This window comes from Microbacterium xanthum (assembly GCF_034531355.1).
Classification (GTDB): Bacteria; Actinomycetota; Actinomycetes; order Actinomycetales; family Microbacteriaceae; genus Microbacterium; species Microbacterium xanthum.
On the sequence record NZ_JAWHUE010000001.1, the window covers coordinates 225512 to 337545 of the forward strand.

General features: G+C 70.0%; 112 protein-coding genes and 3 tRNA genes (2 of these 115 running past the window's edge). 37 read left to right on the top strand and 78 right to left on the bottom strand.

Annotation, left to right across the window (positions count from 1 at the left end):
• Window positions 1-151 carry the final stretch of an isocitrate lyase gene (gene aceA / locus RZO50_RS01110; RefSeq protein ID WP_322597870.1) on the top strand. It extends 1166 nt beyond the left edge of the window, so only the last 151 of its 1317 coding nucleotides appear in the window; its start codon lies off the left edge, out of view; its stop codon occupies window positions 149-151.
• A gap of 201 nt (window positions 152-352) precedes the next feature.
• Window positions 353-1930 carry a malate synthase A gene (gene aceB / locus RZO50_RS01115; protein WP_322598713.1) on the top strand — a complete coding sequence of 526 codons (1578 nt, stop codon included), beginning with the start codon at window positions 353-355 and terminating at the stop codon, window positions 1928-1930.
• Between the two features lie 52 nt (window positions 1931-1982).
• Here aceB and RZO50_RS01120 read toward each other — a convergent pair whose 3' ends face one another.
• From RZO50_RS01120 to RZO50_RS01135, 4 genes are read right to left on the bottom strand one after another with little or no spacing between them, the layout of a single operon-like run.
• Window positions 1983-2609, bottom strand: coding sequence for a response regulator transcription factor (locus RZO50_RS01120; protein WP_322597871.1), 627 nt, complete (start codon window positions 2607-2609; stop codon window positions 1983-1985).
• Window positions 2606-3802 carry a sensor histidine kinase gene (locus RZO50_RS01125; RefSeq protein ID WP_322597872.1) on the bottom strand — a complete coding sequence of 399 codons (1197 nt, stop codon included), beginning with the start codon at window positions 3800-3802 and terminating at the stop codon, window positions 2606-2608. Before RZO50_RS01125 ends, RZO50_RS01120 begins: the two co-directional genes overlap by 4 nt.
• 31 nt (window positions 3803-3833) lie before the next feature.
• Window positions 3834-4643 carry an ABC transporter permease gene (locus RZO50_RS01130; RefSeq protein ID WP_322597873.1) on the bottom strand — a complete coding sequence of 270 codons (810 nt, stop codon included), beginning with the start codon at window positions 4641-4643 and terminating at the stop codon, window positions 3834-3836.
• Window positions 4640-5518, bottom strand: a complete 879-nt coding sequence (locus RZO50_RS01135) for an ABC transporter ATP-binding protein (protein ID WP_322597874.1) — start codon at window positions 5516-5518, stop codon at window positions 4640-4642. Before RZO50_RS01135 ends, RZO50_RS01130 begins: the two co-directional genes overlap by 4 nt.
• Before the next feature lie 119 nt (window positions 5519-5637).
• On the opposite strand from RZO50_RS01135, the gene RZO50_RS01140 reads away from it, so the two are divergent.
• Complete coding sequence (locus RZO50_RS01140; RefSeq protein ID WP_322597875.1) at window positions 5638-6837, top strand: pyridoxal phosphate-dependent aminotransferase; 1200 nt, start codon at window positions 5638-5640, stop codon at window positions 6835-6837.
• Window positions 6838-6879: 42 nt separating this feature from the next.
• On the opposite strand, the gene RZO50_RS01145 is transcribed toward RZO50_RS01140, so the two are convergent.
• Genes RZO50_RS01145 through RZO50_RS01175 form a run of 7 tightly spaced genes read right to left on the bottom strand, consistent with a single transcriptional unit; the run spans window position 6880 to window position 12870 of the window.
• Window positions 6880-7911 carry a hemolysin family protein gene (locus RZO50_RS01145; protein WP_322597876.1) on the bottom strand — a complete coding sequence of 344 codons (1032 nt, stop codon included), beginning with the start codon at window positions 7909-7911 and terminating at the stop codon, window positions 6880-6882.
• Window positions 7908-9284, bottom strand: coding sequence for a hemolysin family protein (locus RZO50_RS01150; protein ID WP_322597877.1), 1377 nt, complete (start codon window positions 9282-9284; stop codon window positions 7908-7910). Before RZO50_RS01150 ends, RZO50_RS01145 begins: the two co-directional genes overlap by 4 nt.
• 4 nt (window positions 9285-9288) lie before the next feature.
• The gene (locus RZO50_RS01155; RefSeq protein WP_322597878.1) at window positions 9289-10425 is read right to left on the bottom strand and encodes a UDP-N-acetylmuramate dehydrogenase; all 1137 of its coding nucleotides are present in this window, start codon (window positions 10423-10425) and stop codon (window positions 9289-9291) included.
• Complete coding sequence (locus tag RZO50_RS01160) at window positions 10425-10835, bottom strand: MaoC/PaaZ C-terminal domain-containing protein (protein ID WP_322597879.1); 411 nt, start codon at window positions 10833-10835, stop codon at window positions 10425-10427. The genes RZO50_RS01155 and RZO50_RS01160 overlap by 1 nt, the downstream gene beginning before the upstream one ends.
• A complete protein-coding gene (locus RZO50_RS01165; RefSeq protein ID WP_322597880.1) occupies window positions 10835-11281 on the bottom strand; it encodes an FAS1-like dehydratase domain-containing protein in 447 nt (148 codons plus the stop codon). Before RZO50_RS01165 ends, RZO50_RS01160 begins: the two co-directional genes overlap by 1 nt.
• A 39-nt stretch (window positions 11282-11320) precedes the next feature.
• Window positions 11321-12115 (bottom strand): sulfite exporter TauE/SafE family protein, encoded by a 795-nt coding sequence (locus RZO50_RS01170; protein WP_322597881.1) that lies wholly within the window; start codon window positions 12113-12115, stop codon window positions 11321-11323.
• Window positions 12112-12870 (bottom strand): DUF2510 domain-containing protein, encoded by a 759-nt coding sequence (locus RZO50_RS01175; protein WP_322597882.1) that lies wholly within the window; start codon window positions 12868-12870, stop codon window positions 12112-12114. The genes RZO50_RS01170 and RZO50_RS01175 overlap by 4 nt, the downstream gene beginning before the upstream one ends.
• Before the next feature lie 238 nt (window positions 12871-13108).
• On the opposite strand from RZO50_RS01175, the gene RZO50_RS01180 reads away from it, so the two are divergent.
• Window positions 13109-13498 (top strand): SHOCT domain-containing protein, encoded by a 390-nt coding sequence (locus RZO50_RS01180; protein ID WP_322598714.1) that lies wholly within the window; start codon window positions 13109-13111, stop codon window positions 13496-13498.
• Between the two features lie 63 nt (window positions 13499-13561).
• On the opposite strand, the gene coaBC is transcribed toward RZO50_RS01180, so the two are convergent.
• A complete protein-coding gene (coaBC, locus tag RZO50_RS01185) occupies window positions 13562-14764 on the bottom strand; it encodes a bifunctional phosphopantothenoylcysteine decarboxylase/phosphopantothenate--cysteine ligase CoaBC (protein WP_322597883.1) in 1203 nt (400 codons plus the stop codon).
• Window positions 14765-14811: 47 nt separating this feature from the next.
• Between coaBC and RZO50_RS01190 the strand changes: the two genes are divergently transcribed.
• Complete coding sequence (locus RZO50_RS01190; RefSeq protein WP_322597884.1) at window positions 14812-15531, top strand: NRDE family protein; 720 nt, start codon at window positions 14812-14814, stop codon at window positions 15529-15531.
• Window positions 15532-15579: 48 nt separating this feature from the next.
• Here the strand turns inward: RZO50_RS01190 and RZO50_RS01195 are convergent, their stop codons facing one another.
• From RZO50_RS01195 to RZO50_RS01215, 5 genes are all read right to left on the bottom strand, one after another.
• On the bottom strand, window positions 15580-16626 hold the full coding sequence (locus tag RZO50_RS01195; protein WP_322597885.1) for a serine/threonine-protein kinase: 1047 nt from the start codon (window positions 16624-16626) through the stop codon (window positions 15580-15582).
• Window positions 16627-16761: 135 nt separating this feature from the next.
• Window positions 16762-16835 (bottom strand) — tRNA-Met (locus RZO50_RS01200).
• A 27-nt stretch (window positions 16836-16862) separates the two neighbouring features.
• Window positions 16863-16934 (bottom strand) — tRNA-Thr (locus tag RZO50_RS01205).
• Window positions 16935-16999: 65 nt separating this feature from the next.
• Window positions 17000-18124 carry a M23 family metallopeptidase gene (locus tag RZO50_RS01210; RefSeq protein ID WP_322597886.1) on the bottom strand — a complete coding sequence of 375 codons (1125 nt, stop codon included), beginning with the start codon at window positions 18122-18124 and terminating at the stop codon, window positions 17000-17002.
• A 370-nt stretch (window positions 18125-18494) separates the two neighbouring features.
• Window positions 18495-19289: an inositol monophosphatase family protein gene (locus RZO50_RS01215; RefSeq protein WP_322597887.1), complete on the bottom strand. Its 795-nt coding sequence runs from the start codon at window positions 19287-19289 to the stop codon at window positions 18495-18497.
• A gap of 37 nt (window positions 19290-19326) precedes the next feature.
• On the opposite strand from RZO50_RS01215, the gene RZO50_RS01220 reads away from it, so the two are divergent.
• Window positions 19327-20922 carry a phytoene desaturase family protein gene (locus RZO50_RS01220; RefSeq protein ID WP_322597888.1) on the top strand — a complete coding sequence of 532 codons (1596 nt, stop codon included), beginning with the start codon at window positions 19327-19329 and terminating at the stop codon, window positions 20920-20922.
• Between the two features lie 3 nt (window positions 20923-20925).
• On the opposite strand, the gene RZO50_RS01225 is transcribed toward RZO50_RS01220, so the two are convergent.
• The 5 genes from RZO50_RS01225 to RZO50_RS01245 form a co-directional block, all read right to left on the bottom strand.
• Window positions 20926-22101, bottom strand: coding sequence for a hypothetical protein (locus RZO50_RS01225; RefSeq protein WP_322597889.1), 1176 nt, complete (start codon window positions 22099-22101; stop codon window positions 20926-20928).
• 132 nt (window positions 22102-22233) lie between these two features.
• Window positions 22234-22315, bottom strand: a tRNA-Tyr gene (locus RZO50_RS01230).
• 110 nt (window positions 22316-22425) lie between these two features.
• A complete protein-coding gene (locus RZO50_RS01235) occupies window positions 22426-23337 on the bottom strand; it encodes a PfkB family carbohydrate kinase (protein ID WP_322597890.1) in 912 nt (303 codons plus the stop codon).
• On the bottom strand, window positions 23334-23816 hold the full coding sequence (locus tag RZO50_RS01240) for an FBP domain-containing protein (RefSeq protein ID WP_322597891.1): 483 nt from the start codon (window positions 23814-23816) through the stop codon (window positions 23334-23336). Before RZO50_RS01240 ends, RZO50_RS01235 begins: the two co-directional genes overlap by 4 nt.
• A 67-nt stretch (window positions 23817-23883) precedes the next feature.
• Complete coding sequence (locus tag RZO50_RS01245) at window positions 23884-24798, bottom strand: bile acid:sodium symporter family protein (RefSeq protein ID WP_322597892.1); 915 nt, start codon at window positions 24796-24798, stop codon at window positions 23884-23886.
• 88 nt (window positions 24799-24886) lie between these two features.
• On the opposite strand from RZO50_RS01245, the gene RZO50_RS01250 reads away from it, so the two are divergent.
• A complete protein-coding gene (locus tag RZO50_RS01250; protein WP_322597893.1) occupies window positions 24887-25375 on the top strand; it encodes a YajQ family cyclic di-GMP-binding protein in 489 nt (162 codons plus the stop codon).
• 175 nt (window positions 25376-25550) lie between these two features.
• On the opposite strand, the gene RZO50_RS01255 is transcribed toward RZO50_RS01250, so the two are convergent.
• From RZO50_RS01255 to RZO50_RS01275, 5 genes are all read right to left on the bottom strand, one after another.
• Window positions 25551-26429 (bottom strand): hypothetical protein, encoded by an 879-nt coding sequence (locus RZO50_RS01255; protein WP_322597894.1) that lies wholly within the window; start codon window positions 26427-26429, stop codon window positions 25551-25553.
• Window positions 26407-27468, bottom strand: a complete 1062-nt coding sequence (locus RZO50_RS01260) for a hypothetical protein (RefSeq protein WP_322597895.1) — start codon at window positions 27466-27468, stop codon at window positions 26407-26409. The genes RZO50_RS01255 and RZO50_RS01260 overlap by 23 nt, the downstream gene beginning before the upstream one ends.
• Window positions 27469-27629: 161 nt before the next feature.
• Entirely contained in the window at window positions 27630-28238 is a 609-nt protein-coding gene (locus RZO50_RS01265) for a GTP-binding protein (RefSeq protein WP_322597896.1), read from the bottom strand.
• Complete coding sequence (locus RZO50_RS01270; RefSeq protein ID WP_322597897.1) at window positions 28235-28525, bottom strand: hypothetical protein; 291 nt, start codon at window positions 28523-28525, stop codon at window positions 28235-28237. The genes RZO50_RS01265 and RZO50_RS01270 overlap by 4 nt, the downstream gene beginning before the upstream one ends.
• 12 nt (window positions 28526-28537) lie before the next feature.
• Window positions 28538-29452, bottom strand: a complete 915-nt coding sequence (locus tag RZO50_RS01275; protein WP_322597898.1) for a fructose bisphosphate aldolase — start codon at window positions 29450-29452, stop codon at window positions 28538-28540.
• 120 nt (window positions 29453-29572) lie between these two features.
• Here RZO50_RS01275 and RZO50_RS01280 point away from each other — a divergent pair, with 120 nt between their 5' ends.
• The 5 genes from RZO50_RS01280 to RZO50_RS01300 all read left to right on the top strand — a co-directional run bounded on the left by RZO50_RS01280 (window position 29573) and on the right by RZO50_RS01300 (window position 33660).
• Window positions 29573-30664, top strand: coding sequence for a metal ABC transporter substrate-binding protein (locus tag RZO50_RS01280; protein WP_322597899.1), 1092 nt, complete (start codon window positions 29573-29575; stop codon window positions 30662-30664).
• A complete protein-coding gene (locus RZO50_RS01285; protein ID WP_322597900.1) occupies window positions 30654-31442 on the top strand; it encodes a metal ABC transporter ATP-binding protein in 789 nt (262 codons plus the stop codon). The genes RZO50_RS01280 and RZO50_RS01285 overlap by 11 nt, the downstream gene beginning before the upstream one ends.
• Window positions 31443-31474: 32 nt before the next feature.
• Window positions 31475-32302, top strand: coding sequence for a metal ABC transporter permease (locus RZO50_RS01290; protein ID WP_322597901.1), 828 nt, complete (start codon window positions 31475-31477; stop codon window positions 32300-32302).
• The gene (locus RZO50_RS01295; protein WP_322597902.1) at window positions 32272-33147 is read left to right on the top strand and encodes a metal ABC transporter permease; all 876 of its coding nucleotides are present in this window, start codon (window positions 32272-32274) and stop codon (window positions 33145-33147) included. Before RZO50_RS01290 ends, RZO50_RS01295 begins: the two co-directional genes overlap by 31 nt.
• A 102-nt stretch (window positions 33148-33249) precedes the next feature.
• Window positions 33250-33660: a Fur family transcriptional regulator gene (locus RZO50_RS01300; RefSeq protein WP_322597903.1), complete on the top strand. Its 411-nt coding sequence runs from the start codon at window positions 33250-33252 to the stop codon at window positions 33658-33660.
• Here the strand turns inward: RZO50_RS01300 and RZO50_RS01305 are convergent, their stop codons facing one another.
• From RZO50_RS01305 to RZO50_RS01365, 13 genes are all read right to left on the bottom strand, one after another.
• Window positions 33661-35676 carry a heavy metal translocating P-type ATPase gene (locus RZO50_RS01305; protein WP_416211481.1) on the bottom strand — a complete coding sequence of 672 codons (2016 nt, stop codon included), beginning with the start codon at window positions 35674-35676 and terminating at the stop codon, window positions 33661-33663. It lies immediately after the preceding gene.
• The gene (gene cmtR, locus RZO50_RS01310) at window positions 35628-36008 is read right to left on the bottom strand and encodes a Cd(II)/Pb(II)-sensing metalloregulatory transcriptional regulator CmtR (protein WP_322597904.1); all 381 of its coding nucleotides are present in this window, start codon (window positions 36006-36008) and stop codon (window positions 35628-35630) included. The genes RZO50_RS01305 and cmtR overlap by 49 nt, the downstream gene beginning before the upstream one ends.
• Before the next feature lie 66 nt (window positions 36009-36074).
• The gene (locus RZO50_RS01315) at window positions 36075-36239 is read right to left on the bottom strand and encodes a DUF2510 domain-containing protein (RefSeq protein ID WP_322597905.1); all 165 of its coding nucleotides are present in this window, start codon (window positions 36237-36239) and stop codon (window positions 36075-36077) included.
• A gap of 101 nt (window positions 36240-36340) precedes the next feature.
• Complete coding sequence (locus RZO50_RS01320; protein WP_322597906.1) at window positions 36341-37597, bottom strand: ABC transporter ATP-binding protein; 1257 nt, start codon at window positions 37595-37597, stop codon at window positions 36341-36343.
• 40 nt (window positions 37598-37637) lie between these two features.
• Complete coding sequence (locus tag RZO50_RS01325; RefSeq protein ID WP_322597907.1) at window positions 37638-38486, bottom strand: carbohydrate ABC transporter permease; 849 nt, start codon at window positions 38484-38486, stop codon at window positions 37638-37640.
• Window positions 38486-39466 carry a carbohydrate ABC transporter permease gene (locus RZO50_RS01330; RefSeq protein WP_322597908.1) on the bottom strand — a complete coding sequence of 327 codons (981 nt, stop codon included), beginning with the start codon at window positions 39464-39466 and terminating at the stop codon, window positions 38486-38488. Before RZO50_RS01330 ends, RZO50_RS01325 begins: the two co-directional genes overlap by 1 nt.
• Window positions 39463-40725 carry an extracellular solute-binding protein gene (locus tag RZO50_RS01335; RefSeq protein ID WP_322597909.1) on the bottom strand — a complete coding sequence of 421 codons (1263 nt, stop codon included), beginning with the start codon at window positions 40723-40725 and terminating at the stop codon, window positions 39463-39465. Before RZO50_RS01335 ends, RZO50_RS01330 begins: the two co-directional genes overlap by 4 nt.
• 195 nt (window positions 40726-40920) lie before the next feature.
• Window positions 40921-41538 carry an HD domain-containing protein gene (locus RZO50_RS01340; RefSeq protein WP_322597910.1) on the bottom strand — a complete coding sequence of 206 codons (618 nt, stop codon included), beginning with the start codon at window positions 41536-41538 and terminating at the stop codon, window positions 40921-40923.
• Between the two features lie 114 nt (window positions 41539-41652).
• Complete coding sequence (locus tag RZO50_RS01345) at window positions 41653-42852, bottom strand: multidrug effflux MFS transporter (RefSeq protein ID WP_322597911.1); 1200 nt, start codon at window positions 42850-42852, stop codon at window positions 41653-41655.
• Window positions 42849-44222, bottom strand: a complete 1374-nt coding sequence (locus RZO50_RS01350; protein ID WP_322597912.1) for an FAD-dependent oxidoreductase — start codon at window positions 44220-44222, stop codon at window positions 42849-42851. Before RZO50_RS01350 ends, RZO50_RS01345 begins: the two co-directional genes overlap by 4 nt.
• Window positions 44223-44272: 50 nt before the next feature.
• Window positions 44273-45328: a polyprenyl synthetase family protein gene (locus RZO50_RS01355; protein ID WP_322597913.1), complete on the bottom strand. Its 1056-nt coding sequence runs from the start codon at window positions 45326-45328 to the stop codon at window positions 44273-44275.
• Window positions 45329-45381: 53 nt separating this feature from the next.
• A complete protein-coding gene (locus tag RZO50_RS01360; RefSeq protein WP_322597914.1) occupies window positions 45382-46140 on the bottom strand; it encodes a demethylmenaquinone methyltransferase in 759 nt (252 codons plus the stop codon).
• A 9-nt stretch (window positions 46141-46149) separates the two neighbouring features.
• Window positions 46150-46707 carry a hypothetical protein gene (locus RZO50_RS01365; protein WP_322597915.1) on the bottom strand — a complete coding sequence of 186 codons (558 nt, stop codon included), beginning with the start codon at window positions 46705-46707 and terminating at the stop codon, window positions 46150-46152.
• 69 nt (window positions 46708-46776) lie between these two features.
• On the opposite strand from RZO50_RS01365, the gene RZO50_RS01370 reads away from it, so the two are divergent.
• Window positions 46777-48057 (top strand): isochorismate synthase, encoded by a 1281-nt coding sequence (locus RZO50_RS01370; protein WP_322597916.1) that lies wholly within the window; start codon window positions 46777-46779, stop codon window positions 48055-48057.
• Window positions 48058-48075: 18 nt separating this feature from the next.
• Here the strand turns inward: RZO50_RS01370 and RZO50_RS01375 are convergent, their stop codons facing one another.
• From RZO50_RS01375 to RZO50_RS01385, 3 genes are read right to left on the bottom strand one after another with little or no spacing between them, the layout of a single operon-like run.
• Window positions 48076-48939 carry a polyphosphate kinase 2 family protein gene (locus RZO50_RS01375; protein WP_322597917.1) on the bottom strand — a complete coding sequence of 288 codons (864 nt, stop codon included), beginning with the start codon at window positions 48937-48939 and terminating at the stop codon, window positions 48076-48078.
• A 38-nt stretch (window positions 48940-48977) separates the two neighbouring features.
• On the bottom strand, window positions 48978-50804 hold the full coding sequence (gene menD, locus RZO50_RS01380; protein WP_322598716.1) for a 2-succinyl-5-enolpyruvyl-6-hydroxy-3-cyclohexene-1-carboxylic-acid synthase: 1827 nt from the start codon (window positions 50802-50804) through the stop codon (window positions 48978-48980).
• A gap of 1 nt (window position 50805) precedes the next feature.
• Window positions 50806-51300: a PLD nuclease N-terminal domain-containing protein gene (locus RZO50_RS01385; RefSeq protein WP_322597918.1), complete on the bottom strand. Its 495-nt coding sequence runs from the start codon at window positions 51298-51300 to the stop codon at window positions 50806-50808.
• 122 nt (window positions 51301-51422) lie between these two features.
• On the opposite strand from RZO50_RS01385, the gene RZO50_RS01390 reads away from it, so the two are divergent.
• Window positions 51423-51773, top strand: coding sequence for a DUF4229 domain-containing protein (locus RZO50_RS01390; protein WP_322597919.1), 351 nt, complete (start codon window positions 51423-51425; stop codon window positions 51771-51773).
• Between the two features lie 7 nt (window positions 51774-51780).
• Here the strand turns inward: RZO50_RS01390 and RZO50_RS01395 are convergent, their stop codons facing one another.
• Genes RZO50_RS01395 through RZO50_RS01410 form a run of 4 tightly spaced genes read right to left on the bottom strand, consistent with a single transcriptional unit; the run spans window position 51781 to window position 55722 of the window.
• Entirely contained in the window at window positions 51781-52761 is a 981-nt protein-coding gene (locus tag RZO50_RS01395; protein ID WP_322597920.1) for a 1,4-dihydroxy-2-naphthoate polyprenyltransferase, read from the bottom strand.
• Between the two features lie 52 nt (window positions 52762-52813).
• A complete protein-coding gene (locus tag RZO50_RS01400; RefSeq protein ID WP_322597921.1) occupies window positions 52814-53968 on the bottom strand; it encodes an AMP-binding protein in 1155 nt (384 codons plus the stop codon).
• Between the two features lie 5 nt (window positions 53969-53973).
• The gene (locus RZO50_RS01405; protein WP_322597922.1) at window positions 53974-54873 is read right to left on the bottom strand and encodes a 1,4-dihydroxy-2-naphthoyl-CoA synthase; all 900 of its coding nucleotides are present in this window, start codon (window positions 54871-54873) and stop codon (window positions 53974-53976) included.
• A 54-nt stretch (window positions 54874-54927) separates the two neighbouring features.
• Window positions 54928-55722, bottom strand: coding sequence for an LLM class F420-dependent oxidoreductase (locus RZO50_RS01410; RefSeq protein WP_322597923.1), 795 nt, complete (start codon window positions 55720-55722; stop codon window positions 54928-54930).
• 47 nt (window positions 55723-55769) lie between these two features.
• Between RZO50_RS01410 and RZO50_RS01415 the strand changes: the two genes are divergently transcribed.
• A complete protein-coding gene (locus RZO50_RS01415; protein ID WP_322597924.1) occupies window positions 55770-56789 on the top strand; it encodes an o-succinylbenzoate synthase in 1020 nt (339 codons plus the stop codon).
• Here the strand turns inward: RZO50_RS01415 and RZO50_RS01420 are convergent.
• Window positions 56764-57396 (bottom strand): TetR/AcrR family transcriptional regulator, encoded by a 633-nt coding sequence (locus RZO50_RS01420; RefSeq protein WP_322597925.1) that lies wholly within the window; start codon window positions 57394-57396, stop codon window positions 56764-56766. The genes RZO50_RS01415 and RZO50_RS01420 overlap by 26 nt on opposite strands.
• Window positions 57397-57525: 129 nt before the next feature.
• On the opposite strand from RZO50_RS01420, the gene RZO50_RS01425 reads away from it, so the two are divergent.
• The 3 genes from RZO50_RS01425 (at window position 57526) to adhP (ending at window position 63613) form a co-directional block, all read left to right on the top strand.
• A complete protein-coding gene (locus tag RZO50_RS01425) occupies window positions 57526-60297 on the top strand; it encodes an MMPL family transporter (protein ID WP_322597926.1) in 2772 nt (923 codons plus the stop codon).
• Entirely contained in the window at window positions 60294-62381 is a 2088-nt protein-coding gene (locus tag RZO50_RS01430) for a YhgE/Pip family protein (protein ID WP_322597927.1), read from the top strand. Before RZO50_RS01425 ends, RZO50_RS01430 begins: the two co-directional genes overlap by 4 nt.
• 167 nt (window positions 62382-62548) lie before the next feature.
• Window positions 62549-63613, top strand: coding sequence for an alcohol dehydrogenase AdhP (adhP, locus tag RZO50_RS01435; protein WP_416211484.1), 1065 nt, complete (start codon window positions 62549-62551; stop codon window positions 63611-63613).
• A gap of 56 nt (window positions 63614-63669) precedes the next feature.
• On the opposite strand, the gene ccsB is transcribed toward adhP, so the two are convergent.
• Genes ccsB through RZO50_RS01465 form a run of 6 tightly spaced genes read right to left on the bottom strand, consistent with a single transcriptional unit; the run spans window position 63670 to window position 69514 of the window.
• Window positions 63670-64698, bottom strand: coding sequence for a c-type cytochrome biogenesis protein CcsB (ccsB, locus tag RZO50_RS01440; RefSeq protein WP_322597928.1), 1029 nt, complete (start codon window positions 64696-64698; stop codon window positions 63670-63672).
• A gap of 4 nt (window positions 64699-64702) precedes the next feature.
• Complete coding sequence (gene resB, locus RZO50_RS01445; protein WP_322597929.1) at window positions 64703-66433, bottom strand: cytochrome c biogenesis protein ResB; 1731 nt, start codon at window positions 66431-66433, stop codon at window positions 64703-64705.
• A complete protein-coding gene (locus RZO50_RS01450) occupies window positions 66414-67211 on the bottom strand; it encodes a cytochrome c biogenesis CcdA family protein (RefSeq protein ID WP_322598718.1) in 798 nt (265 codons plus the stop codon). The genes resB and RZO50_RS01450 overlap by 20 nt, the downstream gene beginning before the upstream one ends.
• A gap of 23 nt (window positions 67212-67234) precedes the next feature.
• Complete coding sequence (locus RZO50_RS01455; protein ID WP_322597930.1) at window positions 67235-67855, bottom strand: TlpA family protein disulfide reductase; 621 nt, start codon at window positions 67853-67855, stop codon at window positions 67235-67237.
• A gap of 2 nt (window positions 67856-67857) precedes the next feature.
• Complete coding sequence (locus tag RZO50_RS01460) at window positions 67858-68487, bottom strand: histidine phosphatase family protein (protein ID WP_322597931.1); 630 nt, start codon at window positions 68485-68487, stop codon at window positions 67858-67860.
• Between the two features lie 58 nt (window positions 68488-68545).
• Window positions 68546-69514, bottom strand: coding sequence for a DUF368 domain-containing protein (locus tag RZO50_RS01465; protein WP_322597932.1), 969 nt, complete (start codon window positions 69512-69514; stop codon window positions 68546-68548).
• A 125-nt stretch (window positions 69515-69639) separates the two neighbouring features.
• On the opposite strand from RZO50_RS01465, the gene aspS reads away from it, so the two are divergent.
• Window positions 69640-70983 carry an aspartate--tRNA(Asn) ligase gene (gene aspS / locus RZO50_RS01470; RefSeq protein ID WP_322597933.1) on the top strand — a complete coding sequence of 448 codons (1344 nt, stop codon included), beginning with the start codon at window positions 69640-69642 and terminating at the stop codon, window positions 70981-70983.
• A gap of 7 nt (window positions 70984-70990) precedes the next feature.
• On the opposite strand, the gene RZO50_RS01475 is transcribed toward aspS, so the two are convergent.
• Window positions 70991-71239: a glutaredoxin family protein gene (locus tag RZO50_RS01475; protein ID WP_322597934.1), complete on the bottom strand. Its 249-nt coding sequence runs from the start codon at window positions 71237-71239 to the stop codon at window positions 70991-70993.
• Between the two features lie 107 nt (window positions 71240-71346).
• Between RZO50_RS01475 and RZO50_RS01480 the strand changes: the two genes are divergently transcribed.
• The gene (locus RZO50_RS01480) at window positions 71347-72552 is read left to right on the top strand and encodes a mechanosensitive ion channel family protein (RefSeq protein ID WP_322597935.1); all 1206 of its coding nucleotides are present in this window, start codon (window positions 71347-71349) and stop codon (window positions 72550-72552) included.
• Here RZO50_RS01480 and RZO50_RS01485 read toward each other — a convergent pair.
• From RZO50_RS01485 to RZO50_RS01500, 4 genes are all read right to left on the bottom strand, one after another.
• Window positions 72534-72827, bottom strand: coding sequence for a rhodanese-like domain-containing protein (locus RZO50_RS01485; RefSeq protein WP_322597936.1), 294 nt, complete (start codon window positions 72825-72827; stop codon window positions 72534-72536). The genes RZO50_RS01480 and RZO50_RS01485 overlap by 19 nt on opposite strands.
• Before the next feature lie 106 nt (window positions 72828-72933).
• Window positions 72934-73032: a 30S ribosomal protein bS22 gene (locus RZO50_RS01490; RefSeq protein ID WP_003792170.1), complete on the bottom strand. Its 99-nt coding sequence runs from the start codon at window positions 73030-73032 to the stop codon at window positions 72934-72936.
• 134 nt (window positions 73033-73166) lie between these two features.
• On the bottom strand, window positions 73167-73358 hold the full coding sequence (locus RZO50_RS01495; protein ID WP_322598719.1) for a helix-turn-helix domain-containing protein: 192 nt from the start codon (window positions 73356-73358) through the stop codon (window positions 73167-73169).
• 131 nt (window positions 73359-73489) lie between these two features.
• Window positions 73490-73897, bottom strand: a complete 408-nt coding sequence (locus tag RZO50_RS01500; RefSeq protein ID WP_322597937.1) for an ArsR/SmtB family transcription factor — start codon at window positions 73895-73897, stop codon at window positions 73490-73492.
• An 85-nt stretch (window positions 73898-73982) separates the two neighbouring features.
• Between RZO50_RS01500 and RZO50_RS01505 the strand changes: the two genes are divergently transcribed.
• Both RZO50_RS01505 and RZO50_RS01510 read left to right on the top strand, forming a co-directional pair.
• The gene (locus RZO50_RS01505) at window positions 73983-75437 is read left to right on the top strand and encodes a TrkH family potassium uptake protein (RefSeq protein WP_322597938.1); all 1455 of its coding nucleotides are present in this window, start codon (window positions 73983-73985) and stop codon (window positions 75435-75437) included.
• Window positions 75430-76101, top strand: a complete 672-nt coding sequence (locus tag RZO50_RS01510; protein ID WP_322597939.1) for a potassium channel family protein — start codon at window positions 75430-75432, stop codon at window positions 76099-76101. Before RZO50_RS01505 ends, RZO50_RS01510 begins: the two co-directional genes overlap by 8 nt.
• Window positions 76102-76110: 9 nt before the next feature.
• Here RZO50_RS01510 and RZO50_RS01515 read toward each other — a convergent pair whose 3' ends face one another.
• The 3 genes from RZO50_RS01515 to proC all read right to left on the bottom strand — a co-directional run bounded on the left by RZO50_RS01515 (window position 76111) and on the right by proC (window position 79083).
• Window positions 76111-76809: a potassium channel family protein gene (locus tag RZO50_RS01515; RefSeq protein WP_322597940.1), complete on the bottom strand. Its 699-nt coding sequence runs from the start codon at window positions 76807-76809 to the stop codon at window positions 76111-76113.
• The gene (locus tag RZO50_RS01520) at window positions 76802-78169 is read right to left on the bottom strand and encodes a TrkH family potassium uptake protein (protein ID WP_322597941.1); all 1368 of its coding nucleotides are present in this window, start codon (window positions 78167-78169) and stop codon (window positions 76802-76804) included. Before RZO50_RS01520 ends, RZO50_RS01515 begins: the two co-directional genes overlap by 8 nt.
• 68 nt (window positions 78170-78237) lie before the next feature.
• Window positions 78238-79083: a pyrroline-5-carboxylate reductase gene (gene proC / locus RZO50_RS01525; RefSeq protein WP_322597942.1), complete on the bottom strand. Its 846-nt coding sequence runs from the start codon at window positions 79081-79083 to the stop codon at window positions 78238-78240.
• 114 nt (window positions 79084-79197) lie between these two features.
• Between proC and RZO50_RS01530 the strand changes: the two genes are divergently transcribed.
• Window positions 79198-80310, top strand: a complete 1113-nt coding sequence (locus RZO50_RS01530) for an alpha/beta fold hydrolase (protein WP_322597943.1) — start codon at window positions 79198-79200, stop codon at window positions 80308-80310.
• A gap of 22 nt (window positions 80311-80332) precedes the next feature.
• Complete coding sequence (locus RZO50_RS01535; protein WP_322597944.1) at window positions 80333-81259, top strand: LLM class F420-dependent oxidoreductase; 927 nt, start codon at window positions 80333-80335, stop codon at window positions 81257-81259.
• A gap of 31 nt (window positions 81260-81290) precedes the next feature.
• Here the strand turns inward: RZO50_RS01535 and tadA are convergent, their stop codons facing one another.
• Window positions 81291-81782, bottom strand: coding sequence for a tRNA adenosine(34) deaminase TadA (gene tadA, locus RZO50_RS01540; RefSeq protein WP_416211492.1), 492 nt, complete (start codon window positions 81780-81782; stop codon window positions 81291-81293).
• 45 nt (window positions 81783-81827) lie between these two features.
• Here tadA and upp point away from each other — a divergent pair, with 45 nt between their 5' ends.
• Window positions 81828-82460, top strand: a complete 633-nt coding sequence (upp, locus tag RZO50_RS01545; protein WP_322597945.1) for a uracil phosphoribosyltransferase — start codon at window positions 81828-81830, stop codon at window positions 82458-82460.
• An 88-nt stretch (window positions 82461-82548) separates the two neighbouring features.
• On the opposite strand, the gene RZO50_RS01550 is transcribed toward upp, so the two are convergent.
• On the bottom strand, window positions 82549-86121 hold the full coding sequence (locus RZO50_RS01550) for a TM0106 family RecB-like putative nuclease (RefSeq protein WP_322597946.1): 3573 nt from the start codon (window positions 86119-86121) through the stop codon (window positions 82549-82551).
• A gap of 68 nt (window positions 86122-86189) precedes the next feature.
• Here RZO50_RS01550 and RZO50_RS01555 point away from each other — a divergent pair, with 68 nt between their 5' ends.
• Window positions 86190-88247 carry an NAD(+) synthase gene (locus tag RZO50_RS01555; protein WP_322597947.1) on the top strand — a complete coding sequence of 686 codons (2058 nt, stop codon included), beginning with the start codon at window positions 86190-86192 and terminating at the stop codon, window positions 88245-88247.
• Here the strand turns inward: RZO50_RS01555 and RZO50_RS01560 are convergent, their stop codons facing one another.
• Entirely contained in the window at window positions 88248-88814 is a 567-nt protein-coding gene (locus RZO50_RS01560; protein ID WP_322597948.1) for a hypothetical protein, read from the bottom strand.
• A gap of 249 nt (window positions 88815-89063) precedes the next feature.
• Between RZO50_RS01560 and RZO50_RS01565 the strand changes: the two genes are divergently transcribed.
• Complete coding sequence (locus tag RZO50_RS01565) at window positions 89064-90398, top strand: D-alanyl-D-alanine carboxypeptidase (RefSeq protein ID WP_322597949.1); 1335 nt, start codon at window positions 89064-89066, stop codon at window positions 90396-90398.
• A gap of 6 nt (window positions 90399-90404) precedes the next feature.
• On the opposite strand, the gene RZO50_RS01570 is transcribed toward RZO50_RS01565, so the two are convergent.
• Window positions 90405-90983, bottom strand: a complete 579-nt coding sequence (locus RZO50_RS01570; RefSeq protein ID WP_322597950.1) for a hypothetical protein — start codon at window positions 90981-90983, stop codon at window positions 90405-90407.
• A gap of 122 nt (window positions 90984-91105) precedes the next feature.
• On the opposite strand from RZO50_RS01570, the gene RZO50_RS01575 reads away from it, so the two are divergent.
• Window positions 91106-92563, top strand: coding sequence for a phytoene desaturase family protein (locus RZO50_RS01575; RefSeq protein ID WP_322597951.1), 1458 nt, complete (start codon window positions 91106-91108; stop codon window positions 92561-92563).
• Window positions 92564-92710: 147 nt separating this feature from the next.
• Here the strand turns inward: RZO50_RS01575 and RZO50_RS01580 are convergent, their stop codons facing one another.
• The 7 genes from RZO50_RS01580 to RZO50_RS01610 form a co-directional block, all read right to left on the bottom strand.
• Window positions 92711-92887 (bottom strand): hypothetical protein, encoded by a 177-nt coding sequence (locus RZO50_RS01580; RefSeq protein WP_322597952.1) that lies wholly within the window; start codon window positions 92885-92887, stop codon window positions 92711-92713.
• Window positions 92888-92916: 29 nt separating this feature from the next.
• Window positions 92917-95922 (bottom strand): SMC family ATPase, encoded by a 3006-nt coding sequence (locus tag RZO50_RS01585; RefSeq protein ID WP_322597953.1) that lies wholly within the window; start codon window positions 95920-95922, stop codon window positions 92917-92919.
• Complete coding sequence (locus RZO50_RS01590) at window positions 95919-97073, bottom strand: exonuclease SbcCD subunit D (protein ID WP_322597954.1); 1155 nt, start codon at window positions 97071-97073, stop codon at window positions 95919-95921. Before RZO50_RS01590 ends, RZO50_RS01585 begins: the two co-directional genes overlap by 4 nt.
• Window positions 97074-97121: 48 nt before the next feature.
• Window positions 97122-97439 carry a hypothetical protein gene (locus RZO50_RS01595; protein WP_322597955.1) on the bottom strand — a complete coding sequence of 106 codons (318 nt, stop codon included), beginning with the start codon at window positions 97437-97439 and terminating at the stop codon, window positions 97122-97124.
• Window positions 97436-97675 (bottom strand): hypothetical protein, encoded by a 240-nt coding sequence (locus RZO50_RS01600; protein ID WP_322597956.1) that lies wholly within the window; start codon window positions 97673-97675, stop codon window positions 97436-97438. Before RZO50_RS01600 ends, RZO50_RS01595 begins: the two co-directional genes overlap by 4 nt.
• Before the next feature lie 85 nt (window positions 97676-97760).
• Window positions 97761-98051, bottom strand: a complete 291-nt coding sequence (locus tag RZO50_RS01605) for a GNAT family N-acetyltransferase (RefSeq protein WP_322597957.1) — start codon at window positions 98049-98051, stop codon at window positions 97761-97763.
• A 76-nt stretch (window positions 98052-98127) separates the two neighbouring features.
• On the bottom strand, window positions 98128-98451 hold the full coding sequence (locus RZO50_RS01610) for a hypothetical protein (RefSeq protein ID WP_322597958.1): 324 nt from the start codon (window positions 98449-98451) through the stop codon (window positions 98128-98130).
• A 441-nt stretch (window positions 98452-98892) separates the two neighbouring features.
• On the opposite strand from RZO50_RS01610, the gene RZO50_RS01615 reads away from it, so the two are divergent.
• From RZO50_RS01615 to RZO50_RS01645, 7 genes are all read left to right on the top strand, one after another.
• Window positions 98893-99633 carry a winged helix-turn-helix domain-containing protein gene (locus tag RZO50_RS01615; protein WP_322597959.1) on the top strand — a complete coding sequence of 247 codons (741 nt, stop codon included), beginning with the start codon at window positions 98893-98895 and terminating at the stop codon, window positions 99631-99633.
• Between the two features lie 46 nt (window positions 99634-99679).
• Window positions 99680-100663, top strand: coding sequence for a DNA-3-methyladenine glycosylase family protein (locus RZO50_RS01620; protein ID WP_322597960.1), 984 nt, complete (start codon window positions 99680-99682; stop codon window positions 100661-100663).
• Window positions 100664-100722: 59 nt separating this feature from the next.
• Window positions 100723-101106: a SpoIIAA family protein gene (locus RZO50_RS01625; protein ID WP_322597961.1), complete on the top strand. Its 384-nt coding sequence runs from the start codon at window positions 100723-100725 to the stop codon at window positions 101104-101106.
• 58 nt (window positions 101107-101164) lie between these two features.
• Window positions 101165-101575 (top strand): VOC family protein, encoded by a 411-nt coding sequence (locus RZO50_RS01630; RefSeq protein ID WP_322597962.1) that lies wholly within the window; start codon window positions 101165-101167, stop codon window positions 101573-101575.
• Window positions 101576-101618: 43 nt separating this feature from the next.
• Window positions 101619-101840, top strand: a complete 222-nt coding sequence (locus RZO50_RS01635; RefSeq protein ID WP_322597963.1) for a hypothetical protein — start codon at window positions 101619-101621, stop codon at window positions 101838-101840.
• A gap of 38 nt (window positions 101841-101878) precedes the next feature.
• Window positions 101879-102670: a siderophore-interacting protein gene (locus RZO50_RS01640; RefSeq protein ID WP_322597964.1), complete on the top strand. Its 792-nt coding sequence runs from the start codon at window positions 101879-101881 to the stop codon at window positions 102668-102670.
• Window positions 102671-102857: 187 nt separating this feature from the next.
• Window positions 102858-103298: a hypothetical protein gene (locus tag RZO50_RS01645; RefSeq protein WP_322597965.1), complete on the top strand. Its 441-nt coding sequence runs from the start codon at window positions 102858-102860 to the stop codon at window positions 103296-103298.
• A gap of 40 nt (window positions 103299-103338) precedes the next feature.
• Here RZO50_RS01645 and RZO50_RS01650 read toward each other — a convergent pair whose 3' ends face one another.
• From RZO50_RS01650 to RZO50_RS01660, 3 genes are all read right to left on the bottom strand, one after another.
• Window positions 103339-104634, bottom strand: coding sequence for an amidohydrolase family protein (locus tag RZO50_RS01650; RefSeq protein ID WP_322597966.1), 1296 nt, complete (start codon window positions 104632-104634; stop codon window positions 103339-103341).
• Window positions 104631-105218 carry a phosphoribosyltransferase family protein gene (locus tag RZO50_RS01655; protein ID WP_322597967.1) on the bottom strand — a complete coding sequence of 196 codons (588 nt, stop codon included), beginning with the start codon at window positions 105216-105218 and terminating at the stop codon, window positions 104631-104633. Before RZO50_RS01655 ends, RZO50_RS01650 begins: the two co-directional genes overlap by 4 nt.
• 250 nt (window positions 105219-105468) lie before the next feature.
• Window positions 105469-107565 carry a S9 family peptidase gene (locus RZO50_RS01660; protein ID WP_322597968.1) on the bottom strand — a complete coding sequence of 699 codons (2097 nt, stop codon included), beginning with the start codon at window positions 107563-107565 and terminating at the stop codon, window positions 105469-105471.
• A gap of 171 nt (window positions 107566-107736) precedes the next feature.
• Between RZO50_RS01660 and RZO50_RS01665 the strand changes: the two genes are divergently transcribed.
• Together RZO50_RS01665 and RZO50_RS01670 are read left to right on the top strand one after the other, a co-directional pair.
• A complete protein-coding gene (locus RZO50_RS01665) occupies window positions 107737-109548 on the top strand; it encodes an AMP-dependent synthetase/ligase (protein ID WP_322597969.1) in 1812 nt (603 codons plus the stop codon).
• Between the two features lie 20 nt (window positions 109549-109568).
• Window positions 109569-110447, top strand: a complete 879-nt coding sequence (locus RZO50_RS01670) for a DUF1295 domain-containing protein (protein ID WP_322597970.1) — start codon at window positions 109569-109571, stop codon at window positions 110445-110447.
• Between the two features lie 69 nt (window positions 110448-110516).
• On the opposite strand, the gene RZO50_RS01675 is transcribed toward RZO50_RS01670, so the two are convergent.
• Window positions 110517-111359, bottom strand: coding sequence for a cyclase family protein (locus RZO50_RS01675; RefSeq protein WP_322597971.1), 843 nt, complete (start codon window positions 111357-111359; stop codon window positions 110517-110519).
• A protein-coding gene (locus RZO50_RS01680) for a sugar ABC transporter ATP-binding protein (RefSeq protein ID WP_322597972.1) crosses the window boundary here: on the bottom strand, window positions 111349-112034 show its final stretch. 832 nt of this gene lie beyond the right edge of the window; the window shows 686 of its 1518 coding nt (coding positions 833-1518); its start codon lies off the right edge, out of view; its stop codon occupies window positions 111349-111351. Before RZO50_RS01680 ends, RZO50_RS01675 begins: the two co-directional genes overlap by 11 nt.

Sequence of the window (112034 nt, forward strand, 5' to 3'; positions counted from 1 at the left end):
CGAGTTCGCCGCCGAGGCGCAGGGCTACACCGCCACCAAGCACCAGCGCGAGGCGGGCACCGGATACTTCGACCACGTCTCCACGGCGCTCAACCCCGACAGCGCCACCCTCGCCCTCGTGGGATCCACCGAGGCCCAGCAGTTCCACTGACACCGCACGCCCCGCCCGCATGTCCCACTTTCTGCTCTTCTGTCTGTGCAGAGGAGCAGAAAGTGGGACGCGCGGACCGGGAAACGAAGACTTGGAGAGATCATGACCATCACCGACACGGGCATCCCGCCCACAACCGACCAGATCCGCCCCACGACCGGACCGATCCCGACGGGAGCCGGCGCGGCCTCGATCGAGCTCATGGGCCACGTCGGCCCCCGGTACGACGAGATCCTCACCCCCGAGGCGATCGCGTTCCTCGCCGCCCTGCACCACCGCTTCGCGGGCCGCCGTCACGACCGCCTCGCCGACCGGATGCGCCGTCGCTTCGAGATCGGCAACGGGCAGGACCCCCACTTCCGTCACGACACGGCGCACATCCGAGAGGATCCGGAGTGGCGGGTGGCCGGCGCGGGCCCGGGCCTGGAGGACCGCCGCGTCGAGATCACCGGCCCGACCGATCCGAAGATGACCATCAACGCCCTGAACTCCGGTGCCAAGGTGTGGCTGGCCGACCAGGAGGATGCGACCAGCCCGACGTGGCAGAACGTGATCGAGGGGCAGCTGTCGCTGTACGACGGCATCCGCGGGCGACTGACCTTCACCAACGAGGCCGGGAAGGAGTACCGCGTCACCGCCGAGCAGACCCCGACGATCGTGATGCGACCGCGCGGCTGGCACCTGGTCGAGGAGCACATCCGCTTCACCGACCGCCTGAGCCGGTCGATGGCGGCCTCGGGGTCGCTGGTGGACTTCGGACTGTACTTCTTCCACAACGCCGCCGAGCTGATCGCCCGGGGCCGCGGCCCCTACTTCTACATCGCCAAGCTCGAATCGGCCGAAGAGGCCAAGCTGTGGGATGACGTGTTCACCTTCAGCGAGGAGTACGTCGGCATTCCCCACGGCACCATCCGGGCGACGGTGCTCATCGAGACGCTGCCGGCGGCATTCGAGATGGAGGAGATCCTCTTCGAGCTGCGGGAGCACTGCGCGGGTTTGAACGCGGGTCGGTGGGACTACATCTTCTCGATCATCAAGAACTACCGCGGACGGGGCGCACGATTCGTGCTTCCCGACCGCAGCGAGGTGACGATGACCGTGCCCTTCATGCGCGCGTACACCGAGCTGCTGGTGAAGACCTGCCACAAGCGGGGGGCCTTCGCGATCGGCGGGATGAGCGCGTTCATCCCCAACCGTCGCGACCCGGAGATGACGCAGCGAGCGGTCGAGAAAGTGGCCGCCGACAAGAAGCGCGAGGCGACGGACGGCTTCGACGGCACGTGGGTGGCCCACCCGGACCTCATCCCCACGGCGCAGGCGGAGTTCGACGCCGTGCTCGGCGAGCGCCCGAACCAGGTCGCCCGCCAGCGCGATGACGTGCACGTGTCGGCAGCGGATCTGCTGGACCTGCAGATCGGGCGCCCCATCACCGCGAAGGGTGTGCACGACAACGTCTCGGTGGGCATCCGCTACATCGAGGCGTGGCTGCGGGGTCTGGGCGCGGTGGCGATCGACGGTCTCATGGAGGATGCCGCCACCGCCGAGATCTCGCGCAGCCAGATCTGGCAGTGGATCCACCAGGACCGCACCACCGAGGACGGTACGGCCATCACCCGCGAGTACATCGAGGAGCTCATCGGCGAGGTTCTGGAGGAGGCGGACCGCTTCGACGGCGACCGTTTCGACGAAGCGGCCGGGATCTTCCGCGACGTCGCGACCGGTGAGGAGTTCCCGGCGTTCCTGACCCTGGGCGCCTACGCCCGATACCTGGCCGACTGACGACGTCCACCCGGCCCCTCCCCCGTGAGCCGTCGCGGTGGGAGGGGCCTCGTCATGCCAGCAGTCCACGCTCCATAGCGAGGGTCACCGCGCGGGTGCGGTCGGCGACGCCGAGTTTGTCGAAGGTGCGCAGCAGATGCGTCTTCACCGTCGATTCGCCGATCCCGAGGTCTCCGGCGATCTGCTTGTTGCTCCGCCCGGCGGCGACGAGCCGGAGAACGTCGATCTCGCGTACGGTGAGCAGGGTCGCCGGTTCCGGCGCGGGCTCCCGCATCCGCTGGACCAGACGCACCGCCACCTGAGGGCTGAGCGCCGTCTGCCCGGCCGCGACCGAACGGATGCCCGCCACGATCTCGTCCTGCGGCGCGGCCTTCAGAAGGTACCCGCCGGCGCCGGCCTCGATGGCCGCGAGGATCTGGTCATCCGTTTCGTAGGTCGTGAGGATGAGCACCCTCGCCCGGTAGTCGGCGACGATCCTCGCGGTCGCCGCGACACCGTCCACGCCCGGCATCCGCAGGTCCATCAGCACGACGTCGGGGTCGGTGGCCGCGACCACGCGCAGGGCAGCCTCACCGTCGGCGGCCTCGCCGACGACCTCGAGACCCGGTTCGTCGGAGAGCAGACCGACCAGTCCGGCACGCACCACCGGATGATCGTCGACGATGACCAGTCGGATCATGCGTTCTGCCCTCGGGTCGGGGCCGAGGCGGCCATGGCAGGCAGGTCGACGGCCAAGACGGTTCCGCCGCCGGGGACCGAGTCGACCGTCAGGGTCCCCCCGGCGAGGGCGACCCGGTCGGTCATGCCGTCCAACCCGAACCCGGTGCGCCGGGCGTCGACGTCGAATCCGCCCCCGTCGTCGGAGACCTCGAGGCGGGCGCGGTCCCTCCCGGCCGACACCGTGACGCGCACCGATTCCGCGTCGGCGTGCTTCCGGATGTTCGAGAGCGCTTCCTGCAGGCAGCGCAGCACCACCAACTGGGTCTCGCGAGTCGTGCCCGCATCATGGTCGAGGTCGACGGTCATCTCGACCGCGAGTCCCGCCTCGGTTCGGAAACGCTCGACCAGCCGCTCGACGGCATCGCCGAGCGCCGTGTCGGCGGGCACCGCGGCGGTTCGGGCGATGAGGCTCCGCGCCTCGGCGAGCGCGTCACGCGAGAGCTGCTCGACCGTTGCGATCGTGGCCGCCGCCGCGTCGGCCTCGCCGCGGCCGAGCTGACGCCTCGCACGTTCGCTGAGGAGCGCGAGGCCGGCGAGGGTCTGGGCGAGGGTGTCATGGATGTCGCGACCCAGGCGCTCACGCTCGGCCGCGGCGCCGCGTTCGCGGCTGAGCACCTCGACCTGTTCCTGCGCGGCGGTCAGCTCGGCGACCAGACGGGCACGATCTTCGCCGTAGTCCGCGATGGCGCCGATCCAGAGTCCGAGCGCGACGGCGAAGCCGAGAGAGACGCCCGCGGTGAGCAGCCCCCACCACATCGCCGAGAGCGCGAAGCCGCCCCCCGCCCAGAAGCCCAGGAAGGTCGCGCCCGCGACCGCCGTACTCCCGAGCACGGCTCCGCGTCGCGTCGTGGTCGTGATCCAGACGAGAGGGAACGCCAGCGCTTGCAGCATGGCGAGGAAGGGTACGGTCGCGATTCCGAAGAGGATCGCGGCGGCGATCGCCGGCACTCCCAGCGCCAGGCGCCACGGGCGAGCGGCGCCTCGGACGATCCCGGGACGGATGAGCAGATAGCCGAGCGCGAAGACCAGGATCGACGCTGTCGCTCCGAGCGATCCCGGCCAGCCGCTCCCCACGGCCCCCGCCACGGCGAACGCGGTGATGGCGGCGAGACCGCCGGCCACCGCGATGTCCCACCAGCGTGTGCTGTACATGCCCCTCCTCCCCGCTCGGTCGAAGATGACGTTACGCGTCCCGGCGGCTCCATCGGAACGTCACGCGCGCGGTGAGCAGGCCGATGACCGCCCAGATCGTGAGAGCGATCGCGACACCGGCGAGGTTCCACTCCTGGTGCTGCTCGAGGACGGCGTACTCCGGCGGCAGGAAGATCTCGCGCATCCCCTGCGCCATCCACTTCACCGGTAGGACGGCCGCAATCGTCTGCAACCAGTCGGGAAGCAAGAAGAAGAAGAGGTACACCCCGGAGATGAACTGCACGACGAGGACGATGGGGATGATCACGGCACTCGCACTGCGCCCCGAACGCGGCACCGCGGACAGGGCGACACCGAGCAGTGAGGAGGCCACCACGCCGAGCACGAAGACCCATGCGAACGTCAGCCACTTTCCCGGCTCGGTCGGCAACGGCACGCCGTACACGACGGTCGCGAAGACGATGAGGAGCGCGGCCTGGATGACGGAGGTGGTTCCGACCTGGCCGATCTTGCCGACGAAGTAGGACAGCGGCGACAGCGGCGTGGCACCCAACCGCTTGAGCATTCCGTTCGTGCGTTCGTTCGCGATGTCCATGGCCAGATTCTGGAAACCGGACAAGAGCATCCCGCCGGCGAGCATGGCGGGCAGATACATCTGGGCGACGGGCACGGGGGGAAGTCCGGGGGCGGGTGCATACTCGCCGTCCGCCCCGAAGATCGCCGAGAACAGCGCAAGCAGGACGATCGGGAACAAGAACGTGAACACGACCGTGTCGCCGGAGCGGACGTACTGGAGCAGTTCGTAGCGGGTACGCCAGGCACCCAGCGCGACGGCACTCATCGCACACCCTCCGTCTGGGTCGTCTCAGCCGCGCGAGGCGTGGCCACGAGATCGAGGTAGACGTCCTCGAGGGTCGGGCGGATGACCTGCAGGTCCGCGGGCTCGGCGCCGGACCGGTCGACGAGCTCGGCGATCGCCCGTCCCGGCTCGGCGGTGCGCAGTTCGCGCAGGTCACCGCCTTCACGCCAGCGGACGACCGGCGTCCGGATGTCGGGTCCACCGATGTCGTGCACTCCCCCGACCGCCCGCAGGCGCCCCTCGGCGATGATGCCGACACGGTCGGCCAGGTGCGCCGCCTCGTCGAGGTAGTGGGTGGTCAGCACGATCGTGACGCCGTCGGCGGAGAGGGAGCGGATGAGCTCCCAGAACGACCGCCGCGCGGCCGGGTCGAATCCGGTGGTGGGTTCGTCCAGGAAGAGCACCTCCGGGCGCCCGACGATCCCCAGCGCGACGTCGACGCGGCGCTGCTGACCCCCGGAGAGCTTCGAGACGCGGCGCCCCGCGTGCTCGGTGAGTCCGACCGCGGCGATGACCTCGTCCACATCGCGGGCGTTCGGGTAGAACCCGGCGAACTGGGTCACCTGTTCGCGCACGGTGAGGGGACCGAGCTCGCCCGCGGACTGCAACACGACACCGATCCTCGACCGGAAGGCGGCATCGCCGCGCGCCGGGTCGTGCCCGAGCACGCGCACCTCGCCGGAGGTCCGACGCCGGTACCCTTCGAGGATCTCCACCGTCGTCGACTTCCCGGCCCCGTTCGGTCCGAGCAGGGCGAAGGTCTCGCCCCGTCGGATCTCGAACGACACGTCTTCGACGGCGGCGCGCCGGCCGTAGTGTTTGCGCAGGTTCTCCACCCGCACGGCGATCTGTTCCATGACCACCACGATTCCGCGGTTCCGCGACGTCCGGTAGCGCCCATCCGGCGGATCCGCCGTCCACCATCCGGTGGACACGGGCCTGCGTCCCGCGGCGTCGGGACGGCTACGCTGGGGGCGTGACCGAACGCGCCCCCCTGTCCCGCAAGCTGTCCGCGATCGCCGAGTCGGCGACCCTGAAGGTCGACGCGAAGGCCAAAGCGCTCAAGGCCGCCGGCCGCCCGGTGATCAGCTATGCCGCCGGCGAGCCCGACTTCGCAACGCCGGACTTCATCGTCGATGCCGCCGCGCAGGCGTTGCACGACCCCGCGAACTTCCGGTACACGCCCGCAGCGGGGCTTCCCGTTCTGCGGGAGGCCATCGCCGCCAAGACGCACGAGGACTCCGGGATCGAGATCGATCCGTCGCAGGTCATCGTGACCAACGGCGGCAAGCAGGCCGTTTATCAGGCTTTCCAGACCGTGGTGAACCCCGGCGACGAGGTGTTGCTGCCCGCGCCCTACTGGACGACGTACCCCGAGGCGATCGCCCTTGCCGACGGCGTGCCGGTCGAGGTGTTCGCGGGGGCCGACCAGGAGTACAAGGTCACGGTCGACCAGCTCGAGGCCGCCCGGACCGAGAAGACCACCGCGCTGGTGTTCGTCTCCCCGTCGAACCCCACCGGTGCCGTGTACACGGCGGACGAGGTGCAGGCGATCGCGGAGTGGGCGCTCGAGCACGGCATCTGGATCATCTCGGACGAGATCTACCAGAACCTCGTCTACCAGGGTGTGCGCGCCACCTCGGTCGTCGAAGCCGTCCCGGAGGCGGCCGCGCAGACGATCCTGGTCAACGGTGTGGCCAAGACCTACGCGATGACGGGATGGCGTGTGGGCTGGATGATCGGGCCGAAGGACGCGATCAAGATCGCCGGCAACCTGCAGTCCCACCTGTGCAGCAACGTCAACAACGTCGCCCAGCGGGCTGCACTCGCGGCGCTCACCGGCCCGCAGAGCGAGGCCGAGAAGATGCGCACCGCCTTCGACCGTCGGCGCGGACTGATCGTCGACGAACTCAAGAAGATCGACGGCGTGAACGTGCCGACTCCGCTCGGCGCGTTCTACGCCTACCCGGACGTCACCGCGCTCCTCGGGCGTGAGTGGGCCGGCATCACCCCCACGAACACACTGGAACTGGCCGACCTCATCCTCGAGAAGGCCGAAGTCGCCGTGGTGCCCGGCGAGGCGTTCGGTCCGAGCGGGTACCTCCGCCTGTCGTACGCGCTCGGCGAAGACGAGCTGCTGGAGGGCATGCGTCGACTGCAGGAGCTGTTCTCCTGACGTGTCCGCCGGGGGTCGGTCCGCCCGCCCCCGGCGTCACCGTCAGGGTGTCGCGTCGGGCTGTCCGGACGCGACGACCGGCGCCGGTGGCAGCACTTCGCGCAGGATGTCGGCGATGGTGACCACGCCCGCGAGTCGGCCGTCCCGGGTGATGACGGCGAGCTGTTCGCTCGCACGGCGCATCGCGGTCAGCGCTTCGTGTACGAGGGTCTCGTGATCGAGGGTGAACGCCCGACGGGAGACGTCCGCGGCCGGCCGTTCGGGGGCGTCCAGGAGGACATCGCGAACGTGGACGACGTGCGTGGTCGCCCCGCGGACGAGGATGCGCATGTGTCCCGACGCCGACGCGGCGTCGCGGATGTCGCCGACGGTCGCACCGTCATCGACTGCGCTCAGCTCGGCGTCGGCGTGGAGGAGGGACCCGATGGTACGGGTCCGGAGGTCGATGACTCCGGCGAGCGGTGAACGGTAGGACTCTTCGAGCGCGCCGACCTGCGTGGAGTGCTCGACGAGCTGGCGGACGGCATCCACGTCGAGGCCGCCCGCGGCCGCTCGGTCGACCGGCTCCACGCCGCTGGCGGCGACGAGGCGGTTGGCGATGCGGTTCACCCAGAGCAGCAGGGGCCGGAACACCCACACGAACGCCCGGGAGGGGATGCCGATGAGCTTCGCGGCACGCTCCGGGTGGGCGATCGCCCACGACTTCGGCGCCATCTCACCGACCACCAGGTGCAGGAAGGTCACGACCAGCAGCGCCACCGCGAAGGCCACGACGTCGGCGCCCCATTCGGGAAGCCCCCAGGTGAGCAGGATGGGCGCGATCGCCTTGTCGACGGCGGGCTTGGTGACGGCGCCGAGCGCGAAGGTGCACGCGGTGATACCCAGCTGTGCGCCGGCGAGCATCAGGGTCAACTCGTTCGCGCCCTTCAGCGCGGCCCGTGCCGAACGGCTGGTCTGCGCCTGTTCCTCGAGTCGGTGACGCCGCACGGCGAGCAGGGCGAACTCGATGACGACGAAGAAGGCGCTCAGCGCGATGAGGGCGATCGTGATCGCCACGACAAGACCGGCGCTCATCGCTCCCCTCCCTCGGCGTCCGGGCCGTCGGTGCGATCTCGAACGATCTCGACCTCGACGACGGACGGAACGTGCCGCGCCACGGAGAGGACGCGGGCCCGCAGGACCCGCACGACGGGCTCATCGGCGATCAGATCGGCGGGGTCGGCGTCGATCCGGACGTCGAGGCTCGCCCCGAGGTCTGGGAGTCCGCCGGCCTGCGCGATGAGCAGGCCCGCCACGGTCTCGTAGTCACCCGCGGGGAGCTCGACGCCCACGGCCCGTTCCACCTCGTCGATGTGGACGTCCCCGCCCATGCGCCATCGACCGCCGCCGAGCGGCCGCACGATCTCGGTGGCACCCTCGTCGTGTTCGTCGGTGACGTCGCCGACGACCTCCTCGGCGAGGTCTTCCACGGTCACCACGCCCGCGAAGACGCCGTACTCGTCGATGACGCACGCGAGCTCGTTGCTCTCCGCGGTCATCGTCGCCAGAGCCTGTGGCAGCGGCATGAGGGTGGGGACGATCGTAGGGACGCGCATGATGTCGGCCACCGTCCCGTCGTCGCCGGCCCGCAGCACGTCGACCATCTCCACGATCCCCACCGGTTCATCGTCGACGACCACCGGGTAGCGGGTGTGACCGGCGACCATCGTCTTTCGCAGCTCCGACAGCGGCAGCTCGGGTGAGACGGTGTCGGCGCGGTGCCGAGGGATCATCGCGTGTTCGACATCACGCTCGGGGAAGTCGAGGATGCGGTCGATCATGAGCGAAAGGTCGGCGGGGAGGTCGCCCGTCTCCCGCGACTCCGCCACCAGATGCTCCAGGTCATCGGCGGTCGCGCTGCTGTCGACGTCTTCGACCGGTTCGATGCGGAGCAGCCGCAGCAGAGCCTCCGCCGCGCGGTCGAACACGATCACCAGCCAGCCGAACGCGCCCAGGTAGATCAGGGTGGGCCGTGCCAGCGCCTTCGCCAGCGGATCCGGCGAGGCGATGGCGAGGTTCTTGGGGTAGAGCTCCCCGAAGATCATCTGCACGATCGTGGACAGCGCCAGGGCGATGATCGTGCCGATGGTGATGCTGATCGCGGGGTCGACGCCCGCACCGCCGAGGAGGGTGCCGAGGGATTCCCCCACGAGCGGCTCGGCGACATAGCCGATGAGCAGGCCCGTCACCGTGATGCCGAGCTGCGCGCCCGAGAGCATGAAGGAGGTGCGGCGGGTGACCCGGAGGGCGCGTGCCGCCGCGGCATCCCCCTCGTCCGCGCGGGCCCGCAGTCGAGATCGGTCGACCGACATGAAGGCGAACTCCTGCGCGACGAAGAAGCCGTTGGCGACGATGATCGCCAGGATCGCGAGAATCCCGAGGAGCAGGGTGAGGACCGCGATCAGCATCGACTCAGAGCTCGACGTTCACGAGCACCGGTTCGGGCTGGAGCATCAGTCCGAACTCGGCGTGCACGCGCGCGCGGATGAAGCGCGCGAGCTGGGCGATCTCTGCAGCCGAGGCCCCGCCGCGGTTGGTCAGCGCCAGGGCGTGCTTGGTCGACAGTCCCGCCCGGGACGGCGCGAGCCGGAAGCCCTTGCGCAATCCGGCCTGCTCGATGAGCCACGCCGCGCTGACCTTCACGTCTGGCTCGCGTGTTTCGGGGGGAGGGACCACGCCGTCGAAAGCGGCGAGCGGGATGATCAAGACGGGGTCGATGTCGGGTTCGACCGGCCAGCGCGGGCACTCCGGGGGCAGCGTGCGCGCGACCGGGGCGGGCACGACGATGTTCTGGAAGAACGACCCGGCGCTCCAGGTGTCGGGGTCCTCGGCATCGAGCACCATCCCCTTGCTCGCGCGGATCTCGAGGATGCGCGTACGGATGTCGGCGAGGGTGGCGGTCCCTCCGTCACCGAGCCCGAGCGCGGTGCGCAGCTGCTCCCCGGCGACCGGGCGCGGCGCCGGTCCGACATCAGCCAGATCGAAGGTCGCGGAGAGGATGACCGCTGACCTCTCGGGGACGGAGCCGTAGTGCGCCTTCAACACCGACGTGCGGAATCCGAGTCCCAGCTCTTCGGTCGGAACCGTGGAGATGTCGCCCGTCGACTCGTCGATGAGGTCGACCTCGACGAGGGTCCGGACCACCTCCTGACCATACGCGCCGATGTTCTGCACGGGCGCAGCACCGACGGTCCCCGGGATGCCCGACATCGCCTCGAGCCCCGCGAGCCCCTCGGCGACGGTGTGCGCCACGAGCTCGTCCCAGCCGTGTCCCGCCTGCACCCGCACCCGTACCCGACCCTCGTGCGGCGACGGGAGCCGCTCGATGCCGCGGGTGAGCACGCGGATGACGGTGCCCTCGAGATCGTCGTCGCCGACGAAGAGGTTCGAGCCGCCGCCGAGGACGAGCCACTCATCGCCCGTCGCCCACACGAAGCGCAACGCCTCGACGAGGTCCGCCTGTGTGCGGGCCTCGACCATCCGCTCGGGAACGCCCCCCGTGCGCAGGGTGGTCAGCTCAGCGAGAGGGACGGGCGTGACGTCGACCATCAGACCCGTCGGACCCGGACCTGCGCCTTGCCGAGCACGGTCGTGTCGGCGTGGCGAACGGTGAGGTCGATGCGTGCGGTGTCCTCGTCGACGGCGCCGACGACAGCGACCACGGAGAGCTGCGCGCCGTCGTCGGGGTCGACGACGACCGGTCGGGTGAATCGCACCCCGTACTCGACGATCTTCCCGCTGTCGCCGAGCCAGGGGACGAGGGTCTCGACGGCGAGCCCCATCGTGAGCATGCCGTGCGCGAGCACCCCGGGGAGGCCGACGCGCGTCGCGACGTCGTCACGGTAGTGGATCGGGTTGAAATCGCCGGAAGCACCGGCATAACGCACGAGTGTCTCCCGGGTGAGGTGGACGGTGCGCTCGGCGACCTGGTCGCCGACGTGGAGATCGGTCGCGCCCATCAGTCTTCGCCTCCCACCAGGAGGACCGAGACGGCGGTGACGACGTGAGCTCCGTCCGCATCGGTGATCTCGGCTTCGCTTGTGACCATCGCTCCCTTACCGACCGCTCGCACGCCCGAGATGGACAGCTGGGCCGTCAACTCGTCACCGGCGACGATCGGGCGGGTGTAGCGGAAGCGCTGCTCGGCGTGGATGAGGCGCTCCAACGCGATGCCGCTGTCCTCCACCGCCAGCAGCTGCTGCAACGTCAGATCCTGGACGACCATCGCGAAGGTCGGCGGCGCGACGACGTCGGCGTAGCCGAGCGCGCGTGCCGCATCCGGGTCGGTGTGCTGGGGGTCGTCGGCGAAGACCGCACGCGAGAACTCGCGCACCTTCTCGCGACCGACGAGGTAGGGGGCCGTCGGCGGAAAGCTCCGGTCGACCAGCTCGGGGTTCACTGCCACACCGTCATCCTACCGAGGGCCACCGTCTCGGAGGCGGCGTCAGCGGCGGCGACCGCGGATCGCTCGCATCGCCATCTGCACCGCGATGACGACCAAGAACGCCGCGAACAGCATGTTCCCGACGAACGGGTCGACGAGGGTGGCGATGAGCGCACCGATCGCGGTGGTGGCGCAGGCCGCACCGCCGACCAGCGCGGCGGCGACGAGATCGACGTTCTTGCGGCGGACGTTGCCCACGGTTCCCGACACGGCCGTGGGGATCATCATCAGCAGAGAGGTTCCCTTGGCGAGCAGGTCGCTGGTTCCGAAGAGCAGCACCAGGGCGGGAACGATGATGACGCCGCCGCCCACCCCGAGGAGCCCCGCGAGGATGCCGGTGATCACCCCCAGCGCGACGAGGGCGATCCCGGTGAGCCAGGTCAACGGGAGCCCCGCCTCGCGGGAGGGGATCACGAAGAACAGGCTCACGATGACGACGACGAGGAATCCGACGAAGCCCCATCGGAGGACCGTGATGGGCAGCTTCGCGAGCAGCCACGTGCCGATCTGCGCGCCGACCACGGCTCCGGCGGCCAGGATGAGCGCCGGGATCCAGGCCACCGACCCGTGGACGGCGTAGGAGATGACACCGACCGTCGCGGTGGGCACGATCGCCGCCAGCGACGTTCCCGCCGCCAGGCGCTGATCGAAGCCGAGGATGAGCATCAGGAGCGGCACGATGACCGTGCCCCCGCCGACGCCGAAGAGCCCGGAGAGGAGCCCGGCGAGCGCGCCGACGAGAAGGCAGGTGACGATGAAGCGCGGCGTGCGCGCGCGGACGGCGGCCTCGCTCATTCGACCGACGCGTCGTCGATGAGCCAGGCGTCGCCCTCGGCCACGAGCACGTACGTGTAGTCGTCGCGCGCGGGCTCGGGTTCGGGGAGCGGGGCCCCGGCCTCGTCGACGCTGGACAGGTAGGTCTCACGTGTCTGCAACACGATCTGGGCGCCGTCGGTGTCGATGGAGGTGACGGTCAGTTCGTATCCCGATGTGGTGGCGCCGAACTCGGCTGCACTGGTCTGGAACGACTCGCAGTCGGGGATCCCCAGGTAGTCCCGGAAGCTCTCCGTGGTCGAGGCCTCGTAGGCGTCGCAGTCGCCGGTGCGCCAGGCGTCGTCGTAGGTCTGCACCGTGGCGACGGCCGCGCGCTCGTCAGGGCTGTCCCCCGCCGAGGAACCACCTCCCTGCATCATGCCGAGCGCGAGCGGGATGAACACCGCCGCGAGCGCGACGATGCCCAGGAGCACCACACCGACGACCACCCAGACGATCCACAGTCGCGACGTCTTCGGCTCGGTCGCCGAGATGAACGCACCGCCGACGCCGGCTCCGGGGTAACCCTCCGGCGGTTGCCCGGAGACAAGGGCGTCGGCGTCGGGCGAGGCCGGCGCCTCGGGTCGCGTGTCGACCGGCTCTCCCCCGTCGTGCGCGACAGGAGCTGCGGTCTCGATCGGCTCGGCAACGTGCACGTGCTCGGTCCACTGGATGCCGTCCCACCAGCGCAACGCGCCGTGTCCGTCGTCGTACCAGCCGGGTGGGGTCGCGGTCATCTCGCCAATCCATCCATGGGCGCACGGGTCGCGCCGCGTTCCCACCTTACCGGCGGCTCCTGGCCGCCCTCATCCGGTGCCGACAGCGGCGAGACGGCGAGATGACATGCGGGGTCACCTCTCTCGACGATTTCCCAGGGAGCGGTATCATTCCGCGGTGGGGGGTCCGACTCTCTCTGCGTGCCGTCTGTCCCCACGACTGCACATACCTCGCATGACAGCCGAAAGGACGAAAACAATGGGCTTCTGGGAGAACTTTTTCGACGTGATCTGGTGGTTCCTGTTCGCTTTCGCGTTCATCGCCTACCTCTTCGCCTTGTTCGCCATCATCGGCGACCTGTTCCGCGACCACAAGCTGAGCGGCTGGTGGAAGGCGCTGTGGATCATCTTCCTGATCTTCGTGCCGTTCCTGACCGCACTGGTCTACCTCATCGCCCGCGGCAAGGGCATGGCCGAGCGCAGCGCCGCCGAGGCGCAGCAGGCCCGCGCCGCCACCGACGCCTACATCCAGCAGGTCTCGGGCGGCAAGAGCCCGGCCGAGGAGATCGCCCACGCCGCCGAGCTGCTGAAGGCCGGCACCATCACCACCGAGGAGTACGAGAAGCTCAAGGCGAAGGCACTGTCCTGATCCGCTGATCCACTCCGCGAAGGCCGTCACCGATGGTGGCGGCCTTCGTCGTCCGCCGGAGCGTCAGCGCCGGGCCACCACGGCATCCCACAGCGCGTCGGCGACCTCGCGCTTGGTGCCCTGCCGTTCGGCCACGACCGCGCCGTCGGGTCCGAGCACGACGACCGCGTTGTCGGTCCGGTCGAAACCGCGGGTCCAGCCGACCTCGTTCACCACGAGGAGATCCACCCCTTTGCGCGCACGCTTCCCGCGGCCTCGCTCGAGCAGGAGTTCACGGTCGGGCTCGGTCTCCGCCGCGAAACCGACGACCATCTGCCCGTCGCGGCGCGCGGCGGCGAGACCGGCGAGGATGTCGGGATTCTGCACGAGATCGAGGGTGAGGCCCGCGTCACCCTTCTTGGACATCTTGACGGCGGAGACCTCGGCGACGCGGTAGTCCGCGACCGCGGCGGCCATGACGATGACCTCCGCCGACGACGAAGCGGAGGTCATGGCGTGCTGCAGCTCCTCGGCCGTCCCGACATCCACCACCCGGATGCGTGGGTGACGTCGCACGCGGTCGGCGACATCGGTGTCGGCGTGGGCCAGCACGACCGTCACGTCGGCACCGCGGTCCGCAGCAGCCAGCGCCACGGCGACGCCTTGCCGTCCGCTGGACCGATTGCCGAGGTACCGCACCGGATCCAAGGGTTCGCGCGTGCCACCGGCGCTGACGAGCACGCGAAGACCGGCGAGATCGTGCACCCCGGGCACGGCGAGGGCTGCGTCGGCGATCTCGTCCGGCTCGCTCATCCGCCCGGGTCCGCTGTCGCCGCCGGTCAACTCGCCCTCGGCCGGACCGACCACGGTCACGCCGCGCTCACGCAGAACGGCCACGTTGGCCACGGTGGCCGGATGCCGCCACATCTCGGTGTGCATCGCGGGCGCCACCACGACCGGTGCGGTGGTCGCGAGTAGGGTGGTGCCCAGAAGGTCGTCGGCGAGACCCGCGGCCATCTTCGCCAGGACGTTCGCCGTCGCCGGAGCCACCACGACAAGCTCGGCGGACCGTCCCAGCGAAACGTGCCGCACGCGGGCGACATCCTCGTGCACCGACGTCGTCACCGGGTTCCTACTGATCGCCTCCCACGTGGTCAGACCGACGAAGTGCAGCGAGTCCTCGGTGGGGATCACGTGGACGTCGTGGCCGGCTCTCACGAGACGGCGCACGAGGTGGACGGACTTGTAGGCGGCGATGCCACCGGTGACGCCGACGACGATGAACACGTTCCGATCCTCCCACCGCATCCGCCGACAAGACCGCAGGAGAACCGATGTGCACCGTGATCGTGAGTGTTCCCGCCGGAGCGGGCGGCCCGACCCGCCTGCTCGCGGTCCGCGACGAAGACCCGGAGCGACCGTGGAATCCGCTCGGCCGGTGGTGGCCGGAGCGTGATCCGGACATCGTCGGCGTGCGGGATGCGCGCGCCGGCGGCGCGTGGTTGGCCGCCCGCCCCGATGCCGGACGACTGGCGGTCCTGCTCAACCGAGCGGATATCGCGGACCGCACGGCCGTCGACCTCTCCTCGCGCGGCGCTCTCCCCCTCGACGCCGTGGCGGGGAGAGTGCCGGCCTCTCCGCCGCGCATGCACGGGTTCAACCTCCTCGACGTCGAGGGCCCCCGCACCCGCGTGACGTCGTGGGACGGGCATGCCCTGCAGACCCGGTTCCTGGAACCCGGGGTCCACATGCTCGCGCACGACGATGTCGATGACGAAGGCACCGCGCGCATCTCGGCATGGCTCGCGACCTTCCGGGCCGCGACGACCGAGACGCCGGACGCCGAGTGGATCGCGGCGTGGCTCGAGGTCCTCGACCTGTCCGCGGAGCTCTCGCCGGTCGATGACCGCGCGATCATCCGCGACAACCGCCCGCACGGCTACCCCACGCAGTCCCTCCTGCTCTGCACGGCCGAGGTCACCCCGCACCACGTGGATGTGCGATACGGCGAGCTGGCCGAACCGTCGCTGTGGAGCCGTCCCGCCCTCCGTTGACACGGCGCACCCGCAGCGGGCCCGCCGCCTCCCGCCACGCTCGCGGCGCTATGGACCCGGCTCGCTCACCACGACCGGAACCGTGGTGCCGGGCACGGGCGATGCCACCCCGCTGATCAGCGCACCGACCACCGCGACGGCTGCGACCGCCGCGACCGCCGTCGATCCCCAGAGCATTCGGCGCCTTCGCGTTCGGCGCCGCGCCGCCCGCCTGCCTCCGACCGCACTCGGCGCGCGACCGTCGGCGTGCACCGGCCGACGCTGTCCCGCGAGCGCCGCCGCTGCTGCGACGACCTCATCGGCGGTCGGCCGCGTCCGAGGGTCGGGGCTGGTCATCCACCGAATGAGGCGCGCCCACCGCCTCCCCACCGATTCGGGCACCTCCGGCGGGCCCGCCAGCCGTGCCGCGAGGGCGGAAGGGTCGTCCGAGGACGGGAACGCGCGCCTCCCCGTCAGGGCCTCGAGCGCGACCAGCCCGAGCGAGTAGACGTCGCCGGCCGGAGACGGTTCGGCTCCCCGAACCTGCTCGGGCGCGAGGTACGCGGCGGTGCCCATGACCTCCGGGCGCGAGGGACCGGTCGGGTCGTCGCGATAGTAGGCGATCCCGAAGTCGGTCAGTTTCGCACGCTGCGGCTGTCCGGGAAGCTCGGCGGGGGCGAGGAGGACGTTCGAGGGCTTCACGTCTCGATGGACGATGCCTCGCGCGTGGGCGGCGCGGAGCGCCGCGGCGAGCTGCATCGTCACTGCGGCGACCTCGGGCGCCGGAAGCGGGCCGCCGTCGAGGCGGTCGGCGAGCGTCGGACCGTCGACGTATTCCATGACGAGGAATTCCGTCTCGGCGCACCCGACCCGGGCGTCGTACAGCGTGACGATCGAGGGATGTTGCAGTGACGCGAGCAGCGCCATCTCATCGCTGACTCGCGTGCGCGGGCCGGTTCCCCGATGCGACCGCACCATCTTCACGGCGACGGGACGGCGCAACGTCTCGTCTTCGGCGAGGTGAACGTCAGCCATTCCTCCCACACCGATGCGCGAGCGGAGGCGGTAGCGACCGGCCAGAAGCGTCGGATCGATCGCTTCGGTGGGTGCGCTCATCGGGCCTCATCATGTCGGGGGATGATCCGACGCTAGCGGGGCTCGGCGCCGGCGCGGCGGCCTTGACGCCGGAGCCATCCCCGCTGTATGCGGGCGGATACGACAAAACCCCCGGGTGGAGCCGGGGGTTTTGAGTAGCAGGAGCGGGGCTTGAACCCGCGACCTCACGATTATGAGTCGTGCGCTCTCACCAACTGAGCTACCCTGCCGCGGCGCATCCGCGGAGGAATGCTGCGAGCCCCGAGTCAGGATTGAACTGACGACCCCTTCCTTACCATGGAAGTGCTCTGCCACTGAGCTATCGGGGCGTGCTGCCCGCGCGCGGGCAACTAGAAGAGGATATCAGGTCTCCGGCATCCTCCAGAAATCGACATCACCCGCCGGCGTGCTCACGCAACCACGGAATGGGGTCGATGGCGGTCTCGCCGCCCATCAGCACCTCGAAGTGCAGGTGAGCACCATACGAACGGCCCGTGTTGCCGACCAGGCCGAGCGTCGTTCCGACCTCGATCTCCTGACCGACCTGCACCTGGATGGACCCGTACTGCATGTGGGCGTAGTGCGTCGAGACGAGCTCCCCATCGATGACGTGATCGACGATCACGTGCACACCGTAGGCGCCGCCGGATTCGGTCGCTTCGCGCACCACGCCGTCGGCGACCGCTTGGATGGGCGACCCGTCGCCGGGCACGAAGTCGACGCCCTCGTGAAGCGCGCCCCAGCGGTAGCCGAAGCCCGAGCTCATCGGCACGCCGACCGCGAACGGCCACTGGATGTCCGCGTTCGGGTCGTTGTAGAACAGGTCCGACGTGTTGGCGATCCCGGACTCGGCGGCAAGCTCGGCATACGTCTCGGTGCCGTAGCTCTCGCTGCGCTGGATCTGCAGGTTCTGGACGCCCTCCGGGGCGACGTAGGCCTGGATCTGCTCTTCCTCCGCAGCGGTCAGGTCTGTGGTTCCGGGGGCGACGACGACACTCGCGACGCTCTCCCCCGTCGCGGCGGCGAGCGCCTCTGCGGGGGTGGTGGTGCCGACAGCCAGGAGCGTGACCGCACCCATGACGCCGACCGAGAACGACGCGGCGGCGAGCCGCTTGAACGCTGCACCCTCGAAACGGCGCCGCGCCCGATGTCCGGCCACGGCGACACCGATGTCCGCTGTTGCCTGTGCGGGGTCGTCCGGCGTGGACGCAGCGTGCGGCTGGACCGGGGTCTCGCGGGTGAAGTTCAACCGGCGCGCTGCGGACTCGAAGGCGTCCGCGTCGAGGTCGTCCGCATGGACGCCCTCGGCGGGAACACCCGGGGCGGGCACACCCGGGGCGGCCTGATCGACACCCGCGACCTCTGTCACGGTGACGTGCGGCTGCGCGGCGCGGGTGGTGGCCAGCGGGGTCGTGACGGGAGCCGCCTCGTCGACCGGGATCGCGCCGGTGACCGACCGGGCGGCACGCGCCGCGCGGCGGGACAGCGGCGCGGCCGGCTGCGGCGATGCCGGGATCATCGGCGTCTCGATACCGCCCGACGACGACGCGACGGATGCATGCGGTTCCGCTGATTCCGGAGACGCCGCCGCGCCGCGGCGAGTCGCCGGCGCGGCAGCCGGCATCTCTCCCGGGGTCGCCTGGGCGTGCGCACGGTGAGCACGGCTGGAGCGCCGAGTGGGCGCGGGCTCAGCCATGGGGGAATCGGGAAGCAAGCGGGTCGGGCTCTCGGGTCGAGTCGCGGGGGAGGCGACGGTTGTCGGGGGGGGCGACGCTCCTCACCGTTCGGGCGGTGAAAAGTAACGATCGGGTAAACACCCTACCCGCGAGAAGCTGAGAACTCCATCCGTGGACACGCGGTTCGCGGGATCCGGATCCGAGGGACGCGGGTCAGCCGCGATCTGTCGTCGCCTGCTCGAGCGCCCCGAAAAGATCGGGACCTGCGGCGAGCGAAAGCGGGCGGGCGTCGTCATCGACCCATGCCACCTGACCACCGGCCTCCGTGACGAGAAGGTCGGCCGCCGCGTGGTCCCAGGGCTTCAGTCCTCGCTCGAAGAACCCGTCGACGCGCCCGGCTGCGACGTAGGCGATGTCGAGCGCAGCGGCACCGATGCGGCGGATGTCGCGTGCGAGCGGCATGATGCGACCGACCAGCGCAAGGTCGGTGGCGTGGGTGGCCGCGTCGTAGCCGAACCCGGTCGCGAGCAGGGCACCCGCCTCCCCCGGCGCGGGGTTCACCGCCAACCGGCGACCGTCGAGCCAGGCTCCGTGGCCGGCTGCGGCGTGGAAGAGCTCGCCGTGAGCGGGGCTGTAGACGACACCGGCGAGGACGTCCCACCGGCCGGGCTCCGGCGTGCCGGCGACGGCAGCGACACTGGTCGCGTACGCGGGGATCCCGAAGGCATAGTTGACCGTTCCGTCGATCGGATCGACGACCCACGTGATGCCGGAGGTCCCGACATGCGATCCCCCCTCCTCCCCGAGGAACCCGTCGTCGGGTCGCGCGACGGCGATCCGCTCGCGAATGAGGGCTTCGACCTCGCGGTCGGCTTCGGTGACGATGTCGGCCAGCGCCGACTTGGTCGCCGCGATGGCGACCCCTTCCCCTCGGCGGCGGCGAGCGAGGTCTCCGCCTTCTCGGGCGACGGCGATCGCGATGGCCTCGAGTTCGGCGGCAAGCGTCATACTTCCACGCTATACGTCTCACCGTTAGCGTGAGGGCATGGTCACCGCCGCCACGCACACCCATGACGTCGTGATCGTCGGAGGCGGGCACAACGCTCTCGTCGCCGCGGCGTATCTCGCCCGCGACGGGCGATCGGTGGCGGTCGCCGAGGCGCTCCCCCACGTGGGCGGCGCCGCCGTCTCGGAGCAGCCATGGGACGGTGTCGACGCGCGATTGTCGCGCTACTCCTATCTGGTCAGCCTCCTCCCCCGGCGGATCATCGACGATCTGGGACTGAGCCTGAGACTGACCCGGCGGCGGTACTCCTCGTACACTCCGGACCCGGTTGATCCCCGCCGCGGAATCGTCGTGGACACCGCGGATGCCCGGGCGAGCGCGGAGTCGTTCCTGCGCGTCACGGGAGACCACCGTGAGGCCCCACGGTTCGAGGCACTGTACGGCCGCATCGCTCCCATCGCCGCGGCGACGTTCCCGACGATGACGGAACCCCTCATGCGCGCCTCGCAGATGCGCGGGCGGTGGGCGGACGACCACCTCTGGCATGCCCTGGCCGAACAGCCTCTCGGCGGTCTCGTGCGGGAGGCGGTGGTGTCCGACATCGCACGGGGGATCGTCCTCACGGACGGTCTCATCGGGACGTTCGCCTCCGCGGACGACCCGTCGCTGCGGCAGAATCGCTGCTTCCTCTACCACGTGATCGGCGGCGGGACCGGAGACTGGGATGTGCCGGTCGGGGGGATGGGGCGGGTCAGCGGAGAGCTCGAGCGCGCCGCCCGCGCCGCCGGCGCACAGATCCTGACCTCTGCCCCGGTGACGTCGATCTCCCCCGACGGCGAGGTCCATGTCGCCGGCGATGCTCCGCGGGTGCTCAACGGACGCGTCGTGCTGTGCGGGGTGGGTCCGGCGGTCCTGTCGCACCTGCTGCGCGGCGGGGGCGCCGGCGCGGACCTGCCCGCGATTCCTCCCCCTGAGGGCGCGCAGCTGAAGGTGAACATGCTCCTGCGCCGTCTACCGCGGCTCCGCGACCAGTCCGTGTCACCGGAGGCGGCCTTCTCCGGGACCTTCCATGTCAACGAGACGCTGTCGCAGCTCGAGGCCGCGGTCCGCAGCGCGGCGGCGGGCGCCGTACCCGACCCCCTGCCGGCAGAGATCTACTGCCACTCGCTCTCGGACCCGTCGATCCTCGGACCGGCTCTGCGGGCGTCGGGAGCACAGACCCTGACGCTGTTCGGTCTGCACACGCCGCACCGTCTGGCCTCCGGGAAGGACCCCGACCGGTATCGCGCGGAGCTCCTCCAGGCGGCGGAACGTTCCCTCGCCGCCGTCCTCGACGAACCGCTCTCGGACTGCCTCCACACGGACGCCGAGGGGGCACCGTGTATCGAGGCGCGCACGACCGTCGACCTGGAGGATTCATTGGGGATGACCGCCGGCGACATCTTCCACGGACCGCTGTCCTGGCCGTGGGCAGACGACGACGAAGAGCTGTCGACGCCGGCCGAGCGGTGGGGGGTCGCCACGCCGTACGAGCGAATCCTGCTGTGCGGTTCGAGTGCTCGCCGCGGTGGGGCGGTGAGCGGCGTGGGCGGCCACAACGCGGCGATGGCCGTCCGCGAGATGCTCGACGCCTGAGGGTCAGGGGCGCGGCGGAAGCGGCGGTGGGGGCGGATAGCCTTCGTACCCCGGTGCGGTGGGCGCCGACGACTGTCCCTCGTCGGTGTCGCCGCCCGCGCGACGAGCGCGCTGCGGACCGCCGGCTGTCATCCCTCCGGCACCCCACGGCATCTCCGGAGTCGGCTGCTGCCGCGCGGCATGACCGGCCGCCGGGAGCGAGCCGGCTGCCTCCGATGACGCGGGAGCGGGAGGCGCGTCTGCGGCCGCAGCCACCGCCGGGGCCGACGTGTCCTCGGTCCCGCCCGAAGACGCGTGCGTCGCGCGAGCGCCCGTGGTCGCCGAGCGAGCCGGCGACGGGCGCGGTGCACCCTGCGGCGCGTGCGTCGGCACGGGTTCATAGGCGCGCGGGGTGGGGTCCGCTTCGGGCGCAGGCTGCTGCGCGTAGGGCTGGGTCGGGTACCCCGTGTAGTAGGCGTTCCAATCGGGGGTGCCGTCGATGAGGACGGGCAACGGGGTCCGTCCGTCGACGTAGGTCGGCCAGGCCGCCGGGGTCGGCCGCGGCCGGGGGGCGCGCGGAGCGAAGAGCGCGTTGACCAGCGGCAGCAGCGCCGTGCCGACCGCTGCGAGGATCGTGGTCGCGACGACGAACCTCCAGTACAGCGATGCGAAGACGATGTATTCGTGGAAGGCCAGCGGCAGCACGACCAAGATCGTCAGGGCGACCACGAGCACAACCGTCACGATGTAGACGACGAGGGTGAAGGTCGTGCGGTTCCGCTGCAGCGCTTTCGTGAACAGGCGCACATGGAGCAGCGCGAGTTGCAGCACCAGCACGATGAGCAGGAACTGCACGAAACGGCCCAGACCGCTGAAGGGGAGGCGCTCGGGCATCCAGATCATCGTCGCCCCCAGCAGGAGGGTGAGGACCCACACCCCCATGCTCGCCAGCGCGAACCACGCCGGACGCCGGGGCGCGAGGTGGGCGTCCAGAAGCGCCGCGCCGGAGAAGCCCGCCAAGAGCAGGATCGTGAGGAAGGCACGTCCGATGATGCCGTTGCCGGATCCGACGAACACCCACACCACGCACACGAACGCGGCGGCGATCAAGGCGCCGATGGCCACCCAGATGGCGGCGCGGATGAGTCGCGCGCTCGTGGCCTGGTCCGCGTGATCCTCGGTGGGATGGGGCGCCGTCATGATCGAACCTTCCTCCGCGCGGGTGACTTCCGCACCGACCATCCTCGCACGCGCATACCGAGCCGGCGAGGGCAGGGGGCGACCCTGTGGATGGAAGAAGAAAGCCCCGCACAGGGCGGGGCTTCCGGTCGGTGGCGAGTGAGGGATTCGAACCCCCGAATGCAGTGCAGTCTGATTTACAGTCAGATCCCTTTGGCCGCTTGGGTAACTCGCCGAGTGCGCACCTGTCCGGCTTTTCCAGTCGACCAGAGGCGCGATCAGCAATCCTACCCCCGATGTCGTCCCCGTCGAAATCGAGTCCGGGAACCGAGGGGCGCACCGCGGTCAGGTGCCGATGCGGTCGGCGTGTTCGCCGTCGAAGACGGACGGGAGGCGCAGCAGTGCCCCCTCGAAGCGGCAGGTCGCTGCGGCCGCATCCATCGCCTCCGCGAGGATCTCCCGCCAGTCCGGCACCGTCGCCGCGTCGGCCTCGGCCAGGGCGGCGACGGCGACCGCGAACGATGCGTCCCCCGCGCCCATCGTGTCCACGATCGGACCGGGCATCGACGAGATCGGCTGCGTGATCGTCTCGGTGCCGGCCATGACGGTGGCCCCGTCACGGCCGCGCGTGGCGAGCACGGCCGTGGCGCCCTTCGCGCGAAGCGCCTCTGCGACGGAGTCGAGGCCCTGGCGATACAGCAGGGCTGCGTCGTCGTCACCGACCTTCACGAGGTCGGCCACCGAGGCCAGCGCCTCGAAACCGCGCACGAACTCCGCCCGATCGTGCATCATCCCCTCGCGCGGATTCGGATCGACGGCGACGACGGATCCGGCGACCGCCTCGGCGAGCGCTTCGGCCTCGGCGGGGACGTCGAAGGGGAAGCAGCTGACGGCCACCACCGCGGCCTCGGCGAGCGCGGCGCGTTCGGCGTCGCCGAACCGGATGCCGCGGTTCTGCGCGGCCTCGTTGAACTCGTACACCGGCTCGCCGCCCGGGCCGCGGGTGCTGACCGCCCGTGATGAGCCATGCGGAGCCGGTGAAGCCAGGAGGGTCACGCCGTAGTCGGCGAGGTAGGACCGGATGTGGTCGCCGGCCTCATCATCACCGACCATCGCGATCAGCGTCGCCGGGGCTCCGAGCCGAGTCAGCCCGACCGCCACGTTGAGCGCCGCACCCCCGATGAACTCGCGGACGCCGGACTCGTCGCGGATCTCGTCGATCAACGCGTCGCCGATGACCACGACCGGGCCGGTCATGCCGCCTCCGCCACGCGGGTCACGAGGGCTTCGGCGCGCTGCCGCGTTCCGTCGATGCGGCGGTCGACACTCGCGCGAATCTCGTTCGGCGCGAGCGGCGCAGCCAGCCGTACGTTCTCGTGGCAGGACAGATCGGCGCAGATGTAGGTGCCGATGCTATCGCCGTTCTCGCCGGCATCGCCCGCCTTGCGGGCAGTGAACAGCGCGACCTGGTCGCCGGGCTGCATGGTGTGGCACAGGTTGCACATCGCCGGCCGGGTCGACCCCGAGCTTGCACGGAGGACCACCCCGGTCGCCTCCCCACCGACCTCGGCGATCATGTAGCCGCGGCCGCGCGTCTGCGGGTCGCGCCAGGCGAAGAAGTCCGTGTGGTCCCATTCGGTCAGCACGAAATCCGCGGGCAGTCGCACACGGGTGACCTCCTCCGGTGCGGCGTTCACGAACGAATCGCGGACATCGTCTTCGGTCAACGGGCGCATTCAGCCTCCTCGTCCGGTGTGCGGCCAGTCTAAGGACCTCCCACGCGGGGCCGACGCATCTCACCGGTCAGGTCCGCGCCTCGCCGGCGTCCGTCGCCCGCTCCGTCGAGCGCGCGGACTCGCTCTGCGCATCCCCCCGGCCGCGGATGAGGAACCCGAACCCGAACGCGATGAAGAACATCAGCACGCCATACACAGCGGCCGGAAGGCTGAGCTCGACCGAACCGAGCACCGTCTGGGCGATGACGATCGCGAGGGTGGCGTTGTGGATGCCGATCTCGAACGATGAGGCGATCGCCTGGCGTCGTCCGACACGCACGAGTCGCGGCACGAGGTAGCCGACAGACAGGCTCAGCACGCAGAAGACGACGGTGATCAGCGCCAGACGACCCGCGTTCTCGACCAGGAGCGCCCAGTTCGCCGCCACGGCGCCGGCGATGACGACCACGAGCACGATGACGGAGATGATGCGCACCGGTCGGTCCATCCCGTCGGCGAAACGCGGCCACAGACGGCGGACGACCATGCCACCGATCACCGGCAGCAGCACGATCGCGAAGACCTCGAGGGTCTTGGCCCACTGCAGTCCGAGCTGGTCGTCGAACGGGTCGAAGTACCAGATCGCGACGTTGGTGATCAGCGGGAGCGTCACGACGGCGATGACGGAGTTGAGCGCGGTGAGGGAGATGTTCAGGGCGATGTCGCCACGGAACAGGTGACTGTAGAGGTTCGCCGTGGTCCCACCCGGCGAGGCGGCGAGCATCATCATCCCCACCGCGAGGATCGGTGGCAGCTGGAAGAGGATCACCAGACCGAAGCACAGGACCGGCAGGAGCAGCAACTGGCATCCCAGCGCGACGAACACCGCCTTGGGCTGGGTCGCGACGCGTGCGAAGTCCCGTGGCGTGAGGCTCAGCCCGAGGCCGAACATGATGATCCCGAGCGCGACGGGAAGTCCGATGGTGGTCAACGCTGATCCCATCCGCCCAGTGTGTCGGATGCCGGCCGCCCCCACCAGAGCCGCGCCGCTTCACCCGCGCGCGGCGGTCCGTCGGGAGTAGATTTGAGGGATGGCAGACTCCAGTTTTGACATCGTCTCGAAGATCGATCACCAGGAAGCCGACAACGCGCTGAACCAGGCCCGCAAGGAGCTCGAACAGCGCTACGACTTCAAGGGCACCGGCGTCTCGATCGAGTGGAGCGGCGAGGCCATCCTCATCAAGGCCGGCAGCGAGGAGCGCGCCAACGCCGCCCTCGACGTCTTTCAGACCAAGCTCATCAAGCGCGGCATCTCGCTGAAGAGCCTCGAGAGCGGCGAACCGCAGGCCAGCGGCAAGGAGTTCCGCATCGTCTCCACTCTCAAGGAGGGGATCTCGCAGGAGAACGCCAAGAAGATCGGCAAGATCATCCGCGACGAGGGCCCCAAGTCGGTTAAGTCCCAGATCCAGGGCGACGAGCTGCGGGTTCAGTCGAAGAGCCGTGACGATCTGCAGGAGGTGCAGCGCCTGCTCAAGGCCGCCGACCTCGACGTCGACCTGCAGTTCGTCAACTACCGGTAGCGCACTCCTCTGATCGGGGGTTTTTGCTTCCAGTCCGCAAAAGTCCGCGAATCCTGTTTCGTTGTGGCCCGTTCTGCCGCGTAGTTCCGGGGTTATTCGGGTCTGAGGTTCTGCGGCCTCGCTGCGGACTTTTCCTGGTCGGGGTCGCCCGGCGCAGCGACGATGTGACCCTCACTCAAGCATCGCGATCAGGCGACCGCAGAGCGTCGACCGAGGCAACAAGGTCGGTCGCGAGCAATGCGACGGCTTGTGCAACGAAAGCGGGGTCACCGACGCCTTCCTCGGCGCGGCCCGCCATCACTGCCCCGAGCCCGTCCGGACCAGCCGCGAAGAGCTCCCGGAGGTAGTCGATCGCGGCTATCGTCACGTCCCGGCTCAGGTCGTTTGCGAGCAGCTCCTCAAGCTTGACCGAAAGTTCCGCGGTTGGACTGTCAACAAGGAGGCGATAAACGTCATGCGCGTCCTTGTCAATGAGTCGTCGGCGGTCTAACTCTGCACGCTCACCGATCTTGTGCAGCTTGGCAACCAGGAGCGCAGCGACGCCGGCAACACGAGCTTCAAAGACTCGAGTGTCCCCCCGATCCAAGGCAGCGATCTGCACTTTATCGTTGTCAATCAGCGCTGCTTCGAGCCCAACAGCTCGTCGGGTCGCTCGCCGCGAATGCGGAGGAATCCTCGCGCCGCGCGCACTGGAGCCGCCCGGTCCCGCGACTGCTTCAGGCACCATCAGATCGACAGGCACGCCAGCCGGGCTCATCCATTCACCCGGGTTGCCGCTGATCGGATTCGGGTAGAAGCGCGCCCGCGTCATCGCTTCCTCGACTTTGGGATTCTCCTCGAGCCCTCGTGGGTCGATCGCGAGATCGCTGTCCTTCGTTGCTTCCGCAAGAGCCACCAGGGATGACTTAGTGCGCAAGTAAATCGCTTGAGCGCCGATCACAATGACCGCATCACGGTGAGCCTCGAGCGCCTCGAGGGCATCGAGGAGCGCTGCCCGGGACGCAATCATCAGATCGCGTCCGATGAACTGGTTACCTTCGCCAGACCGGTTCATTGCGTTTCATCCAACTGATTAGCTCCTCCGCCTCGGATGGGTTTCTCCCGGGTCCCGTCAGCAGGTCCGCGGCGACTTGGGACGCCGCCGCGGTTCGAATGCCCTCCCAAAGCTCTGCGCGTTCGAGTGCCACCTGGTAGCTCGGAAGCGCGAGGACCACGTTTGTGCCACTGTCAGCCTCACGAAGCCCAAGCTCCTGCGCAGCTTCTGGTACCGATTCGACGTAGATCATCACTGATCTCGCTGGCGCGTAGGCTGCCCACCGTGCGGCTGCGACGGTACTGGTTACGGCGTAGCGCATTTCAGACGTTCGAGCCCGCGCGAGGACGTCATCAATCCCTCGCGGGGCGATCCACCTCGTCGTCTTGTTTGTTCGGATAAACCCGTAGTCAACGCTCCACCGACGCAGAATCGTCTCCCAGTCCGGAACAACAACCTTGCCGTTCTCACGGGAAGCCAAGCCTTCCTCCTCCAGGAACTCGATAACCCGGTAGGTTGCGCCCGTTGACGCGCCCGATGTTTCCACCAGATCCCGCATCGACCAGTCGCGATCGAAGTCCACAAGCGCTCGGACTACCTTCGCAGCGGGCTCACCTTTGAGTGTTCCTCTTGGTCGCCCCGGCCCGCGCCATGGATCGCTGTCTTCGCCCCGATTAAAGACGAATAGACCCGGCCAGACGAGACTCACTCGGATGTTGCCTGTAGCGTCCGCCCAAGAGAGCCCCGACGAGGTCAGCTTCTCCCGAACGGTTGCGGGGAGGTAGCGAGCCATCACGATGAGGTCGCCACGAGGTGATCCTGCAGCATTGACAATCGCCGAGACGTCACGCCCTTCGACGATGCGCTTGACCTCAACGGGCACAGTCGCGGCCACGCCGCTTGGCGCACGCACTGTCAGCACAGCGTCGCTTCGTCGCGCCACTGACGCGCCTGACTCGACTTCAAGCTCGGCCGTCCAGCTCGCTGGCAGCACGTCCACGAGTCGACGGACAGCCTCCCTCAGCACATCAGCCTCGGAAATTGGCGGCACGCTAGCCATGACCCTCTCCCCTGTTCGGGTAATAGCTTATCTCCTCCGCGGGACGAGAGGGCGAGATTCCCGAACTGGAGATCGCGACCTCACCGCAGATCCCCTAGTTCCTGGCCAATCCCGTCCGATGCTGACCGATCCCAAGGATGAGATTCGGAAAATAGACCCTCTCACCACGCGCCGGAGAGAAGCCATTTCCTGAACATGTGGCAGCTTCGCCCACCGCCGAAGCAGCCGAGCGGCAGACCCGACTGTTGTGGCGCTCGCGCGGCGATGCGGTCGAACACCGCTTCACGCTTCGCGCGCGGAACCACGTCAAGCTTTCCCACCACGACGAGCGTCGCGACACCGTATCGAGCAGGCGGTTCGGGGCGGGTGTCGACCGTTCGGAAGTGCTCGACCGCATCGACGACCTCGATCAGACCTCCCGGGCGCACCCGTTCGACGCCGCTGTACCGGATGAGCCGCGCCAGCGCAGGTGGATCGGCAGCACCGCTGGCCTCGATGACGATCGCATCGAGGCGGAGTCTCTCCTGCGCCAGCTTGGCAAGCGCCTCATCCAAGCCGCCGGCGTCGTCGAGACAGCACACGCAGCCCCCCGCGATCCCGGCGACATCGTCGACCTGTCCAGACACCAGGCCGGCGTCGACGTTGAGAGCACCGAAGTCGTTCACGACTACCCCGATGCGAGCCCCTGGCGTCCGGAGCAGATGGTTCAGCAGGCTGGTCTTCCCCGCACCCAGATGTCCGCTCACGGCGACAACGGGCAGACGACTCACGACCGAGCGCCGTCCAGGGGATGCTGGAGCGCCTCGACATTCCTTTCGAGGCGCTCCAGGACAGCTTCCTCCGAGGCCCCGGTCGCGGCCGCGAGATCGATGGCCAGCAACCTCGCCACGGTGGCGAGACCGATCACGATGTCGCTCGGATCCCGCTCGCGTCGCAGCGCGCGACTCAACTCCCGCTCCGGCTCTTCACCCGCGGTCGCCCAGCTCTCGACGATACGGAGCCCGACGCGGATGCCCCGATACTGGTCCTCCGAGACCCAGGTCTGATCAGAAGCCATCCGGCATGATCCTCAGGCGATCGAGGCCCGATAGATCGCCTCGATGGATGTATCGAGGGTCGCGTTGTATTCCTCGGCGCTCTGCTGCGCGCTGAGCCCATCGAGCAGTGCACGACTGAAGCTCGCAATGAGTCCGGGATTGCGAGCAAGTCGCTCGTTCGCGTCGTCTCGCGCGTACCCACCCGAGAGCGCCACCACCCGAGCGACGTTGGGGTGACGAATGAGTTCGGTGTAGAACCCGTCGATGGTCGGAATGGTGACCTTGATCGCCACCTTCGCCTCACCGAGGCGCTCCAGTCCCACCAACAGGGCGGCCTTCAGCATCGCCTCGGCCTCGGCCTTGTCCGGCGCGGCGACGCTTACCTCCGGCTCGAGGATCGGGACGAGCCCGGCGGCGAGTACGCGATCGCCGAGCTCGAACTGCTGGTCGATCACGCGCTCGATTCCGGCCTCGTCGGCACGATGGATCACCGAGCGCTCCTTGGTGCCGAAGACACCGAGCTCCGCGGCGCGCGCAAGAGTGCGCTCGAGCCCGGGGATGTCCTTCATCACCTGCACCCCGTCAGCCTCGGCTTCCAGCCCCTTGTCGATCTTGAGGAACGGAATGATGCCCTTCTCCGACCACAGGTAGTCGGTGACCCCTTTGTCGCCGATCGTCCGATCCAGCGTCCCCTCGAAGAGGATGGCTCCGAGAATCCGCTCGCTCGTGAAGACCGGGCTCGTGATGATCCTCGCCCGAGCCTCGTGGATGAGATCGAACATCTCCGCCTCACTCGAGTACGCCGACTCGTCGACTCCGTACTCGCGAAGCGCCTTCGGGGTGCTCCCCCCGCTCTGGTCCAGTGCGGCGATGAACCCCTGACCGGTCTCGAACCGGCTGAGCTGCTGGGCGTTGGGCATGCGTGACTCCTCGGGGTCGGTCGACATCGTTTTATTGATAACAGTTCTCGATTAGCTTGTCGAGATTTGCTGAGAATGATTCTCGTTCTTTAGTCTGGAGGCGAACCCATCCAGAACTCCCGCACTCACAGCGGAGAAGAGACGATCATGCGCAAAGCCACCCCCCTTCCCGCGGCCCTCATGGCCGGGGCCGTCGGCCTCGGCACCCTCAGCGGGTGCAGCAGTACCGCTCCGGCGTCGAGCGAGGGGGAGCTGCGGGTCGTCGCCACGACGACGCAGGTGGGCGACTTCGTGCGAGAGATCGTCGGCGAGGTCGACGGCGTGTCGGTGTACCAGCTCCTTCAGCCGGGCGTCAGCCCCCACGCCTTCGACCCGAGCGCGGCCGACCTCGTCGCCCTCACGGAAGCGGACATCGTCATCGAGAACGGTGTGGACTTCGAGCCGTGGCTCGACGACGCGCTCGCTTCGGCGGCATCCGACCCCGTCGTCGTCGACAGCTCCGACGGCGTCGCGCTCCTCGCGTACAGCGAAGAAGAGGGGCACGAGCACTCGGACGACGAGCACTCCGACGACGAGCACTCCGACGACGAGCACTCCGACGACGAGCACGACCACGACCACGACCACGACCACGACCACGGCGAGCACGATCCGCACATCTGGCAGTCCGCCGCAGACGCCGAGATCATGGTCGACAACATCGCCGCAGCCCTGATCGAGGCCGATCCCGACAACGCCAACACGTACTCGGCCAACGCCGACACGTATCTCGGAACCCTCGAGGAGCTCGACGCCTGGATCATTGCGAGCGTCGACCAGGTTCCCGCCGAAGATCGTCTCCTGGTGACCAGCCATGACGCCCTCGGCTACTACGTCGACCGCTACGACCTCGAGTACGTCGGCGCGGTGATCCCCAGCCTCGATGACAGCGCGGAGGCGAGCGCCCTGGAGATCGACGAGCTGGTGGCGTTGATCCAAGAGACGGGCGCCCCGGCGGTCTTCGCGGAGTCGTCGGTCAACCCCGCCGCCGCGGAGACGATCGCGGCCGAGGCCGGCGTGACCGTCTTCTCCGGCGACGACGCCTTGTATGCCGACTCCTTTGGCGTCGCGGGCACACCCGGTGCCACCTACGTCGGCAGCATGGTCCACAACACCGAGCTCATCGTCGGTTCGTGGGGCGTCGAGCCGGCACCGGTGCCGGACGCGGTCGCCGACGCCGCCAACGTGGATGCGGACTAGGACGCCGCGGCCACGCCGCGCGGGCCGCGCCCCCGACGCGGACGACACCGCCTTCCGAACCACGCCACTGATCACGATCAAGGACGCCTCGTTCGGATACGCCGGTACCGTCGCGCCGGCGCTCACCGACGTGCGGCTCCACGTCCTCCCCGGAGAAGCCATCGCACTGATCGGGCCGAATGGCGCCGGCAAGTCGACCCTGTTCAAGGGTCTGTTGGGGCTCCTCCCCCCACGGACGGGCTCGGTATCCGGATCCCCCCGGATGGGCTACCTTCCCCAGTCCGATCACATCGATCCGGACTTCCCCATCAGAGTGCGCCAGGTGGTGACGATGGGCCGCTATGCCCAGCGCGGGTGGCTGCGGCCCCTTCGAGCGGCCGACCGACAGGCGGTCGACCGCGCCCTCGAACGCACCGCGCTGACCGGCCTTGCCGAGCGCGTGTTCGGCGACCTGTCCGGCGGCCAGCGCCAACGTGCCCTCCTGGCGCGAGCCATTGCGAGCGATCCGCAACTCCTCCTGCTGGATGAGCCGTTCAACGGACTCGACCAGCCCAGCCGCGAGGCCCTCATGGCCACGGTCGCGGCGCTGGTCGCTTCGGGCGTGGCCGTCATCCTCTCCACGCACGACGTCGCGCTCGCCCAGGCGACCTGCACACGTGCGTTGCTCATCGACCGCCGGGTCGTCGCCGCAGGACCCGTCGACCGGGTGGTGGACGGGTCGGAGTTCGCGGAGGTGTTCCAGCGGCACGACCCCCATGCCTCGGCGGGTGAGCGCTGATGCACCTGTTCGACGCGTTCGCCTACCCTTTCATGACGACCGCCCTGGCGGCGATGATTCTGATCTCGCTCGCCGCCGGACCGATCTCCACATTCGTGAACCTCCGCGGTCTCGAGTTCATGAGCGACGGCCTCATCCACGCCGCTTTCCCCGGGATCGTCGTCGGCTACGTGGTCGGCGGCACCGAGGGCCTGTATCCCGGGGCGGTCGCCACGACCGTCCTGGCCGCGGTGCTGTTGACCCTCATGACGCGGCGGAAGGTCACGTCGGATGCCGCGACCGCCACCGTCCTCACCTCGGCCTTCGGCATCGGCGTGATCGTCGTCAGCCGCGAGTCCGACTATGCCGGGCAGGTGCAGGAGCTGCTGTTCGGGCGACTGTTCACGGTGCAACCCTCGGAGCTGCTGCCGCTGGGCGCGACCCTCGCCGTCGCCCTGGCACTCGTGGGGATCACGTGGCGCCGGCAGGTCTTCCGGGCCTTCGACGCCGCCGGCGCCACCGCCGCAGGCGGTCGAGCCCTTCTCACCGACCTCTCCCTCACCGTCGCCATCGCTCTCGTGGTCGTCGCGGCATCCAACACCGTCGGGAATCTCCTCGTCCTCGCCATCCTCATCCTTCCGGGCGCGGCGGGGCGGCTGATTTCGCGTCGGATCGAGGGGATCGTCCTCGCGGCGATCACCTTCACCGCACTCGCGGCGTGGTGGGGGTTGTGGGCCGCGTTCTCGATCTCCCTTTCCGTCAGCTCTCTGCTACCCGGGGGCGCAACGGTCGTGCTGGCCATGACGATCGGCTACCTGGTCCTCGTCGGTGCGCGAATCCTCGTCGACGGGTGGACACGACGCCGGGCCGTGACACCCTGATGGGCTACTTCGAACGCGCTCTCGTTCTCGCCGTGCTCATCGGGGCGATCACGGGACTCGGCGGCGCGGTCGTCGTGATGCGGGGGCGCGTCTTCTTCGCTCAGGCACTCACCCACGCGACGTTCCCGGGCGCGGTCGTCGCGGCGACCCTGGGGGTGAACATCCTGCTCGGCGCCGGCGTATCGGGGATCGCCCTGGTCGGCCTGATGCTGCTGCTCGAGCGCAGGCGTGAGATCAGCCGAAACGTCAGCGCCGGACTGGTCCTCACCAGCGGTTTCGCGCTGGGGATCGCGCTGCAGTCCCTCAACCCGCAGATCCCGGTCAGGCCGGAATCCGTCCTCCTCGGCAGCCTCTTCTTCGCTCCCCCGGCGTCGCTCCCCATCGCCGCCGGGGCACTGGCGGTCGTCGTGACGATCCTGGTCATCGCGCGTCGCCCGCTGCTGTTCTCGACCTTCGACGTCGCCGGTTTTCGAGCCGCCGGGGGCCGAGAGGCGATCATCGAGACCGCCGTCCTCACCGTCGTCGTCCTCGCCTCCGTGGTCGCGATCCCGGCTGCGGGCGCCATCCTCACCATCGCTCTCCTCGCCGGCCCCGCGACCGCCGCGCGTCTGCTGACGCGCACGTGGGGCGCCATGATCATCCTCGCCCCGACTCTGAGCATCGCCGCCGCCGTCATCGGGACGATTCTCTCCCGCTCCCTCGGGGTGAGCGCGGGCGGAGCCATCGCGCTCCTGGCCGGATGCGAGTTCCTCCTCGCCCTCGGCGTGGCACGCCTGCTCCATCGACGGTCCGCAGCGGAGCCGAAATCGAGGAGAACGATTATCAGTAGCGTGTATGCTCGATAAGCGCGCCGCCGCGAACGATCCTCGGACCGACGACGGCGCGGGGCCTCTCGGGGAGGTGCCCGCGCCGTCGTCACCGACGCAACACCGCCGCGAGGAGACGAGATGACCTCAGAGACCGTGCGCCCCGACCTCCGCGAGGGGCCGAAACGCGAAACGGTCCGACGAGCCCTCGCCCGCACCGATGGGTTCGTCTCGGCTCAGCAGCTGCACCTCGAGATCAATGCCGGTGGCGACTCCATCGGACTCGCGACCGTCTATCGGCACTTGGGAGCGCTCGCGGAACAAGGAGATGCCGACACCATCTCGGTGGCCAGCGGGCAGCTCTTCCGCACGTGCACCCGCCCCGGCGCTCACCACCACCACCTGATCTGCGATAGCTGTGGCACCGCCGCCGACATCGCTCCCGCCGATGAGGAGTGGATCCGCACGGCCGCCCGCGAGCACGGCTTCACCGTGACCCACCATCGCATCGAAGTCTTCGGCCGTTGTCGCGAGTGCCTCGATTCCGAGTGATCACGCCGACACCGGCTCGCGCGCGACCCGGCTGTCCACCCGGCGCCGCGATCGAGGTCGCCCCGCCGCCCGTAGCCCGTTGAGGATCACCACCACCTCGGCGATCTCATGCACCAGGACGACCCCGGCCAGGCCCAGCACACCGAACAGGGCCATCGGGAACAGCACGATGATGATCGCCAACGCCAGTGCGATGTTGACCGTCATGATCCTCCGCCCGCGACGAGCATGGGCCAGGGCGACCGGGATGAGCCGGAGATCCGACCCGGTGAAGGCGGCGTCGGCAGACTCGACCGCTGCAGCCGCACCGCGCAGGCCCATGGCGATTCCCACGGTCGCGGATGCGAGCGCGGGGGCGTCGTTGATCCCGTCGCCCACCATCGCCGTCGCACCGCGCGCGCGGAGTTCCTCGATCGCGGCGGCCTTGTCGGCCGGGCGCAGCTGGGCGCGGACGTCTGCGATGCCGGCTCCTTCGGCGATCGCACGCGCCGTACGGTCGTTGTCACCGGTGAGCATCACGACGTCCAGACCCTGGTCGCGCAGCATCCGAACGGTGTCGGCGGCTTCGGGACGCAACTCGTCGCGGATCCCGACCAGCCCCACGAGCCGCGCCCGGACCTCGACGGCGACGACGGTCATCCCCTCTGCCGCCATGCCGTCGACGGCCCGCCACCCGTCTCCGACCGGCACCCACCGCGCACGGCCCACGCGCACGTGCTGCCCGTCCACCCACCCTTCGACCCCGTCGCCGGCGTGCTCGACGACGCCCGTCGCCGGACGGGGCGGCCCGCTCGGCACGGCGGCTCGGACGATCGCCTCGGCAAGCGGATGAGAACTGGTCACCTCGAGCGCCGCCGCGAAGGCGAGCACGTCATCCGGCGACACGTCCGTTGTCGTCCGCACGTCGACGACGGTGGGCTCGTTGCGCGTGAGGGTGCCGGTCTTGTCGAAGGCGACGGTGCGGATGGCGCCGAGCTGCTCGAACGCCTCACCGGTCTTGATCACCGTGCCCGAACGCGATGCAGACCCGATCGCACTGATGACGGTCACCGGCACGGCGATCGCCAACGCGCAGGGCGAGGCGGCGACCAGCACGACCAGAGCGCGCTCGATCCATGTCGCGGGATCCTCGACGAGGAGGCCGAAGAGGGCGACGAGCGCGGCCACGATCAGCACCGCCGGCACAAGGGGGCGTGCGATGCGATCCGCGAGGCGGGCCCGCTCGCCCTTGCGTGCGTGCGCCTGCTCGACGAGGGCGACGATCTGGGTGAGGGAGTTGTCGCGTCCGTCCGCCGTGGCTTCGATGCGCAGGGTCCCCGCCCCGTTGACCGAGCCGGCGGTCACGGCGTCACCCGGTGCGACATCCACCGGGATCGACTCCCCGGTGACGGCTGAGGTGTCCAGGCTGGAGCGCCCGACGACGACGACACCGTCGGTCGCGATGCGCTGCCCGGCGCCGACGACGAGGACGTCGAGCTCCCGCACCTCTGTCGCCGGCACCGTCACCTCGCCCGCGGGCGTGGCCAGCCGCGCCGTGGCCGGGATGAGCGTGAGCAGCGCCCGCAGACCCTCCTCGGCGCGATTCAGGGCACGGTCTTCGAGGGTTTCGGCGAGCGAGAAGAGGAAGGCCAGCGCGGCGGCCTCCCCGACATGACCGAGCAGAACGGCACCGGTCGCGGCGATCGCCATGAGGAGACCGACACCGAGACGGCCGCGCAGCAGTCCCCGCACGGCGTCGGGGACGAACGTCCACGCTCCGGCCGCCAGTGCCGCCGCGTGGAGCACGGTGGCCACGACGACGGCGCCCACCGATGCCGCACCGTAGCCCGCCGCGAGCAGGACACCGGATGCCGCGGACGGCAGGAGGGCGGGATCGCGCCACCACGGCGGCCTCGCCTCCGGCGTCGACGTCTCGACCGGTCCGGGGCCGGCAGGGGTGCCGGCATCATGGGCGCAGCAGGCAGCGCTCACCGGGAACCCGCTGCGACATGCTCCTCGGCGTCGGTGGTGCAGCATCCGGGCCGAGAGCACCCCTCGCCGTCGCACGATGCACCGTCGTCGAACGCGATCACGGCGTCGACGAGTTCGGTGATCGCGCGCGTGAGATGGGGGTCGGCGATCTCGTAGCGGGTCTGCCTGCCTTCGGGGATCGCGACGACCAGCCCGCATCCGCGGAGGCACGCGAGGTGGTTGGAGACGTTGGTGCGGCTGAGATCGAGGGTCTCCGCGAGACGTGCGGGGTAGCCGGGCGCCTCGATGAGCTCGAGAAGGATGCGCGAGCGGGTCGGGTCGGTCATCGCTCGACCGAGCCGCGTCATGACATCGATTCGCGAAGCAATAGTCAGCATGCGCTGACTATACAGCGAACGCTGACCATTCGCGAACCCCTCGACGGAGTCGCCCCGACGACCGGATCAGCAGTCGCAGGAACAGGAGCGCTTCTGCGAGGTCGCCTCACCCCGGGTCAGCGACGTCCACGCCTCACCGTCGAACCAGCGCTCTCGCCCGGGAACCCGCACATCCGGGTACCACCCCGCCGGCCGCGCCGCCTGCACCTTCATGAATGCGGAACCGCTCACCGTCACCCACCCTCTCGATCGACCGCGTTGCACGCGGATGACTCCAGGCTAATCGAGAATGATGATCATCTGGAATGGTGGGTCGGCTGACCGCCGCCGGGTCACGCGGTGGCTTTCGCCTCGCGCTCCTTTGCGCGCTCCAGGGCGCGCTTGCGCTGCGCGCGCCCCTGCTCCTCGAGCTGCTCGGCGCGCTCCTCGTCGCGGGTGAGATTCACACTCGTCTCCGGATCGAAGATGTAGAGGTCGTCAGGCGAGAACCACAGCGTCGCCTGGTCGCCTCCCACGATGAGACTGTCCGCATTCAACGCGACCACCATCTCGGTGCGCAGGCTCTCGCCGTCGAGGTCGCGATCGAGCTGGGACAACGTCTCCCGGACGGCGTCGTCGATCTCGAACGGCACGTAGGCGTACAGCACCTCTCCCAACCATTCGGTCATCTCGACATCCACATCCACGCGCACACCCCCGCTCGGCTCGCTCTCCATCGCCTCGACGTCCTGGAACGCATCCGGACGCACCCCGACGATGACCGTCGATCGATCCCCGATCGCCGCGCGCAGACGCTCGTCCAGAGGCACATCCATCATCGGCAGGCGCAGCACATCGCCCTGGACCGCGCCGTGCAGGAAGTTCATCGGGGGTGAGCCGATGAAGCCGGCGACGAACAGATTGACCGGCTGCTCGTAGAGACCCCGAGGACTTGCCACCTGTTGCAGTTCCCCACGACGGAGCACGGCGACCCGGTCGCCGAGCGTCATCGCCTCGGTCTGATCGTGCGTGACGTAGACGGTGGTGATCCCCAGCGAACGCTGCAAGCGGGCGATCTCGGTCCGCATCTGACCGCGGAGCTTGGCGTCCAGGTTCGACAGTGGCTCGTCGAAGAGGAACGCATCCGCGTTACGGACGATCGCTCGCCCCATCGCCACGCGCTGGCGCTGCCCCCCGGACAGGTTCGCCGGCTTGCGCTGGAGGTGCTCGTCGAGCTCGAGCAGGGCCGAGGCGCGCGTGACCCGCGCGTCGATCTCCTCGTCGTCGACGTCGCTGGATTTCAACCGCATCGGGAAGGCGATGTTCTCGTACACGGTCAGGTGCGGGTACAGCGCGTAGTTCTGGAAGACCATGGCGAGATTGCGGTCCTTGGGAGCTTTGTCGTTGACGACCGTGTCGTCGATGCGGAGCTCACCGTCGGTGATGTCCTCCAGGCCGACGATCATGCGCAACAGCGTCGACTTGCCGCAGCCGGATGGCCCGACGAGGATCACGAACTCCCCGTCCGCGATCTCGAGGTCGATTCCTTTGACCGCGGTGAAGCCGTCGTCGTAGGTCTTGACGACGCCTGTCAGCGTGATGGATGCCATGTCGACTCCTTCGAGGTCGGGTGGTCGGATGCGCGGCGGGTCATCCCTTCACCGCGCCCTGCGTGAGGCCGGAGACGATCCGGCGTTGGAAGATGACGACGACGACCACGATCGGCACGGTCACCACGATGGCCGCCGCCGAGATCGCGCCGGTGGGATCTTCGAACTGAGAGGCGCCGGTGAAGAACGACAGCGCGGCCGGCACGGGACGCGCGGCATCGGTCGAGGTCAGGGATATGCCGTAGACGAAGTCGTTCCACGCGATGAAGAACGCGATGATGGCGGTTGTGAACACCCCGGGCGCCGCGAGCGGCACGACGGTCTTGCGGAACGCTTCGAACGGTGTCGCGCCGTCCACCTGAGCGGCCTGCTCGAGTTCCCACGGGATCTGCCGGAAGAACGCCGCGAGCGTCCAGATGGAGATCGGAAGGGTCAACGACAGATAGGGGATGATCAGGCCGAGCCAGGTGTCGTAGAGACCGATCGTGCGCCACAGGTTGAACAGCGGTGTGACGATCGAGACGACCGGGAACACCGAGACGGCCAGCGCCGTGACGAGGATCATGCGCTTGCCGGGGAAGTCGAGCCGTGCGATCGCGTAGGCGCACAGGGTGGCCAGAACCACCGCGATCACCGTCGCGATCAGCGAGATCCCGATGGAGTTGCGCAGGGACGTGAGGAACAGCGTCTGCGCACCCCCTCCCGGGGCGAGGATCTCGCCGTAGTTCTCCCACGTCCACTCCTCGGGCAGCAGGGTGCCGGAGAAGAGACCGCCGGGCGTCTTGAACGAGGTCATCAGGATCGAGAAGACGGGAAAGAGCGACCAGACGAGGACGGCGACCGTGATCGCGATCCAGCCGAGGCGCTGCGGCCAGGACATCGTGCTCATCAGGAATTCCTTCCTCCGGCGAGATCGACTTTGAAACCTTTGATGAAGATCCCCGCGATGATGAGCACGCTGAGGAACAGCAGCACCGAGATGGCAGAACCCAGACCGATCTCGAGGCGGCCGATGGAGGTGTTGTAGGCGAGCAACGACAGCGCCTCGGTGTCGTTGGCCCCGGCGGTCATGATGTAGATGTTGTCGAAGATGCGGAAGGCCTCGAGGGTGCGGAACAGCACCGCGACCATGATCGCCGCCTTCATGTTGGGCAGGATCACGCGCCGCATGACCTCCCACCCGGTGGCCCCGTCGACCTTCGCCGCCTCCTCGAGATCTCCCGGCACCTGTGCGAGCCCCGACAACAGCAGCAGCGAGATGAACGGGGTGGTCTTCCACACCTCGGAGAGGATGATCACGAACAGGGACGACCCCTGGTAGGCGAACCAGTTGAAGTCCTCGTCGAAGCCGGGGACCCACGCGAGCCAGCTGTTGATGTAGCCGGAGTTGATGTCGAAGGCGTAGAACCAGGCGAACGCCGCCACGACGGTGACGATCCCATACGGCACGAGGATGGCGGTGCGGGCGAATCCCCGCAGCTTCTTCACCGCCCGGTGCATGACCAGTGCCAGGAGGAAACCGAGGATGAGTTCGAGGACGACCGTGACGACGGTGATGAACAGCGTCACGCCCATCGACTGCCAGAACGCGGGGTCGCCGAGCACGACGGTGTAGTTGCGGAACCAGATGAACTCACGCTCGTCCGGTGCCGTCAGGCGCAGCGAGAACAGCGAATCGAAGAACGCCTGGAGGATCGGATACATCGTGACCAGGAGCATGATGACGAACGCGGGGCCCGCCAGCATCCACCCCAGGCGCGCCTCCGCACGCGAGCGCGCGGACCGGCCGCCCCGGCCCGGGCGTGCGGCGGTGTCTTCCGGGTCGCTGTCGTGCCTGTCGGAATCGGTCCGGGCGGTGACGGTACTCACAGCAGACGCTCCCCTCGCAGCACGGCCAGGATGAAGTCGGAAGAGGTCTCGGGCGTCGTCTCGGCATCGACGCCCGACGGCGGATGCCACGTGCGCTGGAGTCCGATGGAGATCTCGTTGTAGTAGGGGGTCTGCGGTCGCGGAACGCCGAGGTCCAGCGACTCGCGGATGACGTCGGCCATCGGGAATTCCTCCTGCACCGTCTCGTCGTCGTAGGCGGCGGCGTTCGAGGGCGGATTGCCGTCACTCACGAAGTACTCGGCCTGATGCTCGGGCTGGACGATGCACTCCACCGCCTGCCACGCGAGGTCCTGGTGCTCACTGAAGGCACCGACCCCGAGGTTGATCCCCCCGACCGGCGGCGCTGCCGGGGTGTCCGCGTCCACCCGCGGATAGATCGCCCACCCGAGGTCGTCGGCGACGTCGGGTGCGGACTCGTTCAGCGAGGGCCAGACGAAAGGCCAGTTGACCATGAAAGACCCCGAATCTCCCTCGAAGAGGTTCAGGCTCGCGTTCTCGTTCGCCGTCGGCAGGCCGGCCCCGCCCAGCCCGTTCTCACCGATCCGCTGCAGGATCTCCGCCGCCGCGCGCCCCTCCTCTGTGGCCAGGCCGAGCTCGATGTCGGCGGGTGACGCGTCCGGCGTCACGAGGATCTCACCCCCGGCGGAGGCGACCAGCGCGTTGATCCACACCGTCAGCGACTCGGCGAGCGCTCCCTGGACCCCCAGCTGCAGGTCGTTCTCCTCGGCGACCTCGATGATCTGCTCCCAGGTCACCGGCTGACTCATGTCGAGACCGACGTCTTCGACCACCGACTCGCGGTACCACAGCAGCTGCGTGTTCGCCCAGAAGGGCACCGTGACCAGCTCGTCGTTCCAGCTCGCCGAGTCGACCGCTCCCTGGACGATCCCCTCCGTGTCACGGAGCCCGTCGGGGACCTCGGCGAGGAAACCCGGTTCGGCCAGTTCCGGGATGAACGGTGGATCCAGGCTCATGATGTCCAGGGATCGGTCGCTCGCGGCGAGCCGTCGCGCCAGTTGCTCGCGTTGCGACGCCGCATCGCGGGGCAGCAGCGTGGTTTCGATCCGGTAGGCCCCATCGGCCTCCTCGGTGCACTGCTCGGCGATGCGTGCCTGCCCACCGGCATCGGGGTTGATGTACCACGTGAGAACCGGGGTGCCGTCGTCCGCGGCACAGCCTCCGGCCAGGGCTGCCAGCGCCGCAGCCACCGCGATACCCGTCCACCTGCGCACACGCATACAGCCCCCCTCGCATCGATGCGACTATCGGGATCCGTGCGGGATCTCCTGTCGGCATCCTGCGTCATGTCGCGCGCGTCACGGAGGCGGTTGCGGTTCGGGGCGGCCGTGTAGTAAGGGTGAGCCGACTCATCGCGGCCCGCCGGCGCCGCCCCGGTCCGTCCGCACCAGATCAGGGGGTGTGATGCGATGCCGTCACACGGACGCGCCCAGCTTCGCCCAGACCGCTCCGCCCGCACGAACGCGACCGGCGTCGTGCAGGCCGCGTGCCCGCGAGTCCGGCTTCCGAACGGCCTGCTGGGCGATGCGCGCGTCGAAGTGAGCGGTGAACCCGCGCCGCGGCAGGTGCTGCTCGACAACGCGAAGGAACTCCGCATCCCAGCGCTGCGGATCCGCTCCCCCGACGTCGAGACTCGTCGCCGTCTCCAGGAGGTACCCCTCGACATCCGCATCGGGATCGACCGCGGCCCACATGTGCCGGACGATGATCTCCCGCACCCTCTCGCACCGCGGCGCGGACCATCCCGCACCGGCGGCGAACACGTGACCGACCGAGCCGCCCGCGGCTTCGAACGGGACCTCATGCGCGTCGAAGTCAGCGGTGAGACCCAGGTCGTGGAGCATCGTGGCCACGTACAGGAGTTCGCGGTCGAAGCGTCGCTTCTCTGCGGCGGCCAGCGCGTTCGCCCACACCCAGGACCGAAGGCAGTGACCGACCATCGCCGGATCGGAGAACCGCCGGACCACCGCCAGCGCGGCCGCAGCGGTCTCGGTGGGAGGAGCGGTGAGGGAGGCGATGTCGACGTCGTCCATGCCGCGATCCTCCCGCCGCCACCCTCCGGGCGCGACGAGCGCGACTGCCGACCTCCGGCCGATTCCCGCCAGGCGGCTCGACGCATCATCCGACCGCGCCGGCACGCTCACGCGCTAAGCCGCGCCCCCGACCCGCCTCCAGGCGACGAGACGGAAGACGGCGGCGAGGGTCGCCGCGACCGCGATGACGACGGCCATCGGAACGGCGGTGTCCTCACCCCACGCACCGACCACGGGAGAGGTTGCTCCGCCGATGAGGAATTGCGTCGCGCCGAGCACCGCCGCACCGGACCCGCGGATGGTGGGGGTGCGTGCCAGGGCCAGTGCCGACCCGTTCGACATCGTGAAGCCGGCCCCGGCGGTGAGCACGAGAGCACACGCGATGAAGGATGCCGGCGTCAACCATTCCGCTGCCACGAGGAGTCCGATCGCGGCGCCCGCGAACAGCAGGAGCCCGACGCCGAACGTCAGCATCCGTCCCGGACCCACGCGCGGTGCGATCCGCGCGTTCAGCAGGTTGGCCGACACGATCCCCAGCGCACCGACGGCGAACCCGAGAGCGTAGAGGAACGGGTCCATCCCGAGCACCTCCTGCCCGACGAAGGGGGACGCGGAGATGTAGGCCATCATGGCGGCGAAACCGGTGGCGACGGTCAGGGTGTAGCCGATGAAGCCGCGGGTGCGGGCGGCCGTGGCGAGCAGCCCGCCCACCGCGCGGGCGCCACCGGCGTGGCGCCGCGCGGGCGGAAGGGACTCGGGCACGACCCACAGGGCCAACAGGAACATCGTCGCCGACACCGCCGCGAGCGCGATGAGCACGCCGCGCCACCCCGCGAGGACGGCGACCGCGCCCCCGATCGGCGGAGCGATCAGCGGACCCAGCGCGGTGACGGTCGCGATGAGACTGAGCGCGCGAACCGCCGTCTCCCCCGTACTGAGGTCGACCGCGATCGCCCGGGCGACCACGATCCCGGCTGCGCCGCTGAAGCCCTGCAGCAGGCGCAGCGCGACGAAGACCTCGATCGTCGGTGTGAACACCATGAGGACCCCGGCAGCCGCGAACACGCCCATCGCGGCGACCATGACGGGACGTCGCCCGAACCGATCCGACAGCGGACCGAGCGCGAGCTGCCCGGCCCCGATCCCGAGGAGGAAGGCCGTCAGCGTCAGCTGCACCGCGGACGCCGACGACCCGAGGTCGGCGGCGATGTCGGTGAACGACGCCAGATACATGTCGGTCGCGAAGGGGGCGACCGCGGCGAGGAACCCGAGGGTGGCGAGCAGCCCCGGCGTGAGGCGGCGCGCGGGTGTCACTCGCCGCGCGAGATGGCGACCATCTCGTCACGCGGCACGACCTTGACGCGGGCGCGCTCCGCGTCGGCCCCGAGGGCGATCTCGTGCTCGTCGAGCCGGTGCCAGCCGGCCAGGTCGGTCCAGGCGACGCCGCGCTCGGCGAGCAGGGCGGGAATGGCCTCCTCCGAAGGGTCGGCGGGGTGCCACCACGATCCCTGATCGTTGATGACGTGGCCGACCGTCTCCATCGCATCGGACTTGGTGTGTCCGATCAGGCCCACGGGTCCGCGCTTGATCCAGCCGGTCGCGTAGACACCGGGGACCCGCTCATTGCTCTCGGGGTGCAGGACCTGTCCCTCGTGGTTCGGGATGACCCCGTGTCGGTCGTCGAAGGGGATGCCGGGAAGCGCCGATCCGAAGTAACCCACCGCGCGATACAGCTGCTGGACCGGCAGCTCGCGCACCTCCCCGGTGCCGACCACGCCGCCCTCGCCGTCGGGACGGGTGCGCTCGTAGACGAGCGCGGAGACCCGACCGGCCTCGTCCTTCTTGACCTCGAGCGGCTTGGACCAGAAATGCAGGTGGAGTCGGCGCGACGCGCTGCCGCCGACACCGTTGGCCGCATCGAGGGTGCGCCACTTCTGCAGCACCCGGTCGATGACCATCACCTGCTTGTTGGTGGCGATGGCGTCCTTCGAGGCCTCGTCGTAATCGAAGTCCTCGTCGTAGACGACGACGTCCACGTCGCGCTGTTCGCCGAGTTCTCGCAGTTCGAGGGGGGTGAACTTGACCTGCGCCGGACCGCGACGCCCGAACACGTGGACGTCGGTGATGCGAGATGCGGCGAGACCCGCATGCACGTTGTCGGGGATCTCGGTGGGCAGCAGGTCCTCGGCGTGCTTGGCGAGCATGCGTGCGACGTCGAGGGCGACGTTGCCGTTCCCGATGACCGCGACCGACTCCGCGTCGAGCGGCCAGTCGCGCGGCACATCCGGGTGCCCGTCGAACCAGCTGACGAAATCCGCAGCCCCGTAGGAGCCGTCGGCGTCGATACCGGGGATCGCCAGCGATGCGTCGCGCGCGGCGCCCGTGGAGAAGATCACGGCGTTGTAGTGGCGCTTGAGGTCATCGAGGGTGATGTCCTCGCCGTAGCGGACATTGCCGAAGAGGCGGATGTCGCCGCGGTCGAGGACCCCGCGCAACGCGGTGATGATGCCCTTGATGCGCGGATGGTCGGGAGCCACGCCGTAGCGGACCAACCCGTACGGCGCCGGCAGGTGCTCGAAGAGGTCGATGGACACGTCGAAGGCGCGCTCCGCCTTGAGCAGGAGGTCCGCGGCGTAGATGCCGGCCGGCCCGGCACCGACGATCGCCAATCGCAGTTTGGTCATGGGGGTCCTTTCTGATCGCACCGCGGCGGGCGGCGCAGGCACGACGCCGGTCAGCTGGAGCGGTCGGCGACCGCGCGCGCGAAGCGGATGAGACCCTCGCGGACGGGTCCGTCCGGGAGCGGGTCGAGTGCCGCGACCGCGTCGCTGGACCAGGTGTGCGCGAGATCGAGCGTGGCGCGTGTCGCCTCGTGATCGCGCAGCTCGGCGAGCGGCTCGTCGAGGATCACCGGATCGGCTCCGTCCGCGATCCGGGCGACACCGTCGTCGATGCGCTCGCGCAGATCGATCGATGCGTCGTCGTCGCGCTGGCCGAGGAGCAGGAACGGCATGGTCGGCACGCCGGCGCGCAGATCGGTTCCCGGCACCTTGCCGGTCTCATCCGGGTCGCTGGAGAGGTCGATGACGTCGTCGAGGAGCTGGAAGGCCACCCCCACCTTCTCGCCGAAGTCGACCAAGGACGCTTCGTACTCCGCCGGCGCGCTGCTCATGACCGCTCCGGCCTGGGCGGAGGCGGCGATGAGCGAACCGGTCTTGTCCGCGAGCACCTGCAGGTAGAACGCGACGCGGTCCTCGTTCTCGTGCGGTCCGACGGTCTCGTGCATCTGCCCCAGGACGAGACGCTCGAACGTGTCGGCCTGCAGCTGGATGGCCCGCTCGCCGAGCTTGGCCATCAGCTGGCTGGCGCGCGAGAACAGCAGGTCTCCGGTGAGGATCGCGACGCTGTTGCCCCACACCGAATGGGCGCTGGGGACCCCGCGACGACGATCTGCCTCGTCCATGACGTCGTCGTGGTACAGCGAGCCGAGGTGGGTCAGTTCGAGCGCGGTGGCAGCGTCGATCACGCGCTCGGTGGTGCCGTCGCCGAGCTGAGCGGTCAACAGGGCGAGCATCGGGCGCACGCGTTTGCCACCGGCATCGAAGAGGTAACGGGTCGTCGCGTTGGTGAGGGTGTCGGCGGTCGTCAGCTCCGCCTCGAGATTGCGGTCGACGCGCTCGAGCCCAGCCTCGACCTTCGCGAGCAGACGGCGGGATCGGGGGCCCGCGAACACGCGATCGGCCAGGCCGAGCTTGCCCGCGATCGGCGAGCCCTGCGCTGAGGGAGTCACCGTCCCAGCCTACCGGCGCGGGCCAGGGCGTCGGACCGCCGTCGACAGCGCGGTCACGGCGCGGGCTTCGTCGCCCGGTGGAGGGCCACGATGCCCCCCGTGAGGTTGCGGTAGGCGACCTCGGCCCATCCCGCCTCACGGATCCATGCCATCAGGGTGCGCTGGTCGGGCCAGTCGCGGATGGACTCGTTGAGGTAGTCGTACGCCTCGCGGTTCGAGCTCACGGCCTTGGCCACGGCGGGCAGGACGCGGTCGTTGTAGAAGGAGTACAGCGAGCGGAACGCGGCCGAGGGCGGGTGCGAGAACTCGCACACCACCAGTCGCCCGCCGGGCTTGGTGACCCGCAGCAACTCACCCAGAGCGACCCTCGGCTCGTTGACGTTGCGAAGCCCGAAGGACATGGTGACCGCATCGAACTCGTCATCGCCGAAGGGGAGGGCCGTGGCGTCGGCCTGAACGAAGGACAGGTTCGCGATTCCCCCGCCGGGCGCAGTCGAGCCGTACCGACGTTCACCCTCGGCGAGCATCCCGGGTGAGAAGTCGGCCGCGACCACGTCAGCACCGCTGCGTGACAACGACACGCTGGAGGCGCCGGTCCCCGCGGCCAGGTCGAGGATGCGCTCGCCGCGCTTCGGCCCGACGGCCCGGGTGGTGGCGGCTCGCCACATCCGGTCGTTGCCGAGGCTGAGGACCGTGTTGGTGCGGTCGTAGCCGGCGGCGACCCCGTCGAACATCCCGGCCACCCGTGCCGGATCCTTGCCCAGGTCGGCGCGGTTGGGTTCGGCGTGCTCGGGTGCGGTGTCGGGGGTCACCCCTCGACTCTACGCGTCGGTGAGGACGGCGAGCCGGGCCAGCCACGCCTCGGCGGTCGCATCGTCGTACGGGGCGACGTGGTCGCGCACCTTCGCTTCGAGGTCGACGGCGAGCGCTTCGAGATGGGCCACGATGTGCGGCGGATAGCCGTACGCGACGCGATGCTCGTCCCATTCGTCACGGTCGTCGATCCACGTGCCGCGCTCGTCGATGGCCCGGACGACGTCGAGGTCCATGTCGATGCCGATGGGGACCCCGGGCTCGGTGTCGGACCAGCGCACGTCCCAGGCGAGGTCGATGTAGATGCGGCTCGATGCCGGCGGCGCCACATTCACCGTGAGGGTGTGATCGCCCACGGGTGGGACCAGGGTGACGCTTGCGGCGCGCGTGACGAAGTCCCGGCCGGGCCGGAAGCTGCGGGTGCCTGCCGGCTGACCGAACCACTCGCCCCATCGGTCGTGCCCGAGGTAGATGCAGTCGTGGACCCAGTGCGGGCCACCGTCCCATTTCCGCCAGCGGAACACGGTGCGGGTGCCCGGCTCGGGGCGCGGAGAGTCGGCGGTCACCCTCGCGAGTCTAGGCCGCGGCGCCCGCCCGAGGACGACCGGGACGTCCGGCGAAACTAGGCTGGAGGGGTGCCCGTGTTCCCCCGTCTGCTGGTCGAGACCCGGGAGATCGATCCCGTCGACGACCTCCTCGCCTACGCCGATCCAGATCGCCCCCTCGCCTGGTTGCGCCGCGGGGACGGCGTGGTCGGCCTGGGCGACCTCGGCGGCTACGAGCGTGCCGGTGCGGATGCGGGGACCGCTCCGACCGCCACGGCCGACGCGTGGCGCGACATCGCCGCCGCGGCGGAGGTCGACGATCCGGTCGGGATTCCCGGTACGGGCCTGGTCGCCTTCGGCGCGTTGACGTTCGACCGGCGTTCGCAGTGGCCGAGCCGCCTCGTCGTGCCCGACACGGTCATCGGCCGCCGCGACGGCCGGTCGTGGCTGACCCGGATCCGCCGAGCGGACGACCACGACGGCACATCCGGCCTTCCCCGCGCCCGCGCGTTCGGGCCGTCCTGGTCGGGCACCCTGGGCCCGGGGTCGCTGGACCCCGAGGGCTACCAGGCGGCCGTGCGGGCCGCTCTCAGCGCGATCGCCGACGGCGAGGTGGGCAAGGTCGTCCTGGCCAGAGACCTCGTCGGCACACTTCCGGCCGGCGCGGACCTGCGCCGCCTTGTCCGCGCATTGTCGGAGGGGTATCCCGACACGTGGACCTTCGCGGTGGACGGTCTGATCGGGGCGAGCCCCGAGACCCTCGTGACGGTGGCCGAGGGTCGAGTGAGCGCCCGTGTCCTGGCCGGCACGGTCGGACGGGGCCCCGACCACGACGACGATGACGCCGCCGCCCAGCGTCTGCTCGCGAGCGCGAAGGACCGTGACGAACACCGGTTCGCCGTGCGCAGCGTCGTCGAAGCGCTGGCTCCGCACACACGGACCCTCGCCGCCGACGAGGAGCCGTTCGCGCTCGAGCTGCCCAACCTGTGGCACCTGGCGACAGACGTCGACGGCGTTCTGGGCGACGATGCATCCTCGTTGGACCTGGTGGCGGCCCTGCACCCCACGGCCGCGGTGGCGGGCACCCCGACCGAGGCGGCGATGGATGTGATCCGTCGCCTGGAACCGTTCGATCGCGGCCGCTACGCCGGGCCGGTGGGGTGGGTCGACGGCGACGGCGACGGCGAGTGGGCGATCGCCCTGCGATGCGCACAGGTCGAAGGCCGCCCCTCGCGCCGGTTCGGGACGTACCGCGGGACCATCGGCGTCACCGCGTTCGCGGGCGCCGGCATCGTCGCGGGAAGCGACCCCGAATCCGAGATGCTGGAGACGCGCGTGAAGTTCCGCCCGATCGTCGACGCGCTGGCCTGACCGGTCCCCCGGGCCGGATCAGGTCGCGGCGAGCCTCGCGCGCTGCTCATCCACGTCGAACGTCGCCTTCGGCCACTGCGGATCGATGTCCTCCAGCGCCACCAGCAGGAGGTGCTGAACGGCGAGCCGCGCGTACCACTTGCGGTCTGCCGGCACCACGTACCACGGGGCGTGGTCGGTCGATGTCCGCTCGAAGACGGTCTGATACGCCGCCTGATAGTCCGACCACAGCATGCGCTCGTCGACGTCGCCGGGGTTGAACTTCCAGTGCTTGTCGGGTCGGTCCAGTCGCTCCATCAGGCGCTGCTTCTGCTCGTCGGCCGAAATGTGGAGCATGACTTTGACGACGCGTGTGCCACCGTCGACGATGCGCCGCTCGAAGTCGTTGATCGCCGCGTAGCGGCGTTCGATCTCGGCGGCGGGGGCGAGCTCGCGCACTCTTCCGATCAGCACGTCCTCGTAGTGGGAACGGTCGAACACACCGATGAGTCCGGGTTCGGGCAGGCGTTTCTCGATGCGCCACAGGAAGTCGTGATCCAGCTCCTCGGCGGTGGGTTTCTTGAACGCCGTCAGCGAGACGCCCTGCGGATCGACGGCTCCGACGACGTGCCGCACGATGCCCCCCTTGCCGGCGGAGTCCATCGCTTGCAGCACGAGCAGCACCGACGCATCCGTGCGGTCCACACGGCTGCGGGCGAACAGCCGCTCCTGCAGGTCGCTGAGCTCATCGACGCCCGAGGCGAGGTCCTCGGCGCCCGCTTTCTTGCCCTTGCGGTAGCCCGGGGTCGATGACGGGTCCACGGCGGCGAGACGGAACCCCTCTTCGACCCGGAGGAGGTCGCTGACGTCGCCGTCCCAGTGCTTCTGGCTCTTCGCGGTCATCCCCACATCATGACCGATGCCGGCCGCGCCGTCACCCGTCAGCGCGGCAGTGGCACCTCGATGAGGTGGCGCGCGGCCCCGGTGGCGGTGAGCGCCTGGTCGAGGGCGGAGCGGGTGGTCACCCGCGTGTACTCCCACCCGTACGCCGCCGCGAGGTGCGCCAGATCGACCCGCTGCGCGGTGTAGAGAACGCGGTCGACGGCGTGCGGATCGGCGGTGCGTGCCACCTCGAGACCGTCGAAGATGGTTCCCCCGCCGTCGTTTCCCACGATCACCTGGATGCGCGGCTCCGGTTCGCCGGGCGCAGCGGCCAGCGCGCCGGCATCGTGGAGCAGGGCGAGGTCGCCCAGCAGCACCCGCGTGACGCCGTGCGCTCCGGCGCCCTGACTGGCCAGGGCGACCCCCGTGGCGGTGGCGACGGTCCCGTCGATCCCGGCGAGACCGCGGTTGGCGTGGACGGGCACCTTCTTGCCGCCCAGAACCGCGTCGGCCACGCGCACCAGGCGAGAGGATCCGAAGAACAGCCGGTCGTGCGGCCACGTCGCACGCCAGACCGCGTCGACAAGAATCTCGCGATCGACGGGAGCGCGCATCGCTCCCAGTTCTGCGGAAACCGCCTCGAGTCGTTCGCGGGGCACTTCGGAGGCCAGCCCGTCCGCGTCGGGCGCGGGAGCGGACAAGTCCACGGCGGCGGCGCGCGAGGCGCGCATCCACGCACCGAGCCACGCGCGCTCCCGCGCGGCGATGTCGGCATCCTCCCCGTCGACGGCGACGGCGACGGCCTCGACCGAACGTGTCGCCCCGTTCAGGCCGAGGGGTTCGCCGGGCCCCCGCAGCGCGATGACCTCGACGTCCGGGTCCGACAGCAGGGCTGTGATCTCACGACTGAGCGTGGGATGCCCGAAGACGACCACCCTCTCGATTCGCCCGCCGAGCTGCGGATCACGCAGCAGCTGCCGATAGCCGTGGACGACGTGGCGGCCGTATCGGGATCCGCTCACGATCTCGGCGATGAGCGGCCAACGTCCCTCGTGCGCGAGCGCTTCGGCGCCGGGCCCTGCGTCCGCCCCGGCGACGACGACGGTGCGCGGGCCGTGGTCGAGCGCCGTGGGGAGGGCGGTGTCGGGCGCGGCGACATCGGGAACGCCGATCCCGCCACCCCCCTGGTAGAGCGCGCCCGAGACGGGCGTACCCGCCTGCTCACCACGTGCGACCGCCCCGGCCGCGGCGACGGCGTCGTCGAGCCATGACGGGATCGGACCGCTCAGCGGTTCGCGGTACGGGAGGTTCAGATGCACCGGACCGGGAGACCACTGCCCGCGGCCCACCGCCGCGTCGAACGCGTCGGCGGCCACGGCGCGGAGCATCGCCGTCTGGTCGGACGTGCCGGTCGGGTCGGTGCACTCCGGCACCGCGAGATCGGCGTCATACCGGGTGGCGGAGGAGAACAGGCCGGGCTGGCGCGTGGTCTGGTTCGCGCCGACGCCCCGCAGTTCCGGCGGCCGGTCGGCGGTGAGCAGAAGCAGCGGGATACCCGCGTGATGGGCCTCGAGGGCTGCGGGCAGAAGCTGTGCGACGGCGGTGCCCGAGGTGCAGACCACGATCGCCGGCATGCCGGTCTCGCGGGCGATGCCGAGCGCGGTGAAGCCCGCGACCCGCTCGTCGATCCGCACGTGGAGCTGCACGTGCCCGAGACGCTCCAGCTCGGTTGCCACGAGGGCGGGCGCCTGCGAGCGCGAACCGGGGCTGACCACCACATGCTGAACGCCACAGCCGACCAAGGCGCCCAGCAACGCTGCGGCGGCATCGGTCGCCGGGGCGCCCTCGACGTGCGGGGCGACCGGTGCGTCGCTCGGGCCGGTCATCTCAACCGACGGCGCCGCGGTGACCGCGCTCGTCGTCGTCGGGATGCGACCCCGAGGTCTGCTCACCGGGCGTCGATGCATCGGAGCCGGTGTCCTCCGATGCAGAGAGCTCTTCAGAGCCGGCATCGGTCGCGGCACGCGCGTCGATCTCGGTGGACGGTGGCCGCGGCGGGTCCCAGTCGGACTCGGCGTCGAGCATCGCCAATTCCTCCTCGAGGCGGCGGATGCGCTCGTCCTGATCGCGGATCGACCCGAACGAGCCGGTGAACTGCGGGTCGTCGTCGGGCGCGAGTGGCGCAACCGGGGTCGGACGCGGTCGGCGGCCGACGAGAAGCCAGAGCACACCGCCCAGCACCGGAATGAGGATCACGATGACCAGCCACAGGGGCTTGCTCACGCCACGGTGCCGCGTCGTGGGTTGAATGGCGCAGTCGACGATCGTGAAGACCCAGAACGCCACGGCGATCAGGGCCACGATCAACAGCACCCTTGTCACGCCTCCATCCTAGGCGGACGGGACGGGACCGGGTTCGCCGTGACCTGACAGAGACATGTGAGCGGCCCACCGGCGATCCGGCGGCGCGGGAGCCGCTCAGGACCCACGCCTACGATGGAGGTGTGAAAGCCCGTTCCGCCCTCGTCTACACGGTGCTGCGACTGCTGGCGTTCCTCGTGCCGTTCGGCATCCTGATGCTCTTCCCGGTCTTCCAGGATCTCTACTGGCTCGCCGCGGTGTTCGCCGCCCTCATCGGACTGAGCCTGTCGATCCTCTTCCTGCGCCGCCCGCTGAACGATGTGACGACCGGTCTGGCCGAACGCCGCCGCGAGCGTGAGCGTCGCGACGATGACGCCGCCGAGGACGCCGCCGCCGACACCGTGTACGGCGACGGGATCCGGAAAGTCGACGACAGCTCGGACTCCGCGGGCGCGGACGCCGACGCCGACCGCGCGGACGACGCCGGCCGATGAGCGCCGGTCAGCCCACGAAGGCCCAGAACAGCAGCGCCCCGTAGGCCACCGAGGTCAAGGAGGTCAATGCGAGGGCGATCACGAGTTCGCGTGCCTCGCGGTAGCTCCACACGATGATGATCGCGGGGATCCCCGCCAGGAGGGCCATCAGCGTGAGCCACGCGATCGGGTAGAACAGGGCCAAGAAGGCCGCGATCGCGAAGGGAACGAGCACGAAGACCGTGAACAGCACCTGGGTCCACCGCCGACCGATGCGCACCGTGAGCGTGCGCTTGCCGGCCACGCGATCCTGATCGATGTCACGGAGATTGTTCGCCAGCAGCACGGCGCACGCCAGCAACCCGGCTGCGACCGCACCGAACCACGCCTCCTGCGGAAGCGAGAACGCCTGCACCCACGTCGTGCCCAGGGTCGCGACCAGACCGAAGAACACGAACACGAACAGCTCGCCCAGGCCCGCGTAGCCGTACGGGCGCTTTCCTCCCGTGTAGAACCACGCCGCGGCGATGGCCACGGCGCCGACCGCCAGCATCCACCACTGCTCGGTGCGGATGACGATCGCCAGGCCCGCGACGGCGGCGAGCGCGAAGAAAGCGAGGGCCACGCCGAGCACCCGTCGCGCCGGCACGCGGCGCGACGCGGTGAGCCTCGCCGGGCCCACCCGATGATCATCGGTGCCGCGGATGCCGTCGCTGTAGTCGTTGGCGAAGTTCACGCCGATCTGCAGGAAGACGGCCACGCTGAGGCACGCCAGCGCGATCACCCAGTGGAACTCGTCGGTGACCACCAGCGCCGCCCCGGTGCCGATGAGGACGGGCGAGACCGCCAGCGGCAGGGTGCGAAGCCGCGCCGCCCCCACCCAGTCGCGCCACGTCACCGGAGCGAGCGCGCGCGGAGAGCCGGACACGGCCTGTCTCGCCGGGTTCCCGCGCGGTCGCTTCGCCGCGGACGTCGAGCTCTTGCGCTTCTTCTTCGAGGTTCCTGCCACGAGGAGTCATCCTAGGCCGCACCGCCGATGTGCCGGCTGACGCGGCGGACCGTCAGTGCAGGCTCGCCACCGCCGCGCGGATCGCCTCGCGGTCGGGCTTGCCCGAGGGGAGCAACGGCACCTCGTCGACCAGGACCAGCCGTGCGGGGCGCGCGTGCGCGCCGATGCGGTCTGCGACCACGCCCCGGGCTTCCTCGAACTGCACGGATTCGCTGCGGCGCAGCGCCTCCCCCCGCGAGGCCACCACGACGGGCACCTCACCCCAGCGTGCGTCATCGACTCCGACCACGACCGCGGAGGCGAGGCCCGGAACCGAGCGCACGGCCTTCTCGACGCGATCGAGCGAGATGTTGATGCCGCCCGAGACGATCACGTTGTCGATGCGGCCGTGGATGCGCAGGAGGCCATCGTCGATCAACCCTGCGTCGCCGGTCCGGTACCAGCGGGTTCCGTCGCGGTCGACGGCGAAGACGGCCGCGGTACGGTCCGGCTCACCGAGGTATCCCTCCGCCAGGGTGGGGCCGGCGATCTGCACCTCTCCGGCGAAGACGCGCACGCTGACGCCGCGAAGCGCTTCACCGTCGTAGACGCACCCGCCACTGGTCTCGGTCGCACCGTAGGTGCGCACGAGGCGGACTCCGGCGGCCTCGGCGCGCTCGAGAGCCGCCGTGGGCAGGGCTTGCCCACCGACGAGGATCCGTTCGAAGGACCGGAGCGCCTTCCCCACGGCGGGGTCGGTCTCGGCCGCATCGAGAAGACGATTCAGTTGCGCGGGCACGAGGGAGGTGTATGTGGGGACCGGCCGCCCCCCTGAGCTCGAGGTCATCGTCAGCGCTGCCGAGGCGAACGCCTCCGGGGTGAACCGGCCGGAGAGGACCGCCGGTTCCCGGTCGGCGACCAAGGCTCGCACGAGAACCTGGAGACCGGCGACGTAGGCGGCCGGCAGGGCGAGCAGCCACGCGCCCGAGCCGATGCGGTCGGCGGTGGCCATCGCACTGGAGATGAGGGCATCCCGCGAGAGCACGACGCTCTTGGGAACGCCCGTGGAGCCGGACGTCGTCATCACCACCGCCGTGCCGGCCGGCACCTCGGACGGCGGCTCGCCGACCAGCCCGAGCCCGAGTGCGGGCCCGGCGCCGTGCAGCGCACCACGGAGGGCCCGCAACACATCGCGCGGGTCGTCGCCGGTGAGTGCGTGCAGTCGCATCGCCGTCAGTAGTGCCAGGGGTAGGGCGACCAGTCGGGAGCGCGCTTGTCGAGGAAGGCGTCGCGACCCTCGACGGCCTCGTCGGTGCCGTATGCCAGCCGTGTCGCCTCACCGGCGAACACCTGCTGGCCGACCATCCCGTCATCGACGGCGTTGAAGGCGAACTTGAGCATGCGGATCGCGGTCGGCGACTTCGTCAGAATGGAGCGGGCCATCGCCACCGCCTCGCGCTCGAGGTCGGCGTGGGGCACGACGCGGTTGACCGCACCCATCTCGTAGGCGCGCTGCGCCGAGTACTCCTCGGCCAGGAAGAACACCTCACGGGCGAACTTCTGCCCGATCTGGCGGGCGAAGTAGGCCGATCCGTAGCCGGCGTCGAAAGAGCCGACATCGGCGTCCGTCTGCTTGAAGCGGCCGTGTTCGGCACTGGCGACGGTCATATCGCACACCACGTGCAGGGAGTGCCCGCCGCCCGCGGCCCACCCCGGCACCACCGCGACGACGACCTTCGGCATGAAACGGATGAGACGCTGCACCTCGAGGATGTGCAGCCGTCCGGCGCGCGCCGGGTCGGGCGCGGTGGCGTCGTCCGATGCGTATGTGTACCCGTCGCGACCGCGGATCCGCTGGTCTCCGCCGGAGCAGAACGCCCAGCCGCCGTCCTTCGGGCTCGGACCGTTGCCGGTGAGCAGGACGACCCCCACCGCCGGGTTCTGACGGACGTCGTCGAGGGCGCGGTACAGCTCGTCGACGGTGTGCGGCCGGAAGGCGTTGCGCACCTCGGGGCGGTCGAAGGCGACCCGCGCGATGCGGCCGTCCCTCGACAGATGCGCGGTGATGTCGGTGTACGCCTCGGAGCCGGGTGCCGGCACCCACTCCGCGGCGTCGAACAGCTCGGAGACCATGACTCCAGCGTAGGACGTGGCCGCCCGTCCGCGGGGCGGCCGCAGCAGCTCGCGTCAGGCGTTCTTGGCGTCTCGCCAATCCAGCCAGCGGCGCACGACGTCGTCGTCCCATTCCGGACCGTCCAGACCCAGGGTGAACAGCCGCGTTCCGGCGGCGTACAGGGCGTCGGCCACGTGCTCGTCACGGTTGGCCAACTCGTTGGAGACCACGAGGTCGGCCGTGTCCCGACCCTCCTTCTCGGCCCAACGGTCGATCACCGACAGCTTGTGGGCGAGCTCGTCGGGGGTGACGAAGCTGTGCCAGATGTCGGCGTGGCGCGCGACGTAGCGCAGCGTCTTCTGCTCGCCCTTGCCGCCGATCATGATCGGGATGCGGCGGGTGGGCTGCGGGTTGAGCTGCTTCCACCGGGCGGCGATGCGCTCCAAGCCCCCCTCCAGGTCGGTCAGACGGGTCCCCGCAGTGCCGAACTCGTAGCCGTACTCGTCGTAGTCGCGCTCGAACCACCCCGATCCGGTCCCGAAGATGAACCGCCCCGTGCCCCCCTTTGCGCTGATGTGATCGAGCGTGCGGGCCATGTCGGCCTGCAGGTCGGCGTTGCGGTAGCTGTTGCAGTTGACCAGCGCGCCGAACTCCACGCGCTCGGTCTGCTCCGCCCATGCGCCGAGCATCGTCCACGACTCGAAGTGCAGTCCGTCGGGATCGCCGAACAACGGGAAGAAGTGGTCCCAGTTGAACAGGACGTCCACCCCCATCTCCTCCAGACGGAGAACGGCGTCGCGGAGATCGGAGTACTGCACGTGCTGCGGCCGCAGCTGCACGCCGAGGCGCACCGGAGTGTCGAGGAGCATGACGTCAGCCTATGGCTGCTGCGCGCCGCGCGGGGCAGGATGAGGTCATGTCGAATGAGATCCTGCCGCCCCTCGAGGACCTCTTGGCGACGACCCGCGTGGTGTCGTTGCCTCTGAACACGCGGTTTCGCGGCGTCGAGACCCGGGAGGCGCTGCTGTTCGAGGGCCCGCACGGATGGGCGGAGTTCTCGCCCTTCGTCGAGTACGACGACACCGAGGCGGCGGCCTGGCTCGACGCGGCGATCGACTTCGCGTGGCGGCCGCAGCCCTCCGCCCGTCGTACGGCCATCCCGGTGAACGCCACGGTGCCGGCCGTTCCGGCCGACCGGGTCGGCGAGGTCCTGGCACGCTTCGACGGATGCCGCACCGCGAAGGTGAAGGTCGCCGAGCGCGGTCAGCTGCTGGCCGACGATGTCGCGCGCGTCCGCGCGGTGCGCGAGGCGATGGGCGCCGAGGGGCGGATCCGCCTGGACGCCAACGGCGCATGGAACCTCGACGAGGCCGAGCACGCCGTGCACGCCCTGGCGGAGTTCGACCTGGAATACCTCGAGCAGCCCTGCGGAAGCATCGACGAGCTGATCGAGTTGCGTCGACGCATCCGCTACCTCGGGATCCCGATCGCCGCCGACGAGAGCGTCCGCAAGGCCGAGGACCCGGTCGCGGTCGTGACCGCCGGGGCCGCAGACCTCGTCGTCGTGAAGGTCCAACCCCTCGGCGGGGTCCGGCGCGCGCTGCGGGTCGTCGCGAAGGCGGGTGTCCCCGCGGTCGTCTCCAGCGCGCTCGATACGTCCGTGGGGCTCGGGATGGGGGTGGCGCTGGCGGCGGCTCTTCCGGAGCTGTCCTACGACTGCGGTCTCGGCACGGCCTCCCTGCTCGCGGTCGATGTGACCGCGGATCCGCTCGTCGCGGGCTCCGGCGAGGTACCCGTGCGACGGGTCACCCCCGACCGGGAGCTGCTGGTCGAGCACGCGGCCGACCACGAGCGGAGCACCTGGTGGCGCGATCGGCTGCGTCGCTGCCACGCCGTGCTGGCGGCCCGGGTCAGTCGACCAGCAGCGCCGCGGTGATCGATCCCAATTCGTCACCGATGTGGCGGGCCAGCTCGCTCTGACCCAGTCCCGCCATCACTCCCCTCACGGCCGCGGAATCCCAGGCCGTGACGAGGATGCGCGCCACATCGCGCGAGGGCAGGTGGAAGCTCATGCCGTTATGCCCTGCCACGTCGTCCAGCAGGCGCGCGACGCTCGCGCAGATGGCGCTCTCCTGTTCGAGGTAGGCCTGGGCGAGGTCGGGGTCACGCAACGCGTGGATGCGGATCTCGTTGGACAGCAAGACCCCGAAGCGGTCGTCGGGCTCGATGTCGAGGACATGGCGCACGACCTCGACGGCATTGCGCGAGGTCACCTCCAACGGCCCCTCGGCCTCGAGTGCGGCGACCTTCTCCCGCACACCGCCCACCCGCGCGTCGGCGACGAGTCTGACGAGCGCGAAGAAGAGCTCTTCCTTCGAGGCGAAGTTCGAATAGAACGCACCTCGGGTGAAGCCGGCGGCATCGCAGATGGTCTCGACCGACGCCGCATCCATCCCGACTTCGGCGAACACTTCCGCGGCCGCATCGAGCAGTCTGCGGCGCGTGGTCTCCCGCCGACGCGAGATCGCCACGGTGTCACTCATGCGGTTTCCTCCCCCGGCTGATTCTCACACGGGGTGTCCAGGGAGTTCCGTGAGAACTTCATTACGATGTGGACGTCACTTCGATACAGAAATGTATCCTGATCTCCGACCGCCCCTTCTGGAGGACGCGTGTCCACTCTGCTGTTCAGCCTCGGTCGCTGGTCGTATCGCCACCCGTGGCGGGTGCTGGTCGCCTGGCTGCTGCTCCTGGTCATCGCCGGCGCGAGCGCGCTGACCTTCATGAAGGGGACCGACAACTCCTTCTCCATTCCGGGCACCGAGGCCGAGGAGGGACTCGAACAGCTGGACCGCACCTTCCCCCAAGCCAGCGGCACCAGCGCGCAGGTCTTCGTGGGAACCGGATCGGACGAGGCCCGCATCACCGATCCGCTGTACGCGGATGCCGTCACGGCCGCGATCGACGACTTCGAGGCGCTCGACGGGGTCCTCGCCGTCACCGACCCCTTCGACGAGAACGTCTCCGGGCTGGTCTCGGACGACGGGCGCGCCGCGATCATCCGCGTCCAGCTCGACGGCCAGCCGAGCACCCTGCCGAGCGGAACGACCGCCGCGCTCCAGGGCGTCGCCGAGGACCTGGACAGCTCCCTGCCCGACGAAGCCGACGTGGTGCTCGGCGGCGACCTGTTCTCCGCGGCGATCCCGGCGCTTTCCATCGTCGAGGCGGTCGGTGTGCTCATCGCCCTGTTCGTGCTGATCGTCACCTTCCGATCGGTCGCGGTCGCCTGGTTCCCCCTCGTGAGCGCCCTCATCGGGGTGGCACTGTCGGTCGCCCTCATCTACGTCGCGACCGCCTTCGCCACCGTCTCGTCGACGACACCCATGCTGGCGGTCATGCTCGGCCTCGCGGTCGGCATCGACTACTCGCTGTTCATCGTCGCGCGCCATCAGGACCAGGTCCGCGAGGGAATGGCCGTCGAGGAGTCCGCCGCCCGCGCAACCGGCACCGCCGGGTCGGCGGTCGTGTTCGCCGGCGTGACGGTCCTCATCGCCCTCATCGGGTTGTCCTTCGCGAACATCCCGTTCCTGACCACGATGGGGGTGGCCGCATCCGTCGCCGTCGCCATCGCCGTCCTCGTGGCCCTGACACTCACCCCGGCGCTCCTCGGTTTCGCGAAGGGACGGGTGGTCGGCTGGCGACGCCGTCCCCGGCGCGTCCGTCGCGCGGGTCGCACCCGGCACCGCGAGTTCGCCGAACGGTGGGTGCGCCTCGTGACCGACCACCCGATCGTGACGACCGTCGCGGTCGTCGCGGCCCTGGGCATCATGGCGGTTCCGGCCGCGAGCCTGACGCTGGCACTCCCCAACGCGGGCACCCAGCCGACATCGAGCGAGGCACGTCAGACCTACGACCTCACCGCCGAGTACTTCGGGCCGGGCGAGAACGGCCCCCTCATCCTCACCGGCACCATCGTCACCTCGACCGACCCGGTCGGACTCATGGAAGATCTCGCGGACGAGATCGCCGAGGTCCCGGGGGTGAAGGAGATCGCGCTGGCAACGCCCAACGAGACCGCCGATACCGGACTCATTCAGGTCATCCCGACCACCGCGCCCGACGACCCGGAGACCGCCGACCTCGTTCGCGAGCTGCGCTCGCACCACGACGAGTGGCTCGAGGAATACGGCGTCGACCTCAAAGTCACCGGCTTCACCGCCGTGGGCATCGACATCTCAGACCGGCTCGGGGCCGCGTTGATCCCGTTCGGGATCTTCGTGGTCGGACTGTCCTTGATCCTCCTGACGATCGTGTTCCGCTCGATCTGGGTTCCGCTGAAGGCGGCCGCGGGCTACCTCCTGTCGGTCGCGGCGTCCTTCGGCGTGGTGGCTGCGGTGTTCGAGTGGGGCTGGTTCGCCGATGCCCTCCACGTCACCCGGGTCGGCCCGGTGATCAGCTTCATGCCGATCATCCTCATGGGGGTCCTGTTCGGCCTGGCGATGGATTACCAGGTCTTCCTGGTCTCGCGCATGCGCGAGGACTACGTGCACGCGCGTCGAGCGCGCCGGGGGCGTGCCGACCGCCATACCGCCGTCGGCGCGGTGCGGACCGGCTTTGTGTCGTCTGCCCGCGTGGTCACCGCCGCCGCGATCATCATGTTCGCCGTCTTCGCCGCCTTCGTCCCCGAGGGCGACTCCTCGATCAAGCCGATCGCACTCGGCCTCGCCGTCGGCATCGCCGTCGACGCCTTCCTGGTGCGGATGACGCTCGTCCCGGCGGTGATGGCGCTGCTCGGCGAGAAGGCGTGGTGGATCCCTCGCTGGCTCGACCGCTCGCTCCCCCACTTCGACATCGAGGGCGAGGCCGTCGAGCGCGAACGGGCGCTGGCCTCCTGGCCCGAGCCGGAGACGACCGCGGCCGCGGTCGCCGAGGACCTCGAACAGCGCACCGACTCGGGCGCGCTGTTCGCCGGCGCCGCCTTCCGGATCGACGCCGGCGACACCCTCCTGGTGACCGCGGACGCGACGGCCTCCCGCGCGTTCGCGCTCACCGTCTCCGGCCGGCTGTCCCCGACCGGAGGCAGGCTTCGCGTCGCAGGGCACCTGCTGCCCGAACGCGCCGCCTGGGTGCGCGCGCACGTGGGCCTCGCACTGCTCGGCGATGCGGACGAACCACTCGCCGCCCTGCGGTCCGCCGTGCGCGGTACGCGCTTCATCGTCGTGGACGGGCTCGACCTCCTCGACCGCGCGGGACGCGATCAGGCCGCCGCCGTCCTGCGCGACGCCGCACGCGAGAGCTCCTCCGCTCCCCTGACCGTGGTGGCGACGGCCCGCACGGAAGGGCCTGCCCTCGCGGTGCTCGCCGATGCGCACCGTCCGCACATCCAGGCCCTCGCCCTGGACGACCGCTCGACCCGTACCGCCGCACCCGAGGTGACCGCATGACCCTTCCGATCGAACGCGCCCGCACCCGACGCCCCGTGACGTGGCTGACGGTGATCGGGGCCCTCCTGCTGCCGGTGGTGATCGGCGCGATCCTCGTCGCAGCTTTCTACGACCCGACCGAACGCCTGGACGGCGTCACGGCGGCGATCGTGAACGACGACGACCCGGTGACGATCGACGACCAGCTCGTCCCGCTGGGTCGCCAGCTCACGGCAGGCCTCGTCGAAGGATCCGAGGACATGCCCAGCAACCTCGACTGGACCATCACGAACGACGACGACGCCGCGTCGGGACTGGCCGACGGCACGTACACGGCGGTCGTCACCATCCCGTCGAACTTCTCGGCCGCCGCGACCTCCACGGCCGGCGACGACCCCCAGCGGGCCGTGATCGAGGTCACCACCGCACCGGACAACCTCGTCGTCGACGACGCCATCACCACGCAGATCACCTCCGCCGCCGCGTCGGTCATGGGACAGGAGCTGTCGGAGGTCTACCTCGAGAACGTCTTCGTCGGGTTCACCACGCTGGGTGACCAGCTGGGCGATGCCGCCGACGGCGCAGACCAGCTCGCCGACGGCGCCGACCAGCTCGCCGACGGGACGTCGCAGTACGTCGACGGCATCGGCGAACTCGCGTCCGGGGCGCAGACCCTCGCCGCGGGCGCCTCGGCCCTCGCCCCGGGCATCGGCGAGATCGCCTCGGGCGCCGCCGCGCTCTCGGCGGGCGGGTACGAAGCCGCGGAGGGCATCGACGACCTTGCCGGGGGCGCCGCCGCGCTGTCGGTCGGCGCAGCCGACCTCGCCGACGGTCTGTCCTCCCTCGCCGACCTCACCGCCCTGATTCCCGCGATTCCGCAGAACGTCATCGATGCCGCCGACCGGATCGCCGCCAACAGCGGCGAGATCGAACAGGTCGTCACCGGATCCACCTCGGCGCTGGCAGCCCTCGCCGACCGATGCCGCGCGACCGGCGACACCGGCGAGATCTGCACGGAGATCATCGTCCTGTCCGACGAGGCGAACGCCGCACTGCCGACCGTCACCGAGATCCTCGACGACTCGGACGAGATCGCCGCCGGGCTCGCACAGTTCCAGGACGCCGGACCGCAGCTGACAGCCGCACTGGAGGCCTCGGCCGCCGGAGCCGACGAGATCGCCACCGGCATCGGGGGTATCGCGGGCGGCGCGGGCGAGGCGGCGACGGGCGTGCGCGACGTCGCCGCGGGCACGGCGGCACTCGGCGCCGGTGCGCAGGATGCAGCCGCCGGAGCCGCTCACGTGGCCGACGGGGTGCAGCAGCTCGCCGCCGGCGCGCAGACCGCCGCCGATGGCGGCGCCGACCTCGTCACCGGCTCGGCGCAGACCGCCGCCGGCGCGGGGGAACTCGCCACCGGCCTGCACACGGCCGCCGACGAGATTCCCACCTACACCGACGAGGAGGCCAGGACGCTGGCGAGCGTCGTCGCCGACCCGGTGGAAGCCGACGGCATCGGGACCGACCTCTTCGGCGCCACCGCGGTCCCGTTGCTCGCGGCACTGGCTCTGTGGATCGGGGGGCTCGGAACGTTCGTGGCCCTGCAGGCGGTGACCGCCCGCGCCCTCACCTCGCGCGCTCCGTCCGCCGTGCTCGCCCTGCGGGGTCTCGCCCCGGCCGCCGCGATCGGCGCCGCCCAGGGTGTCCTCGTCGCCGGCGTCGTGCAGATCGCCGCCGAGTACACCTTCGTCGAGTGGTCGGTCTTCACGGCCGTGTGCATCGCCGCGGGTGTGGCCTTCGCCGCGGTGAACCAGGCGCTCGTGGCCGTGTTCGGCGGCGCCGGCCGCTGGATCGCGGCCCTCGTGGCGGTGCTCGCCGTCGCGGCCGGGGTCGTCTCGACGGTACCCGGTTGGCTCGGTTCTCTCGCGGGCGCCATGCCCACCGCGCCGGCCTACAACGGCATGGTCGCCGCGTTGACCTCCCAGGGCAGCGTCGGTGCGGCACTGGTCGGCCTGTCGGTCTGGGCCGTCCTCTCGGTGCTGGCCACGGTGGTCGCCGTGGCACGACGCCGTTCCACAACCGCGGTCGGCGCCCCGACGCCCGCCTAGGGTGGGCGAGCACTGCGCTCACCTGTCAACGATTGTCGGCACGTGGGCGCAGAGCGACATCCTGCGCCCACCGAATGCGCGGCACGCGCAACACGATGCAACGTGGGCGGGAGTAGCCTCCCGATCAAGAGGCGGGATCGGACCCGCCGCGATCGGAAGGAATCGTCATGACAACCCTCAGCCCGACCGTCCCGGTCATCGGCGAGGTCCCCACCGGAACGATGCGTGCCGCCGTGGTGACGGCACCCGATCAGCCGCTCAGCGTGGCCGACCGCCCCATCCCCACTCCCGGGCCCGGCGAGGCGCTCGTCAAGCTCATCACCAGCGGCGTCTGCCACACCGATCTGCACGCCGCGCGGGGCGACTGGCCGGTCGCACCCAAACCCGATCTCATTCCCGGACACGAGGGCTACGGCACGGTGGTCGCACTCGGTGACGGGGTCACGTCGCTCGCCGTCGGCGACCGCGTGGGCAATGCCTGGCTGTGGGCCGCCTGCGGCGCGTGCGAGTACTGCCGCACCGGGTGGGAGACGCTGTGCGAGCAGCAGAAGAACGCCGGCTACTCGGTCGACGGCAGCTTCGGCGAGTACATGCTCGTCGATGAACGATTCGCCGCCCGCATCCCCGACGGCGTGGACCCCGTGGAGGTCGCGCCGATCCTGTGCGCCGGAGTGACCGTCTACAAGGGCCTGAAGATGACGGAGGTGATGCCGGGCCAGTGGGTGGTCGTCTCCGGGATCGGCGGGCTCGGTCACATCGCGGTGCAGTATGCCCGCGCGATGGGGATGCGCGTCGCGGCCGTCGACATCGATGACGCCAAGCTCGACCTCGCTCGCCGACACGGCGCCGAGGTGACGGTGAACGCGTCGACCGAGGACGTCGCCGCCGCGGTCCAGGAGGCCACGGGTGGCGCGCACGGCGTGCTCGTGACCGCGGTGCACCCGAAGGCGTTCGGGCAGGCGCTGGGGGTCGTTCGCCGTGGCGCGACGATCGTCTTCGTCGGACTCCCGCCGGGGGATTTCCCCGCCGACATCTTCGACATCGTCCTTCGGGGCATCACGATCCGCGGCTCGATCGTCGGCACGCGTCAGGACATGGTCGAAGCCCTCGATCTCTTCGCCCGGGGCGAGATCCACCCGACGGTCGCCACCGAATCGCTCGATGACATCAACGACATCTTCGAGCGTATGGAGCACGGGCAGATCGACGGTCGTATCGTCATGACGTACTGATCACCCACGACGAAACCCCCGGGGCCCGACGGGCCCGGGGGTTTCGTCGTGCCGGATCAGGACAGACCGCTGTAGGCGTGCAGGCCCTTGAAGAACATGTTGACGATGGTGAAGTTGAACAGCACCGCCAGGAACCCGATGATCGACAGCCACGCGGAGCGGGTGCCGCGCCACCCGCGGGTCGCGCGCGCGTGGATGTACCCGGCGTACAGCACCCAGATGACGAAGGTCCAGACCTCTTTGGTGTCGAAGCCCCAGTACCGCCCCCACGCGTCGTTGGCCCAGATGGCACCGGCGATGAGGGTGAAGGTCCAGAAGATGAAGCCGATGATCGCGAACCGGTAGGCCAGGGATTCCAGAGCATCGGCGCTGGGCAGGGTGCGAAGGAACCCGGGCCCGGTCGTGACCGCTCCCCCGTCCGCGGCCTCCGCGACCTTGCGCTCGCGCCGGGCCTGCAGCAGCTGCATGATCGACAGCCCGAAAGCGAGGGCGAACAAGGCCGTGGCCAGCGACGCGACGAACACGTGGATGACCAGCCACACCGACTTCAGCGGGTCCATCAGCGGGACGACCTCGACGTAGAACGACAGCGTCGCACCCCCGAGGAGAACCACGGTCAGACCGGTGATGAAGGTGCCGAGGAAGCGGAGGTCGTACTTGATCAGGACCGCGAGGTAGACGGCGACGACCAGAAGCAGGCCGGTCATCGCGAACTCGTACATGTTCGACCACGGCACCCGCTCGGCGGCGATGCCGCGCAGCACGGTCGCGCCCAGGTGGAACAGGAACGCCAAGACCGTCAGGGAGGTTCCGATCCGCGCCCACAGGAGCCGGGGTCGCGCGCGGGGGGCCAGCCCCACCTCCGCGTCGGCGCGCTTCTCGCGTGCCGCCACATCGGACATGCTCTCGCCGCCGGCGGCGACCAGCTCACGATCACGCGTGCGGGCGTCCTTGGCCTCCACCGCCAAGGCGGATCGGCTGGCCAGGTCGATGGCATAGGCGATGAACGCGAGCGCGTACACCGCGATGGCCGTCCAGACCAGAAGCACCGAGACGTCGTCGAGCGAGAGGGCGGTGTCGGACATGGGGTCAGTCTACTTTCGGTGCATCGGAGGCGGGCGGAGCCGTCGCCACGCGCGACACGAGGGCCGCCCGGTGCGCATCGGCCAGCTTGTCGACCGCGGTCGACAGGGTCGGGTCCTCTCCGCGGGCGAGGCCGGCGTACTCGAGGTCGACACCGCCGTCGCGGGGGGTCACGGCGACCCACATGCGCCGGCGGGGGATGAACAGGCCGGCGAGCAGACCCAGGGTCGCGAGGACCGCGAAGGCCAGCACCCAGGGGGCTCCGATGTCGCGGTGGATCGACAGCGAGACGAATCGCTTGACCGACTCTTCGTATCCATCCGCCGCACCGTCGGGGGCTTCGTTCTCGAAGGTCACCGTACCGAGTCCGTCGGGCAGTTCCGCCGTGTCGCCGGGGGCGAGCTCGAGCGCGGGCTCGTCGACGCCCCGCCCGGCGAGCTGGGTCATATCCGACGGGTCGAGCGTGTAGACCGACCGCGGCGTGCCGTCGTCGATCCCCAGGTCGCCGGCGTACACGTTGAGCGTCATGACCGGGTTCACCAGCGCGGGGTAGGCCGAGGTGAACGCACCCGAGGGCAGCTCGAACTGCGTGGGATAGAAGAAGGCGGTCATCCCCAGCTGTTCGGGCAGACCGTCGGGCACCTTGATGACGCCGAGCGAGGTCATGTTGGTGTCCTGCGGCAGGAACGGCACCGACTCGGAGAACACCACGTCTCCCGCGGCGTCACGGACGGTGATGGTCGGCGCGTAGCCGTTGCCCATGAGGTAGACCCGATCGCCGTCGAGGTCGACCGGATGGTTGACCCTCACCGACTCCTGAGAGGAGTCTCCACCGTTCTGGATCGTCAGGTTCGCCGAGAAGTCACCCGCCTGCCCCGCGGCGTTCGACCCGGCCGGTTCGTAGGTGACCTCGAAATCGTCCAGCGTGAGGGCGTACGGCGCCAGCCCGTCGGTGTCGACGAACCGGCCCGGGTTGAACGAGGCGTAGTCGAGCATCGTGTTGACGAAGGTGTCGCCCTCGACGATCACGCTCTGACCGGTGTAGGTGAATCCGCCGCCGACGCCGACCGCGATGAGCACGCCGACCAGGGCGCCGTGGAAGACGAGGTTGCCGGTCTCTCGGGCATACCCGCGCTCGGCGGAGACGGAGAGCCGACCGCGTCCGTCGAACCGGGCGATGCGGTAGCCCGACCGCCGCAGCTGGGACTCCGCGAGGGCGATCGCCTCCGCGGCGACCACCTCGGGGTCCGCGTCGGGCGCGAGCTCGACGGTCTCCGCGCGATGATCGTCCAATCGAGACAGTCGAGCCGGCGTCCGCGGCGGCTCGGCCCGAAGCGCCTTCCAGTGGTGCTTCGTGCGCGGGATCACACACCCGATGAGCGATACGAACAGCAGGATGTAGATCGCGGAGAACCACGGCGACGTGTAGACGTCGAACATGCTGAGGTCGTCGAGGATCGGGGCGAGATCCGGGTTGTCGGTGTAGTACTGGGTCACGCCGTTCGGGTCGGCGCTGCGCTGCGGCACGAGCGACCCGGGCACGGCGGCGATGGCCAGCAGGAGCAGCAGCACCAGGGCGGTGCGCATCGAGGTCAGCTGCCGCCACCCCCACCGCAGCCACCCCACGACGCCCAGCGCCGGTTGCACCGGCTCGCCTCCGCCGGCGGCACCGGCATAGTCGTCGGGACGCAGTGTCGCCTCGTTCTCGGCGTCGGGCTCAGAGCGGGAGCGGGACATCGACGAGCACCCCCTGAAGTCGGGTCATGAGAGCGGTCCAGATCCCCGTCACCATGAGCACGCCCAGCGCGACCAGCAGGGCGCCGCCGATGATGTTGACGGTTCGGATGTGCCGGCGAAGGAAGGCCACCGAGCGCGTCGCCCATCCGAAGCCGACCGCCAACAGCAGGAAGGGCAGCCCGAGTCCTAGCGAGTACGCCAGTCCCAGGATGCCGGCACGCACCGGGTCGCCGAGGTTCCACGAGACCGAGATGATGGCGGCGAGGGTCGGTCCGATGCACGGGGTCCAGCCGACCCCCATCGCGAGGCCGAGCAGCGGCGCGCCGATCAATCCGAGATTCCCCCGCACCTGCGGGTGAACGGTGCGCTGGGCGAATCCGAAGACGCCGATGAAGACGAGACCGAGCACGATGACGACGACCCCGAGCACGCGGGTGATGGGGTCGGCGTACTGCAGGAAGAACAGCCCGAGGGTGCCCCCGAGGATCGTCACCGCCATGAACACGACGGTGAAACCGGAGATGAACAGCGCCACCCCCAGCACGAGCCGACCGCGCGGCGTGGTCACGACGGGAGAGTCCGCCGCGGGCGCGGTGTCCACCCCCTCGCCGCGGTCGGCGTCGCGGCGGACCTCCTGTCGGGTCGACGCCGCGGGCGCCGGGCGTGGCGCCGCCGCACCGCCGATGAAGCCGAGGTAGCCCGGCACGAGCGGCAACACGCACGGCGAGAGGAAGGAGACCAGGCCGGCCAGCAGCGCGACCGGGACGGCGAGCCACATGGCGCCGCCGAAGACGAGTTCGGTCACGACGTCTCCGCGAGCGCGTCGCTCACGAGGGTCTCGAGCACCGAGGCGTCTTGCAGCTGTCCGATGATGCGCGCCGCGACCCGCCCATCGGTGTCGAGCACGAGGGTCGTCGGAGTCGCGCTGATGGGCGTCGCCTGCGCGAAGGCCAGCTTGATCTCCGGGGTGACCGACGCGAGCACGCTCGGGTAGGTGACCCCGTAGGTCTCGGCGAATGCGAGTGCGGTGCCGGCCGAATCCGTGGTGTTGACGCCGAGGAACGACACGTCGTCACCGGCGAAGGAGGTGTACGCCTCCTCCAGGGCGGGCGCCTCGGCTCGGCACGGACCGCATGCGGCGTACCAGAAGTTCACGACCACCACATCACCGTCGACATCGGCGTCGGTGATGGTTCCGCCGGTGTCGAGCTCACCCGAGAACGCCACCGGCTCGCCGCGCTCGTCCTGCGGGATCTCGACGACGCGGAGACCGTCGGCGGCGATGAAGCCCTTGTCGTCGCCGGCACGATACTGCTCTGCCAGGGGATCCGCCGAGCACCCCGCGAGTGCGCCTCCGAGCGCAAGGACGGCGAGGACGCCGGCGACCACGCGGCCGGGGCGGGTGGTGAGCGACGAGCCCACCGTCACACCGCCCCTACGTCGACCGCGTCGGAGGTCTGCGCCGGCTCGGCGTAGGACACCTCGGTCCAGGTGCCGTCGCGCATCTCGAACGACGTCACGCTGGAGAGGGCGCAACGACGGTTGCGGGGGTCGTGCTGCGACGGCTCCCCCGCGACGGCGAGGTGTGTCACCCAGATGGGGAGCTGGTGCGAGACGATGACGGCGTCTCCGGAGTCGACACCCTTCCACGCCTGCGTCATCGCGGCGTTCATGCGCACGATCACCTCGGCGTACGGCTCACCCCAGCTCGGGATGGCGGGCTTGCGCAGGTGGCGCCAGTTGAAGGGGTTCATGAGGGCGATCTTCATGCGACGCCCTTCGAAGACATTCGTCGGTTCGATGACGCGCTCGTCGATGCGCGGGTCGACGCCGTAGACCTCGGTGAAGGGCTCGGAGGACTCGCGGGTGCGCTGAAGAGGCGAACAGGTCAGCGAGGTGACCTCGCGACCGGAGGCCTGCACCCACTCAGCCGCGGCGCGGGCCATGTCGCGTCCGGCGGCGCTCAGCGAGTAGCCCGGCAGACGTCCGTAGAGCACGCCCCGGGGGTTGTAGACCTCCCCATGGCGCACGAGGTGAAGGCGTTCGGCGGGCACACACCCAGTCTACGTGGGGGTCTTCTATGGACGGGCTGAGCGTCGCCGGACCGCTCGGTCAGCCGGCGGCGCGGCGCGAGAAGTGACGCTCGACCGCGACGAGGCTCAGAACCACTGCCGCGCCGACGACGGCGAGCACGATCGGCAGGACCACCGGATCGTAGGGCGCCGTCAACGCACCGATACCGTGGTCTTCCCCCTCCGAAGGGTCCTGCCACGGCCACAACGCCCGGAGCGAACCGAGCATGAGCCCGGCCATGGCGATGAGGGTCAGGCGGCGGTGGTGATGCAGCAGCCAGGTGATGAGGCGGACGATGGTCACGAGCCCCACCACCGCACCGAGGGCGAACACCGCCAGGTATCCGAGGTCGCGCTCGTCGACGGCTCGCAGAGTCGGCGTGTACAGACCGATCGCGAGCAGGAAGAACGACCCGGAGACACCGGGCACGACGAGTGCGCACACGGCGACGGCCGCAGCGAGGAAGACGACGATCAGGGGCGGGTCGGCTTCGAAGGAGCCCCCCGCCACGTCGATCGCGAGGAAGGCGACCGCGGCGGCGGCCAGGAACAGCGCGACCCCGCCGATACGCGACCCGGTCGAACGGCTGGTGCGCGGGACGAGCTGCAGCGGCACGAAGATGCTCGCTGCGACGAGACCGAAGAACAGCCCTCGCGACGCCTCGACGTTCTCCGTCACGAACGACTCCACGATCCCGGCGAGTGTCAGCACCATCGCCGCCATGCCGACGAGCACCGGGAGGACCAGCGCCCAGTCCGCCGCCCGGATGCCGCGGAGGAAACCCGCGCGACGTTCGGGTCCGAAGATCAGATTCTTGAACGCGGTGACCACGTGGTCGGCCGAGTCGATCAGGCGCTCGTAGACCCCGGTGATGAGCGCGATGGTGCCGCCGGAGACGCCGGGGATGAGCTCGGCGAGGCCGATGAGTCCGCCGCGCACGACGTTCAACACGGCGACGAGCGCGGTGCGCACAGGGGAGGTGGTGCGGCCGTCTTCAGTGGTGATCATCGTGCCTCGGGGTGTCGGAGGAATGCGTGCGTACCGATGCTAGAGGCCGCGGCGTCCGCGCACCTGAGCGTCGGCCCGGTGCCCGGGCTGGGGTGCGAGGGGAACGGCGTCTAGACTCGGTCATCGTGAGTGAACGCGTTCTGGTCAAAGACCTGCAGGCCCGCGAAGACGGCCCCGTCGCTGCTTCCGGATGGGTGGAGACCGTCCGCGATCAGAAGAAGGTGCAGTTCGTCATCCTTCGCGACGAGTCCGGCGCGGTGCAGCTGGTCAACCCGGCCACCCGCGAGGTCGGTGACGACGCCTCCCCCGAGCAGGCGGCGGCACTGGCGCTCACCGAGACGATCTCGGCCCTGACCCACGGCACCTTCCTGACCGTGCGCGGCTCCCTGAAGCACGACGAGCGGGTCAAGTTGGGTGGCGTGGAGATCAAGATCGCCCGACTCGAGATCGCCGCCGAGGCACTCCCCGAAACCCCGATCGCGGCGGACAGCGGCCTCGACAAGCGCATGGACTGGCGCTTCCTCGACCTGCGCCAGCGACGCAACAACCTCGTCTTCCGCGTGCAGACCACCCTCGAGCACGCGATGCGCAGCTACTGGATCGAGCGCGACTACATCGAGGTGCACTCGCCGAAGCTCATGGCCAGCGCATCCGAGTCCAACGCCGAGCTGTTCGAGGTGCCCTATTTCGAGGAGAAGACGGCCTACCTCGCGCAGTCGCCGCAGTTCTTCAAGCAGATGGCCCAGGTCGCCGGCTTCGGGAAGATCTTCGAGATCGCTCCGGCCTTCCGCGCCGACCCCTCGTTCACCAGTCGACACGCGACCGAGTTCACCTCGATCGACGCCGAGATCAGCTGGATCGACTCGCATGAGGATGTCGCGGCGATGCAGGAGGAGCTGCTGGCCACAGCCATCCAGGCGGTCGCCGACAAGCACGGCGACGAGATCAAGGAGCTGTTCGATCTCGACGTCGTCGTCCCGTCGGTGCCGTTCCCGCGCATCCCGCTCGCCGAGGCGCGCGAGATCGTCGCCGCCCGCGGGTATGAGATCCCCCGCACCGACGGCGACCTCGACCCCGAGGGTGAACGCCAGATCGCCGCGCACGTCGAGGAGACGTACGGGCACCCGTTCGTGTTCATCACCGACTACCACCCTGAGATCCGCGCTTTTTACCACATGCGCGACGAGCAGACGGGGCTCACCAAGAGCTACGACCTGCTCTACAAGGGTGTCGAGATCACCACCGGCGCGCAGCGCGAGCACCGCGTGGACGTCCTCATCGAGCAGGCGAAGGAGAAGGGACTCGAGCCCGAGCACCTCGACTTCTACCTCGACTTCTTCCGCTACGGCGCACCGCCGCACGGCGGCTTCGGAATGGGTCTGGCCCGTGTGCTGATGCTCCTGCTCGGGCAGGAGTCGATCCGAGAGGTGACCTACCTCTTCCGCGGCCCCACCCGCCTGGCCCCCTGACCGCGCCTCACCCCTCGGCGAGGGTGGCGCGCAGGCGGTCCGCCGATACCCGCCAGTGCGCGTGGAACCGGTCGTCGACGAGAACCACGGGGATCTTCTCCCACCACTGTGCGAAGAGTGCGGCGTCGTCGTGAATCGATCGCTCGACGACGACGACCTCGCCCTGCGGGTGCTCCGAGGCGACGAGCTCGACGATCTCCCGCGCGACATCGCACAGGTGGCAGTCGGGTTTCCCGATGAGGGTGATCGTGGTCACCGGACCATCCTAGGCAGGCAACATCGGGTCGCCGCGGGAGGGCCGAGGTCGTAGAGTATCGGTTCCGCAGCGTCGCGATCCGACCGGCCGCTTTCCGAGGAGACCCGATGATCGACCCGTGGTTGTTGTTCGCCCTGATCCTTCTCGCCTGCCTCGTCGGCGCGATCGTCGTCGTGGCCGTCGTCGCGGCGAGCGTGCGCGCCGCCGCCCGACGCCGCGAATGGGCGCAGCTGTTGATCCGACGCGCACGGCGGCCGTTCCGCGTGCTTCTCATGGTCGTCGCGCTGTGGGTCGCCTTCCTGGTCGCCTTCCCCGGCGAACGCGAGGAGTGGATGCCCGGCATCAACCAGGTCTTCACGATCGCGGTCATCGTCAGCAGCGCGTGGTTGCTCATCGGCGTGGTGCGATTCGCCACCGACCTGGCCATCGGCCGCTACCGCATCGACGTACCGGACAACCGCATCGCCCGCCGCATCCGCACCCAGACCCTCATCGTCCGCCGACTCGCGATCGCTCTGATCGTCATCGTGGCGCTCGGCGCGGCGCTCCTCACCTTCCCCGCGGTGCAGACGCTCGGGGCGAGCGTGCTCGCCTCGGCCGGCATCGCGTCGATCGTCGCGGGCCTGGCTGCCCAGTCGGTGCTGGCGAACATGTTCGCGGGCCTGCAGCTGGTGTTCAGCGAGGCGCTACGAGTCGATGACGTGGTCGTCGTCGAGGGAGAGTGGGGGCGCGTCGGCGAGATCACGCTGAGCTACGTGGTCCTCGACCTGTGGGACGATCGGCGGCTGGTGCTGCCGTGCACATACTTCACGACCAATCCGTTCCAGAACTGGACCCGCCAGGGCAGCGAGCTGCTCGGATCGATCGAGCTCGACCTCGATTGGCGCGTGTCCCCCACGCGTATGCGCGAGCACCTGCAGCGGGTGCTCGCCGAGACGGAACTGTGGGACGGTCGCGCGTCGGTGCTGCAGGTGACGGAGGCCACCGGCGGCCTCGTTCGGGTGCGCATCCTCGTCACGGCCCAGGATGCGCCGACGCTGTTCGACCTGCGCTGCCTGGTCCGCGAGGCGATGGTCGACTGGGTGCAGCGCCAGATGCCCGCCGCCCTCCCGGTCCAGCGGGTCATGATGACCCCCGACACCGGTGTCGTCGAAGACCCGGCGCCGCGCGGCGAGGCCGACGGCCTGTTCACGGGGAGCATGGCCGCCCAAGAACGGGCAAGCACCTTCACCCAGGCGATGCCGGTGGTCTCACCCGACGACACGGATCGCCGGGACGATTCGACGGGCGAGTCTCAGCGGTCGACGGGGTAGCCCGCCGCAATCCACTCGGCGGTCCCGCCCTCGACGTTCGTCGCGTCGTATCCGCGCTGTTCGAGCGCCTGGACGATGCTCGCCGAGCGTCCGCCGAGCTCGCAGATCACATTGATGGCCCCGTCCGGCAGCTCGGCGAGTCGCTCGCCGAAGACCGACATGGGGATGTTCACGGCGCCGGGAACGTGACCGGCGGCGTACTCGTGCGGCTCGCGCACATCGATGAGCGGGGTGGATCCACGCTCGGTGAGCTCGTGGACGGTGATGGTCTGCATGGTGCCTCGGGTAGGGGTGGTGCCTGGGGCCGTCGTGGCCGTCGTCAATACTGGCAGAAAACACGAAGCGCCCGTCCATCGGACAGGCGCTCGGTGTGGAAGCCGCTTACTTCTTGTTGCGGCGCTGGTGGCGAGTCTTGCGAAGCAGCTTGCGGTGCTTCTTCTTCGCCATGCGCTTGCGGCGCTTCTTGATGACAGAACCCACGGAAAACCTCACTAAGTCGAAGTCTGGACGCACATCCACGGTCGGATCTCGTCCGGGAACGGGCAGATGCGAAAAATGCCTCGGAGTAGCTTACCAAACCCGCGCGTGTCGTATGCGCGCGGATTCGGAACCGGTCAGCCGGCGTCGGCGATCGGGCGCTCCATGGCAGCGGTCACAGCCGACTCGGGCACACGATAGCTGCGCCCGAACCGCACCGCCGGAAGGTCACCGGAATGCACGAGACGGTAGACCGTCATCTTCGATACGCGCATCAGCTCGGCGACCTCTGCGACGGTCAGGAAACGCACGTCGGGAAGTTCGGCCACGATGTCCCCTTTCGTGCGTCGTCCCAGTCGGATCACCATGATCCTTGGGGAAGTCTATGACGTGCGCGCGACGGGTGTAAACCCGTGTGACTCCTGTGACTCGCGCGGCTTGGTGGACGCGGCGCGTCGAATCAGCGTCCCGGCAGGCGACGCCAGGCCGTCGCGACCGCGTGCTTGGCCGATGCCGCCGCGCGTCCGACGACCTCCGCGGCGTGAGCGGCAGAGTCCGGAAGCGCCCCGGCGACGGCGACCTCGAGGTCGCCGGTCTGCGTGAAGAAGGGCACCAACCAGTCGTCGACCTCGTCCAGCGGCTCGGCGGAGAGACTGTAGAAGCGGTGCTGCCCCTCCTCCCGGACCGACACCAGGTGAGCCTCCCGGAGCACCTTCAGGTGCTTGGAGACGGTCGGCTGGCTCACGCCGAGCTCGCCCACGATGTGCGACACGCTCGTACCGTCCTGCCCAGCGGATGCACGATCGAGGAGCAGTCGAAGGATGTCGCGACGCGTTCCGTCCGCGATCACGTCGAAGATGTCCGCCATGTGGTTAGGTTAGCCGCCCCGGCACCGGAGTACCATGAGGGCGACTTTCGCTCGGGAAAGACGACACAGCACGAGGAGGCGGTGCATGGCGACGAGCCGGCCGTCTGCGCCGCAACGTCGGGCGTCGACGTCCGGTTGGCGCTATCGCCTCCGCCGGGTCGGAGCCTTCGTCCGGGACTTCGCGACGTCCTCACCGTCCCGGTTCGCGATCCTCGTGTTCGGCACGCTGATCCTCATCTTCACGAGCCTGCTCTCGCTTCCCCTCGCGTCGGCGAGCGGCCGCGCGACACCGCTGGCCGACGCGCTGTTCACCGCGGTGTCGACCATCTGCGTGACCGGTCTGGTGACGGTGGACATGGCTACCCACTGGTCGCCCTTCGGCAACGCCGTCATCTTCCTCGGCGTCAACATCGGCGGGATGGGCGTGCTCACGCTGGCCTCGATCCTGGGCCTGGTGATCTCCAAGCGCCTCGGGCTGCGGGCCAAGCTGATCGCCGCGGGGGACTCCAACCCGCTGCGGGCGCACGGCGGCCCCGTCAACGAAGGCCAGACGGTGCGCCTGGGCGAGGTCGGACAGATGCTGCGCACGGTGGCGCTGTCGACGCTGGTCATCGAGGGGATCGTGGCCGTCCTGCTCTACCCCGCGCTCGTGATGGCCGGCATCGATCCGCTCATGGCGCTGTGGGAGGCGCCCTACTACGCGGCGATGTCCTTCACGAACACCGGCTTCACCCCGAATGTCGGCGGCCTCGAGCCCTTCGCCGACGACTACTTCCTCCTCACCGTGCTGATGACCAGCGTGTTCCTCGGAAGCATCGGCTTCCCCGTGATCTACACACTCTCCAAGCACGTCTGGCACGTGGGTCGGTGGTCGCTGCACACGCGGCTGACCCTCATCACCACGACGCTGCTGTTCTTCGCCGGGGCCATCGCCTTCCTGACGCTCGAATACGACAACCCGGGCACCTTCGGGTCGATGAACGCGTGGGACACGACCTTCCAGGCGTTCTTCCTCTCGGCGATGACCCGCTCGGGGGGATTCTCGGTCGTCGACATCGGCGAACTCTACGGCTCGTCGCAGGTCGTCGGGTCCATGCTCATGTTCGTCGGGGGCGGGTCCGCCTCCACCGCGGGCGGGATCAAGGTCACCACCCTCGCCGTCCTCGCCCTCGCGGTGTGGTCGGAGGCCAAGGGGCGCACCACCGTCGAGGTCTTCTCCCGCCGCATCCCGAGCGACGTGCAGCGCGTCGCCCTGTCCGTCGTCGCGTGGGGATCGACCATCGTCGCCCTCTCGACGATCATCATCGCGCAGATCACCCACGCCCCCATCGCCCACGTGCTCTTCGACGTGATCTCCGCCTTCGGCACCGTGGGACTGTCGACCGGCCTGACCGAGTCGCTCCCCGACCCCGCCGTCTACGTCATGGCGGCGACGATCTTCATGGGGCGCATTGGTACAGTGACTCTCGCCGCGGCGGTGGCCGCGACATCCCGATCGCAGCTCTACTCGCTGCCCGTCGAAAGGCCCATCGTTGGTTGAGCGCATCCGCGGCGACGCCCCCGTCCTCGTCATCGGACTCGGCCGCTTCGGCGCGGCCTGCGCGGGCGAGCTGGACCGCCTCGATCGCGAGGTCCTCGCCATCGACGAGAGCCTCGATCTCGTGCAGAAGTGGTCCGAGCGTGTGACCCACACGGTGCAGGCCGACGCGCGCAACCTCGAAGCCCTCAAGCAGGTCGGCGCGCAGGACTTCCAGGTGGCGGTCGTCGCGGTGGGATCCTCCATCGAGGCATCGGTGCTCATCACCGCCAACCTCGTCGACCTGAAGGTCCCGCAGATCTGGGCGAAGGCGGTCTCGCAATCGCACGGGAAGATCCTCGCCCGCGTGGGGGCCAATCACGTCATCTATCCCGAGCGTGAGGCCGGTGAGCGCGTCGCGCACCTCGTCAGCGGACGGATGCTGGACTTCATCCGTTTCGACGATGACTTCGTGCTGGCCAAGATGTACCCGCCGAAGTTCATCCGCGGCGTGGGGCTGAACGAATCCGGCGTGCGCACGAAGTACAACGTCACCGTGGTGGGCGTGAAGAGCCCCGGCAAGCCCTTCCGCTACGCCGAGGCGGCGACCGTCGTGACCAACCACGATCTCATCATCGTCTCGGGCACCAACAGCGACATCGAGCGGTTCGCCTCGCTCGATCGCTGAGCGGGCCGCTCAGCGCAGCTGGGCGAACTCCTCCACGCGCCGTGTGGGACCGACCACGAGCACGGTGTCGCCGTCGTGGAGCACCGTGTCGGTATCGGCGTTGGACCACTCCGCGGAGCCGCGTCGGTAGGCCGCGACGGTGACACCGTGCCCACGGCGGATACCCGCCTGACCGAGCGCCACCCCTCGGAAGCGTTCAGGCACGCTCGTCTTGACCAGAGCGTATCCGCGGTCGATCTCGAGGTAGTCCAGAGCCGCACCACGCACGAGATGCGCGACGCGGCGCCCCATGTCTTTCTCGGGGTAGATCACGTGGTGCACCCCGAGCTGCTCGAGGATGAGACCGTGCTGTTCGCTGACGGCCTTGGCCCACACCACGGGGATGCGCATCTGGATGAGCAGCGATGCCGTCAGGATCGACGCCTGGACGTCGTCCCCGATCGCGATGACCACCCGATCGAACTCCGGCACGGCGAGCTGCTCGAGGGCTTCGCGACGCGTGCTGTCGGCGCGCACCACCTGGGTGAGTCGACCGTTCATCGACTGGACGATGTCCTCATCGCTGTCGATGCCGAGCACCTCGGTACCGGCGTCGACGAGCTCCAACGCCAGCGAACTCCCGAATCGGCCGAGGCCGATCACCGCGACCGAGTCCGCTTCGGCGATGCGGTGCGAGGAGGCCCCGAAGAGGTGGGAGAAACTAGCCAATGGCGGGCCTTTCCTTGGGGAGGTCGAACAGATCGCGCCGCTCGCGCAGCGCGAGGGCGGTGCCGATGGTGAGGGGACCGAGCCGCCCGAGGAACATCAGCACCGACAGCAGGATCTCGGCGGCATCGGGCAGGTCGCCCGTCACGCCGGTGGACAGACCCACCGTGGCGAAAGCCGACACGCACTCGAACAGCGTCCGGTCGAGCGACTCCCCGGTGAGGATCATGAGCGCCAGCGTCGAGGCGACCACCGCCCCCACGGCGATGAGGACGACGGCGATGGCCTGTCGGTGGACGGCGCGCGACAGGCGCTTGCCGAAGATGTTGACCGCCCCCGCGCCGCGCAGCTCGGCGACGAGAATGAACAGCAGCACGGCGAACGTCGTGATCTTGATGCCGCCGGCCGTTCCAGCGGGGCCGCCGCCGATGAACATGAGCACATCCATCCCGAACCACGTCTCGTCGCGCATCTCACCGATATCGACGCTGTTGAAGCCCGCGGTCCGCGTCTGGACCGAATGGAAGAACCCGATCAGCACACGCGCCGCCGGATCGTGTGCCCCGAGCGTTCGCGGGTTGGTCCATTCCAAAGCGGTGATGTAGACCGCGCCGCCGACGAGAAGGATCAGCGAGCCGAACAGAACGAGCCGCGTGTTCATGCTCCACCGCAACGGACGTCCGATCTCGCGGCGCAGTTGCAGGAGCACCGGAAACCCGAGCCCGCCGAGAATGATCGCGGCGCAGATCGGGAGACAGACCCACGGGTCGGCGGCGAACCGCACCAGACTGTCCGAGTACAGCGCGAACCCGGCGTTGTTGAACGCCGACACCGAGTGGAACAGCGCGAACCACGCCCCCTCGCCCCACCCGTGTCCGTACCGGAAGGCGAACGAGGGGAAGAGCACCGCGAACAGCACCGCTTCGATGATCAGCGAGGTCACGACGATGCGGCGGACGACGCCGCGCACGTCGTCGAGAGTGAGTGCCTTCGCCTCGGCCGCCGCGCGCAGACGTGACCGCACGCTGAACCGACGTGCGAGGAGAACCCCCACGAGCGAGGCGAACACCATGATCCCGAGGCCGCCGATCTGGATGAGCGCCAGGATGACGACGTGTCCGAACGGCGACCAGTAGGTCTCCGTGTCGACGACCACGAGGCCCGTCACACACACCGCGGACGTGGATGTGAACAGGGCGTGGACGAAAGAGGACCCCTCGCCGGACCGTGTGGCGACCGGCAGCATGAGAAGGACGGTGCCGACGAGGTCGGCCAGGCCGAAACCGAGGACGATCGTCTGTGCCGGGCTGGATCGGAAGCGCCGGCGCGGCCGGCTGTCCGACGCGGCGACGCGTGTAGTCACGAGCGAGAACTCTACGCCCGTCCTGCTCGGGCGCAAGAGGGTCCGCGGACGAATCCGCCACCCGACGGTCAGTCCCCGGCGGCCAATTCCTGCGCTCGGGCGAGTGCGGCATCCGTCGCCTCGGCGAAGACCGCGCCGAGCTGCGCGGCCTGGAGGACCTCGATCGCCTTCTCGGTCGTGCCTTTCGGACTCGTCACGCGACGGCGCAACTCGGCGGGCTCGTCGTCGGAGGCCGCCAGCAGCGCCGCCGCTCCGATGAAGGTCTGCTCGGCCATGAGGCGCGCCTCGGCGCGGTCGAACCCCTTGCCCTCGGCGGCACGCGTGAGCTCCTCGATGAGCAGGAACACATACGCGGGCCCCGAGCCCGAGATGGTCGACAGCGCGTCGATCTTCTCCTCGGGAACCTCGATGACGCTCCCGACCGTCTCGAACAGGCGACGCACCATGGCCGTGTCGTCGCCGGTGGCGTTCGTCCCCGCCGCCAGGCCGGTGACACCGCGACCCACGAGCGATGGCGTGTTCGGCATGGAACGGAGCACCGCGACCGAGTCGGGAAGGATGGATTCGAACGTCGCGACGGTGACGCCCGCGGCCAGGCTCACCACGACCGCACCCGGCCGCACATGCGGGGTGATCTCGCGAAGCAGGTCCGGAACCATCGCGGGCTTGACGCCGATCAGGATGACGTCGGCCGTGGCCGCGGCGCGCGTGTTCGCGTCCGGATCATCCTCGAGGGCGAGACTCCGCACACCCTCGAGGTCGCCCAGGGCGTCAGCCTTGCCGGCGGTCCGGTTGGTGACGGTGACGCCCCCGTGATCCAGGCCGGACGCGACGAGCCCGTGCAGGATCGCTCCGCCCATGGAGCCTGCTCCGAGAATGGCGATGGCGGGGAGGGGAGAATCTGCGTCGATCATCCGGCCATCCTACGAGGCGTCCGAGAACTCCTCCTGTGCACCCTGGGACGCGGCGATATAGTCGACGAATGTGGCACGGTGACGTTCCACGACGACACATGGAGGACCCCCGACATGACCCTCTTCGACGGCATCACGGCTCGCCTGATCGAGACCCCGCGCCTGACGGTGAACGTGCTCGAACGAGCCGGCGACGACCCGGCCACACCGCCCGATCGGACCGTGGTCTTCGTCCACGGCAACGTCTCATCGGCGCTGTTCTGGCAGGAGACGATGCAGGACCTCCCGTCGGAGCTGCGGGTCATCGCGATCGACCTGCGCGGATTCGGCGACACCGAGAACCTCCCCGTCGACGCCACCCGCGGGGTCCGCGACTTCAGCGACGACGTGCACGCCACCCTCGAGGTGCTCGGCATTCCGATGGTCCACCTGGTGGGCTGGTCGATGGGCGGCGGGGTGGTCCTCCAGTACGCACTCGACCACGGCGCCCTGAGCCTGACGCTGCAGGCGCCGGTCTCGCCGTACGGATTCGGCGGAACCCGTCGCGACGGCACCCGCCTGACCGACGACGACGCCGGCTGCGGAGGCGGCGGCGCCAATCCCGACTTCGTCGAGCGGCTGACCGCCCGCGACACGTCGGACGAGGCGCCCACCTCGCCGCGCAACGTCTTCCGATCCGGCTACGTCGCGCCCGGGTACACGTCCGCGCACGAGGATGTCTGGGTGGCCTCGATGCTCACCACCTCGACCGCCACCGGCAACTACCCCGGCGACGCGGTCGCCAGCGAGAACTGGCCCGGATTCGGCGCGGGCGACATCGGTGTGCTCAATACGATGGCCCCCAAGCACTTCAACGTCTCCGGCATCGTCGACATGGCAGACAAGCCCCCGATCCTCTGGGTCCACGGCGACATGGACGCGATCGTCTCGGACGCCTCGTTCTTCGACCTGAACCATCTCGGTGCCGCGGGGGTGGTGCCGGACTGGCCCGGCGCCGAGGTCGCACCGGCGCAGGAGATGGTCTCGCAGACGCGCGACGTCCTGGGTGCGTACGCGCAGGCCGGGGGCATCGTCAACGAGCTGCACCTCGAAGGCGTCGGTCACGCGCCGCACCTCGAGCGTCCGATCGAATTCCGCCGCGCCTTGCTGAGCGCGATCGGCTATGTCGGCACACCGGCCGATCCGTCGCCGCCGACCGAGGCGATCATCATCCGCTCGGCCGACTGAGCGGTCCTGCCAGACTGGGTCCATGGAGTACTGCATCTTCACCGAGCCCCAGCAGGGCTACTCGTACGACGACCAGCTCGCCCTCGCCCTCGCCGCCGAAGGCCACGGGTTCGACGGTTTCTTCCGCAGCGACCACTACCTGCGGATGGGCGACGGTGACGCGCAGCCCGGGCCGACCGATGCCTGGACCGCGCTGGCCGGCCTGGCACGGGAGACATCGACCATCCGACTGGGCACGCTCGTGTCATCGGTGACGTACCGGTACCCGGGCGTCCTCGCGATTCAGGTCGCCCAGGTCGACGCGATGTCCGGCGGACGAGCTGAGCTCGGGCTCGGTACCGGTTGGTTCGAACGTGAGCACCGCGCGTACGGCATCCCGTTCCCGGACAAGCGGTTCGGAATGCTCGAAGAGCAGCTCGAGGTCGTGACAGGCCTGTGGAATACGCCGATCGGCGAGACCTTCAGCCACGCCGGGCCGCACTACACGCTCGAGGACTCCCCCGCCCTCCCCAAGCCCGTCCAGTCGCCGATGCCGGTGATCGTCGGAGGCGGCGGGCCGAAGCGGACCCCCGCGATCGCGGCCCGATTCGCGACGGAGTTCAACATCGGCTTCGTCGACGAGCCCACTGTCGCCGACAAGTTCGCCACGGTGTCGGCCGCGTGCGAGCGGATCGACCGCGATCCGGCGACGCTCAAGCGGTCGGTGGCCCTGACCACTCTGGCCGGCGACCGCGCGGACGTGCGGCGGCACGCAGCCACTCTCGGCAAAGATGTCGCGGACATCTCGCCAGACAACCACTTCCTCGGCGAGGCGTCCGCGATCGCCGAGAAGGTGCACCGCCTGATCGAACTCGGCGCGGAACGCATCTACTTCCAGCTGTTCGACCTGGGCGACCTCGACCACGTCGACTACCTCGGTCGCGAGGTTCTGCCGCTCCTCCCCCGCTGACCCGGCCGCCCGGCGCGTCGGGCGCCGAGGGTTAGGAGTGGGCGGATGCGGGTCGGTCGCGGCGGGAGTCGAAGAAACGACGGAGCAGTGCCGCCGACTCGTCGGCGCACACCCCCGCGACGACCTCTGCGCGCACCGGAAGGCGTCGGTCGCGCACAACGTCGTACATCGACCCGACGGCGCCGGCCTTGTCGTCCCATGCGCCGAACACCACGCGCGAGACGTGCGCCTGCAGCAGGGCACCGGCGCACATGAGACACGGCTCGAGCGTGACCACCAGTGTGCACCCGGCGAGATTCCACGAGGACAACGCCGCGGCGGCGCGCCTCATCGCGATGATCTCGGCGTGCGCGGTCGGGTCATGCTCGTGTTCGCGCAGGTTCCGTCCTTCACCGATCACGGCGCCCCCGGGGTCCAGCACGAGGGCGCCCACAGGCACCTCTCCCGACGCCAGCGCGGTTCCGGCAAGGTCGAGGGCGTGACGCATCGCCGCGAGATCTTCGGCAGATGCGGGCAGCGGCACGGTCCCAGCGTAGGACGCCGCGGGCGGGTGGAATACCCTGGACGTATGCGCCTGCACGTCGCCGACCACCCGCTCGTCACCCACAAGCTCTCCGTCCTCCGTGACCACGAGACCTCGTCGCCGGTGTTCCGTCAGCTCACCGAGGAACTGGTCACCCTCCTCGCCTATGAGGCCACCCGCAACGTGCAGGTGACTCCCGTGCGGATCACCACCCCCGTCACCGAGACGATGGGCGTGAAGATCAGCGAGCCGCGCCCGATCGTCGTGCCGATCCTCCGCGCCGGCCTCGGCATGCTCGAGGGCATGACCAAGCTCGTCCCCACCGCCGAGGTCGGCTTCCTCGGCATGGTGCGCAACGAGGAGACGTTCGAGCCGCAGACCTACGCCGAGCGTCTTCCGGATGATCTCAGCGACCGCCAGTGCTTCGTGTTGGACCCGATGCTGGCCACCGGGGGCTCGCTCGGCGCCGCCATCGACTTCCTCTTCGCGCGCGGCGCGCAGGATGTCACGGCGATCTGCATCCTGGCGGCACCGGAGGGCGTCGAGGCGATCAAGAAGCAGGTCGGCGACCGCGACGTCACGCTGGTCCTCGGTGCCATGGATGAGCGCCTCAACGAAAAGGGCTACATCGTTCCCGGCCTCGGAGACGCCGGGGACCGCCTCTACGGCACGGTGTAAGGCCCCGCCCGAGCCACATCGCCGCTGAGGAAACGGCACCCGCCCCTCGCCGAACGGGTGCCGCCGCGCCCTGAGGCGCTCCGCCAATCTACGATCGGGCCGCGCCGACCTGAACGGGGTTGACATCGTCGACGCCGCTCCCTATCGCCGCGGCGCCGAAGGATGCGGTCGGATCGGCCCCGACCAGGCGCGCGAACGCACTCAGACGGGCGACCCCTTCCGGGGTGCGGGGCAGGTCGTCGAGCAGTCCGGGCGAGTACACGACGAACGCGGCGTGCATCGCGCGGGACACGGCGACGTTGAGGCGGTTGCGCAGCAGCAGGAACTCCAGCCCCCGCGGCGCGTCCCGCCCGGCCGACGCCGCGAGCGAGACGATCGCCACGGCCGCTTCCTGGCCTTGGAAACGATCGACCGTGCCCACACGCACCTCGCCGTGCCCGTTCGCCTTCAGTGCCTCTTCGACCGCGACCTGCTGGGCGTTGTACGGCGTGACCACGATGATGTCCGCCGCGGTGAGAGGTCGCTCGGAGTCGGGCGTGACGACCCCGGCGTCGTCCGTCGTCGCCGACCGCCACGCGCGACCGACGAGGTCGGCGACGGTGTCGGCGACCACCGCCGCCTCCTCGGGTGCCCATGTGGCGTTCCCCCGGTGGCGGACCGGCCGGGGATGGAGGCCGGGCGCGATGCCCTCGAGGCTTCGCCGCGATGTCGCCGGGTGCGCACGCAGCGCGCCGGCGTAGGACAGGGTCGACACGGCGGCGGCGACCTCCGGGTGCATTCGCCATGTCTGGTCGAGGAAGTAGCCGTACTCGTCGGGGATGACATCGGCGCCGTCGACGATCCAGCCCAGCGCGGAGGTGTCCACCGGCTCGGGGTGGGTGCCCTGGCTGACCTGCGGAAGCTGCTGGGGATCGCCGAGCAGCAGCAGACGCGACGCCGCGAGGGACACGGCGACGGTCGAGGCGAGCGAGAACTGCCCGGCCTCGTCGATCACCAGCAGATCCAGACTGCCGCGCGGGACGCGGCCCTGATGGGCGAAGTCCCACGCCGTGCCGCCGATGACATAGCCGTCGGCATGTTCGGACGTGAACTCGGCGATGCCGTTCTTGGCGAGGGCGGTGAAGGAGGTCGGTGCGGAAGGGTCTTTCGGAGCCTTCCCGACACGGGCGGCGGGGACCCCTGCGGCGACGACCCGGTCGAGCATGTTCTCGACGACGGCGTGAGACTGGGCGACCACGCCGACTTTGAAACCGTGCTCGGCGACCAGCCGGGCGATCACGTGGGAGCCGACATAGGTCTTGCCTGTTCCCGGCGGCCCCTGCACGGCGAGATAGCTGTGATCGAGGTCGAGCAGGCTCCGCACGATCGCCTCGGTGCCCCGGCCCTCGGCGAGCGCACCCGATCGGGTCCGCGGCGGCCGGCGGCGGAGGATGTCGGTGGCCGGGTCCTCGGGAAGCGACGGCGCCGCACCGATGACGTGGTCGGCCCACGCGTCGATCGCCACCTGCTGGTTGGCCGCCGGCGGGGGCGCGGCAGGCGTGAGCGCGACCGGGAGCTCGTCCCAGGTGAATCCCTGCACGGCACTCTCCGCGATGACCACGCCGTCGTCGAGCACCTCGGCGACAGTGACCCGATGGTCGGCGTGGATCCACCGCGGCGCAGCCTCGAACGGATACGGGGCGGGCAGGTCGTAGAGCGCGAACGGTGAGGATCCCTCGCTGAGGCGGGTGCCGGGCGCGAGCTCGCCGCGGATCTCGACGAGCCGCCGATCGGTGCGCGCCCCCTCGGGCCGGTGCCAGTCCTCGATCACCCGGCACCGAGCGGGGTCGACGACGACCACATCGCGACCGTCCTCCCACAGCGACACCGGCTCGCGCAGGCGCAGGTAGTGCGTCGCCCAGAACGTCTTGGCCTCTCGCGGGTAGTAGTCGATGGCGGCGGCGCCCAGCCGCAGGGAGCGCGCCTCGCCGGAATCCTCCGGGTAGGCCCGCGCCCGCTCGTTCAGCGTGGTCGCCCGAGGCGAGGGCCGGTAGGTGTTCTCGGCCGGGTCGGCATCGGGGGTCGGCCGCAACTGCGCCTCGCGCGCCCGGTCCACGAGCCAGTCGCGTAGCCGCAGCGTCGAGACGCAGTCGTAGCGGTTGTAGTCGGCGAGGTCGTCCAAGACGGCCCGCGCGGCATCCTCATCGCCGCCCTCGCGCAACGCCCGTGCCTCGACGTAACGCACGATCGAGTCGTCGCCCTTCTGGACGTCGCTGGTGCGGATGTGCTCACCCATGTAGAGCGGTTCGAGCTTCTTGATGGAGTACGAGCGGGATCCGACCCGGACCGCCCTCCGGACGATCGGGTACAGGTCGACGAAGACACCGTCGCGCAGCAGTCGGTCGACCTCGTCTTCGCGCACGCCATGCCGTGCGGCCATCGCCATCAGATGCGTCGGTTCGTAGGGTGCGTAATGGTAGATGTGCATGCCCGGGTGCTGCTGGCGTCGGAGCGAGACGATGTCGAGGAACGTCTCGAGCGCATTCCTCTCCTCGGCGAAAGAGTGCGCCCAGAGGGCCGTGTAGCTCTCCGAGAGATCGACCCAGCCGAAGAGATAGTCGATCCCCCACTCGGTGCGCCCGTCCCGCGGCGGCTCGGTGTAGAGGGGGTCGCCCTCGAAGTCGAAGAACATGTCGCCCGCGTTCGGCCGCGGCAGTGCACCCAGCGCCTTGGGTGCCACGACCCGATAGGTCGGTACCTGCGGCTGCGACAGATCGATGCCCGCGGGGCTGTCGAGCTGCAGCCCCGCCTGCACCCGCAGCATCGCGAACGTGTCGGGATTCATCCCCGGGGGCACCTCGGCTGCGCTCGCGAGGGCGTCGATCGTGAGGATTCCGGCGGCGCGAAGCCGCTGGCGCTGAACCGGCCGCATCCCGGCGACCAGGAGCAGGTCGCGAGAGGCCACGACCTCCTGCTCGCACGTGGCGCAGCGACCGCACGCGACGACATCGAGGTCGCCGCGCGGGTCCCCCCAGGCGATCGGCGCCCCCGCCGCGCGTGCCGGGAGGTCGCGGTCGGCGATCAGCGCGCGCAGACGGGCGGCGCGCAGCTCGAACACCGGGAGCAGATCATCGACCGCGTGCTCGCTCACGGATCCGTCGCCGAGCAGCAGCTCGACGCGGTCCGAGCGCGGGACACCGAGGCGATCGAGTTGCGCGACATATGCCGCCAGCTGCATCAACGCCGTGACACGCGCTCGTCGGGCGAGCTTGGAGTCCTGGACCAGCCATCTCCCGTCCTCGTCGCGCGCGAGGAAGTCCGCGAATCCGACGAACTCGTCGGTGGCGAAGGCGGCCTGATAGACGATGTCGGCATCGGAGGCCAGCGCGTCGGCCGTTGCCGCCACCGCACGGGCGAGCCCCGCGGCGTCTCTGGACTCGGTGGCGTCGATCTCTCGCACTCCGGCCCCGTACCGGGCACGGTAGCCGTCGAGCACGCGCTGCTCGTGGGCGTCGCCCAGCCGCCCGGCGCGCTCCAGCGTGGCGTCTTCGGGGTCCGCGACGGCCGCGACACGGCCGAGCTTGGCGTCGATCGCGCGCGCCCAGGCGAACTCGCATTCGGCGGCCGCCTTCAGGTCGCTGGCACTCCAGACGATCCGGCCCTGGTCAGGTACGTAGCGCATGCTCTCCTCTTGTCGTGTTCGACAGTAGCGAGCACCGCCGACACGGCCCCACCTGCAAGACTGGGCGGGTGAGCAGCCCTCTTCCCTTCGACAGCGCCTACCGCCACGGGTTCGCGCGCGTCGCGGCCTGCACCGTGCCGGTCGCGATCGCCGACCCGGCGACCAATGCCGAAGCGATCCTGGCCGTCGCGCGCCGATGCCACGACGACCACGCCGCCGTGGCGGTGTTCCCCGAGCTCGGCTTGACCGGGTACGCGATCGAGGACCTCGTCCTGCAGGACGCCGTGCTCGACGCCGTCGAGACGGCCATCGCGCATCTCGCGGCATCGTCCGCAGACCTCCTGCCCGTGCTCGTCGTCGGTGCGCCGCTGCGCCATGGCTCACGTCTGTACAACTGCGCCGTGGTGATCCACCGCGGCCACGTGCTCGGCGTCGCCCCGAAGTCGTACCTGCCGACCTATCGCGAGTTCTACGAACGCCGCTGGTACGCGCCGGGCGACGACCAGAGCGGAGGCACCATCCGCGTCGCGGGCGGCGAGGTCCCCTTCGGCCCGGACCTGCTCTTCGCCGCGCGGGACGTGCCCGGACTCGTGATCCACGCGGAGGTGTGCGAAGACGTGTGGGTGCCGATCCCGCCGTCTTCGCGCGCCGCTCTGGCAGGCGCCACCGTGATGGTGAACCTGTCGGGAAGCCCGATCACGATCGCGCGTGCAGAGGACCGCCACGAGCTGTGTCGGTCGCAGTCGCTGCGATGCCTCGGCGCCTACGTATATGCCGCCGCCGGTGCGGGCGAGTCCACGAACGACGTCTCATGGGACGGCCAGACGATGGTCTACGAGGCGGGGAACCTGCTCGCCGAGACCGAACGCTTCCCGGACGGTCCGCGCCGCTCCGTGGCCGATGTCGACCTCGACCGGTTGCGCCAGGACCGTCAGCGTCAGGGCACCTTCGACGACAACCGCCGCACGCACGCCGATGCGACCGCGTTCCGCACCATCGCCTTCGACCTGGCCCCACCGGCAACCGAAACGGGACTGGTGCGCCCCCTCGACCGCTTCCCCTTCGTGCCGGACGATCCCGCCCGGCTCGCGCAGGACTGCTACGAGGCGTTCAACATCCAGGTGTCCGGACTGGTCCAGCGCATGCGGGCGATCGGCAATCCGAAACCCGTGCTCGGCGTCTCGGGCGGGATCGACTCGACCCACGCCCTGCTGGTCGTCGCACGCGCGATGGACCTCCTCGGTCGACCTCGGTCGGACATCCTGACCTACACGATGCCGGGCTTCGCCACCAGCGAGCGGACCAAGGGCAACGCGATCGCCCTCTCCGAGGCGATGGGAGCGTCGATCGAGACGATCGACATCCGCGCAGCCGCGACCGAGATGCTGAACCAGCTCGGACATCCCTTCGCCGCGGGGGAACCGGTGCACGACATCACCTTCGAGAACGTGCAGGCGGGGCTGCGCACCGACTACCTGTTCCGGCTCGCCAACCGCAACGGCGGCTTCGTCGTGGGCACCTCCGACATGTCCGAGCTCGCCCTCGGGTGGGCGACCTACGGCGTCGGCGACCACATGAGCCATTACGCGGTGAACGCGGGTGTGCCCAAGACCCTCATCCAGCACGTCATCCGCTGGGTGGTCGCGCACCGCGAGGGCGTCGACGACACCGCGGCGGCCATCCTGCGATCCGTGCTCGACACCGAGATCAGTCCCGAGCTCGTGCCCGCCGACGCGGACGGCAACATGCAGTCCACCGAAGACCGGATCGGTCCGTACGCGCTCCACGACTTCACGCTGTTCCACGTGCTCCGGTACGGGATGCGCCCGTCCAAGATCGCTTTCGTCGCCGCCCACGCCTGGGGCGACGCGGAGCGCGGCGCCTGGCCGCCAGGGTTCCCCGACGACGAGCGCTACGCCTTCACGCTCGAGGAGATCGCGACATGGATGCGGGTGTTCCTGACGCGCTATTTCTCGTTCGCGCAGTTCAAGCGGTCGGCGATCCCGAACGGCCCGAAGGTGTCACCGGCGGGTTCGCTGTCGCCGCGGGGAGACTGGCGCACACCCTCCGACGGGAACGCGCACGCGTGGCTCGCCGAACTCGACCGGGCGCTCCCGCCGACCTGATCAGGCCGCCGTCTCCCGACGATCGCGCAACCCCACCCGGTCGGGGATCTCGAAGGGGATGCGCGGCAGCCACGACGACGGCTCGGGCCAGGGCGGCGAGGTCGGAAGCGCGTTGAGCACGCGTGCGAGCGCGTCATCGCGCGATGACACGGGCCGGTGCGCCGGAAGCACACGCTTCGGAGCGTGGTGCCCCAGTGCACCGCACCACCAGTGGCGCCACGTCGTCTCGGCCCCCTCCGGATCGAGCACGATGTAGTAGTCCGGCATGACCGCTTCGTCCATCTCGAACTGCTCCAGCGCGGCCTGGACCTCCCGTTCCAGGACGCCCAGGGTCGAGCGCTCTTCGAACAGTTCGACCCACGCGGCGGCGACGTGCTCGAGCGGGTCGGCGTCGTGCACGATCCACGGCCTCTGAGCGGCCCCGATGCGACGAGTGGCGAGCCCGGGCTCACTGCCCCGCAGCGGGAGGACGTCGACCCCGCGCAGCCCTCCGAGCGCCTCCAGCGCATCCTCCGTCGCGTCGCCGACGATGGCGACGACTGTTCCCCTGCCGGTCACGTTCTCCATGCTCCACGGTATGACGCGGGTCGTTGCGGGCGGGTGACGCGCGGCGATCGTGTGCATTTCGTGATCCGCCCGCGGGCGCGTGCCATCCGCCGGCGAGCCTTCGCCTGTCACCATTCGTCGCCACCGCGGCGCATTCCGACAGTCCGCGACCACCGAATCGTCGAATCGCGGCGCGCTGCGGGGCTTCCTTCCCCGTGTCGAGGTGATGCATGATGTGGGGGCGGGTGGCGGATGACCGATGGGGGCGGGATGACGACGCAGCGCGAGTCGACGGACGCGCTCTCGGACTTCGCAGAGCTGATGGACGGCGCCGAGGCGCCCGCCGACACGGCGCGCGATGTTCACGGCCGGCGGGTCGTCGGCAGGATCGCGCTCGCGATCGTGCTCGTCCTGGCCGTGTGCGGCCTTTCGGTCGGCGGGTACGCCGTCTGGGCACTGAGCGCCCCGGTGCCGGCGCCCACCGCGCACCTGCGCGATCCGGTCCTGGCCGCACCCGAAGCCGTCTCGATCGCCACCCCGTCGCAGGGAGCGGCCGCGGTGCGCGTCACCGGTGCGGAGGAGTACCTCGGCCCGGAGGGACTCGAGGCCGCGAGCGGGCCGGGCGATCCGCTCCCGATCGCGAGCATCACCAAGCTGGTCACCGCGCTGGTCGTCCTCGACGCCTATCCGCTGGGCGACGGCGACCCGGGCCCCACCATCACCTTCGGTGCCGCCGATCACGCCCTCTACGACGCCTACTACGTCCGCGGGGCGACCATCGCGGTCATGCCCGCCGGCAGCAGCATGTCCCTCCGGAACGCGCTCGGAACCATGCTCATCCCGTCGGCGAGCAACTACGCGCACGCGGTGTCGACGTGGGCTTTCGGCTCTCTGCCGAACTTCCTCGCGGCGGCACGGGAGTGGCTCGACGACAACGGGATGACGTCGACGACGATCGTCGACCCGACCGGGCTCGACCCCGGCAACGTCAGCACCACCGCGGATCTGCTGCGCCTCGGTGCCCTCGCGGCGGCTGACCCGACCGTCTCCGCACTCGCGGCGACACCCTCGCTGACGCTGGATGCGACCGGAACCCTGCGGAACACGAACGAGTTGCTCGGCGTCGACGGTGTCACCGGGATGAAGACCGGCAACCTCGGCAACGGCACCTTCACCTACCTCTACACCGCATCGCTGGAGGTCGGCGCGGGCGAACCCCTTCAGGTGGTCGGCGCAGTCCTCGGTGGACAGACGCGGGCGGCGACGAGCGACGTCGCGCTGCGTACTCTCGCGAGCATCCGCTCCGGCTTCCACGAGGTCGAGCTCGCCGAGGCGGGGACGGTCGTCGGCGAGATCTCGACACCGTGGGGGGAGAGCTCCGCCGCCGTCGTGGCCGACGACGTCGCCGTCTTGACGTGGTCCGACACCCCGGTCGAGGTCACCGTGCACACGCGGACCCCGGAGCAGTACCGGGCGGGCGCCGTCGTCGGCAGCATCACCTGGACCGCCGGCCCGAACAGCGCGACGTCCGACATCGTCGTGGCCGAACACATCGCCGAGCCGACCGCGTGGTGGCGTCTCACGCATCCCGACCGACTCGGCTGAGCCGGGTCAGGACGGCAGCGCTCCGTAGGCGAGGGTGATGACCCAGCCGTCGCGGGAGAGATCGGCCAGCTGGTAGTGGACGCGGCGATCGGGGATCCACCCCTTGGCAAGGGCGGCGTCGAGCCGAACGTGCTCGCCGCGCACGCGCGTGCCGCGGCCGTCGGCATCCCGAACGGCCTGCACCCGGGTCCAATGCCGCACGAGCGCGTCGATGTCGTTCTCATCGAGCAGGTGCGAGTGGCGTTGCATCTCGTGCACGGTCGCGTCGTCGGGATGCGTGTCGCGCAGATCGAGACCGATGGGGACCGCGGGGTCGGCCACGGCGACGATCGTCGCCGCACGGAAGCTGGTGTTCCGGATGCCGACGGGCACCTCCGCGCCGTCGACCTCCGCGATCAACTGCGTGTGAAAGCCGAACTGGGCGGGGGCTTCGCGTTCGACGCGAACCTTTTTCTGCTCGATGCCGAGATGATCGGCGACCAATTCCCGGGCGAGGGCCCGCTTGCGGTCGTGTTCGCTCATCGACGGGTCCCACCCCAGCCGCATCGCGATCCCCTCGGGCGCGTCCAGAACCACCGACTCCATGAGACCTCCTCGCTCGATGGCTCCATCCTGCCGGTCCCCCGCCCCCGAGGGAACTCCGGGCTGTCCCGTCGCTTCGGAGCCGTCGCGGCGCAGGCCCCCTGGCCGAGTGCCAGACTGGGGTCATGGGCAGACGCGCGACCGTCGTGGGCAGCGGCCCGAACGGGCTCGCTGCTGCGGTCTCACTCGCCCGCGCCGGCTACGACGTCCGTGTCGTGGAGGCGTTCCACGCGATCGGCGGCGGCGTCCGCACGGCCGGGCTGACTCTCCCCGGGTTCCGTCACGACGTCGGGTCGGCGGTGCATCCGGCCGCGCGGAGTTCGCTGTTCTTCCGCGCGTTCGGGTTGTCGGAGCGCATCGAGTGGATCACGCCGGAGGCCTCCTATGCGCAGCCTCTGGACGATGGTCGCGCGGCGATCGCGTGGAACGACCTCGAGCGCACCGTCGACGGGCTGGGCCCCGGCGGTCGGGCGTACCGCCGGCTGGTCGCGCCGCTGACCCGTCGCCTCGGCGAGCTGGTGGAGTTCACCGGCGATCAGCTGCTGCGCGTCCCCCGACATCCGCTCGTGGTCGCCGGGTTCGGAGCGCGGATGCTCGCGACCGGAACCCGCGCCGGTCGTCCCTTCTTCTCTCCCGACGTCGAGGCTCTCCTCGCCGGCGTGCTGGCCCACGGCAACACGCGTCTGCCCTCGCTCGCGGCGGCGGCCTCGGGGCTGTTCCTCGCCGCCCACGCCCACAGCGCGGAAGGGTGGTCGCTGCCACGCGGAGGGGCGCAGCGGATCGCCGACACCCTCGTGGAGGACCTGAAAGCCCACGGCGGCATGCTCGAGACCGGTGTCCACGTGCGCAACCTCGCCGAGCTCGACTGGGGAGACCCCGACGCGGGCGATCTGCTGCTGCTCGACACCGCGCCGCGGCTCCTTCTCTCCCACCCGGACATCCCCGACCGCTACGCCCGCGCGATCCGCGCCTACCGGCACGGTTCCGCTGCGGCGAAGGTGGATTTCGCCCTCGACGGCCCTGTGCCGTGGGCTGCGGACGAGGTCGGACGCGCCCCGACCGTCCACCTCGGTGGGTCGCGCGCAGAGGTGGAGGAGGCCGAGAATGCCGTGGCCGCCGGGCGCGTCCCCCATCGCCCCTACGTGCTGGCGGTGCAGCCGACGACGGTGGACCCTTCTCGGGCTCCCGACGGCAAGCATGTGCTGTGGGCTTACATCCATGTGCCGCCGGGATCGACTCTCGACCCGACCGAGGCGGTGATTCGACAGGTGGAGCGGTTCGCGCCCGGATTCCGGCGGCGGGTGATCGCCTCGCATGCCGTCACGGCTGCCGAGCGGTCCCGCCAGAATCCCTCGGACGTCGACGGCGACATCCTCGGCGGGGCGTTCACGATCACCCAGGCGGTGCGGCGTCCGGTTCTCTCGCGCACACCGTGGCGCACCCCGATGCCGGGTGTCTACCTGGCCTCGGCCTCGACGCCCCCGGGTCCGGGTGTGACGGGAATGCCCGGCTGGCACGCGGCGCGCCAGGCTCTGACCGACCGCACCGGGGTCCCGGTCACGCTCGACGACCTCTTCGGCTGAGCCCCCGCACGCCTGCCCCGCTCCCCCGCGCCCGACCCCGCCCTCGCGGCGGCTCCGCAGTCGGGACGCGCCGAGGAACCGACCCGCGGACCCCGCAGCAGCGGACTGCGGAGCATCGTGCCGATGCGAACGGAGGAGCGCGACGCGCTACGCGGAGCGCGAGAACGCGGCGCGCAGGACGAAGAAGACGACGAGCGCGACGACGGCCACGATGACGAGCTTGAACAGGAACACGATCGCCGAGAAGACGAACTCGACGAGGATCCAGGCGATGAAGACCGCCGCGATCACGCCGAGGATGGTCCAGATCGTGCTCTTGGTCATGTCTTCAGCCTACGCGGAGCGCACGTCGTTCACGCCATCGAAGCGACACCGCGCCGCAACGTGCTGGGGCCTTCGGGCGTGGCTTCGACGACCAATTGCGCCGGGATCTGCTCCTTCATCGCGGCGACGTGGCTGATGAGCCCGACCGTACGCCCGCCCTGGCGAAGCTCGTCCAGGGTGCGCATCGCAAGATCGAGGGTGTCGGCATCGAGCGAGCCGAACCCCTCGTCGATGAACAGCGTGTCCAAGCGCACCCCGCCGGCGCGTGCGGTGACGACTTCGGCGAGGCCGAGCGCGAGGGCCAACGACGCCAGGAACGTCTCGCCCCCGGACAGCGACTGTGCCGGCCTGGCTTGCCCGGTGTGGGCGTCGAGCACGGTCAGGCCCAGGCCGCTGGATGCACCGCGCGCGGCGACGGCATCGCTGTGCCGGAGCGCATATCGCCCCGACGACATGTCGGCAAGCCGCAGATTGGCGGCCTCGACGATCTCCTCCAGTTCGGCCGCGAGGACGAACGATTCCAGCGACATGCGATGCGTGTTGGGCGCGCGGCCGGCCACGGTGTTCGCCAGCCGTGCGATCACGGCCTGTTCCCGTGCGAGCTCTCCGGTGTCGCTGAGCGTCTGCTCCGCGCGGTCTCGGAGATCGGCGAGTCGCGTGCGACGCTCGGATGCCGCCGCGGCGGCATCGACGGCCGCGCTCCATCGCTCTCTCGCGCGGGCTGCTTCCGCCGCGGTTTCCTCGATGTCGACGGGCTCATCGCCCACCCCCGCCAGCTCGAGCTCCAGGTCGCGGAGCCGATCGCGCTCGGTGCGCAGCAAGACCTCGTGGTCCGCGATTGTCGCATCCAGGATCTGCCGCTCAGCGGCGGGCAGCAGTGCGTCGCGCGCGTCGTCGGCCGTGTCGAATCCGCTCTCGCGAAGTCTCTCGGCGAGGTCGCCGAGGGCGGCGATCCGGGCTCGCTCGCATACCTCGTGGTCGCGGGATGCCGTCTGCAGCGACTCCGCCGCCGTGCGGCGTGCCCGCGCGGCTTCGAGGCGTGCGGCGACGCTGTCATGGTTCCCCCGTGCGGCCTCGACCCGTTCCCGCGCCTGCGCGAGACTCTCTTCCGCAACGGCGGCCGCCTGGCGCTGAGCGGCGGCGTCCGCCGCCAGAAGGTCTCGCTCGGCTGCCGCTTGCGCGTCCGCGTCGACGAGCGCGCGGCGCTGATCGGAGAGCTCCGCGCGGCGGCTGACGGCCTCGGCGGCCCGGCGCAGGTCCGCGTCGACACGTTCGAGCTCGGTGGTCAACGACTCCTCGGTCTCGCTCCCGACGACGCCACGCAACTCGGCGACCGCCGTCCGAGACTCCGCGGCGGCTGCGCCGGCGATCCGCTCGGCTTCGGCGGCACGCGCCTGCTCGCCCTCGGCCGCGGCGATGTCCTCGTCGCGCACGGGCTCCGCAGAGAGCACGGCAGGGGCGGGGTGCTCGGGAGACCCGCAGACCGCACACGGCGTACCGTGGGTGAGCTCCGCCGCGAGCTGCCCCGCATGCCCGTCGAGGCGACGACGCAGCAGATCCCGCACCGCCGCGGCGGCGGCCTCGAGGCGACCGACCGCGTCGAGGTGTGCGACCTCCGCGGCGCGGAGATCGGACGTCCGCCGATCGAGAAGCCGCGCGGCCGCCAGACGATCCGCGAGCGTCGCTCGTTGCTCGGCCCGCGCCTCGCGCGCGCCCGCGGCTTCGGTCGCGGCAGCGAGCTCCGCGTCGAGCTGGGCGAGCCGGACCGGCAACTCTGCACGGCCGGCATCGAGGGTGGCCAGGAGATCGTCGACCTCCGCGATCCGAGCGCGGGCGGTATCGAGACGTCGGCGGAACTCGGTCGCGGCGGCCTCGTCTTCGAGGGCGCGCTCCGCGACGGCGATCTCACCCGTGTACTGCTCGATCGTCGCCGCGAGCCCAGCGTCGTCGAGGACCTGTCCCTCGAGGGCCTGCCACCTCTGGAGCGCGTCGCTTCTGACGGCAGCGGCGACCTCGGCGTCGCGAACGGCAGCGTCGAGCGCGTCGATCGGTGCGCGGACGGACTCTGCGGCCACCGCTCGGTCACGGCGGCGGCGCGCGAGGTCGATATCCCCGTTGCGCGCTTCGAGCTCCGCGAGGGCTCGGCGGGAGCGGGCACGAGCCTCGTGGCGCGCCCGGAGCTCGCGCCGGGCGGCGTGCGTCGTCTCGGCGGCGCGATGGGCGGCGTCGGCGGCGTCCCGCTCGCGGAGGAGCGCATCGGCACGGTAATCCAGGCGCGCCTGTGCGCGTGCCGCCCGCGCCGACCGTGCGACGGGGTCGGTCGTCTCCTCGGCGTCGGGGCCATCGTCGGCCTCGTCGCGCCAGACATCGCCCGCGACCCGTTCGGCCTCATCCAGGAGGACGCCGGCGGATGCCAGCGCTGTCGACAGAGCCCGCTCACCGTCCTTGCGTCGCTGCTCGAGGGCGTCCTGGTAGTCCTCGTAGGTCTTCGTGCCGAACAGCGTCCGCAGCAGGCGCTGTCGCTCGTCGTTCTTGGCCAGCAGGAACTCCGCGAAGCGGTTCTGAGCGAGCAGGATCACCTGGAGGAACTGCTGCTGACTGAGGCCGACGATCTCGTCGAGCTCGAGGGCGACGTTCCGCGGCCCGCGCTGGCGGCCGATCCACTCGCCGTCGACGAACTCGTCCAGATGTGCGTCGGGCGCAAGAGTGGTGAATCCGTCGCCGCGCTTCTTGCGACGCTGATACTCGGGCGACCGCGTCACCTTCCACCGGCGGTCACCGACGGTGAACTCGACGCTCACCGTCGTGGGATCGTCGGGTGCGCAATGGTCGCTGCGCAGCCGCTTCTCGGTCCCTTCGTATCGCGGCGCCGACCCGTACAGGGCGAAGCAGACACCGTCGAGCACGCTTGACTTGCCCGCACCGGTTCGACCGGTGATCAGGAAGATGCCGTCGTTCTCGTACGCGTCGAAGTCGACGACCTGCCGGTCGCGGAACGGGCCGAAACCCTCCAGTTCCAGACGATGCAGTCTCACGTCGTCGCCTCGACGAGGCTGCGCTGCTCGATGACGTCGCGGACGATCCGTGCTTCGAGCTCGCTCGCCCCTTCCCCGTCCCGAACGTGCGCGAGGAACGCGTCGACCAGTTCCCCGTCGCTGCGCGCCGCCCGAACGCGACGCGCGTAGCCGCCGGTGGCGTCGGCTGCCGAAGCGGGCGGGGTGTGCATGACCGTCGCGCAATGCGGGAAGCGTCCGAGAAGACGACGCATCGCGTCGATCTGCGGGGTCGAGTCGGTGTACTGCGCACAGACCCAGTCGTCGACGTGTGCGGCGTACTCGTCCGATTCGAGCAGGTGCCGGAACGGGGCGCGCAGCGTCACCAACCGGCGCGGGACGGGCAGGTCGAGCCACGACGCCTCGACACCTCCGGCAGCGTCCAGATCGATCACCCACGACCCCCGCGGCTTGGCCCCCTCACCGAAGCTGTAGTGCAACGGCGCTCCCGCGTATCGCACGGTCGGGGCGAGCTGCTGCCGCCCGTGGATGTGGCCGAGGGCGACGTAGTCGACGCCGTCGAAGCTCGACAGCGGCACGACGTCGAGGCTTCCCTGCCGGATCTCCCGCTCGACGCCGGGGGTGGCCTCGACCCCCGCGGTGAAGCAGTGCGAGATCACGACGCTCCGCCCGGGCGATGCGGCGAGGTCGGCGCGCACGAGCGACATCGCGTGGTCGATCGCATCGGCCTGGGTACGCAGCGGGATGCCGTCCCACAGGTGCCGCACGACTCCGGGCTCGAGGTAGGGGATGCCGTAGAAACGCACCGGACCGTCGGCGTCGTCGATCACGACGGGCGTGTCGAGCGCGAGCGGGTCCGTGAGGACGTGGATGCCCTCGCGGAGCAGACCCGCCTGGAAGCCGAGACGTGCGGCGGAGTCGTGGTTGCCGCTGGTGACGATGACGCGGGCGCCGGTGTCGGCGATGCCACGGAGGACGTCGGTCAGGAGGGTGTAGCAACCGGCGGCGGGCGCGGCGGAGTCGAAGACATCGCCCGCGATGACGACGACCTCGACGTCGTGATCGCGTACCTGCTCCACCAGCGCGTCCAGCACGCCGCGCAAGGCGTCGAGCGTCGAGTGGCCGTGGAACGACCGCCCGATGTGCCAATCGGAGGTGTGCAGGATGCGCATGCCGTCAGGGTAGATCGACCCGCCGACACGACTGCCGAGGCGCTCCGCTCAGTCGTCGGTGTCGGCCGCGATCCGTTTCACCAGATCGTCGAACCGAGCATCCGACACCTCGAGCCCGGTCTGCTCGATGCGTCCGCGAAGGGCATGCTCGACCGTCGCGACCGACTCGCCGGCCAGGTCGGCCCGCATCTGTGCGACCACTCCGTCGAGCTTGTCGGACGCGGCGGCATTGTTCTCCGACATCGCCGGCAGCGTCTGCTCGCCGCGTTCGCCGAGTCCGTCGCCGCGCTGCGCTTCGGCGGCGGAGAGGGTGTCCCGACCGCCGTCGTGCCCGAGGTGGTTGCCGTCTTCGGTGCTCGCGGTCACGAGGTCTCCTTCTCGTCGACGTTCGCCAGGTCGGGGTCCGTGTCCGGCGCGGCGCCCTCGACGGGACCGACGTCGACCCCGGGATCGGGCTCCTGATTCTCGAGGGTGAGATCCGGGCTTCCCGCCGTCTCACGCGAGGCATCGGCGGTCTCGCCGTCGGCGACCGCGCCGCTCTCCCACCCGCCCGCGGGCTCGGCGTCGATCACGCCCTCCGGCAGGTCTCGTGCGTCTTCCATGCCGTCTCCTTCCGTCTCCACCAGCGTGGCGGGTGCGCCCGGGGACGTCCCGGGGCTTGACCGGGCAGGTGGGGCGGGGTAGGGGTCAGCGGGGTTGGAGGAGGTCGGCGCGACCGGGGTTCGCGGCGAACCAGTCTGCGACGTACCAGCAGACGGGGCTCACCTGCCGGTCGCCTGAGCGTGCGATCTCATCGACCGCGCGTTCGACGATCTCTGCCGCGTACCCGTGCCCACGGAAGGTCGGAACGGTGTAGGCGCGGGTCAAGGCCACCGTGCGCCCGTCGTCGCGGTAGTCCAAGACGCTGACGAGGTCGTCGCCGCGGTGGAGGGTGTAGCGCGAGGCGTCGGTCTGTCGGGTGAAACGCAGGTCGGTCACGGCGTCAGCGTACGCCCGCCTGCTGTGCCGGGGGCCGCGTGGCGCGCACGGCTGGTCCGACCGAGTGCGGTGTGGATCAGTCTCCGCCCGTGATCTGTCCCGCGAGGCGGTCGATCTCGTCGTCCGAGAGCTCCTGCCCGGCATCGGCCAGACGTTCGCGGAGGATCTTCGCGATCTGGTCGCCGGAGGCCCCACCGGCGTCCGATCGGACCTGCGCGACGATGCTCGCCACATCGTCGACGTCGCCGCCGGCGTCGGCCACCTCGGCGGCGCCCTCGTCTCCGGACTCCGTGGTGCCGGTGCCGATGTCGTGGCCGCCGATCACCCCGACCCCGACCGCGACGTGATCGACGCCGTCGTCGGCGCCTTCACCGGTCGTCTGCTGTCCGTCCTCGTTCATGCGGATCTCCTTCGCTCGTGTCCATCGTGCGCGGGACCGACCGCGGTGTCACGGGGTTGACCGCGCCTGAGCAGTGTGCCAATTCCGCGCCCCTCGAGTGCCGTTTTTCTTCACGATTTGACGCACGGGGACACGTGGGGTCATAATCGGGCGCATGACTGACGACGCACGCTCTCTGTCCGCCGTGGAGGCGAACGGGACTGCCGGCATGATGGCTGCCGGCCGCGATGTCATGTGTTGTCGAATGTGTCGCTGATTCGGTGACCCCCGCCGGACTCGAGGATCCTTCTGTCCCGACCCGAGTCCCCGACGCACCGCACACGCCCCGCACCCCGGGCGTCTGAGCGCGTCGATCCCGGCTCATTCGATGGGCCGCATCGCAACACACACGCGAATCCGCTGAGCCGCATCCGCCCGGATTCCCACCGCTGAGGACCCACCATGTCGACCACCGCTCTTCTCGACCGCCCGACCACTCCCGCCCGCCACCTCCGCGCGGTCACCGGCCCCGTCCCGACCATCGCCGACACCGCACCCCAGGCACCCGTGGCCCAGGCCACTCGCACGCTGCCCCCGGGGACCGAGCCACGCGGCTTCGCCCTCTACGTGGGCCTCGACGAAGCGAAGGCAGCCGCCGCGGGCGTCGACCTCGGCGTGCTCGTGGATGCCCTGCGTCGCACCGTCGCGAACCTGGCCCCCGGTGCCGAGACCTACGCGACGGTCGCCCTCTCACCGACCGGTGCCGGCGGTCGCGACGTGGACGTCGTCCGCCTCGCGCTGCACGAGCCGGCCGCCGTCGCTCGGACCAAGCGCGAGGAGGAGGAAGCGGCGAAGGATGCCGTGCGCGGCGTCGTCGTCGACATCTCCCGCAAGCGCGTGCTCATCGACGGCGAGTCGGCGGCGTTCACGTTCAAGGAGTTCGAGCTGCTCCAGTACCTCGTGCTCCGCGAAGGGTCGACGATCGAGCGCGCGGAGCTGGTGTCTTCGCTCTGGAGCGCGTCCTCCGAGGAGGAAGCGCCCGGTGAGCGGACGATCGACGTGCACGTCCGTCGCCTGCGGGCCAAGCTCGGACGCTACGAAGACATCGTGCGCACCGTCCGGGGCGTCGGCTACCGCTTCGACCGGCACGCCGACGTCGCCATCCGATACGGGCACGGAACCCCCTCCCCCGACCGTTTCTGAGCCTGCGGCCGGCCCTCGTGTCGGAGACGCGACGTAGGGTGTCGGCATGAGCTCGTCGGTCGCGCACGCGTCGCACGCGCGACCACCGGCGGCCACAGAGAAGGCCTCGACGCCCCGGCCGCGCGAAACGGAGTACCGCCCGCGTCACCCGCTGGACCTGCGTCGCACCGTCCTCTTCCAGCGGCACGGCAGAAACGACCCGACGATGGTCGTCGCCGGGCCGGTGATCTGGCGAGCGAGCCGCACCCCCGAGGGCGTCGCGACACTCGCCCTCCGCGAATCGTCGTCGGGCACGATCCGCGCGGCCGCGTGGGGGGCGGGAGCCGAGTGGGCCCTCGCTCAGGTTCCAGCCCTCTGCGGCGCCGAAGACGACCCGGCGGAATTCGACCCGACATCGCATTCGGTCGTCGCGCGCGCACACCACCGCAACCCGGGCCTCCGCCTCGGCCGCACCGACCTCGTGTTCGAGGCGCTCGCGAGCGCCGTCTTCGAGCAGAAGATCACCGGCATGCAGGCCTTTTCCGCCTGGCGCTGCATCATCTCATGGCACGGCGAGCGCGCTCCGGGACCGACGCCCGCACCGATGTTCGCGCCGCCTTCGATCGAGGGATGGCGCCGCATCCCCTCCTGGTCGTGGCACCGCGCCGGGCTCGAACCACCGCAATCCCAGACCGTGGTCCGAGCCGCGCGGCGAGGAGAGTCGATCGAACGCGCCATCGCCGGCGCCGAAGACGGGGAGGCCGTCGACCGCATTCTGATCTCCCAGGCGGGTATCGGCCCGTGGACCTCCGCGGAGACGCGCATCCGCGCCCTCGGCGACCCCGACGCCGTGAGCGTGGGCGACTTCCACCTCGCCCACGAGGTCGGCTACGCCCTCACCGGAACACGCACCGACGACGACGGGATGCTGCGGTTGCTGTCGGCGTGGCCGGGTCACCGTCAGCGCGTGATCCGACTGCTTGCGGCCGCCGGCGTCCGCGAGCCGCGTCGCGGGCCGCGGCTTCATCCGGAGGATCACCGCGACCGTTGAGCCGCTCGGCACACGACACGGGGTGGACACCACGACCCCGTCCGCGTCACGATGAGGTCATGATCGAAGAGATCGAGAACGCGCCGGCCGGCGTCCTGGGCTTCCGTGCCGTCGGTGAAGTGACCGCATCCGACTACGAGACCGTGCTGGATCCGGCGATCGATCGCACGCTGGAGACCCACGACCGGGTGAACCTCGTCATCGTCCTCGGCGAGCGCTTCGAGCGCTACTCCCTGGGCGCGGTGTGGCAGGACACCCTGCTCTCCGGTAAGCCGCATCGCGTATGGGGTCGGTGCGCGCTGGTCACCGGACACTCGATGATCGCCGAGATCATCCACAGTCTCGCGTTCCTGTTCCCCGGCGACCTGCGCTTCTTCGCTCTCGACCAGGAGGACGCCGCCCTCGCCTGGGCCGCCGGCGAAACCGCCCCCGACGCATCCTGACAGCCACGGTGTCCTGCAGCCTCTTGTGCCGACGCCTCCTCGGCGCGACACTTCGAGCATGACCACGCTCAACCCCTACCTCTCCTTCCGGGATCGCGCCCGAGAGGCGATGTCTTTCTACCAGGCGGTCTTCGGCGGCGACCTCACCATCGACGAGTTCGGGTCGATCGACGGCATGGCCGATGCCGCGGAGGCGCACCTTGTGCTGCACGCCAGCTTGACCACGCCCGACGGCTTCACCCTCATGGCCTCCGACACCCCCGCTCATATGACCTACACCGCGCCGTCCGGCATGGCGATCTCGGTCAGCGGCGATGACGAGACGTCGATCCGGCGCTTCTGGGACGGGCTCAGCGAGGGCGGGTCGGTGACCCAACCGTTGGGAAGCCCACCCTGGGGCGGCCTCTTCGGGATGCTCACGGACCGATTCGGGGTCGACTGGCTGCTGGCCGTCAACGCACCCGCCTGATCGGCGCGCGATACCGCTCCTCCGCCGCCGGTAGCCTGGCGGTATGTCTGAACCTCGCACCGGGTTTCCGCGCGGGCGCCTGCAGTGGCTGCTCGGCACTGTCCTCCTGTTCGCGCTGGGAGTGCTGTTCGGCCTGATCCTGCAGAACGTGTGGCTGGGGGTGATCCTCGCCGGAGCGATCTCGATCGGGTGGCTGATCGCCTACGAATCGTGGCGCGGACGCCACGTCGGGCTCGACGATCCCGACGACGGGGCCCAGATCTGAGCGCTCGCCACCGGCGCGCTTAGGTTACCCTAACTTTTATGACGGCCTCTTCTGAGACGACCACCTTCCGCATCGGACGTCGCTCGCTCGACCTGGTATTCCGAACCGCCAGGCTGACGGCCCGTGAGTGGGTGGCACCCGATTACGTCCGGGTGCGCCTGAGCGGCGACGAGCTGCGCGGCTTCGCCTCCTGGGGTGCCGACGATCACATCCGCGTGTTCTTCCCCGATACCGCACCACGTACCGTCGACGAGATGCGGGCGGCCCCGAGCCGCGAATACACACCGCTGGCATGGGACGCGGAAGCGGGGTGGCTCGACCTCGAATTCGCCCTGCACGGCGACGACGCCGTCGGTGCGCCGTGGGCGGCCCAGGCGCCGATCGGGTCGCTCGTCGGCGTCGGCGGCCCGCGCGGCTCAGCGGTCATCGAAGGACGGCCGGACGCATGGTTCCTCGCGGGAGACGAGACCGCGGTGCCCGCCGTTCGCCGTTTCGTGGCCCTCATGGACCGCGACGCGACCGGACGCATCCTCATCGAGACCGTCGATGCCGACCACGACATCCCTCTCGACGCCGTGCCCGACGGTGTGACGGTGACCTTCGTCCACCGCGGCGACGGCCTCGCCGCGTCGACCCTCGCGGCCGAACTCGAACGAATCGATGACGCCGCACGCCCGGAGGGATCGGTCTTCGCCTTCATCGCGGCGGAGCAGTCGATCGTCAAGCCCGGCCGCGCCCTGGTGCGCGAGCGCTGGGGCCTGCCCGCCGACCAGGTCATCGTGAAGGGATATTGGAAGCGCGGCGAGCCCGAGTATCACGCTCCGCACTGACGCACCCCGCGATCCGAACACCCTTCGCCCACAGCGGCGCGTCGCGTCGCGAACTCCTCCACCGTCGTCGTTTGCGCCGCCGACAGCGCGCACATCGCCCACGCGCAACGCTATGTTGAGGAGTTGCCGACGCCACGAACCCGAGAGGGACGGCCCGGCACCGCATCGGCCGAGCGAAAGGTCCACGATGAGCGAGGAGCAGGGCGGGTTCTCCGCCGACGAGAAAGCCGCGATGGCGCAGCGGGCCGAGGAGCTCCGCGCCAGCAAGGGGTTGAAGGGGGCCGCGAAGCTCGCGCGCGAGCTCGAGGCGTGCATCGACGCGATCGACGCCCTCACGGGGATCGATTCCGAGGTCGCGACCATGTTCCACCGACTGGTCTCCGAAGAGGCACCGCACCTCGCGCCGAAGACCTTCTACGGCTTTCCCGCCTACGCGAACGACGAGGGGAAGGTCGTGATGTTCGTCCAGCCGAAATCGAAGTTCGACACCCGGTACCCCACCGTGAACTTCGACGAGCACGCGCACCTCGACGACGGCGCGATGTGGCCGACCTCCTTCGCGGTGGTCGGCGTGGATGACGAGGTCGAGTCGCGTCTGCGCGAACTGGTGCGCCGCGCCGTGGCGTGACCGGGTCTTCCCCGCGCCGGAGTGGCGCGGGGCGGTCGCGTCACGAGGCGTATACGGGTTGCCCGTCGACGAGCACCAGGCGGATGTCGGACACCGTCGTCGACCACATCAGCGTCGCCATCGGGTCGCGCACCGGGCCGGACGCGGCTGACGTGTCGAGCTCGACGACGACGAGGTCGGCGCGTTTGCCCGCCTCGAGCGAGCCGAGAGTGTCATCGCGACCGATCGCACGCGCACCGTCGATGGTCGCATGGGCGAAGACGTCGCGCGCCGTCGCCCGCGCCGACCCGGTACCGGCGACACGGTCGAACATGAGCGCCTGGCGCATCTCCGCCGCCATGTCGGCGGTCGCGTTCAAGGTGGCGTTGTCGAAGCCGAGCCCCACCGGAACACCGGCCTCCCGCAGCACCCCGAGGGGACTGGTCGTGCCACCGAGGAGCATGGTCGCCGCGGGGCAGTGCGCGGCGCCGGCTCCTCGATCGGAGAGCAGCACCCGGTCCGCGGCGTCGGTGAAGGTCGCATGCGCACCGACCGTTCCCCGCCCGAGGAGCCGATGCCGATCGAGCCGCGCGACGGTCCGCTCCCCGCTGACGTCGACAGCCCCCGGTGCGGATGCGCAGACATGCGTCGTGAACCCCGTCGCGCCGGCACGGACGACCTCCGCCATGCCGGAGAGCAGCTCCTCGGTGGCCATCTCCGGCAGCTCCACACTCCCCCACACCTCGATCCGGCCGGCAGCGAGCCCGCAGGCCCACGCGGCGAAGCGCCGGGCGACCTCCGTCGAGGCGACCAGGTCATCGGCGGCGAGGGGATGCTGCGCGAGCAGCTGCTCCCAACCGGGCGGCAGCCGGTCCGACACCATGGGCGCGAGGATCCACCGGAGCTCCGTCCGCGTCGCCGCGTGCACGGACGCGGAAAGACAGGCATCGGTGCGGGCGGTGCCGATGCCGCCGACACCCCAGCAGTCGACGACGGTCGTGACGCCGGCCCGCGCGAGCTCGGCGCCGGTGGCCTGCACCGCCCGCGCCGCATCGGCCGACGAGTGCCCGAGCACCGTGGAGTAGTACGTGCCGAACAACCAATCGGTGAACTCACGCGCCTCGCCGGCCGCGCCGCGGCCCGGGGTGTCCATCGAGTGCTGATGCGCACTCACGAACCCCGGGTGCACGATCGCGCCGGCGGCATCCACCCGATCACGGGCGGCCGGCGCCGGGCCGTCGCCGAGCGAGGTGATGGCGCCGTCGTCGATGGCGATCCATCCGCGTACGACCTCGCGCTGCGCGTTCATGGTGACGAGGACGGCACGGTCCACGACGAGATCGTGCACGATGCTCACCGGGGGAAGAGCGGGATGCGGCCCAACGCGAAGACCCGGTCGGCGTACCCGGCGAGGGTGTCCGGCCAGCCGTCGCCCTCGGCGAGGAGTGCGCCGACGCCGACGATCTGGGCCCCGGCTTGTTCGAGAAGCGCCAGCGCCGCCCCCGACGACGACCCCGTGGAGATGACATCGTCGACGAAGAGGACCCGCCGACCCCGGATGTCTCCGAGGCGGGCACGGTCCAGGAGCAGCGCGGCGCCGGCGGTGCTCGTGATGGCGTGGACGGGCGCTTCGAGAGCGTCACCCAGGTGCACTTTGCGGGTTTTCTGGAGGATGACGTAGTCATCGAGACCGAGCGCCCGGGTGACCTCGATCGCCACCGGGATCCCGAGGGTGGCGGGGGCGACGACGATCTCTGGCGACGCATCGACGAAGTGCGCGGCGAGTTCGCGCCCCGCCGTCTCCATCACCGAGACGGGGTGGTCGATGACCATCATCAGCGCGATCGACAAGTCGTCCGAGACGGGGATCACCGGAAGGGTGACCTGCTGACTCCCCATCTGCGCGGTGTGGGTTTCGGGGATTCCGTCGGTCTGGTCCATGGTGTGCACGGTACGCAGGTCGGATGTCGTGAACGTTTCGCGTGCGCCCCGGAGCCACCCACACGAGGAAAGTCACGAAAAGATCACGAAACCCCTTCCGCTCGTTACCTTTCCGTTATAGAGTGTGAGCACGGTGATCGTTTTGCTGTGGCGATCACCGGCATGTGATTGCAGGACACTCTTGGTGCAAGGGACAAGGGCCGGTCGGAAGCCTCTCCGACCGGCCCTTCACCGTTCCCGCACCGTTGCGTCAGCCCAATTCCTCCGGACGCCGCGGCGCAGCCCCGCGCACGTGCTCGTCGAGGAACGCGAACACCGTCTCGTACCAGACGGCGACGTGTTGAGGCTTGAGGATCCAGTGGTTCTCATCAGGGAAATACAGGTATCGGTGGATCGTCGACCCATCCTCTGCCGCGTGCCGGTCGGCCAGGTCCGACCAGAGCCGCAGGCCCTCGCCGACGGGAACGCGGTAGTCCCGGTCTCCGTGGATGACCAGGAGGGGCGTGCGGATCTCGTCGACGAAGCGGTGAGGTGAGTTCTCGATCATCGCCTCGGGCGTGAAGATGCTCTTCCAGTAGCCGGACGAGTCGGTGGTTCCCGCGAACTGGTCCAGGGCCCACAGGCTCGCGTGGGTGACGATGGCGTCGAAGCGGTCGGTGTGCCCGGCGATCCAGTTCGCCATGTACCCCCCGAAGGAGCCGCCCATCGCCGCGGTGCGGCTCGCGTCGATGTCCGCGCGTGCCGTCGCGGCGTCGGTGATCGCCAACAGATCCGTGTAGGGCCTCTCGCCCCACGCGTTCCAGCCGCGCGCGATGAAGTCGAGTCCGTAGCCGGTCGACAGGGCCGGGTCGGGCAGAAGGACCGCGTAGCCCCGCGCCGCCGCGAGATTCGGGTTCCAGCGCCAGCTCCAGGCATTCCACGAATTCAACGGACCGCCGTGGATCCACAGCAGCAGGGGCGCAGGATTCGCCGCCGAAGCGCCGTCGGGCAGCAGCAACCACCCGCGCACCCGCGCGCCGTCATCGACCACCGTCTCGACCTCGGTGAGGATGCCGCCGTTCTGCGGCCGGGGCACGGGCGTCGCCAGGGGGGTGACCGAACCGTCCTGGTGCACGCGCACCGGGTGGGGCGGTTCGACCCAGCTCGAGCGCAGAGCGAGGACGTCGCCGGTGACGGCATCGACACGCGCCTGGGAGTACGCGAAGTCGTCGCGCGTGATCTGCTCGACGGGGCCGCCGTCCAGCGGAACGCGGAACAGCGGCGCGCGCCCCTCCGAATCGGCGACGACGACCAGCGACGCGTCATCGGCCGCGAAGGCGACCTCCACCGGCCAGCGGTCCCAGTCCACCGCGAGCCGCCGCGCATCCGAACCATCGAGCCCACTCACCCAGAGCTCCTGCTGCGTCGGCGCGGTGGGCGTGCTCTTGGCCGTCCGCGTGAAGGCCAGCAGCGAGCCGTCGTGACTGATGCGCGGGCGTTCGATGTCGACGCCCACCTCCTCGACGAGCGTGTTCCGCTCACCGGTGGAGACATCGATCGACACGAGGAGGAGCCGCCGCCCGAGCCCGTCGGGCACCGACGCCGTCGCGATCACCGTCGCGCCGTCCGGGGAGATGCTCGCGTCCGTGCCGAAGGAGCGCGCAGGGCGCGGGGTGAGATCGCGCGGTCGCGGGAGCGACGGCGGGTAGGGATTCTGCGGGGCGTCGCCTTCCGCCTCCGGCCGGCCCGAGACGGGGACCGGGATCTGATCACCGAGTGCGTCGAGATCCAGCGCCAGCAGGTGGGTCTCCTCCGGTCCCAGGTCGCGATCCCAGAACCTCACGGGATAGCTGTCGTGGAGGATCGCCTTCACGTTCTTGGACCGACGGATCGCGCGCAGCCGCGCGTCGTCTTCCAGGGAATCGGCGGAGCGGAGCAGTTCCGCCGCGAGCACGACCCGGTCCGCACTCTCCGCCACGGCCGCGAGAGACCCGGAGCCGCCCGCCAAGCGCGTGATCGCCCTCGCCTCACCGCCGGCGGCGGGCAACAGCCACAGTTGCGCGACGTCGTCCTCCCCCGCGCCGGCCTCGGCGTCCGGCCGACCGGACACGAACAGCACATCCCCACGGCGGGTGAAGACCGCACCGGTCTCGCCCTTCACCGACCTCGTCAGCCTGCGGGGGGATCCGGACCCGTCGGCCGGAACCTCCCAGAGCGCCCGTTCGTAGGCGGTCCGGTCTCTCGAGAGCGTCGCCACGGTCAGCACCGCCCGATCTCCGTCGGGCGAAAGCGCGATCCCTTCGATGCGCGGCACAGAAGTGTAGTCGTCGAGCGAGCCGAACGGGAAGGAAGGCGTCTGATCGGTCATGCGTCCTACGCTAAGTGCTTACCCGATCGTCACCTCGCCCGACCGAGCGAATCCGAACGAGGTCCGCACCCCGACCCGGCCCCGGATCACCCATCCGAACGACCCAGCGCTCCGAACTCTCCTCAGAGCGGGTCCTCCCCCATACCCGCACCTCGACATCAGGAGACCACCATGAAGGAGCGGACCACCGCACCTCTCGTCGATATCGACGACCACCGCAACGTCACCGACCTGCTCGTCGGTCGAGCCGCCGACAGCCCCGATCACGCCGCGTTCGACGTCGCCACCGGCGATCCGGACGCACCCTGGCGCCAGGTCTCCACCGCGGAGTACCTCGCCGAAGTGCGCGCGGTGGCCAAGGGGCTGATGGCGGCCGGGGTCGACGCGGGCGACAGCGTGGCGATCATGGCACCCACCCGCTACGAGTGGGCCGTCGCCGACCTCGCCGCCTGGTTCGCCGGCGCGGTGGTCGTTCCCGTCTACGACACGTCCTCCCCCGACCAGGTCGAGGCGATCGTCGCCGATGCCGAGGTGCGGCTGGCCATCGCGGGGGGCGCACGCCAGGAGGCGGCTCTCCGCGACGCCCTCGACCGCGCGGGCTCCGCTCACCTGGGCGTGTGGACGATGGATGCCGGGCCGCGTGACCTGATCGCCCTCGCGGCAGCCGGCGATCCCGTCGACGACGACCTCCTCGAACTGCGGCGCACACAAGCCGATCTCGACTCGCCCGCGACCATCGTCTACACCTCGGGGACCACCGGAGAGCCCAAGGGCGCGATTCTCACCCATCGCAACTTCGTCGGCCAGGTCCGCAACGTGGCCGCCGCCTACCGCGAGGTGGTCCACGAGGGCGGCAACACGGTCATCTTCCTGCCCCTCGCCCACGTCCTCGCCCGGGGGCTGCAGTTGATCTGCCTCGCCGGGGGAATGCGCATCGCGCACGTCGCCGACCCGACCGAGGTCGTCGACAGCCTCGGCGAGCTGCGCCCGACCTTCCTCGTGGTCGTCCCGCGCGTCCTCGAACGCATCCGCAACGCCGCGGCCGCCAAAGCCGACGCCTCGCACCTGGGTGCCCTGTGGCGCGGCGCGGTGTCGACCGCGACCGCGTGGGCGACCCGGCTCGAGGCCGGCGAAGAGCCGTCCGTCTCGCTCCGCATTCGCCGCCGGATGTTCGACGCGCTGTTCTACCGGCGCCTGCGCGCCCGTATGGGCGGGCGCCTCGACTACATCCTCTCCGGCGGCGGCGCACTCGACGCCGACCTGTCGCGCCTGTTCCGCGGCATCGGCGCACCGGTCATCGAAGGCTACGGCCTCACGGAGACCACCGCCCCGCTGACCGGCAACCTGCCCGGCGACATCCGATCCGGCACGGTCGGATATCCGCTCCCGGGGTCGACCGTCCGCATCAGCGAACAGGGGGAGATCCTCGCCAAGGGGATCGGCATCTTCTCCGGCTATCGCAGCCCCGAGCACACGGCCGAGGCGTTCGAGGACGGCTTCTTCCGCACCGGCGACCTCGGGCGGCTCGACGAGGACGGCCGCGTCGTGCTCGAGGGCCGGCTGAAGGACGTGATCGTGACCAGCAACGGCAAGACCGTCGTCCCCCAGTCGTGGGAGAGCCGCGTGGAGACCAACCCCCTGGTCGCCCACGCCGTGATGGTCGGCGAAGGGCGCTCGTACCTGTCGGCGCTGCTGGTTCTCGACCGGGCCGAGACCGAGACCTGGGCCGCCTCCCAGGGCATCCGGCTCGAGGAGGTGTCGGGGCAGAGCATCACCCCGATCGCCGAGCCCCGGCTCATCGCGCACCTGCAGGAGAGCGTCGACGCCGCCAACGCGCGCGTCTCGCGCAGCGAGAGCGTGCGCCGCTTCGCCCTCGTGTTCACCGACCTCGACGACACCCGCCTGGTCACGCCGACCATGAAGATCAAGCGGCGAGCTCTGCTCGAACGCAGCGGCCCCGCCGTCGAAGACCTCTACCGCTGACTCCCCCTCGAGAGGACATCATGAAATCCGACACCCGTGCGTCGCTGATCACGATCATCGTCGCCCTCGCCCTGGGTGCCCTGGTCGCCTGGGCCGGTGGACAGGGCAACGCCCTCGTCGCCGGCATCCCGCTGTTCGCCGTGGCGGTCGCCGTCGCCTACGCGATTCAGATCATCGTCTGGATCCCGTCGCAGATCGCGCGATCGGAGCGCTTCTTCGACATCACCGGCAGCATCACCTTCATCGGCGTCTCGATCGCCCTCCTGCTGCTGGCTCCCGCCCCGGATGCGCGGAGCTGGGTGCTGGCCGGAATGGTCGTGCTGTGGGCCGTGCGGCTCGGGTCGTTCCTGTTCGTCCGCGTGCACCGCAGCGGCGGCGACGACCGGTTCGACGAGCTGAAGACCAACCCCGTGCGCTTCCTGCGCGTGTGGGTGCTCCAGGGCGCGTGGGTCTCACTCACCGCGTCGGCGGCGTGGATCGCGATGAGCAGCGAAACACGCGCGCCCCTCGGCTGGCTCGCCTACGTCGGCATCGGCGTGTGGGTCCTCGGAATGGTCCTGGAAGTCACCGCCGATGCACAGAAGAGCGCGTTCAAGGCCGACTCGGCCAACGAGGGCCGCTTCATCCGCAGCGGCCTGTGGTCGCGCTCGCGCCACCCGAACTACTTCGGCGAGATCGTGCTGTGGGTCGGCGTGTTCCTCGTCGCCGCACCCGTCCTCAGCGGATGGCAGTGGGTCGCGGTCATCTCACCGCTGTTCGTCATCCTCCTGCTCACCCGGGTCAGCGGCATCCCCCTGCTCGAGCAGAAGGCGGAGCGCACCTGGGGCGGACAGGACGACTACGAGGCCTACAAGAAGCGCACCCCCGTGCTCATTCCTCGACTGTCCTCCCCCGCCTGAGCGCCCTGTTCCGAATGCTCCTCGTGTGAGGAGTGCCGCGGCCCGAGGGGGGATCGGGCCGCGGCACGATCACGTGCCCGGGACGAACCCGAGGGCGCGACCGGGCGCACCACTCCCGCGGGCGATCTTGAGCGGCGCGAAGACGAACAGCGCGCCGCGTGCCGGGAGCGAGGCGAGGTTGGCAAGCGCCTCGACGAAGACCAGACCGTTCGACAGGCCGGACACATGCACCGGGCCCCCGTCGTGCGAGGATCCCATACTCGGTCCGTCGGTACCGACGCACCGCACGCCGCGGTCGGCAAGATAGGTCATCGTCTCCACCGACGGCGCCGGCCACGCGGCGCCGCGCCCGTGGATGACCGCTTCCTGAGCGTAGTGGGCCCCCGCGCCGCCGGCCCGGTAATGCATCGCATCCCAGTCGGAGCGGAACAGGACCACGTCTCCCGGAGCGAGATCCCCGTATCGCTCCTCGAACGCACGGACATGCGCGATCTCGATCATCGGGCTGTGACCGTCCGCGACGGCGGTGCCGACGAGCGCGGTGACGTCGATCACCGCGGCGGGTCCCACGAGCTGGTCGAGGGGGATCCTGTCGGCCGTGATCGCCCCGGCCTCATCCGCCCCCTCGAGACCGGACGTCGGCGAGGGCACGAAGTGCGCCGGCGCATCGACATGCGTCCCGGTGTGCTCGTCCATGAGGAGCCAGCGGGTCTGGTAATGACCGCAATGCGAGCGGAGCACGGCCTCATCGGAGAAGTCGTCGACGAAGTAGTTGAAGGTCTTCTGCTGATACGGCATATGGCCGGGCCACGAGCATGGCAGCTCCTCGGCGACCGTGAGAGACAGGTCCACGACGCTCGAACCGGGCCACGCGGCTCCGAGCCCGGAGCCGGGGAGGGGATCAACCGACATTCGCCGCACCTTTCACTTCCGTCATCGCGAGAATGCTCTCCTCCGTGGCGTCCTCACGCGACACCTCCGAGACGATTCTGCCCCGGCTCATCACGAGCACACGATCCGACAGCGCGATCACCTCGGGGAGCTCGGAGGAGACCATCAGCACGGCCATCCCGTCGGCGACGAGCCGATCGATGACCTTGTAGAGCTCTCCGCGGGCGCCGACGTCGATCCCCCGGGTCGGTTCGTCCAGGATCATCAGATCCGGACGCGCGAGCAGCCACTTCGCCAGCGCGACCTTCTGCTGGTTGCCGCCGGAGAGCACTCCGGTGTCCTGCCAGAGGCCCCCCGTCTTGATCCGGAGATCCGCGACGACTCGGTCGACCTCTTTCGCAAGGCGACGTCGCGGCACCATGAACCCCTTCGACTTCGCCAACGCCGCGAGCACGATGTTGTCGTAGATGGGGCGGGCGATGTGCACGCCCTGGGTCTTGCGGTCCTCCGGCACGAGCGCCATCCCCCGCCTCGATGCCTGCAGCGGCGAGGTCATCCTTCCGACCTTCCCGGCCACGGTCACCTCGCCGGACGTCGCATGATCGGCGCCGAACACCGCGCGGACGAGCTCCGTGCGTCCCGAGCCGACGAGACCGGCGATGCCGACGATCTCTCCCGCGCGGACCTCGAAGGAAC

Bases quoted from the DNA above. Each gene is read 5' to 3' on its own strand.
- RZO50_RS01240 (WP_322597891.1), bottom strand. From the start codon at position 23,816: ATGCGCCCGTTGACCGAAGACGATGTCCGCGATTCGTTCGTGAACGCC.
- RZO50_RS01450 (WP_322598718.1), bottom strand. From the start codon at position 67,211: ATGTGGCTCGCCGTCCCGGTCGCGCTGCTGGCCGGCCTGGTCTCCTTC.
- RZO50_RS01375 (WP_322597917.1), bottom strand. From the start codon at position 48,939: ATGACCGCGAAGAGCCAGAAGCACTGGGACGGCGACGTCAGCGACCTC.
- RZO50_RS01505 (WP_322597938.1), top strand. From the start codon at position 73,983: ATGGCGACGAGCCGGCCGTCTGCGCCGCAACGTCGGGCGTCGACGTCC.
- RZO50_RS01485 (WP_322597936.1), bottom strand. From the start codon at position 72,827: ATGCAGACCATCACCGTCCACGAGCTCACCGAGCGTGGATCCACCCCG.
- RZO50_RS01660 (WP_322597968.1), bottom strand. From the start codon at position 107,565: ATGACCGATCAGACGCCTTCCTTCCCGTTCGGCTCGCTCGACGACTAC.
- RZO50_RS01150 (WP_322597877.1), bottom strand. From the start codon at position 9,284: ATGCTGATCGCGGTCCTCACCCTGCTCCTCGGGATTCTCGCGATCCTG.
- RZO50_RS01465 (WP_322597932.1), bottom strand. From the start codon at position 69,514: ATGATCACCACTGAAGACGGCCGCACCACCTCCCCTGTGCGCACCGCG.
- RZO50_RS01565 (WP_322597949.1), top strand. From the start codon at position 89,064: ATGACGACGCAGCGCGAGTCGACGGACGCGCTCTCGGACTTCGCAGAG.
- aceB (WP_322598713.1), top strand. From the start codon at position 353: ATGGGCCACGTCGGCCCCCGGTACGACGAGATCCTCACCCCCGAGGCG.
- RZO50_RS01220 (WP_322597888.1), top strand. From the start codon at position 19,327: ATGGTCACCGCCGCCACGCACACCCATGACGTCGTGATCGTCGGAGGC.
- RZO50_RS01180 (WP_322598714.1), top strand. From the start codon at position 13,109: ATGGGCTTCTGGGAGAACTTTTTCGACGTGATCTGGTGGTTCCTGTTC.
- RZO50_RS01290 (WP_322597901.1), top strand. From the start codon at position 31,475: ATGACGACCGCCCTGGCGGCGATGATTCTGATCTCGCTCGCCGCCGGA.
- RZO50_RS01335 (WP_322597909.1), bottom strand. From the start codon at position 40,725: ATGCGTGTGCGCAGGTGGACGGGTATCGCGGTGGCTGCGGCGCTGGCA.
- RZO50_RS01550 (WP_322597946.1), bottom strand. From the start codon at position 86,121: ATGCGCTACGTACCTGACCAGGGCCGGATCGTCTGGAGTGCCAGCGAC.
- RZO50_RS01175 (WP_322597882.1), bottom strand. From the start codon at position 12,870: ATGACCGCGACCCCACCCGGCTGGTACGACGACGGACACGGCGCGTTG.
- RZO50_RS01210 (WP_322597886.1), bottom strand. From the start codon at position 18,124: ATGATCCCGGCATCGCCGCAGCCGGCCGCGCCGCTGTCCCGCCGCGCG.
- RZO50_RS01250 (WP_322597893.1), top strand. From the start codon at position 24,887: ATGGCAGACTCCAGTTTTGACATCGTCTCGAAGATCGATCACCAGGAA.
- RZO50_RS01120 (WP_322597871.1), bottom strand. From the start codon at position 2,609: ATGATCCGACTGGTCATCGTCGACGATCATCCGGTGGTGCGTGCCGGA.
- RZO50_RS01600 (WP_322597956.1), bottom strand. From the start codon at position 97,675: ATGGAAGACGCACGAGACCTGCCGGAGGGCGTGATCGACGCCGAGCCC.
- RZO50_RS01155 (WP_322597878.1), bottom strand. From the start codon at position 10,425: ATGGTCGACGTCACGCCCGTCCCTCTCGCTGAGCTGACCACCCTGCGC.
- RZO50_RS01615 (WP_322597959.1), top strand. From the start codon at position 98,893: ATGTCGACCACCGCTCTTCTCGACCGCCCGACCACTCCCGCCCGCCAC.
- RZO50_RS01405 (WP_322597922.1), bottom strand. From the start codon at position 54,873: ATGGTCTCCGAGCTGTTCGACGCCGCGGAGTGGGTGCCGGCACCCGGC.
- RZO50_RS01255 (WP_322597894.1), bottom strand. From the start codon at position 26,429: ATGAACCGGTCTGGCGAAGGTAACCAGTTCATCGGACGCGATCTGATG.
- RZO50_RS01400 (WP_322597921.1), bottom strand. From the start codon at position 53,968: ATGCGACTGCACGCACTCACCGGCGACGACCCGCGCGATGTGTTGCGG.
- RZO50_RS01245 (WP_322597892.1), bottom strand. From the start codon at position 24,798: ATGGGATCAGCGTTGACCACCATCGGACTTCCCGTCGCGCTCGGGATC.
- RZO50_RS01170 (WP_322597881.1), bottom strand. From the start codon at position 12,115: ATGAGCGAGGCCGCCGTCCGCGCGCGCACGCCGCGCTTCATCGTCACC.
- RZO50_RS01225 (WP_322597889.1), bottom strand. From the start codon at position 22,101: ATGACGGCGCCCCATCCCACCGAGGATCACGCGGACCAGGCCACGAGC.
- RZO50_RS01275 (WP_322597898.1), bottom strand. From the start codon at position 29,452: ATGTCGACCGACCCCGAGGAGTCACGCATGCCCAACGCCCAGCAGCTC.
- RZO50_RS01160 (WP_322597879.1), bottom strand. From the start codon at position 10,835: ATGGGCGCGACCGATCTCCACGTCGGCGACCAGGTCGCCGAGCGCACC.
- RZO50_RS01645 (WP_322597965.1), top strand. From the start codon at position 102,858: ATGAGCGAGGAGCAGGGCGGGTTCTCCGCCGACGAGAAAGCCGCGATG.
- RZO50_RS01125 (WP_322597872.1), bottom strand. From the start codon at position 3,802: ATGTACAGCACACGCTGGTGGGACATCGCGGTGGCCGGCGGTCTCGCC.
- RZO50_RS01575 (WP_322597951.1), top strand. From the start codon at position 91,106: ATGGGCAGACGCGCGACCGTCGTGGGCAGCGGCCCGAACGGGCTCGCT.
- RZO50_RS01145 (WP_322597876.1), bottom strand. From the start codon at position 7,911: ATGAGCGCCGGTCTTGTCGTGGCGATCACGATCGCCCTCATCGCGCTG.
- RZO50_RS01260 (WP_322597895.1), bottom strand. From the start codon at position 27,468: ATGGCTAGCGTGCCGCCAATTTCCGAGGCTGATGTGCTGAGGGAGGCT.
- RZO50_RS01630 (WP_322597962.1), top strand. From the start codon at position 101,165: ATGACCACGCTCAACCCCTACCTCTCCTTCCGGGATCGCGCCCGAGAG.
- RZO50_RS01420 (WP_322597925.1), bottom strand. From the start codon at position 57,396: ATGAGTGACACCGTGGCGATCTCGCGTCGGCGGGAGACCACGCGCCGC.
- RZO50_RS01500 (WP_322597937.1), bottom strand. From the start codon at position 73,897: ATGGCGGACATCTTCGACGTGATCGCGGACGGAACGCGTCGCGACATC.
- proC (WP_322597942.1), bottom strand. From the start codon at position 79,083: ATGATCGACGCAGATTCTCCCCTCCCCGCCATCGCCATTCTCGGAGCA.
- RZO50_RS01560 (WP_322597948.1), bottom strand. From the start codon at position 88,814: ATGGAGAACGTGACCGGCAGGGGAACAGTCGTCGCCATCGTCGGCGAC.
- RZO50_RS01305 (WP_416211481.1), bottom strand. From the start codon at position 35,676: ATGCTGCACCACCGACGCCGAGGAGCATGTCGCAGCGGGTTCCCGGTG.
- RZO50_RS01430 (WP_322597927.1), top strand. From the start codon at position 60,294: ATGACCCTTCCGATCGAACGCGCCCGCACCCGACGCCCCGTGACGTGG.
- RZO50_RS01270 (WP_322597897.1), bottom strand. From the start codon at position 28,525: ATGGCTTCTGATCAGACCTGGGTCTCGGAGGACCAGTATCGGGGCATC.
- RZO50_RS01570 (WP_322597950.1), bottom strand. From the start codon at position 90,983: ATGGAGTCGGTGGTTCTGGACGCGCCCGAGGGGATCGCGATGCGGCTG.
- RZO50_RS01635 (WP_322597963.1), top strand. From the start codon at position 101,619: ATGTCTGAACCTCGCACCGGGTTTCCGCGCGGGCGCCTGCAGTGGCTG.
- RZO50_RS01665 (WP_322597969.1), top strand. From the start codon at position 107,737: ATGAAGGAGCGGACCACCGCACCTCTCGTCGATATCGACGACCACCGC.
- RZO50_RS01285 (WP_322597900.1), top strand. From the start codon at position 30,654: ATGCGGACTAGGACGCCGCGGCCACGCCGCGCGGGCCGCGCCCCCGAC.
- RZO50_RS01620 (WP_322597960.1), top strand. From the start codon at position 99,680: ATGAGCTCGTCGGTCGCGCACGCGTCGCACGCGCGACCACCGGCGGCC.
- RZO50_RS01530 (WP_322597943.1), top strand. From the start codon at position 79,198: ATGACCCTCTTCGACGGCATCACGGCTCGCCTGATCGAGACCCCGCGC.
- adhP (WP_416211484.1), top strand. From the start codon at position 62,549: ATGACAACCCTCAGCCCGACCGTCCCGGTCATCGGCGAGGTCCCCACC.
- RZO50_RS01190 (WP_322597884.1), top strand. From the start codon at position 14,812: ATGTGCACCGTGATCGTGAGTGTTCCCGCCGGAGCGGGCGGCCCGACC.
- RZO50_RS01625 (WP_322597961.1), top strand. From the start codon at position 100,723: ATGATCGAAGAGATCGAGAACGCGCCGGCCGGCGTCCTGGGCTTCCGT.
- RZO50_RS01535 (WP_322597944.1), top strand. From the start codon at position 80,333: ATGGAGTACTGCATCTTCACCGAGCCCCAGCAGGGCTACTCGTACGAC.
- RZO50_RS01670 (WP_322597970.1), top strand. From the start codon at position 109,569: ATGAAATCCGACACCCGTGCGTCGCTGATCACGATCATCGTCGCCCTC.
- RZO50_RS01410 (WP_322597923.1), bottom strand. From the start codon at position 55,722: ATGCTCCTCGACACTCCGGTGCGCCTCGGCGTGCAGCTGCGGCCGCAG.
- ccsB (WP_322597928.1), bottom strand. From the start codon at position 64,698: ATGTCCGACACCGCCCTCTCGCTCGACGACGTCTCGGTGCTTCTGGTC.
- RZO50_RS01215 (WP_322597887.1), bottom strand. From the start codon at position 19,289: ATGACGCTTGCCGCCGAACTCGAGGCCATCGCGATCGCCGTCGCCCGA.
- RZO50_RS01610 (WP_322597958.1), bottom strand. From the start codon at position 98,451: ATGAACGAGGACGGACAGCAGACGACCGGTGAAGGCGCCGACGACGGC.
- RZO50_RS01280 (WP_322597899.1), top strand. From the start codon at position 29,573: ATGCGCAAAGCCACCCCCCTTCCCGCGGCCCTCATGGCCGGGGCCGTC.
- RZO50_RS01235 (WP_322597890.1), bottom strand. From the start codon at position 23,337: ATGACCGGCCCGGTCGTGGTCATCGGCGACGCGTTGATCGACGAGATC.
- RZO50_RS01590 (WP_322597954.1), bottom strand. From the start codon at position 97,073: ATGCGCATCCTGCACACCTCCGATTGGCACATCGGGCGGTCGTTCCAC.
- RZO50_RS01580 (WP_322597952.1), bottom strand. From the start codon at position 92,887: ATGACCAAGAGCACGATCTGGACCATCCTCGGCGTGATCGCGGCGGTC.
- RZO50_RS01415 (WP_322597924.1), top strand. From the start codon at position 55,770: ATGTCGAATGAGATCCTGCCGCCCCTCGAGGACCTCTTGGCGACGACC.
- RZO50_RS01195 (WP_322597885.1), bottom strand. From the start codon at position 16,626: ATGAGCGCACCCACCGAAGCGATCGATCCGACGCTTCTGGCCGGTCGC.
- RZO50_RS01340 (WP_322597910.1), bottom strand. From the start codon at position 41,538: ATGGACGACGTCGACATCGCCTCCCTCACCGCTCCTCCCACCGAGACC.
- RZO50_RS01325 (WP_322597907.1), bottom strand. From the start codon at position 38,486: ATGAGCACGATGTCCTGGCCGCAGCGCCTCGGCTGGATCGCGATCACG.
- RZO50_RS01480 (WP_322597935.1), top strand. From the start codon at position 71,347: ATGATCGACCCGTGGTTGTTGTTCGCCCTGATCCTTCTCGCCTGCCTC.
- RZO50_RS01135 (WP_322597874.1), bottom strand. From the start codon at position 5,518: ATGGAACAGATCGCCGTGCGGGTGGAGAACCTGCGCAAACACTACGGC.
- cmtR (WP_322597904.1), bottom strand. From the start codon at position 36,008: ATGCTGACTATTGCTTCGCGAATCGATGTCATGACGCGGCTCGGTCGA.
- RZO50_RS01320 (WP_322597906.1), bottom strand. From the start codon at position 37,597: ATGGCATCCATCACGCTGACAGGCGTCGTCAAGACCTACGACGACGGC.
- resB (WP_322597929.1), bottom strand. From the start codon at position 66,433: ATGTCCCGCTCCCGCTCTGAGCCCGACGCCGAGAACGAGGCGACACTG.
- RZO50_RS01675 (WP_322597971.1), bottom strand. From the start codon at position 111,359: ATGTCGGTTGATCCCCTCCCCGGCTCCGGGCTCGGAGCCGCGTGGCCC.
- menD (WP_322598716.1), bottom strand. From the start codon at position 50,804: ATGACCGGCCCGAGCGACGCACCGGTCGCCCCGCACGTCGAGGGCGCC.
- upp (WP_322597945.1), top strand. From the start codon at position 81,828: ATGCGCCTGCACGTCGCCGACCACCCGCTCGTCACCCACAAGCTCTCC.
- RZO50_RS01300 (WP_322597903.1), top strand. From the start codon at position 33,250: ATGACCTCAGAGACCGTGCGCCCCGACCTCCGCGAGGGGCCGAAACGC.
- RZO50_RS01655 (WP_322597967.1), bottom strand. From the start codon at position 105,218: ATGGACCAGACCGACGGAATCCCCGAAACCCACACCGCGCAGATGGGG.
- RZO50_RS01130 (WP_322597873.1), bottom strand. From the start codon at position 4,643: ATGAGTGCCGTCGCGCTGGGTGCCTGGCGTACCCGCTACGAACTGCTC.
- RZO50_RS01640 (WP_322597964.1), top strand. From the start codon at position 101,879: ATGACGGCCTCTTCTGAGACGACCACCTTCCGCATCGGACGTCGCTCG.
- RZO50_RS01350 (WP_322597912.1), bottom strand. From the start codon at position 44,222: ATGACCAAACTGCGATTGGCGATCGTCGGTGCCGGGCCGGCCGGCATC.